104 protein-coding genes (2 of these 104 cut by a window edge) are annotated in these 115343 nt (G+C 51.1%); 97 read left to right on the top strand and 7 right to left on the bottom strand.

The window, feature by feature from the left end:
• From E0E20_RS07650 to E0E20_RS07630, 5 genes are all read left to right on the top strand, one after another.
• On the top strand, positions 1-7040 hold the 3' portion of the coding sequence (locus E0E20_RS07650; protein ID WP_242622723.1) for a DUF5979 domain-containing protein. 3199 nt of this gene lie to the left of the window's left edge; 7040 of the gene's 10239 nt are visible here — the last part of the coding sequence; the start codon falls outside the window, past its left edge; it ends in the stop codon at positions 7038-7040.
• Positions 7041-7175: 135 nt separating this feature from the next.
• Positions 7176-7763: a M48 family metallopeptidase gene (locus tag E0E20_RS07645; RefSeq protein WP_130837613.1), complete on the top strand. Its 588-nt coding sequence runs from the start codon at positions 7176-7178 to the stop codon at positions 7761-7763.
• A gap of 169 nt (positions 7764-7932) precedes the next feature.
• Positions 7933-8364, top strand: coding sequence for a hypothetical protein (locus E0E20_RS07640; RefSeq protein ID WP_130837612.1), 432 nt, complete (start codon positions 7933-7935; stop codon positions 8362-8364).
• A gap of 102 nt (positions 8365-8466) precedes the next feature.
• Positions 8467-9807 carry a 23S rRNA (uracil(1939)-C(5))-methyltransferase RlmD gene (rlmD, locus tag E0E20_RS07635; protein WP_130837611.1) on the top strand — a complete coding sequence of 447 codons (1341 nt, stop codon included), beginning with the start codon at positions 8467-8469 and terminating at the stop codon, positions 9805-9807.
• Positions 9808-9999: 192 nt separating this feature from the next.
• Positions 10000-11232 carry an ATP-binding protein gene (locus tag E0E20_RS07630; protein ID WP_130837610.1) on the top strand — a complete coding sequence of 411 codons (1233 nt, stop codon included), beginning with the start codon at positions 10000-10002 and terminating at the stop codon, positions 11230-11232.
• A gap of 53 nt (positions 11233-11285) precedes the next feature.
• Here E0E20_RS07630 and E0E20_RS07625 read toward each other — a convergent pair whose 3' ends face one another.
• Positions 11286-11948, bottom strand: coding sequence for a Crp/Fnr family transcriptional regulator (locus E0E20_RS07625; RefSeq protein ID WP_130837609.1), 663 nt, complete (start codon positions 11946-11948; stop codon positions 11286-11288).
• A 225-nt stretch (positions 11949-12173) separates the two neighbouring features.
• Here E0E20_RS07625 and E0E20_RS07620 point away from each other — a divergent pair, with 225 nt between their 5' ends.
• The 18 genes from E0E20_RS07620 (at position 12174) to E0E20_RS07535 (ending at position 32101) form a co-directional block, all read left to right on the top strand.
• Positions 12174-13583 carry a DUF438 domain-containing protein gene (locus E0E20_RS07620; protein ID WP_130837608.1) on the top strand — a complete coding sequence of 470 codons (1410 nt, stop codon included), beginning with the start codon at positions 12174-12176 and terminating at the stop codon, positions 13581-13583.
• A gap of 103 nt (positions 13584-13686) precedes the next feature.
• Positions 13687-15336, top strand: a complete 1650-nt coding sequence (gene hcp, locus E0E20_RS07615) for a hydroxylamine reductase (RefSeq protein WP_130837607.1) — start codon at positions 13687-13689, stop codon at positions 15334-15336.
• A gap of 3 nt (positions 15337-15339) precedes the next feature.
• Entirely contained in the window at positions 15340-15726 is a 387-nt protein-coding gene (locus E0E20_RS07610) for a DUF488 domain-containing protein (protein ID WP_130837606.1), read from the top strand.
• 130 nt (positions 15727-15856) lie between these two features.
• The gene (locus E0E20_RS07605) at positions 15857-16699 is read left to right on the top strand and encodes a patatin-like phospholipase family protein (protein WP_130837605.1); all 843 of its coding nucleotides are present in this window, start codon (positions 15857-15859) and stop codon (positions 16697-16699) included.
• A gap of 152 nt (positions 16700-16851) precedes the next feature.
• On the top strand, positions 16852-17214 hold the full coding sequence (locus E0E20_RS07600) for a GTP-binding protein (RefSeq protein ID WP_242622710.1): 363 nt from the start codon (positions 16852-16854) through the stop codon (positions 17212-17214).
• 67 nt (positions 17215-17281) lie between these two features.
• The gene (locus E0E20_RS07595) at positions 17282-18400 is read left to right on the top strand and encodes a leucine-rich repeat domain-containing protein (RefSeq protein WP_130837603.1); all 1119 of its coding nucleotides are present in this window, start codon (positions 17282-17284) and stop codon (positions 18398-18400) included.
• 348 nt (positions 18401-18748) lie between these two features.
• Positions 18749-19600, top strand: coding sequence for a PRD domain-containing protein (locus tag E0E20_RS07590; RefSeq protein WP_130837602.1), 852 nt, complete (start codon positions 18749-18751; stop codon positions 19598-19600).
• Between the two features lie 55 nt (positions 19601-19655).
• Entirely contained in the window at positions 19656-20162 is a 507-nt protein-coding gene (locus E0E20_RS07585) for a PTS sugar transporter subunit IIA (RefSeq protein WP_242622709.1), read from the top strand.
• Between the two features lie 123 nt (positions 20163-20285).
• A complete protein-coding gene (nagE, locus tag E0E20_RS07580) occupies positions 20286-21722 on the top strand; it encodes an N-acetylglucosamine-specific PTS transporter subunit IIBC (protein WP_130837601.1) in 1437 nt (478 codons plus the stop codon).
• 190 nt (positions 21723-21912) lie between these two features.
• Positions 21913-22425 carry a ferritin gene (locus E0E20_RS07575; RefSeq protein ID WP_130837600.1) on the top strand — a complete coding sequence of 171 codons (513 nt, stop codon included), beginning with the start codon at positions 21913-21915 and terminating at the stop codon, positions 22423-22425.
• 238 nt (positions 22426-22663) lie between these two features.
• Complete coding sequence (gene glmM, locus E0E20_RS07570) at positions 22664-24043, top strand: phosphoglucosamine mutase (protein ID WP_130837599.1); 1380 nt, start codon at positions 22664-22666, stop codon at positions 24041-24043.
• Between the two features lie 147 nt (positions 24044-24190).
• Positions 24191-25171, top strand: coding sequence for a biotin synthase BioB (gene bioB, locus E0E20_RS07565; protein ID WP_130837598.1), 981 nt, complete (start codon positions 24191-24193; stop codon positions 25169-25171).
• A gap of 48 nt (positions 25172-25219) precedes the next feature.
• On the top strand, positions 25220-25771 hold the full coding sequence (locus E0E20_RS07560) for a biotin transporter BioY (protein WP_130837597.1): 552 nt from the start codon (positions 25220-25222) through the stop codon (positions 25769-25771).
• Between the two features lie 10 nt (positions 25772-25781).
• A complete protein-coding gene (locus E0E20_RS07555; protein ID WP_242622708.1) occupies positions 25782-27398 on the top strand; it encodes an RsmB/NOP family class I SAM-dependent RNA methyltransferase in 1617 nt (538 codons plus the stop codon).
• Positions 27379-28626 (top strand): cysteine desulfurase family protein, encoded by a 1248-nt coding sequence (locus E0E20_RS07550; protein WP_130837596.1) that lies wholly within the window; start codon positions 27379-27381, stop codon positions 28624-28626. Before E0E20_RS07555 ends, E0E20_RS07550 begins: the two co-directional genes overlap by 20 nt.
• Before the next feature lie 118 nt (positions 28627-28744).
• A complete protein-coding gene (locus E0E20_RS07545; protein WP_130837595.1) occupies positions 28745-29836 on the top strand; it encodes a hypothetical protein in 1092 nt (363 codons plus the stop codon).
• A gap of 11 nt (positions 29837-29847) precedes the next feature.
• Positions 29848-30708 carry a TPM domain-containing protein gene (locus E0E20_RS07540; protein ID WP_130837594.1) on the top strand — a complete coding sequence of 287 codons (861 nt, stop codon included), beginning with the start codon at positions 29848-29850 and terminating at the stop codon, positions 30706-30708.
• A 151-nt stretch (positions 30709-30859) separates the two neighbouring features.
• The gene (locus E0E20_RS07535) at positions 30860-32101 is read left to right on the top strand and encodes a 6-phosphofructokinase (RefSeq protein ID WP_130837593.1); all 1242 of its coding nucleotides are present in this window, start codon (positions 30860-30862) and stop codon (positions 32099-32101) included.
• Positions 32102-32122: 21 nt separating this feature from the next.
• Here E0E20_RS07535 and E0E20_RS07530 read toward each other — a convergent pair whose 3' ends face one another.
• Positions 32123-32311, bottom strand: a complete 189-nt coding sequence (locus tag E0E20_RS07530; protein WP_130837592.1) for a hypothetical protein — start codon at positions 32309-32311, stop codon at positions 32123-32125.
• On the opposite strand from E0E20_RS07530, the gene E0E20_RS07525 reads away from it, so the two are divergent.
• The 21 genes from E0E20_RS07525 to E0E20_RS07425 all read left to right on the top strand — a co-directional run bounded on the left by E0E20_RS07525 (position 32310) and on the right by E0E20_RS07425 (position 55913).
• Entirely contained in the window at positions 32310-33296 is a 987-nt protein-coding gene (locus E0E20_RS07525; protein ID WP_130837591.1) for a LacI family DNA-binding transcriptional regulator, read from the top strand. The genes E0E20_RS07530 and E0E20_RS07525 overlap by 2 nt on opposite strands.
• Positions 33297-33315: 19 nt before the next feature.
• Positions 33316-35655, top strand: coding sequence for a glycogen/starch/alpha-glucan phosphorylase (locus tag E0E20_RS07520; RefSeq protein WP_130837590.1), 2340 nt, complete (start codon positions 33316-33318; stop codon positions 35653-35655).
• A 549-nt stretch (positions 35656-36204) separates the two neighbouring features.
• The gene (locus E0E20_RS07515) at positions 36205-37653 is read left to right on the top strand and encodes an extracellular solute-binding protein (protein ID WP_130837589.1); all 1449 of its coding nucleotides are present in this window, start codon (positions 36205-36207) and stop codon (positions 37651-37653) included.
• A 152-nt stretch (positions 37654-37805) separates the two neighbouring features.
• Positions 37806-38708, top strand: a complete 903-nt coding sequence (locus tag E0E20_RS07510) for a carbohydrate ABC transporter permease (RefSeq protein ID WP_130837588.1) — start codon at positions 37806-37808, stop codon at positions 38706-38708.
• Positions 38708-39604: a carbohydrate ABC transporter permease gene (locus E0E20_RS07505; protein WP_130837587.1), complete on the top strand. Its 897-nt coding sequence runs from the start codon at positions 38708-38710 to the stop codon at positions 39602-39604. Before E0E20_RS07510 ends, E0E20_RS07505 begins: the two co-directional genes overlap by 1 nt.
• Before the next feature lie 96 nt (positions 39605-39700).
• Positions 39701-41077 carry a replication-associated recombination protein A gene (locus E0E20_RS07500; protein ID WP_130837586.1) on the top strand — a complete coding sequence of 459 codons (1377 nt, stop codon included), beginning with the start codon at positions 39701-39703 and terminating at the stop codon, positions 41075-41077.
• Between the two features lie 56 nt (positions 41078-41133).
• On the top strand, positions 41134-42315 hold the full coding sequence (locus E0E20_RS07495; protein WP_130837585.1) for an NAD(P)-dependent malic enzyme: 1182 nt from the start codon (positions 41134-41136) through the stop codon (positions 42313-42315).
• Between the two features lie 40 nt (positions 42316-42355).
• Positions 42356-42874 carry a DUF4364 family protein gene (locus E0E20_RS07490; RefSeq protein ID WP_130837584.1) on the top strand — a complete coding sequence of 173 codons (519 nt, stop codon included), beginning with the start codon at positions 42356-42358 and terminating at the stop codon, positions 42872-42874.
• A 357-nt stretch (positions 42875-43231) separates the two neighbouring features.
• Positions 43232-44092, top strand: coding sequence for a helix-turn-helix transcriptional regulator (locus E0E20_RS07485; RefSeq protein WP_130837583.1), 861 nt, complete (start codon positions 43232-43234; stop codon positions 44090-44092).
• Positions 44085-44597 carry an NUDIX hydrolase gene (locus E0E20_RS07480; RefSeq protein WP_130837582.1) on the top strand — a complete coding sequence of 171 codons (513 nt, stop codon included), beginning with the start codon at positions 44085-44087 and terminating at the stop codon, positions 44595-44597. Before E0E20_RS07485 ends, E0E20_RS07480 begins: the two co-directional genes overlap by 8 nt.
• Positions 44598-44634: 37 nt before the next feature.
• The gene (locus E0E20_RS07475) at positions 44635-45522 is read left to right on the top strand and encodes a YitT family protein (protein WP_130837581.1); all 888 of its coding nucleotides are present in this window, start codon (positions 44635-44637) and stop codon (positions 45520-45522) included.
• A 263-nt stretch (positions 45523-45785) separates the two neighbouring features.
• Positions 45786-46922: a M20/M25/M40 family metallo-hydrolase gene (locus E0E20_RS07470; protein WP_165444025.1), complete on the top strand. Its 1137-nt coding sequence runs from the start codon at positions 45786-45788 to the stop codon at positions 46920-46922.
• 65 nt (positions 46923-46987) lie between these two features.
• On the top strand, positions 46988-47605 hold the full coding sequence (locus E0E20_RS07465) for a peptidase C39 (RefSeq protein ID WP_130837579.1): 618 nt from the start codon (positions 46988-46990) through the stop codon (positions 47603-47605).
• A 68-nt stretch (positions 47606-47673) separates the two neighbouring features.
• The gene (locus E0E20_RS07460) at positions 47674-49368 is read left to right on the top strand and encodes an ABC transporter substrate-binding protein (RefSeq protein WP_165444024.1); all 1695 of its coding nucleotides are present in this window, start codon (positions 47674-47676) and stop codon (positions 49366-49368) included.
• A gap of 120 nt (positions 49369-49488) precedes the next feature.
• A complete protein-coding gene (locus E0E20_RS07455) occupies positions 49489-50592 on the top strand; it encodes an ABC transporter ATP-binding protein (protein WP_130837577.1) in 1104 nt (367 codons plus the stop codon).
• Positions 50589-51701, top strand: coding sequence for an ABC transporter ATP-binding protein (locus tag E0E20_RS07450; RefSeq protein ID WP_130837576.1), 1113 nt, complete (start codon positions 50589-50591; stop codon positions 51699-51701). The genes E0E20_RS07455 and E0E20_RS07450 overlap by 4 nt, the downstream gene beginning before the upstream one ends.
• Positions 51695-52657 carry an ABC transporter permease gene (locus tag E0E20_RS07445; protein WP_130837575.1) on the top strand — a complete coding sequence of 321 codons (963 nt, stop codon included), beginning with the start codon at positions 51695-51697 and terminating at the stop codon, positions 52655-52657. The genes E0E20_RS07450 and E0E20_RS07445 overlap by 7 nt, the downstream gene beginning before the upstream one ends.
• An 8-nt stretch (positions 52658-52665) precedes the next feature.
• Positions 52666-53514, top strand: coding sequence for an ABC transporter permease (locus E0E20_RS07440; RefSeq protein WP_242622707.1), 849 nt, complete (start codon positions 52666-52668; stop codon positions 53512-53514).
• 117 nt (positions 53515-53631) lie between these two features.
• Positions 53632-54543, top strand: a complete 912-nt coding sequence (locus E0E20_RS07435; RefSeq protein WP_130837573.1) for a cation diffusion facilitator family transporter — start codon at positions 53632-53634, stop codon at positions 54541-54543.
• Positions 54544-54582: 39 nt separating this feature from the next.
• Entirely contained in the window at positions 54583-55158 is a 576-nt protein-coding gene (locus E0E20_RS07430) for an NUDIX hydrolase (protein ID WP_130837572.1), read from the top strand.
• On the top strand, positions 55155-55913 hold the full coding sequence (locus tag E0E20_RS07425) for a hypothetical protein (RefSeq protein ID WP_130837571.1): 759 nt from the start codon (positions 55155-55157) through the stop codon (positions 55911-55913). Before E0E20_RS07430 ends, E0E20_RS07425 begins: the two co-directional genes overlap by 4 nt.
• Before the next feature lie 75 nt (positions 55914-55988).
• On the opposite strand, the gene E0E20_RS07420 is transcribed toward E0E20_RS07425, so the two are convergent.
• From E0E20_RS07420 to E0E20_RS07410, 3 genes are all read right to left on the bottom strand, one after another.
• Complete coding sequence (locus E0E20_RS07420; protein WP_130837570.1) at positions 55989-57599, bottom strand: helix-turn-helix domain-containing protein; 1611 nt, start codon at positions 57597-57599, stop codon at positions 55989-55991.
• 79 nt (positions 57600-57678) lie between these two features.
• On the bottom strand, positions 57679-59151 hold the full coding sequence (locus E0E20_RS07415; RefSeq protein ID WP_130837569.1) for a sensor histidine kinase: 1473 nt from the start codon (positions 59149-59151) through the stop codon (positions 57679-57681).
• Entirely contained in the window at positions 59148-60146 is a 999-nt protein-coding gene (locus E0E20_RS07410; protein ID WP_165444023.1) for a sugar ABC transporter substrate-binding protein, read from the bottom strand. Before E0E20_RS07410 ends, E0E20_RS07415 begins: the two co-directional genes overlap by 4 nt.
• Positions 60147-60241: 95 nt before the next feature.
• Here E0E20_RS07410 and E0E20_RS07405 point away from each other — a divergent pair, with 95 nt between their 5' ends.
• The 49 genes from E0E20_RS07405 (at position 60242) to E0E20_RS07175 (ending at position 105905) form a co-directional block, all read left to right on the top strand.
• Positions 60242-61312 (top strand): sugar ABC transporter substrate-binding protein, encoded by a 1071-nt coding sequence (locus E0E20_RS07405; RefSeq protein WP_130837567.1) that lies wholly within the window; start codon positions 60242-60244, stop codon positions 61310-61312.
• 210 nt (positions 61313-61522) lie between these two features.
• Positions 61523-62755, top strand: a complete 1233-nt coding sequence (locus tag E0E20_RS07400; protein WP_130837566.1) for a substrate-binding domain-containing protein — start codon at positions 61523-61525, stop codon at positions 62753-62755.
• Positions 62756-62872: 117 nt separating this feature from the next.
• The gene (locus E0E20_RS07395) at positions 62873-64447 is read left to right on the top strand and encodes a sugar ABC transporter ATP-binding protein (protein ID WP_130837565.1); all 1575 of its coding nucleotides are present in this window, start codon (positions 62873-62875) and stop codon (positions 64445-64447) included.
• A complete protein-coding gene (locus E0E20_RS07390; RefSeq protein ID WP_130837564.1) occupies positions 64444-65598 on the top strand; it encodes a sugar ABC transporter permease in 1155 nt (384 codons plus the stop codon). Before E0E20_RS07395 ends, E0E20_RS07390 begins: the two co-directional genes overlap by 4 nt.
• Positions 65599-65842: 244 nt before the next feature.
• Complete coding sequence (locus E0E20_RS07385) at positions 65843-67603, top strand: HlyD family efflux transporter periplasmic adaptor subunit (protein WP_130837563.1); 1761 nt, start codon at positions 65843-65845, stop codon at positions 67601-67603.
• 20 nt (positions 67604-67623) lie between these two features.
• The gene (locus E0E20_RS07380; RefSeq protein ID WP_130837562.1) at positions 67624-68340 is read left to right on the top strand and encodes an ABC transporter ATP-binding protein; all 717 of its coding nucleotides are present in this window, start codon (positions 67624-67626) and stop codon (positions 68338-68340) included.
• Positions 68330-69592 (top strand): ABC transporter permease, encoded by a 1263-nt coding sequence (locus E0E20_RS07375; RefSeq protein WP_130837561.1) that lies wholly within the window; start codon positions 68330-68332, stop codon positions 69590-69592. Before E0E20_RS07380 ends, E0E20_RS07375 begins: the two co-directional genes overlap by 11 nt.
• A 282-nt stretch (positions 69593-69874) precedes the next feature.
• Positions 69875-70567, top strand: a complete 693-nt coding sequence (locus tag E0E20_RS07370) for an iron-sulfur cluster assembly scaffold protein (protein WP_130837560.1) — start codon at positions 69875-69877, stop codon at positions 70565-70567.
• Between the two features lie 17 nt (positions 70568-70584).
• A complete protein-coding gene (locus E0E20_RS07365) occupies positions 70585-71604 on the top strand; it encodes a GGGtGRT protein (protein ID WP_130837559.1) in 1020 nt (339 codons plus the stop codon).
• A 135-nt stretch (positions 71605-71739) separates the two neighbouring features.
• Entirely contained in the window at positions 71740-72945 is a 1206-nt protein-coding gene (locus E0E20_RS07360; RefSeq protein ID WP_130837558.1) for a site-specific integrase, read from the top strand.
• 1456 nt (positions 72946-74401) lie between these two features.
• Positions 74402-74596 carry a hypothetical protein gene (locus E0E20_RS07355; RefSeq protein ID WP_130837557.1) on the top strand — a complete coding sequence of 65 codons (195 nt, stop codon included), beginning with the start codon at positions 74402-74404 and terminating at the stop codon, positions 74594-74596.
• Positions 74597-74666: 70 nt separating this feature from the next.
• Positions 74667-74891, top strand: a complete 225-nt coding sequence (locus E0E20_RS07350; RefSeq protein ID WP_130837556.1) for a hypothetical protein — start codon at positions 74667-74669, stop codon at positions 74889-74891.
• Positions 74866-75489: a cell wall hydrolase gene (locus tag E0E20_RS07345; RefSeq protein ID WP_165444022.1), complete on the top strand. Its 624-nt coding sequence runs from the start codon at positions 74866-74868 to the stop codon at positions 75487-75489. Before E0E20_RS07350 ends, E0E20_RS07345 begins: the two co-directional genes overlap by 26 nt.
• A gap of 11 nt (positions 75490-75500) precedes the next feature.
• Complete coding sequence (locus E0E20_RS07340; RefSeq protein WP_130837554.1) at positions 75501-76268, top strand: DUF6353 family protein; 768 nt, start codon at positions 75501-75503, stop codon at positions 76266-76268.
• A gap of 270 nt (positions 76269-76538) precedes the next feature.
• Entirely contained in the window at positions 76539-76937 is a 399-nt protein-coding gene (locus E0E20_RS07335) for a hypothetical protein (RefSeq protein ID WP_130837553.1), read from the top strand.
• A 259-nt stretch (positions 76938-77196) separates the two neighbouring features.
• Positions 77197-77412 (top strand): hypothetical protein, encoded by a 216-nt coding sequence (locus tag E0E20_RS07330; RefSeq protein WP_130837552.1) that lies wholly within the window; start codon positions 77197-77199, stop codon positions 77410-77412.
• Positions 77413-77455: 43 nt separating this feature from the next.
• A complete protein-coding gene (locus E0E20_RS07325) occupies positions 77456-77656 on the top strand; it encodes a hypothetical protein (RefSeq protein WP_130837551.1) in 201 nt (66 codons plus the stop codon).
• Positions 77657-77819: 163 nt separating this feature from the next.
• Positions 77820-78740 carry a DUF6353 family protein gene (locus E0E20_RS07320; protein ID WP_130837550.1) on the top strand — a complete coding sequence of 307 codons (921 nt, stop codon included), beginning with the start codon at positions 77820-77822 and terminating at the stop codon, positions 78738-78740.
• A 121-nt stretch (positions 78741-78861) separates the two neighbouring features.
• Entirely contained in the window at positions 78862-79173 is a 312-nt protein-coding gene (locus E0E20_RS07315) for a hypothetical protein (protein WP_130837549.1), read from the top strand.
• A gap of 78 nt (positions 79174-79251) precedes the next feature.
• Positions 79252-79830 carry a hypothetical protein gene (locus E0E20_RS07310; protein WP_130837548.1) on the top strand — a complete coding sequence of 193 codons (579 nt, stop codon included), beginning with the start codon at positions 79252-79254 and terminating at the stop codon, positions 79828-79830.
• A gap of 29 nt (positions 79831-79859) precedes the next feature.
• Positions 79860-80381, top strand: coding sequence for a hypothetical protein (locus E0E20_RS07305; protein ID WP_130837547.1), 522 nt, complete (start codon positions 79860-79862; stop codon positions 80379-80381).
• The gene (locus E0E20_RS07300) at positions 80368-81312 is read left to right on the top strand and encodes a DUF6353 family protein (RefSeq protein WP_130837546.1); all 945 of its coding nucleotides are present in this window, start codon (positions 80368-80370) and stop codon (positions 81310-81312) included. Before E0E20_RS07305 ends, E0E20_RS07300 begins: the two co-directional genes overlap by 14 nt.
• A 28-nt stretch (positions 81313-81340) precedes the next feature.
• A complete protein-coding gene (locus tag E0E20_RS07295) occupies positions 81341-81805 on the top strand; it encodes a hypothetical protein (protein ID WP_130837545.1) in 465 nt (154 codons plus the stop codon).
• The gene (locus E0E20_RS07290) at positions 81802-82395 is read left to right on the top strand and encodes a hypothetical protein (protein WP_130837544.1); all 594 of its coding nucleotides are present in this window, start codon (positions 81802-81804) and stop codon (positions 82393-82395) included. Before E0E20_RS07295 ends, E0E20_RS07290 begins: the two co-directional genes overlap by 4 nt.
• A complete protein-coding gene (locus E0E20_RS07285; RefSeq protein ID WP_130837543.1) occupies positions 82392-82904 on the top strand; it encodes a hypothetical protein in 513 nt (170 codons plus the stop codon). Before E0E20_RS07290 ends, E0E20_RS07285 begins: the two co-directional genes overlap by 4 nt.
• Positions 82905-83133: 229 nt before the next feature.
• Complete coding sequence (locus E0E20_RS07280) at positions 83134-87225, top strand: DUF5906 domain-containing protein (protein WP_130837542.1); 4092 nt, start codon at positions 83134-83136, stop codon at positions 87223-87225.
• A gap of 23 nt (positions 87226-87248) precedes the next feature.
• On the top strand, positions 87249-87803 hold the full coding sequence (locus E0E20_RS07275) for a hypothetical protein (RefSeq protein ID WP_130837541.1): 555 nt from the start codon (positions 87249-87251) through the stop codon (positions 87801-87803).
• Positions 87804-88024: 221 nt separating this feature from the next.
• Positions 88025-88624 (top strand): hypothetical protein, encoded by a 600-nt coding sequence (locus E0E20_RS07270; protein ID WP_130837540.1) that lies wholly within the window; start codon positions 88025-88027, stop codon positions 88622-88624.
• 96 nt (positions 88625-88720) lie between these two features.
• On the top strand, positions 88721-88990 hold the full coding sequence (locus E0E20_RS07265; RefSeq protein ID WP_130837539.1) for a DUF6378 domain-containing protein: 270 nt from the start codon (positions 88721-88723) through the stop codon (positions 88988-88990).
• On the top strand, positions 88987-90129 hold the full coding sequence (locus tag E0E20_RS07260) for a hypothetical protein (protein WP_130837538.1): 1143 nt from the start codon (positions 88987-88989) through the stop codon (positions 90127-90129). Before E0E20_RS07265 ends, E0E20_RS07260 begins: the two co-directional genes overlap by 4 nt.
• A complete protein-coding gene (locus E0E20_RS07255; protein ID WP_207302843.1) occupies positions 90119-90505 on the top strand; it encodes an HNH endonuclease in 387 nt (128 codons plus the stop codon). The genes E0E20_RS07260 and E0E20_RS07255 overlap by 11 nt, the downstream gene beginning before the upstream one ends.
• A gap of 80 nt (positions 90506-90585) precedes the next feature.
• Positions 90586-90879, top strand: coding sequence for a hypothetical protein (locus E0E20_RS07250; protein WP_330508863.1), 294 nt, complete (start codon positions 90586-90588; stop codon positions 90877-90879).
• Positions 90876-91547 (top strand): hypothetical protein, encoded by a 672-nt coding sequence (locus tag E0E20_RS07245; protein WP_130837536.1) that lies wholly within the window; start codon positions 90876-90878, stop codon positions 91545-91547. The genes E0E20_RS07250 and E0E20_RS07245 overlap by 4 nt, the downstream gene beginning before the upstream one ends.
• Entirely contained in the window at positions 91534-94659 is a 3126-nt protein-coding gene (locus tag E0E20_RS07240) for a hypothetical protein (protein WP_130837535.1), read from the top strand. Before E0E20_RS07245 ends, E0E20_RS07240 begins: the two co-directional genes overlap by 14 nt.
• A gap of 23 nt (positions 94660-94682) precedes the next feature.
• On the top strand, positions 94683-94967 hold the full coding sequence (locus tag E0E20_RS07235) for a hypothetical protein (protein ID WP_130837534.1): 285 nt from the start codon (positions 94683-94685) through the stop codon (positions 94965-94967).
• A 450-nt stretch (positions 94968-95417) separates the two neighbouring features.
• Positions 95418-95759 (top strand): hypothetical protein, encoded by a 342-nt coding sequence (locus E0E20_RS07230; RefSeq protein ID WP_242622705.1) that lies wholly within the window; start codon positions 95418-95420, stop codon positions 95757-95759.
• Positions 95752-95901 (top strand): hypothetical protein, encoded by a 150-nt coding sequence (locus E0E20_RS13915; protein WP_165444021.1) that lies wholly within the window; start codon positions 95752-95754, stop codon positions 95899-95901. Before E0E20_RS07230 ends, E0E20_RS13915 begins: the two co-directional genes overlap by 8 nt.
• Positions 95861-96277: a hypothetical protein gene (locus E0E20_RS07225; protein WP_130837533.1), complete on the top strand. Its 417-nt coding sequence runs from the start codon at positions 95861-95863 to the stop codon at positions 96275-96277. The genes E0E20_RS13915 and E0E20_RS07225 overlap by 41 nt, the downstream gene beginning before the upstream one ends.
• A 14-nt stretch (positions 96278-96291) precedes the next feature.
• Positions 96292-96630 carry a phage head-tail connector protein gene (locus E0E20_RS07220; RefSeq protein WP_242622704.1) on the top strand — a complete coding sequence of 113 codons (339 nt, stop codon included), beginning with the start codon at positions 96292-96294 and terminating at the stop codon, positions 96628-96630.
• Positions 96631-96890: 260 nt separating this feature from the next.
• Complete coding sequence (locus E0E20_RS07215) at positions 96891-97640, top strand: hypothetical protein (protein ID WP_130837532.1); 750 nt, start codon at positions 96891-96893, stop codon at positions 97638-97640.
• A gap of 266 nt (positions 97641-97906) precedes the next feature.
• Positions 97907-99661 (top strand): terminase TerL endonuclease subunit, encoded by a 1755-nt coding sequence (locus tag E0E20_RS07210; protein WP_130837531.1) that lies wholly within the window; start codon positions 97907-97909, stop codon positions 99659-99661.
• A gap of 14 nt (positions 99662-99675) precedes the next feature.
• Positions 99676-100125 carry a hypothetical protein gene (locus tag E0E20_RS07205; protein ID WP_130837530.1) on the top strand — a complete coding sequence of 150 codons (450 nt, stop codon included), beginning with the start codon at positions 99676-99678 and terminating at the stop codon, positions 100123-100125.
• A 1-nt stretch (position 100126) separates the two neighbouring features.
• A complete protein-coding gene (locus tag E0E20_RS14345) occupies positions 100127-100249 on the top strand; it encodes a hypothetical protein (RefSeq protein WP_278045060.1) in 123 nt (40 codons plus the stop codon).
• Positions 100250-100268: 19 nt separating this feature from the next.
• Positions 100269-101516, top strand: coding sequence for a phage portal protein (locus tag E0E20_RS07200; RefSeq protein WP_130837529.1), 1248 nt, complete (start codon positions 100269-100271; stop codon positions 101514-101516).
• The gene (locus tag E0E20_RS07195; protein WP_130837528.1) at positions 101509-103500 is read left to right on the top strand and encodes an HK97 family phage prohead protease; all 1992 of its coding nucleotides are present in this window, start codon (positions 101509-101511) and stop codon (positions 103498-103500) included. The genes E0E20_RS07200 and E0E20_RS07195 overlap by 8 nt, the downstream gene beginning before the upstream one ends.
• A 30-nt stretch (positions 103501-103530) precedes the next feature.
• Positions 103531-103872, top strand: coding sequence for a DUF7253 family protein (locus tag E0E20_RS07190; RefSeq protein WP_130837527.1), 342 nt, complete (start codon positions 103531-103533; stop codon positions 103870-103872).
• A 300-nt stretch (positions 103873-104172) separates the two neighbouring features.
• Positions 104173-104841, top strand: coding sequence for a hypothetical protein (locus E0E20_RS07185; RefSeq protein ID WP_130837526.1), 669 nt, complete (start codon positions 104173-104175; stop codon positions 104839-104841).
• 89 nt (positions 104842-104930) lie between these two features.
• A complete protein-coding gene (locus E0E20_RS07180) occupies positions 104931-105338 on the top strand; it encodes a hypothetical protein (protein ID WP_130837525.1) in 408 nt (135 codons plus the stop codon).
• Between the two features lie 15 nt (positions 105339-105353).
• Positions 105354-105905, top strand: a complete 552-nt coding sequence (locus E0E20_RS07175; protein WP_130837524.1) for a hypothetical protein — start codon at positions 105354-105356, stop codon at positions 105903-105905.
• Between the two features lie 3 nt (positions 105906-105908).
• Here E0E20_RS07175 and E0E20_RS07170 read toward each other — a convergent pair whose 3' ends face one another.
• Together E0E20_RS07170 and E0E20_RS07165 are read right to left on the bottom strand one after the other, a co-directional pair.
• Positions 105909-106211 (bottom strand): hypothetical protein, encoded by a 303-nt coding sequence (locus tag E0E20_RS07170; protein WP_130837523.1) that lies wholly within the window; start codon positions 106209-106211, stop codon positions 105909-105911.
• Entirely contained in the window at positions 106211-106414 is a 204-nt protein-coding gene (locus E0E20_RS07165) for a hypothetical protein (RefSeq protein ID WP_130837522.1), read from the bottom strand. The genes E0E20_RS07170 and E0E20_RS07165 overlap by 1 nt, the downstream gene beginning before the upstream one ends.
• 63 nt (positions 106415-106477) lie before the next feature.
• Between E0E20_RS07165 and E0E20_RS07160 the strand changes: the two genes are divergently transcribed.
• The 4 genes in view from E0E20_RS07160 to E0E20_RS07145 are tightly spaced (at most 3 nt apart) and all read left to right on the top strand, a layout consistent with a single transcriptional unit that may run on beyond the window.
• A complete protein-coding gene (locus E0E20_RS07160) occupies positions 106478-106873 on the top strand; it encodes an HK97 gp10 family phage protein (RefSeq protein WP_242622703.1) in 396 nt (131 codons plus the stop codon).
• Entirely contained in the window at positions 106870-114288 is a 7419-nt protein-coding gene (locus tag E0E20_RS07155) for a hypothetical protein (protein ID WP_130837521.1), read from the top strand. Before E0E20_RS07160 ends, E0E20_RS07155 begins: the two co-directional genes overlap by 4 nt.
• On the top strand, positions 114285-115208 hold the full coding sequence (locus tag E0E20_RS07150) for a phage tail domain-containing protein (RefSeq protein ID WP_130837520.1): 924 nt from the start codon (positions 114285-114287) through the stop codon (positions 115206-115208). Before E0E20_RS07155 ends, E0E20_RS07150 begins: the two co-directional genes overlap by 4 nt.
• 3 nt (positions 115209-115211) lie before the next feature.
• Positions 115212-115343, top strand: partial view of a siphovirus ReqiPepy6 Gp37-like family protein gene (locus E0E20_RS07145; RefSeq protein ID WP_130837519.1) — the 5' end (the start) only. Its footprint extends 1020 nt past the window's final position; only the first 132 of its 1152 coding nucleotides appear in the window; its start codon is at positions 115212-115214; its stop codon lies beyond the right edge, outside the window.

Raw genomic sequence — 115343 nt, 5'->3', positions numbered from 1 at the left:
TCAAAGTGGATCCGCAGGGCGCCGTACTGCGCGCGGACTGGACGTTCCGCGATACGCTGAATGACGGTCAGTACTTCAGCGCAGAGCAGAAAACGATGGTTGAGGACGCGTGGAAGGCGGCGGTGGGGGCCGGGAACTACACCATTGTGTTTTCCCCTGCCGATAAACCGAATTCCTATGCCGTCACGGTGAAAAAGGACCAGACGGCAGTCTTTGCGTACCATTATGAATCCACGGCGGTACTGACCAATCCCGACGCGGACAAAAAATTTACCAACTGGGCGCAGATCGACGGGACTAATATCCATGGCTGGGCCAGTAATTCGTACAGACCTGTGCGTCCTCTTGTGAAGAAGCTGGACGCGGTGGCGGGGACTTCCGCAGACACGACGCATAATTCCACGGACCCGGACATTTACCGCGACGGTGTGACGACGCTCAAATGGACGGCGGAGGTGACGATTCCCGATGAGGCCAAAGGGAATATCGGTTCCTTTACGATTACCGACACGCTTCCGGCCGGGGTGACGCTGTCGAAGCTTGAACTGGCGGAGCCGTATTACCGCACATTCAAGGACGGCACGAATGAGAACCTCGAGCAGTGGGCGTGGTTTAACGAGAGCGGGACGAGCGAGAAAGCAAATGCCGAAATAAGCGGTCAGACGGTCAAAATGATTCTCTCGGAGGGCTTTGTGAAAAAGATCCCCTCCGGTCAGGTCGTGCGCATTACGTACAGCGTGACGCTCGACAAGGATGATTCATGGAGCGTGGACACGGCAAGGGCCTTTGTCAATACGGTCTCGACAAGCAGCGAAAAAGGCGGTGATACCTACAAGAAAGAGGCGCAGCAGAAGCAGACCGTCACCAAGAAAAAGGAGGGAACGACCGGAAGGCCGCTCCTTTCCAAGTCCATCACCAGCCAGTTGAAGGACTGGAGCTATTACGAGGGCAACGTGATCGATTACGCGGCGGACATCAATCCGAACGCGGAGGATGTGGATCCCGCAAGCCCCACGATCACGGTCGAGGATGCGCTTTCGTTCGAGAATAATACCTACAGCAATGTGCATGTGAGCCTTGTTCCCGGCTCCGTGACGGTCTATGAGATCGCGGCGGACGGGCAGAAGACTCCGCTGGAGCCGGGAAAGGACTTCCGCTATGTGCTGACGGAGGAATCGAACGCGGCGTCGGGCGGCTCGGCGAACTGCACCGAGCGTCTTACGCTCACGCTCCCGGACGAGAAGACGCTGCGCCTTGAGTACAGCTACCGGATCTCCGGCAAGGTCGACACCTGGACCAAGGTCGATAATACGATCCATATGGAGGGGGAGACGGATCCCTCGCCCGGCGGAAGCACAAGCACGAGCTTTAAGATATCGAACAATGCGGCCGGCGCGAGTGTCGACGGGATCAGTGTCTACAAGGTGGATGAGGAGAACGTCGGCCGGATGCTGAACGGCGCGGTTTTCGCCCTTTACCGCTACGTGAACGGCGAGTACCGGAATATGGGGCAGTACGTCTCGGGGAAGAACGGGAACGCCGGAGATCTCAGCCTCACGAATCTCGCCTATAATACGGCGTATCGTCTTGTGGAGGTGACTCCGCCGGCAGGCTATGAGATTTCGAAAAACGAGATAGTGTTCCTGATCCGGAATGACGATAAGATCAAGTATCCGGAGTCAAAGCCCGCGGACTTTGCCGGAACCGTGTATTCGGGAGGAGAAATTCAGTATTACGGAGACAGGAAAATCCGCCCGGGAAGCCTTGTGCTGGAAAAGAAAATCGGAGCCGGGACGCCCGAAGAAAGCGGTGCGCAGACCCGGACTTATGAATTTACTGTGCAGAATACATGGAACGGCAAATACCATGATCAGACGGGAACGCCCGTCGGCTACGACCCCGCAGCGGCGGTGATTCAGGTTAGGGCCGGGCAGTCGGTGACGATTCCGAATCTGCCGAAGGGTCGCTATAAGATCGAAGAGAGGCTGGACGGTGCGCAGATTGCGAACTATACGCTGCAGGTGGATTACGACAGCACCAATCAGGAATACTCCGTGGAATCGGGGACCAAGACGACGGCCGTCATCACAAACAGCTATACCCGGAGGACCGGTGTCCTGCGGCTCCGCAAGGCCTTTATAGGCATGCCCGAGACGCTTGATACGGCAAAGCTCTACTTCCTTGTAAGTGACGGAAGCACGGCGGAGGATCGCTTTTACCGGAGCGACGGCGCGGGCGGCTTTATCAAGGGAAATGCAGCCTCGTCCAAAATTTCCTTTGCGGATTTTACATCTGGAGTCTATGAGATCAAGGGACTCCCGGCGGGCGCGCGCTATCAGGTATTCGAGTATGATGCGGCGTATGACAAAAACACCGGGCAGCCGCTTGTCGGGTATACGCTGGAGGCAAGCTGCTATGACGGAGCCGCATCGATCGGCGGAGATCAGAGCGTTCAGACGGAACCTGTCGCGGCGGAGGGAACAACGGAGCTTCTTATCACAAACCGCTACGAGCCGGAGCTGGGGTATCTGCGGCTTACGAAACGACTCGGAACGGGAAGTCCTGTGTCGGCACAGGCAAAGGACTATTACGTGACCGTGTACAACAAAGCACTCGGAAAATATTACGGCGCGGACGGCACGCCGAGCGACAGCATACAGAAAATTGCGTTGCGCGCCGGGATGCCGGTCGAGCTGGAGAAGATTCCAGCGGGAGAGTATACCGTGACGGAGCTCACGGACAGCGCGGCGATCGATTCGTATTCTCTCGAGGTCGAAATCAATGGAACAGCGGCGGCCGGGGCGGACGTCAATGTTGCGAAAACCACGACGGAGGCGGCTCCGGCAGAGGCGGTGATCACGAACAGCTACACGCAGAAAAAGGGTTCCGTCGTGCTCAAAAAGGCGACGACGGCGACCAATGCGGACGGCACCGCGAATCCGGGACTCACGGCGGGACGGAGCTACCGCTTTACGCTGCAGCATCAGGGGACTGGAACCTATTATGACAAGGACGGCGCGGCGAGCAGCACGCCCGTGACGATCGAGGTTCCGGCGAATGGGCAGGTCAGTGTGACAAGCATCCCGGTCGGTGAGTATACTGTCGCCGAGGAGCGCAGTTCCGCGGTGATCGGCAATTATACGCTGACCGTCGAGGGCGAGGGCGGCGTTACGGTCACGGAGGACGGCGTCGGCACACCGGCGGAGAAAACCATTACGAACCGCTATACGCAGGATACTGGGAGCCTCAAGCTCTCCAAGAAGATCGGCGCGGGGACCAGCCCGGCGATTCTTGCCGAGGTGTCCGCAAAAGACTATCAGTTCACGGTCCGGAATATTACAACCAATACATGGTATGACGCGGCGGGAATCCCAAACAACGCCGGAGAGAGCCTCATTACCGTCAAGGCGGGAAGCTCGGTCACGATCCCGAATCTGCCCATCGGAACCTACCGCATCGAGGAGAAAACGGATGCGGCGTCGGCGGCAGGCTACACGCTCGAGGTGAACGGAAGCGGAGAAGAGCTTGAGATCGTCAAGGACACGGAGGCCTCTCATACCATCACGAATACCTACACGCAGAAAGTGGGAAGTCTGCGCCTTGTAAAGAAGCTCAGCGCGGGGAGCCCTGTCTCCGCGGAAACGCGGACCTACCGCTTTACGGTGCAAAGCAATACGACAGGGAAGTATCACGGGAAAGACGGCGCCGTCTCGGACAGCACGCTGCCCGTTGAGATAAAGCCGGGGCAGGATGTGCTTCTCACAGGACTTCCGATCGGCAGCTACACGGTAAGGGAGCTGAGCGGAGAGGCCGCAATTTCAGGATATACACTGTTGGTGGAGGGCGATGCGGGGAGTGTTGCCGTGGCGGAGAACACAATCTCCGCGGCAGTGATCACGAATACCTATACGCAGAAAGTCGGCAGGCTCAGGCTGTCCAAGGCGGTTTCGATCACGCCGGAGAGCCCCGAGGCGCTGGCGGCTGCGGGCGCCCGGAGCTACCGTATTACGGTGTTTTGCCCGACGACGGGTCTGTATTATGATAAGGACGGAAAGGGGCAGGTCTATGCGGTCATCGATGTGAAAAACGGCGAGACGCTGACGATTGATCATCTTCCGATCGGCAGCTATGAGGTGAAAGAGCTTTCCGCCGACGCGGAGATCGATGGCTACGGCCACCGCGTCGAGGGCGAGGGCGGCGTCACGGTGAACGAAAACGCCACGGCATCCGCTTCCATCCGCAATATTTATACGCAGAAGACAGGAAAGCTGGTGCTCCGAAAGAGTGTGGAGAAGCGGGAGGCTGACGGCACGCTGGTCACGGATCCTGTACTTCTGGCAAAGGAGTTCCTTTTCACCGTGCGAAGCACTGTGAACGCTCTCTATTACGATGAGGCGGGAAATTCCAGCAATTCCGCGGACACGGTCGTGCGGGTGCGGGCGGATCAGGCCGACGGCGTCACGATCCCGAATCTGCCGGTCGGAAGCTATGAGATCCGGGAGAAGACGGCGGATGTGCAGATAGGTGCGTACAGCCTTGTCGTCACCGGGGAGGGAACCGTGCAGGTGACCGAGGGCGGCTCGCCCGCGGCGCATATCAAAAATCACTATACGCAGAAAACCGGAAAACTTCGGCTGGAAAAGCTGATCGCGCCGGGCAGCCCTGTGGATGCGGAGACGAAGACCTATCTCTTTACCGTGCAGAACAACGCGACGCATCAGTATTATGATGCGGCGGGGCATGCCTATGATGGAAGCAGTCCGGTGACCATTCCGGTGAAGCCGGGAATACCGGTCGTCCTTGGCGGGATCCCCGTCGGCAGCTACACCGTGCGGGAGGTTGAGTCCGGAGCGGAGATTCCGTATTACAGCAGAGAAACGACCGGGAGCGGCGAGACCGTCACGGTTTCGGACACCGGAACCGCATCGGCGGCGATCACGAACCGCTACACGAGGGACCGGGGAGAGATTGCGCTTCGCAAGAAAGCGAGCATCACCGCCGGCGGGACGCTGCCCGACAGCTTCCGCTTTACCGTACAGAGCAAGGCGACCGGAAAATATTATGACAAGGACGGAGCAGAGTCCGACACCGCGGCGGAGATCGAGGTGAAAACCAATGAAAAGATCCCTGTGGTGATCACCGGGCTTCCGGTGGGCGATTACGAGGTCCGAGAGGTGACGGCGGGGACGCATATCGCCGGTTACAGCTTAAGGACCGTCGGCGAGGGCGAAGCGACCGTGATCAAGGATTCCGTGGCGCTCGTTACGATTCAGAATATCTACACGCAGGATGTCGGCTCGCTGAAGCTCGGAAAGAAAGCCGTCATTCCGACGGGAGATGAAGATAAGCTGCCGGCAAAGTATTATCTTACGGTGAAGAATACCGCCACCGGGCACTTTTACAGCTACGATGCCGCGCAGGCGGCGCTCGGCAATCCGTCTGCCAAGGATGAGGGAACGACGGAAACAGAAATCGCGCTGGTTCCGAACGGGGCGGAAATTGTTCTGACCGGACTTCCGGTCGGAGACTACGATATACAGGAGACGGTGGACAAGGCGGCGGTCGCGGACTATACGCTGTCGGTCGGCGGCCGCGGGATTGCGTCGGTCTCAAAAGACATGACGACGCCGGTCACGGTGATCAATACCTACACCAAGGACAAGGGGGCGCTGCGGCTTGTGAAGCTCCTCGGGGCGGGAAGTCCCGCCGCGGCCTCAGGCAAGACCTACCGGTTTACCGTCCGGAATAAGATCACGGGACATTACTATGCCTATCAGGAGCCCGCGAATCCGGGGGATGATACGGCCGTGGACAAGGGCACGGCGAAAACGGAGATTTTCGTGAAGCCGGGCGGAGGAAATGCCGTCACACTGAGCGGCCTCCCGGTCGGGGAATATGAGATTCTGGAGACAGAACCTGACGGCGCGGCGATCGCGGGCTATACGGTGGACAGCGCTCCGTTCGATACGCCGGTAACGATACAGGTCCGCAAGGATCTCACGGCGTCGCCGGGTATCACGAATACCTATACCCGCGATACCGGTTCCCTCACGCTCAAAAAGGCTGTGACCGGTCTGGGAGGCGCGGTTCCGGCGGATTACGATCCGCATTTCATGATCACGACCGGAAATCCCGTGAAGCCGCTGTATGTGAGCTTCGGCGCGGTGACGGACGGCAAGGCGACGGCGGCTCTTACGGAGACGCGGACGGAAATCAGTTATCGGGCCTCGATGGACGGGGCCGGAGGTGACCGTTCGCTGACGCTTACGGGGCTGCCTGCGGGCCGCAGCTATCAGGTCACAGAGCTGGACAGCGCGGGCCGGGTGATTGCAGGCTATACGCTGGCCGGCGTCTCGGCGGACAAGACCGTTGTGATCGCGGTAAAGGGCGATGCCGAAACCGCGGTGATGACGAACGACTATGAAGAGAATCACGTTGATATTACCAAGGTAAAGGATGAGGACGGCTTGGGACTTGCCGGTGCAAAGCTCCAGCTTCTCCGGGAGGACGGGACGGTTTACGCCGAGTGGATCAGTACGGCGGCATCCACCGTTCTCACGGGGGTGCCAAGCGGCACCTACACGCTGCATGAGGTAAAAGCGCCGGACGGCTATAAAGTGGCGGATGATATCAAGGTCGAGGTAAACGGAGCGGAGACTCTGGTGACCATGCGGGACAAGGCGCAGCCCACCCCGTCGCCGACCCCGCCTACGCCTCCTACCCCGCCTGATACCCCGCCTACGCCCTCGACGCCTCCGTCTACCCCTCCGACGCCGTCAACACCGCCGTCTACTCCTCCAACGCCACCGACGCCTCCTGCGCCGCCGACTCCGCCTACGCCGCCGGACACGGAGATCGGCTCGGCGAAGAAAAAGAACAACTCCGGTACGAAAGGAAACCGCAGAACGGTAGCGGGCGCGAGACGGGGAATGATCGAGACAGGAGACAGGTCCAATCCTCTGCTTCCGCTTTCCATGATGGCAGGCGGCGGACTGCTTCTTCTGGGATGGCTCCTCGCGAGAAGAAAGAAGAAAAAGTGAGGCCGGGAGCTTGCGGAGTGCAGACGACAAACGTATTATAAAGTAAAAGAAAGTGAGATCAGAAAAGCCGACAGAAAGCATGTCGGCTTTTCTGATCTGTGTAAGACGGCAGCCATGGCTGTACAAGGGGGCGGAATGGAAAAGAAATACCGGCTGGTGCGCAGCGCCCGGCGGACGCTTGCGATGGAGATCACCAGAGAGGGAGAGCTTGTGGTCCGGGCTCCCCGCCGTCTGCCGCTTCGCGAGATTGAGGCATTCATCGAGAAACATGAGGATTGGGTGGCGCAGCATTTTGTGCGCTGGGAGGAACGGCAGAAAAAGCAGCGGGCCCGGGCGGAGGAGCCCATCGGATGCAGAGAGCGGCAGTGCCTTTTGAAGCAGGCGGCCCGCGAGCTCCCGCCGCGGGTGGAGCGGATGGCCGCCCGTATGGGCGTAAGCTATGGACGCATCACCATCCGCAGTCAGAAGACGCTGTGGGGGAGCTGCTCGGCCAAGGGAAATCTCAGCTTCAACTGTCTGCTGATGAAGCTGCCGGAGGAAGTCACGGATTATGTGATCGTCCATGAGCTGGCGCACCGGCGCCATATGAATCATTCCCGCGCATTCTGGCAGGAGGTGGAACGCGTGATGCCGGATTACCGGGAGAGACGGCGCGCGCTGAAAGAGACCGGCGGCGTCTGGATCGAGGCGCTGCGCGAGGGCGAGCGTCTGCAGCAGCCGTAAGAAGCCGCGGAAAATTCCCATTCCGGAAAGAGACAGCGGAAAGCTCTGGAGAGCAGAGAGCGCACTGCTCCGATCGCTTCTCCGGCAGGCGGCGCCCCGCGTTCTTGCGTGCGGGAGGGACGGAATATATAATGTAGCGGGCGGACAGAGCGCCGCCGCGGGGGCAGTTATGTCGAGTATTATCAGAGAGAATCAGTTTTTCGACAATGAGATGGATTTCTGCCGCGTCAGAAACGGCGAGGCAAAGCAGAGAGTGGAGAACCTTTTTCTGAAAAACGGGATCTCGTATTTTGTGAAGTGGGAGGAGCGGCCCTTTCTCGATCGCCTGTTCCGACGGGACGGCGAGGAGACGGTCATCCTGCGGATCAATACGCGGGACTACGCCAAGGCGCTGGGGCTGGTGGAGCATCTCGATTCCGTGAAGATTCTCAGCGGGGAGCCGGCGCATGACTGGTCCCCGAAAGAGGAGCTGCGCCTGCGCAAGGAGGGAAGCTTCTTGATCCGGGAGGAGAACGGCGGCGAGCCGGATGCGGAAGATGGGCCGCTTGCGGAGAGTGAAGCATCTGCGGACGACGAGCCGGATGCGGATTATTTCCGGTGACGGCGAAGTCTGAATAAGCTTTGACCGCAGCCGTAAAATCGCCTGCGCAGGGTGCTTGCGGCGCGGCCTTGCAGGGAACGTTTTGATATGGAGATTGTTAATATGAACAGAGACGGAAGCGCCGGAGGGCGCGGACGCAGCGATAAAAAAAGAGCTTTTCAGGCGGAGCCTGCGGCAGCGGAGCATGAGCATGCGCCGCGCGCGGTTCGCTGTCCGCATTACCGCCGCTGCGGCGGCTGCTCCATGATCAATATTCCCTATGAGGAGCAGCTTCAGCGCAAGCAGGTGTTTGTGGAGGAGTGCATCGGGAGCTTCGGGTCGGTGGAGACGATTCTCCGGATGAAAAATCCGGATCATTACCGTAATAAGGTCACATCGGTCTTTGCGGAGGGTACAGGGCCGTTCCCGGCAAAGCGCAGGGGACAGAATGCGGCGGGCCGGGCGGAGCAGGGAGGCTCCTCCCGGGGCGGCAGGCAGGCAAAGAGGGGCCGCGGCATCATCTGCGGCATGTATGAGAAAGACTCTCACAGGGTTGTTCCGGTGGAGAAATGTCTGCTGGAGGATGTGCGCGCCGACGCGGTCATACAGTCCGTCCTCTCTCTTATGCCGTCGTTCCGGATCGCGCCCTACAACGAGGACACCGGAACGGGGCTTCTCCGCTACGTGCAGGTGCGGACGGCCCGCGCGACCCGTCAGCTCATGGTGACGCTGGTGACGGCCGATCCCGTGTTTCCCTCCAGAAATAATTTCGTCGCGGCGCTCCGGAAGCTCCATCCTGAAATCACAACGATTGTCCAGAACATCAATGACCGGACGGACAGCATGGTTCTGGGCGAGAGAGAAAGGGTGCTCTTCGGAAAGGGCTACATCGAGGACCGGCTGTGCGGCAAAACGTTTCGCATTTCCTCGCGCTCGTTCTATCAGGTGAATGCTTTGCAGACCGAAAAGCTCTACCATATTGCAATCGACTATGCGGGGCTCTCGGGAAAGGAGACGGTGCTGGACGCCTACTGCGGCATCGGTACGATCGGTATCTGCGCTTCGGACAGTGCAAAGGAGGTCATCGGCATCGAGCTGAACCGCGAAGCGGTGCGAGATGCCGCGGTGAATTCCGCGCAGAATGCGGACGGGCGGTCCAAGGTTGTCATTTGTCAGGGCGATGCGGCGGAGCTTGCCGAGGAATTTGCCGGGGAGGGCCGGCAGGTGGACGTGCTGTTCATGGATCCTCCGCGTGCCGGCTCCACAGAGCGGTTCATGGAGGCGGCCTGCCGCCTGTCTCCGAAGAAGATAGTCTATATTTCCTGCAATCCGGAGACACTGGGCCGGGATCTCGCGTTTTTCACCGCGCACGGCTACCGGATGAAAAAGGCGCAGCCGGTCGATATGTTCCCGGCCACGCCGGGGGTGGAGACGGTGGTGCTGCTGTCACGCTCCAACGGATAAATGTATTCAAACGTTCCGGCAATAGTCCGGCTCACCGGTTTGCCGGGCATATGGAACAGAGAACTGCTCCCCTCAAGGAATATATAGATACATCAGCGACTATTCTAAAACATAATTTTCGAATAGCCGCTTGTTTTTTAATATATTAGCGACTATAATAAAACGTGGTTTTAGATTAGTCGGAGGCGTAAAATGGCATATATTCAAAGAGCTATTTCAAAGACGCTGAAAAACAGGGTAAAAACAAGCAAATGTACTTTGATAGAGGGTGCAAGACAGGTTGGGAAATCAACATTAGTAAAGCATGAATTCCCAGAATACAATCGAACCAATTTTGATGACAGACTGACCAGACTGCAGGCAAAGGAAGAGCCGAAGTTATTTTTCTTAAATAATCCCTGTCCTTTATTTATTGATGAAGTTCAAAAAGAGGAATCGATACTGGAAGAGATTAAACAGAAAGTGGATGAATCGGATGAAAGAGGACAATTCATCCTGTCAGGTTCGCATAAACTGGAGCTGATGAAAGGCGTAAGTGAATCATTGGCAGGAAGAGTGTCTGTATATGAGTTAAGCGGACTGTCGTTGCGGGAGATTTATCATATTGGATTTAATAAGCATTTTGTTCCAACTGACGAGTATATACGGGAACGGGAGCGTGAAGTCATAACATATGAAAATATCTGGGATATCATTCATAAAGGCTCCTATCCGGAATTATATGACATAGAAAGAGATTGGCAGGAGTTCTATTCATCCTATGTATCTACATATTTGGAAAGAGACATCAATGAGCTGATTTCAACGGACAGTATTACATTTACTAAGTTTTTGACGGCAGCTGCGGCCAGAACGGGAGAAATGCTGAACTATGCGAATATTGCCGGTGAAATCGGCGTGAGTGAGCCGACGATAAAGAACTGGATTTCCATTTTGGAAAGAACAGGAATTGTTTACTTATTGCAGCCTTACAGCGCAAGTGTATTAAACCGCGCAATAAAAACGCCTAAGATATATTTTAGAGATACGGGGCTTGCCTGCTTTTTGACCAGGTGGCTGACAGCCGACGCACTGAAAAATTCGGCAGTTGCAGGCAGTATGTTTGAGACATTTATAGTTTCCGAGATTTTGAAATCATATTCCAATGAGGGAAAAGATTACCGCTTTAATATATTTTATTATCGGGGAAAGGACAGACGCGTTTCCGGTGAAAATGAAATAGATTTAATTATTGAAGAGGATGGCATTCTTTATCCTGTGGAGATTAAGATGTCAGGAAATCCAAAAGTCGGTATGGGAGCGTCCAACCAAGTGCTCGATAAAATTCCGAATAAGAAAAGAGGAATGGGAATTATCCTCTGCCTGATCGATAAAAAGACATACCTGAGAGAAAATCTGATGGCATTGCCTGTTTATTATATTTGATCGGATATGCTGATTTCTGCAATGCCGGACGTATTTGTCGTTATCCCGCATATTCATGCTCTATCCCGCAGGACGAACTCATTCTTCTTATAGGAGATGAGTCCGTCCTTTTGCATTTTGCTGAGCTCATTCGACATGGCGCTGCGGTCGACGCCCAGATAATCGGCGAGCTGCTGCCGGTCAAAGGGGATGGTAAAATGTGTGCTTCCGTTTATCATGGCCTGCTCCGACAGGTACGACAGCAGCTTTTCCCGCAGAGCTCTGGGCGCCGTGTGCAGCATCCGGCTCGAGAGATTCAGGTTCTTCTGCGCCGAGATGCTAAGCAGGTTCCGGATCAGGCGATGGTGGAAAGAGCAGCTGCTCTGACAGGTGGTAAGGAGCCTGCTCATGTCAAGGAAGAGGATATCGCTGTCTTCTGCGGCTATTACATCGCAGATCAGCTCTTTGCCGGGAAGCGCGGCGTAGTTTTCCGCGAAGATCTGGCCCTTTTCCATGTGGCCGAAGATCTGGCTGCTTCCCCAGTAGAAATTCACTACGATATTGACGCTGCCCTCCAGAACCATTCCGATCTCGTGGACGCTGCTCCCTGCGCGGAAGATCGTTTCGCCTTTCTGATATTTCTTCTCGCTGGCGCCGAGACAGGCCAGCATCTGTTCGATTTCCTTTTCATTTACGGCATGAAAAAGCGGCGTATGGGACAGAAAAAAATAACTCATCAAAGCCTCTTTCGTTGTTGTAACAACATAAATGTTGCGGAAATTATAATATTCTTCCGTTGAACAGTCAATAACGGGCTGTAAACCCGTTGATCACAGGAACAAAGGGTGAAAGTTTGAAAGTCCTGCTGATGCAGTCCTTTCAAACTCCGACATCGGTGCGGAGCACCGAGTTGCAGATCGCATCGGCGAATTTGAAATTCGCCTCGCGGGAAAGAGGGAACAATGTCAGACAAAATCGATTTTACAAAATCCGTATATGAGCGGATCCCGGAAAAGGGTGATCCGCGGGAGGCAGGCGCAGACCGGGCGGAGCAGTTAAAGAGCTATCTGAAGAGGCTTGGCAACGGCGAGGCTCTGGCAACGGTGCGGGCTGATTTCATAGAGAGCTTCCGCGATGTGGAGGCGTCCGAGATCATGAGGGCGGAGCAGGAGCTTCTGAGAGCGGGAACGCCGCTCACGGAGGTACAGAAGCTCTGCGACGTGCATTCCGCGCTGTTCCATGGCTCCACGCGGGAAGAAAGGCTTGCGAATGCGGAAAAGGAGGTGGAGGCCTCGATAAAGCGCCGGAGCGGCGCGGGGCAGAATACAGAGGCAGGGGAGAGCACAGAGGCGGGAAAGAATGCTTATGCGGAGAAGAAAGCGGCCGCGTCCGCGCTGACAGCCATCGCGGGGCACCCCCTGAACCAGTTCACGAAAGAGAACGAGGCGCTGGAGCGTCTTCTTGCGGCCCTGCGCGGGGCCGCCGCAGACCGGAAAATCACGGAGCAGCAGATCACGCAGCTCCGCGACCTCGCCGTTCACTATGCGAAGAAGGGGGATCTTCTCTACCCGCATCTGAAAGTGAAGTACGGCATTTCCGGGCCGTCGGACGTCATGTGGACGGTCGATGACGAGATCCGGGACGAGCTGGGAAGTCTGGCAAAGGCAGAGCGGCGGGACGACGGGTGGTATGAGCGCCTTGAGAAAGTCCTGACCCGCGCGGAGGAGATGATCTACAAGGAGAAGAATATTCTCTTTTCTGTCTGTGCCGTGAACTTCACGCAGGAGGAATGGTATTCCCTCTATCAGGATTCAAAAGACTATGCTGAAGTATTCGGCGTGCCTTTCGGAAGCTGGGATGAGGCCGAGCGGGTAAGAGAGGCGGCCGGACAGGCGCAGAGCGGATCAGACGGCGGTGCGGAGGAAGCCCTTGCAGGCGAGGAGGTCGTGATGCCGGGCGGCCATATGACCGTGCCGCAGCTCACCGCGCTTCTCAATACAATTCCGCTGGAGATCAGTTTTGTCGACGCGGACAACATCAACCGCTTCTTCAACGAGGGGCCCAAGGTGTTCAAGCGTCCGGGCATGGCGATTGACCGCGAGGTCTTCTCCTGCCACCCGCCGAAGATCGAGCCCATGGTGCGGAGCATACTGGACAGCTTCCGGAACGGGACGCGGGACAGCGTTCCCGTCTGGATGGAGAAGAACGGCAGGACGATGCTGGTGACCTATATGGCGGTAAGGGATAAAGAGGGAAACTACCTTGGAACGGCCGAACTGGTGCAGGATATGGAGGAGATCAGGGAGCATTTTGTGAAAACGGAACAAGCGGGGCAGAAGGATAAACCGGCGGACCCGCAGACGCTTTACTGATCAGGACGCAAGGACAGGACGCAGGGACAGATCAAAACGCGGGAGCCGATCAAGACACAGGAGCAGGTTAAAACGCGGAAACAGATCAAACAGGAGGAGATACATGGAGAACAGAATGTTTTGCTATCAGTGTCAGGAGACGGCAAAGGGAACCGGCTGCACCATGGCGGGGGTGTGCGGAAAGAGCGCGGAGCTTGCCGCCATGCAGGACCTGCTGGTCTATGTGACCAAGGGGCTTGCAGCGGTCACAACAGCGTACCGCGGGGAGGGAAAAACGGTTCGTGCAGAGGTGAATCATCTCGTGTCCGTCAACCTTTTTACAACCATCACCAATGCCAACTTCGACAGGGCTGCCGTCGTCGCAAGGATCAGAGAGACGCTTGCCGCCAAGGAGACCCTGCTTGCGGAGCTTTCAGATAAGGAGGAGCTTCCGGAGGCGGCGCTCTGGAACGGCGCGGAGGCGGAGTATGAGGCAAAGGCGGCGTCTTGCGAGGTCGGCGTCCTTTCCGCCCAAAATGAGGATATCCGTTCTCTCCGCGAGCTGATCACCTACGGACTGAAAGGTCTTGCCGCCTATTCCAAGCACGCCAACGCCCTGCTTCGGGATAACGAAGAGGTCGATGCGTTCCTCCAGAAAGCGCTGGCGGCAACGCTGGATGACAGCCTTAGCGCGGATGAGCTGGTTGCGCTGACTCTGGAGACCGGCAGATACGGCGTGGAGGGCATGGCGCTGCTGGATGCGGCCAATACCGGAGCCTACGGCAATCCCGAGATCACGTCGGTCGATATCGGCGTCAGAAGCAATTCCGGGATTCTGATATCCGGGCATGACCTGAAAGATCTGGAGCAGCTGCTCGAACAGACGGCGGGAACCGGCGTGGATGTCTACACGCATTCGGAGATGCTCCCGGCGCATTACTATCCGGCGTTCAAAAAGTATCCCCACTTTGCGGGAAACTATGGAAACGCATGGTGGAAGCAGAGAGAAGAATTTGCGTCCTTTAACGGCCCGATCCTGATGACCACCAACTGCATCGTTCCTCCGGCCGAGAGCTATAAGGACAGGCTCTGGACCACCGGCGCGGCGGGCTGTCCCGGCTGCCATCATATTGAGGGCGGCTATGGAGAGGTCAAGGATTTCTCTGCCGTGATCGAGCAGGCAAAGAGCTGTGCAGCGCCTGAGGAGATAGAGACCGGCAGCATTGTCGGCGGCTTTGCCCATGAGCAGGTGTTTGCACTGGCGGACAAGGTCACGGCGGCCGTGAAATCCGGCGCCATCCGCAAGTTTGTGGTCATGGCGGGGTGCGACGGCAGAATGAAGTCCAGAGAGTACTACACGGAGTTTGCGAGGCGGCTCCCTGAGGATGTGGTTATTCTGACCGCGGGCTGCGCAAAGTACCGCTACAACAAGCTGGAGCTGGGTGACATCGGCGGCATCCCGCGTCTCCTCGATGCCGGACAGTGCAATGATTCCTACTCTCTGGCGCTCATTGCGCTGAAGCTGAAAGAGGTCTTTGGCCTAAATGACGTGAATGAGCTCCCGATTGTTTACAATATCGCATGGTATGAGCAGAAAGCCGTCATTGTCCTCCTTGCGCTTCTGTATCTTGGCGTGAAGAACATCCACCTCGGGCCGACGCTTCCGGCGTTCCTTTCCCCGAATGTGGCGAAAATCCTTGTGGATACGTTTGGCATCGCGGGCATCGGAACCGCAGACGAGGATCTGAAGCTTTTCTTTGGGGAGAGCGCATAAATTATGAAACACGAGCTGAAAACAGTGCGGGTGTATGAACTGGCTCCGGAAACGGCAGGATACCGCATCTTAATAGACAGGCTCTGGCCGAGGGGGCTCCGAAAGGAGGCCCTTATGCCGTTTTTCTGGGCAAAAGAGCTGGCGCCGTCGAATGAGCTTCGGAAATGGTTCGGGCATATTCCGGAACGCTTTCCGGAGTTTTCCGAAAGGTACAGGGCAGAGCTTGCGGAAAATCCCCGCGCGGAGGAAATCGCGGAGACCATCCGCGGTCTGCTTGCAGAGCAGGACGTGCTTCTGCTTTATGCCGCCAAAAACAAGGAGAAGAATCACGCGGCTGTTCTGAAAGACTGGCTGCTGTATGACGCGCTCTCCCCCGGACGGCCGCTCTGATCATCCGCCGCATCCGGGGCCGCCGAGGCGGCTGCGCAGGGCGGCGCGGCAAATCTCCTCTTGGCGGGACCGTCGCGGAGTATTAGTATATCTGTTGAAAGAAAAAGTCCGTAGGCTGAGAGCAGAAAAAATGATCGGAATTGTGGATGTTGGCGGCGGCACGCGCGGGGTGTACGGCGCCGGAGTATTTGATTATCTGATAGACCGGGGGATCCGTCTGCCGTACTGCATCGGCGTTTCCGCCGGCAGCGCCAATGCCATCACCTATATGGCGGGGCAGAGAGGGCGCACGTACCGTTTCTACACGGAATATGTGTTCCGCAGAGAATATATGGGTGCGGGCCTGTTTTTCCGGACAGGCTCGTACATCAATCTGGATTATATTTATGCGGTTCTGTCGAATGAGGGTGGCGAGTACCCTCTGGATTTTGATGCGTTTGCAGGAAGCGGCGGGGAGCTGCGCGTGGTGGCGACCGACGCGGACAGCGGAGAGACCGTGTATTTTACGGGCGGGGATGTGCGGCGGAATGATTACCGCATTTTGTGCGCCTCGAGCTGTGTTCCCGTGGTATGCAGACCCTATGTGATCAGCGGGCGGCGCTACTATGACGGCGGCATCAGCGACCCGATTCCCGTCCGGCAGGCACTGCGTGACGGCTGCGATCGGCTGATCGTGATTCTGACAAGACCCCGCGGACAGCTCCGCACGAACCGGAGGGACAGACGGCTCGCCGGCCTGATCCGCCGCAGCTTTCCGGCGGCGGCAGAGCGCCTTGCGCGGCGCGCGGAGGCCTACAACGCAGAGCTCGAGGAGCTTCGTGTGCTGGAAAGGAAAGGAGATGCCCTGATCGTCGCGCCGGACGGGACAGAGGGCATGAAGACGCTGACGCGGGATCCGGTCCGCCTGAATGAAATGTATGAAAAGGGCTACCGGGACGCGCAGGCGATTCCGGAATTTATCCGGAGCGCGTGAATCAGAAGCGAGTCCGTGCTCTGGCAGGCGAAGAACATCGGTTATTGTACTTGTCTTTCCAGGCATGCGTATAATCCGGAATTGCACAAAGTGCGAATAAATTGCAATTCTGGAGAAGCGCCTGGGAGGAACGCATAAGTAAGCCGGTAATTTTGATTACGGGATATCTGGGCTCCGGAAAGACGACCTTTCTGAATGAGCTCCTCCGGCAGGAGAAGCGGAAGATTGCGCTCGTCGTCAACGACATGGGCAGCATCAATGTGGACGCGCGGCTTCTTAGGGAAAAGGCGGCGATGCAGATGGATTCCGGCGTGATCGGGCTGTCGAACGGCTGCATCTGCTGCACGCTCCCGGAGGAGGACCGACAGGAGGTATTTGACAATTATCCCGAGGTGTCCGGGGATTGGGACGATACCTACGGCGACCGGATGAATCAGATCGTCTTTATCGGGAAACATCTCGACCGGGAGGCGGTTTCGGCAAGGCTCGTCCGCTGCGCGGCGCATATTTCATAAAAAGAGCGCGAACAGCTGCTTATTTTTGGAAAAAAACGGGAATATATCTGGCTTTTATTCTCCGGAAATGGGACAATGGGGTCATCAAAGAGGAGACGCTGCGGCAGGCGGCGGAGAAACCGGAGAGGAGGCAGCCATCAGACAGAGGCTGAAAAATACAAGTGCATTCACGCTGGCAGAGCTTCTGATTGTTGTGGTGATCATCGGCATTCTCGTCGCGGTCAGCATTCCGATTTTCCACGCCCAGCTTGAAAAGGCGCGGGCACGCACGGATCTTGCCAACGAGAGAGCGGCGAAAGCTGCGGCGGTGGCGGCGTATCTCACCGGCAATGAGGGCGGGGGAGAAAAGGTCTATTATTATGACGCGGTAAACGGGACCGTCAGCGAGACGTCTCCGGCGGCCGGCTTTGCCGGGTACGGGAAATCTTCCGTGCGCCCGGAGGAGTCGCTTTCCGTTGCCTCCTCTCCTGCGCCGAAAGGAGGCTATGTATCGGTGACGGTGAAAGACAGCTCGGTGTCCCTGACATGGGCGGGCGGCTCCGGCTCCTCAGGCGGCGGAGGCTCTTCGGGAGGCGGCTCGGGAGGCTCCGGAGGAAGCTCCGGCGGCGGAACGACCCCGTCCGTCACGACGGCAGAGGGCGGACTTCTGAATCCGGACGGGACGGTCACGAGCTGGGAGGAGCTCACGAACCTCGTCACCGGCAATGTGCAGCATGACGGCGGGTATCATCTCGGGCAGCCGGATGCGACGTGGGCCATCATCGGCGTAAAGGACAAGACGAAGATGGCGGGGGCGCTTGCGATCAAGGAGGCCATCACCGAGGTGACAAGCGAGGTATTCAAGGGGGCGACGGGGCTTACGGAGGTGAAATTTCCCTCGAGCTTCCGCGTGATCGGACAGAGGGCGTTTCAGGGGAGCGGCCTCACCTCGGTCGTCATCCCCTCCGGCATTAAGGAAATCGGCGAGGGCGCTTTTTCGGGCCTTGCGAATCTCGAAACCATCGAATGGCATTACAACAGCGCGCCCGGCGCATACAGCTCGTCAAGATATCTGTTTTCGGGGAGCAGCAGCCCCACGGGAAAGATAAAAATTGTTTTTTACGGGACGGAGGCGCAGTTCGATTCGCTGAAAGACAAGCTCAGTCTGCCGGCCGGCGGCTATGAGGTCGAATACAGGACGCCGTAGTCCGGGAACGCTCCGGCAGGAGGGGAATGGCACGGCAGCGGCCTGCTGAAAATTTCCTTTTTTGTGAATGATGGGAAAGAAAAAACAGGCTGTATTCGTGATATTAGGGCGAAATAACGAAAATACATAAACAAAATATAAAAAATCTTAAAAATCTATTGCAATATCTCACGCCATTCATTATGATAAGTGCACAAGAGGATTGTAACTGCCCCGGTTCCGTATGACCGGGCGGCAGGCAAGACCGAGACTGCAAGGGAACAGTGTCCCATAGCAGCCCGGTCTTTTTTCGTTGGGGGGAATGTCCAGGGCTTCCAGGCAGGTGTCAGTTCTGGAGCGGGGAGTCGAATGTCTGTGGGGGCAGCGGTGGTTATTCAGCGGATCATCAACAACAATGTCGTGTGTGCCATGGATCAGAACTCCGAAATCATCGTCAGCGGCTGCGGCATCGGTTTCGGGAGACGAGCCGGGGATGAAGTGGAGGAGCAGCGGATCGAGAAGATTTACCGGATGGAAAACCGGGAGCAGTTCGGACGCTTTCAGGAGCTTCTTGTGCGGGTGCCTATCGAACTTCTGCGCATCACGGACAGCATTGTTCAGAAAGCGCAGCAGGATTACGGCCTGTCACTGAGCAAGAACATTCTGGTCTCCGTCACGGACCATATACAGTTTGCGGTGGAGCGCTACGGACAGGGGATGAGTTTTGAAAATGCGCTCACGGACGAGATCCGCAGCTTCTATCCGGACGAATACCGCATTGGCATGGATGCCGTCCGCATGATCCGGGATGCGTTCGGCTGCGACCTGCGGGAGGATGAGGCGGCGTCCATCGCCATGCATATCGTCAGCGCGGAGCTCAGCTCCAAGACCAGCGTGGCCTACGAGATCACACAGGCGGGTCAGGATATCCTGACGCTGCTGCGCGAGGCGGTGGACATGAGCGACGGCAGGACAAGGGACGTCATGGGCGATATGGTTCCGATCCTGAAGCATTTTATCTATCGCGTGATCAACGACAGCCAGTACGACCGGGACGACCGGCTTCTGTATGATTTTCTGCAGCTCCATTTTCCGCGCGAGACGCAGATCACGAGCCGGATCGCGGAGTACATCAGAAGCCGCTTCTGCCGGACGATGACAAAGGATGAAAAATCCCAGATCATTGTCTTTCTCCGTAAGATCCGGCTGAAAGAGCCGTGAAACAAAGAGGCGGAGAGTGAGCGGAGGCTGCGGGAAAAACGGAGGGAATGAGATTATGAATTTTTTGAAAAAGCTGCTGGGAGGCAGACGGGAGGATGAGCTTGCAATCGCTTCTCCGGCAAAGGGACTGGCGGTTGACATCACGTCGGTGAAAGATCCGACCTTTTCCGAAAAGCTGCTCGGCGACGGCGCGGCGGTGCTTCCGTCGGAGGGAACGATCTGCGCTCCTGCGGACGGGAAACTCGAGCAGGTGTTTGACACAGGGCACGCTTTTTCCATGACGACGGCAGAGGGAGCCGAGCTCCTTGTGCACATCGGCTTTGATACGGTGGAGCTGAAAGGGAAGCATTTCACGATACTCTCAAAATCCGGGAAAAGCGTGAAGCGGGGAGAGCCGGTGATCCGGGTCGATCTCGAGGCGCTCAGGGCGGAGGGCTATGACACGGCGACGCCGGTGGTGGTGCTGAACGGTGATGCGTTTGCCGTCCGGGAGAGGAAAGCCGGCGAGCTGGCCGCAGGGGATACGCTCTTTATGCTTGTGCCGGCAGGCGAACGGGACTGAGGACGCAGCATTTGTCCGGCCGGCAGCGGATGTGGGGATGACCGCAGAGCTCATGCCGCGGCATCGGACGGACTGCACATAAATATTTCATAATATAAGGGGTTATGCTCAGGAGGGTAGACTATGATGAAGTATCTGCAGAGGATAGGCAAGTCGCTGATGCTGCCCGTCGCGTGTCTTCCGGTGGCCGGAATACTGTACGGCATCGGTTATTGGATCGATCCGACGGGCTGGGGAGCGAACAGCGTGATTTCCGCATTTTTCATCAAGGCGGCATCTGCGATCATTGACCAGATACCGCTGCTCTTTGCCATCGGCGTTTCGGTCGGCATGTCAAAGGACCGCGACGGCACCTCGGCGCTCGCCGGCCTTGTGTCGTGGCTCATGATCACAACGCTTCTCTCGACCGGGGCGGTCGCCATGTACCGCGGTGTGGATGCGGCTGAGGTTCCGGCGGCGTTCGGAAAGATTCAGAACGCATTTATCGGTATTCTCACCGGTGTCATCGGTGCGGGCTGCTACAACCGCTTCCGCAATACGAAGCTTCCGGACTGGCTGGCGTTCTTCAGCGGCAAGCGCTGCGTCGCCATTGTCACGGCGGGCGTTTCAATTGTCGCGGCAGCGATACTGTATTTTGTATGGCCGATGATTTACGGCGGACTGGTTGCGTTCGGAACGGGCATCGTCGGACTGGGAGCTTTCGGTGCGGGACTTTATGCGATGCTGAACCGCGCGCTGATCCCGTTCGGACTCCATCATGCGCTGAATGCCGTGTTCTGGTTTGATACGGCGGGCATCAACGATCTCGGGAACTTCTGGTCGGGGAACGGCACGCAGGGCGTCACCGGCATGTACATGACGGGCTTTTTCCCGGTCATGATGTTCGGTCTTCCGGCCGGTGCTCTGGCGATGTACCATGAGGCGAAGACCAGCCGCAGAAAAGCGGCGGCGGCGCTCTTCATGGCGGGCGCTCTGGCCTCTTTCTTCACCGGCATCACCGAGCCTCTGGAATTTTCGTTCATGTTCCTTGCCCCGGGCCTCTACCTGATCCACGCGCTGCTCACCGGCGTTTTCACCATCATCTGCGTGCTGCTTCCTGTCCGCTGCGGCTTCAATTTCAGTGCGGGATTTGTGGACTGGATCCTCAGCTTCAAGGCTCCTATGGCGGAGAACCCGTGGCTTATCCTGCCGATCGGCGCGGCCGCCGCGGTGGTATACTACTTTGTATTCCGCTTCTTCATTCGTAAATTTGATTTCAAGACGCCCGGCAGAGAGGATGATGACGAGGCGGAGGAGATGAAGATCGAACTGGCAGACAACGATTTCACGAGAATGGCGGAGATCATCCTCGCGGGTCTTGGCGGAAAGGAGAACATCAAAGACATCGACTACTGCGCCACCCGCATCCGCACGGAGATCAGGGACTATACCAAGGTCGATGAAAAGGAGATCAAAAAATCCGGAGCGCCCGGCGTGATCCGTCCCTCCAAGGAGTCGGTTCAGGTCGTCGTCGGACCGAAGGTGCAGTTCGTCTATGACGAGATGAAAAAGATGCTCTGATCAGAGCGGCTGAGGCCGGCGAGCTCCGGCAGCAGAAGAGGAAGCCTGTACGGGAAATTCCCGGGATTGTCCGCGGTCAGCGGTCCCGGAGCCGTGCAGGCTTTTTTATGCGGATTTTTCTTCTCTCCGCAATCGGTGCTATAATGATCTCGTCAGTCCGGGAAAGGGCTGCGGAAAGGGAAGAAAAACCATGCTAGATGCAAAGGTAAAGGAACTGATCAATACACAGATCAACAAGGAGTTTTATTCGGCGTATCTCTATCTGGATTTCGCCAATTACTACTACGATAGAGGGCTCGACGGGTTTGCGAACTGGTTTGACGTACAGGCGCAGGAGGAGAGGGATCACGCAATGCTCATGCGGACCTACCTCCAGAACAACGGTGTGCGCGTCACCTTTGAGGCGGTGGACAAGCCGGATCAGAGCTATGAGAATGACGCGGCGCCCCTCCGGCTCGCGCTGGAGCATGAGAACTATATCACGGAGCGGATCAACACCATTTACAAGGCGGCCAGTGATGTGAACGACTACCGCACGATGCAGTTTTATGACTGGTTTGTAAAGGAGCAGGGCGAGGAGGAGAAAAACGCGGACGACCTCATCCGGAAGTACGAGCTGTTCGGCTCCGACCCGAAAGGACTTTATGCGCTCAATCAGGAGCTTCTCGGAAGAGCCTACACGGCGCCGTCTTTGACCGTGTAAGAGGAGACAGTGTGAAAAATCACGCTGACGCGCTGATCTGCTCCGTGAACGAAAAATGCTGTTATGTAGTGGGACGGCATGAGACGCGAAGCGGCTCGCATCTCTGCGCGCCGGCGCAGAGATTTTTTACACGGCTATTTGTGCCGAAGCCAAATAGCGCCTGATCGCAGCCGCAAAACCGCCTGCGCGGATTTTGCGGCGCGTGCCTCGCTGGGGAACGCTTCGGCATGGAGGATTAATGGGAAAATACTTCGGTACGGACGGCTTCCGCGGGGAGGCCGGCGAAATTCTGACCGCGCAGCATGCGTTCCGGATCGGCCGTTTTCTCGGGCATCATTACACATCGGGCAAGGGAACGGGAAAAATTGTGATCGGCAAGGACACGCGCCGGTCGAGCTATATGTTCGAGTATGCGCTGGCCGCAGGCATCACCGCCTCGGGAGGGGATGTTTACCTGCTCCATGTCACGACGACGCCCTCGATCTCCTATGTGGTGCGCACGGAGGATTTTGACTGCGGCATCATGATCTCGGCGAGTCACAATCCCTTTCATGACAACGGGATCAAGCTGATCGGCGGGACGGGAGAAAAGCTCGGCGGCGAGCTGATCCGCCGCCTTGAGGCATATCTGGACGAGGCGGAGGACACGCTGCCGTTTGCCGTCGGGGAGAAAATCGGCCGCACGGTGGACTATGTTGTGGGACGGAACCGCTATATCGGCTATCTCATTTCGCTCTCGACCCACTCCTTTAAGGATCTGCGCATCGGTCTGGATGTCTCCAACGGGAGCTCGTGGGAGATGGCGAAGAACATTTTCAATGCACTCGGAGCCAGAACCTATGTGATCAACAACGAGCCGAACGGCTTCAACATCAACAGCGGGTGCGGCGCGACGCATGTGCAGGCCCTGCAGGAGCTTGTCCGGGAAAACGGGCTTGACATGGGCTTTGCCTTTGACGGTGACGCGGACCGCTGCATCGCCGTCGACGAGACCGGCGCGGTGATCAGCGGCGACCGGATCCTCTATATTTTTGCGCGCTGCATGGCGGCCCGCGGAGAGCTGCCCGGCAATGCGGTGGCTGCCACGGAGATGTCCAACTTCGGCCTTATGCGCTCGCTCGGGCGCTGCGGCATCGGGGTATCCGTCACAGAGGTCGGCGATCGCTTCGTCTACGAGAGGATGCTGGAAGAGGGCTATGCTCTGGGCGGCGAGAAGACGGGCCATATCATTCTTGCCAAGTTCGCCACCACGGGGGACGGCATACTCACGGCAATCAAGCTCACGGAGGCGGCTCTGGAATGGAAGAAGAAGCTGTCCGAGCTGTCCGAGGGCTATGAGGAGCTTCCCCAGATACAGCAGAATGTCCGCGTCTATGACAAGAACGCGGTGCTCGCGGATGAGGAGGTTCTCTCGTTCCGGGAGGCGGTCGCCGGAAAGCTCGGCGGAGAGGGCCGGATCGTTCTCAGAAAGAGCGGGACCGAGCCGGTCGTCCGCGTTCTGGTCGAGGCGGCGGACCGCGATGCCTGCCGGCGTTACATCGACGAGCTGGTGAGCGTCATCGACAGAAAAGGCTACATTGACCGGGCCCGGGAGGCAAGCAGCGACGGCGTCTTCTGATCGGATTTTATTTTGCAGCATCATATACTGTTTTCATATTGGCAGGGAATTGTCAACCTGATTATTGACAATGGTTGACGTTCCGGGGCGGGCGGTTTATAATCTCCCTTGTCGCTGCGGCAGGCAGCGTCAGGGGAGATTTTATGTATGGATGTTGTTCGGACGACACAGGAAATCATAGACGGCCGGAGGCTTTCGCGGGGAGAGGAGCTTTCATGGCTCGCGGACTGTGACCTTAAGGCGCTGCAAAGCGGCGCGGACAGGCTGCGGGAGTATTTCTGCGGAGACCGGGCCGACCTGTGCACGATCATCAGCGGGCGGAGCGGCCGCTGCAGCGAAAACTGCAGCTTCTGCGCGCAGTCTGCCCGTCACCGCACGCAGTGCGAGGTGCACGGACTTCTGGACGAGGACACGATCATCGAACAGGCGAGGGCGAACGAGGAGGAGGGCGTGGGCCGCTTCTCCATTGTCAACTCGGGCTACGGCCCCACGCCGGAGGATTTTGAAAGGCTTGTCGCGATCTATGAAAGAATGCACCGGGAGCTCCGCATTGCACTCTGCTGTTCTCTGGGCTTTTTCAGCGCGGAGCAGATCCATCGTCTTCATGAGGCGGGCGTCACCGGCGTCCACTGCAATATCGAGACCTCCCGCAGAAATTTTCCGAATATCTGCACGACACACAGCTTTGACGACAAGCTCGCCAATATCCGGCGGGCGCAGGCCGAGGGAATGCGGGTCTGTTCGGGCGGGATCATCGGCATGGGAGAGACGTGGGCGGACCGCGTCGATATGGCCCTTACGCTGGCGGAGCTCGGCGTCATGTCGATTCCGCTCAACACGCTGATGCCGATTCCGGGCACGCCGCTCGGTGATCTGCCGCGTCCCGGAGAGGAGGAGATACTCCGGACGGTCGCGATGTTCCGCTACATCAATCCGGAGGCGGATATCCGCCTTGCGGGCGGACGGGCTCTGATCAGGGAGAACGGCCGGGAGCTGTTCCGGAGCGGCGCGAGCGCGAGCATCACCGGCAACATGCTGACGACCACCGGCTCCACGATCGCCGAGGATCTCGCCATGCTGCGGGAGCTCGGGCGCGACGTGACGCCGGTCTGGATGACCTGCGGATGAATCAGGAAGCCGCAGGCATCGTAAGCATATCAGGAAAGGATTTCAGCTATGAACCGCAGGACACGCTTTATCACAACAACCGCACTGATGACCGCCGTGATCTGTATTCTCGGCCCTCTGTCCGTACCCATCGGGCCGGTGCCGATCTCGCTGACGAATCTGGCAATCTATATCACGATGTATATTCTGGGAACGAAGAGGGGGAGCATCGCGTATCTCCTGTATCTTTTGCTTGGCCTCGTAGGACTCCCGGTGTTCTCCGGCTTCACCGGCGGCCCCGGAAAGCTCTTCGGGCCAACGGGAGGGTATCTCATCGGGTTTCTCCCGATGGCGTTTCTCATCGGACGCTTTCTGGAGCGGCACGGCAGGAACGTCGTTCTCAGCGTCGTCGTCATGGAGGCGGCCACATGGCTCCCGTATCTGCTCGGCACGGCGTGGCTTTCTTATTCCGTGCATATGAGCTTTGCCGCGGCGCTCGCGGCGGGAGTTCTGCCCTTTCTTCTCGTCGATCTCATAAAGATCGTGCTGTCGGCGCTCCTCGGGCCGGTGCTGAAGCGGCGTCTCGCGCCCTTTACCGCGCTGGAACAGTCCGGAAGCTGACACGACGGACATGGGAAGCGGGAAGAAAAAACGGAAAGAAAAGGGGATGCAGAGCGCGGAGAGAACGGCAAAAGCGCCGGAGTTTGTCCTCCCCGCGGGCTTCGCACGCCGAATGCGGAGCTTTCTCGGCGAGGAGGAGTATCTGTGCTTTGCGGCCTCGTATCATCGGGAGCCGAGGCGTGCGCTCCGGACGAACACGCTGCTTCTTTCGCCGGAAGAGCTGGCGGCCGCTCTGCCGGAGAGCTTCGGCCTTTCGCCGGTGCCGTGGGCGGAGGAGGGCTTTTATTACCGGAGCGCGGAGGAAGTGCGCCCCGGTCTCCACCCGTTTCATGATGCCGGACTGTATTACATGCAGGAGCCCTCGGCGATGGCGGTGGCGGCGCTCTCCGGCGTGTGCCCGGGCGAGCGCGTTCTGGATCTGTGCGCGGCGCCGGGAGGCAAGACGACGCAGCTCGCCGCGAGGATGCGGGGGCAGGGGCTCCTTGTCTCCAACGAAATTTCTCCGGCCCGCGTCCGCGTGCTGTCGCAGAACGTGGAGCGGATGGGGCTTTCCGGCGTAATTGTGACAAACGAGACGCCGGAGGCGCTGGCCCGGCGCTTCCCCGCTTACTTTGACCGCATCGTAGTCGATGCGCCCTGTTCGGGCGAGGGGATGTTTCTCAAGGAGGAGCAGGCGCGAATCGGCTGGACGGAGGACAACATCCGGCTCTGCGCGGCGCGTCAGGACGAGATTCTTGAGGCGGCGCAGAGTATGCTCTGCGAGGGAGGCGTGCTGGTCTATTCGACCTGCACCTTTGCGCCGGAGGAAAATGAGGGGACGGTTCTGCGCTTTCTTTCCGCCTACCCGGATTTTCATATACAGGCGGCTCCGGAGTCCTGCTTTCGGGCGGGGATCGCAGCGGGGCAGCCGGATTTTCTCGAAAATCCGGAGTACCTTGCGGGCTGTCTGCCGGGAACTGTTCCGGAGCGGCGGGCGGAGCTTCGGGAGGAACTTGAAGCGGAGCTTCGGGAGGAGCTCTCCCTGTCGCTGCGGCTGTGGCCGCACCGGCTGGAGGGGGAGGGGCATTTTGTCTGCATCCTGAAAAGGGACGGGCAGAGAGCCGACAAGGCCGAGGGGGAGCGTCCGCGGAGGGCCGACGAGGAGGCGCTGCGGCTCTGGCGCAGCTTCCGGATGGAAAATCTGACGGGGCCGGAGGAAGCGGAGCTTTCGGAGGAGCGCATCATTTCTTTCGGCGACGAGCTCTATCTGCTTCCTTGCCCGATCTCTCTGAACGGGCTGAAAACGCTCCGGCCCGGTCTTGATCTCGGAACGGTGAAGCGGGGGCGCTTCGAGCCGTCGCACGCGCTGGCGCTCGGCGGAGGGGGCGTCGGCCTTTGTCCGAAGCGCTCGGTGAATTTTGCCCCGGAGGATGTTCGGGTCCGGAATTACCTGTGGGGTGACACGCTGTTCCTGGAACCGGAAAGCATGGATGAGGCAGGCGAAGAAAAGGGCTGGGTGCTGGTGCGGACCGCGGGCTGGCCGCTCGGCTGGGCGAAAGCGGCAGGCGGCGTCCTTAAGAATCACTATCCCCGCGGGCTTCGCCGCATGTCGGAAAGAGGCTTGAACAATGAAAAGAATTTATCTTGATTATGCGGCGACAAGGCCGCTCCGTCCGGCGGCTGCGGCGGCGATGGAGGAGGCGGAGAGGACGGCGTGGGGCAATGCGAGCGCGGTCTATTCCGCAGGCTTGGAGGCAAAGCGCGTCCTTGAGACGGCGCGGGAGACGCTCGCGGCCTCGATCGGCGCAAAGAGGGGCGAGATTTATTTCACCTCCGGAGGAACCGAAGCGGACAACTGGGCCCTGATTTCCGCGGCGGAGGAGGCGGAGTGCGTTCTCCGGAAGCGGATGCCGGGCGTGGCTCCGCATATCGTCACCACCGCCGTCGAGCACCATGCGGTTCTGAGAAGCTGCGAATATCTGGAGCGGAGGGGCTTTGAACTCACCGTTCTCCCGGTGGATAGGAGCGGGCTTGTCTCGCCGGAGGCGGTGCGGGCGGCGCTGCGGCCGAATACATGTCTGGTTTCGGTCATGGCGGTCAATAATGAGATCGGCACGATTGAGCCGGCGGAGGAGATCGGCGCCGTGCTCGCCGCCTATAATGAGGCGGAAAGGGGACTGGGAGGAAAACGGGGGGAGCGCGGTCCGGAGCGGCTTCCTGTGCTGTTTCATGTGGACGCCGTGCAGGCCTACGGCAGGCGCAGGCTCCCCGCCTGCGATCTGCTTTCCGTCAGCGCGCATAAGCTGGGCGGGCCGAAAGGAATCGGCTTTCTCTATATCCGGGACGGGCTGAGAGCGGGGGCCTTTCTGCACGGAGGAATGCAGGAGAGAGGGCGGCGCGCCGGGACGGAAAATGTGCCGGCGGCGGCCGGCTTTGCCGCGGCCGTCAGGGAGACGATGGCTTCTGCCGGCGAAGCGGCCGCGCGGGAGCGGGCGCTTCGGGAACTTCTCTGGGAGGAGATCCGCAGAGGGGTTCCGGAGGCGGTGCTGAACGGGGCGCCCCTCGAGGGGGATCTGCGCACGGAAAACAATCTCAACCTGTCGATTCCGGGCGTAGAGGCGGAGACCCTGCTGATTCTTCTTGATATGGAGGGGATCTGCGCCTCCGGGGGGAGCGCCTGCACAACGGGGGCGACGGAGCCGTCCCATGTGCTCACGGCCATCGGCGCCGGCGCGCGCCGTGCAAAGGGAGCGCTCCGGTTCACGCTGGGAGAGGAGACGACAAAGGGAGAGATCCGCGCGGCCGCCTCGGCGGTCTGCCGGACGGCGCGCCGCCTCCTCGATCGCCGCGCCGGCGGCGACGGCATTATGTACTAAGGGCGGATGCCACTGTTTCTGCGTCATGCTACAATGAAAAACAAGCACAGATGTACAGGCCCGCGGGGAGAAAAAGCGCCTCCGGCCGCACATCAAAAAAGAGCAGAGGGGGAGAAACATGGCGCAGTTACAGGAATACAAATGTCCCTGCTGCGGAGGCGGTATTCATTTCGACAGCAGCATACAGAAGATGAAGTGCCCGTACTGCGGCACGGAGTTTGAGCTCGAGACGCTGAAAGTCTACGACGAGGCTCTCCGGGAGCCGGAGAGCGCCGCGGGCGGGGACGCGGACTGGGACATGGCCGGGGAGGAATGGGCGTCCGGGGAGCAGCAGGGGCTTCGGGTATACCACTGCCGGTCGTGCGGTGCGGAAATCGTCGCGGACGAGACGCTGGCATCCTCGAAATGCCCGTACTGCGACAATCCCATTGTCATGATGGGCCAGTTCTCCGGCGGGCTGAAGCCGGACTGCATCATCCCGTTCAAGTTGGACAGAGAGGCGGCGAAGCAGGCGCTGCGGAAGCACTGCGGAGGGAAAAAGCTGCTGCCCCGCATCTTTTTGGAGGAGAATCATATCGATGAGCTGAAAGGCGTCTATGTTCCGGTCTGGCTCTTCGATGCCGAGGCGCTCGCGACGATACGCTACCGGGCGGAAAAGGAAAGAGAATGGGATGACGATCGCTTCCGCTATAAGGAGACCAGCTACTACACGGTGCTCCGCGGAGGCTCTCTGACATTTGAAAGTGTTCCGGTGGACGGGAGCGGCAAGATGGACGACGCTCTGATGGAGTCCGTGGAGCCCTATGACAGCAGGGAGGCGGTGCCTTTCCAGACGGCGTATCTGGCGGGATATCTCGCGGATAAGTATGATGTGGACTCGGAGACGAGCAGGAAAAGGGCGGACGAGCGGATCCGGAGGAGCACGGAGGAGGCGTTCCGGAAAACGGTGACCGGCTATTCCCGCGTGGAGGCTGAGGACTGCGGCATCCGGCTGAACAACGCAAAGGCCCGCTATGCGCTGTACCCGGTGTGGCTGCTGAATACGAGCTGGAACGGCGGAAAATATGTTTTCTGCATGAACGGGCAGACCGGAAAGCTGGTCGGCGATCTGCCGATGGATAAGGGGCTGCTGAACCGGTATCGCCTGATCAGCGGGGCAGCGGCGGCTGTGCTGGCCTTTGCTGTCAGCGCGCTGATCTGGCTGCTGTAAAGGAGGCCGGGATGAAAAGGACAGGGATCAGAAAAACAACGGCAGCGGTGACAGGTACCCTTTTTTCGGCGTGGGCTCTTTTTAGGGCATGGGTTCTTTTTCCGGCATGGATTCTTTTTCTGGCGTGGGCACTGGCTGTCCGCGTCGGAGCAGAGAGCCCCGCGGCGGGTTTTGCAGACAGAGCAGGCGTTGTTTCACCGGAGGAGGAACGGAGCCTTTCGGCTTTTCTGGATGAAGTAAGCGCCCGGCACGGCGTGGATGTCGCGGCGGTCATTGTCGATTCGCTGGGGGGACAGGAGGCCGGCGAGGCGGCCGACCGGTATTATGAGAACGGCGGCTTCGGAACGGGTGAGGAACGGAGCGGCATGCTGCTGCTTCTTGCTGTGGGCGAGGGACAATGGCATATCTCTACGGAGGGGAAGCCGGTGACCGGCTTCGGTGAAAAAGAGGTCCGGAGTGCGGGCCTCGCGATGAGCGGCTTTCTCAGCGCGGGAGATTATGCCGGGGCGGTCAGAGCCTACGCCGAAGAGGCGGACCGTGCGTTTCGGGAGCATGGCGCGGACGGAAGCGGAAGAGGGCCGTTCCCGATCGGGAGGAGTGCGGCCGCGGCTGCGGCAGCCGGGCTGATCGTCTCGCTTTTCTATGGAGGAAGATTAAAAGGGCAGCTTAAGTCTGTGAGCTCAAAAAGCGCCGCCTCGGAGTATGCCGCGGCGGGGAGCCTGAAGCTTACAAGGAGCAGCGAGAGCTTTCTGTACAGGAAACAGAGCCGGGAAGCAAAGGCGCAGCCGCAGCGAAGCGGAGGCGGCGCGCCGGAGGGAACCCATGCCTTCTCTTCCGGGAGAACGCACGGCGGCGGAGGCGGAAGCTTTTAGGCCGCGGCGGCGCGGCGCGCACCCTGCTCCGCAAAAGGATGTGTTCATTGCAACTGTCCGGCGATTCTGCTATAATCCCGTCGTGATATAAAGTCCATACGGATACAGTATTGCAGGCCTGCGTCAGAGCGCGGGCAGAAAGGGATAATGTATGAAAGGAAACATCGTAGTCGGGCAGTCCGGCGGCCCCACCGCCGTCATCAACTCCTCCGTGGCCGGCGTCTATGCAGAGGCGAAGAAGCTGGGCGTGAAAAAGGTCTACGGCATGGTTCACGGCATCGAGGGCTTTCTGCAGGATAAGCTGTGCGATCTGGACGAGTATCTCTCGGATCCGACCGGAATCGAGATGCTCAAGAGAACGCCCTCTGCGTTTCTTGGCTCCTGCCGCTTCAAAATGCCGAAGATCGAGGGACACGAGGATGTCTATGAAAAGGTCTTCGAGATCATGGAGAAGCATGATATCGAGTGCCTCTTCTATGCGGGCGGAAACGACTCCATGGATACCGTCAAGATGCTGAGCGATTACGCGGCGGCGCACGGCAAGAGCCAGCGCTTCATGGGCGTGCCCAAGACCATCGACAACGATCTCCCGATTACGGATCACTGCCCGGGCTACGGCTCCGCGGCGAAATATATTGCGACTTCGATGAAAGAGATCATCCGTGACAACGAATCGTTCGGCGCGGCTAAGCCCACCGTTTCGATCGTTGAGATCATGGGACGCGACGCCGGCTGGCTGACGGCTGCGGCGGCGCTCTCCCGCGGCGACGACTGCACCGGCCCGGATGCGATTTATCTTCCGGAGAGAGATTTTGACATGGAGAAGTTCATGGCAAAGGTAAAGCACCTTGCCGCGACGAAGCGCTCTGTCGTCATCGCGATTTCCGAGGGCATCCACACGGAGGACGGCACGCTTGTCTGCGAGATCGGCAAGGAGCTTGCGGTCGACGCGTTCGGGCATAAGCAGCTCTCCGGCTCCGCGGCGAACCTCGCGCAGATCATTGCGGCCGGGACCGGCCTTAAGACCCGCGCCATCGAATTTTCCACCCTGCAGAGGGCGGCGACGCATCTTGCCTCTCTCACGGATATCAATGAGGCGTTTGCATCCGGCGCGGCGGCGGTCAAGGCGGCTGACGAGGGCAAGACCGGCATGATGATCACGATCAACCGTGTGAATGACGACCCGTATCAGACCTCGACCAGCCCCTATGACATCCATGCGATTGCGAACGTGGTCAAGAATGTTCCGCAGGAGTGGATCAACGAGACGGGCGACGATGTGACCGAGGACTATGTGAGCTATGCGCGCCCGCTGATTCTCGGCGAGCTGCAGCCTTTCTTCGTAAACGGCACGCCGCGGCATCTTGTCATGAAAGAGCTCGGCGAGTTCTGATCGCCGCGCGGCCGGGGCAGATCACGCGGCATAAGCAGATAACGAAAGAAGCAATGAGAAGCCCGCTCCTCCATTTCCGGCAGAGCGGGTTTTTTTTGTGTCTTTTTTGAAAACGTTTTCCGGAACGGCTTGACATTTCCATCTGCCCGTTCTATGATCGGATTGCTGGAAAACGATTTCCAGAAGAAAGCAAAGCTGAGGAGCTGCCATGACATCCATCCGCGATGTGGCGCGCGAGGCGGGCGTCGCGATCTCTACGGTCTCAAAGGTGGTGAACCGCTACCCGAACGTGAGCGAGGAGACGAGAAGTCGCGTCGAAGCAGCCATTCAGAAACTTCATTTTGTGCCGAATGCGGCGGCGTCGGCGCTCTCCTCCAAGCAGGCCGCACGGGTCGCGCTGATCATCAGCCCCGGCGAGGGCGGCGTGATGGATGAGATCAACATGCAGTACCTGTCCGGGGCTTTTCGGAGCGCCCGCGAGCTGGGTCTGGATGTGATCACGGTATTCGCGCCGATGGCAGAGAAGCAGAGCGTCCCGGAGATGATTCAGTATTTCCGTACGCAGAGCATCGCCGGCCTTGTGATTTTCAATCTGAATCGGGAGCAGACGACGCTCCGGGGGCTGATTCAGAGCGAGGAGTTCCGTGCTGCCGTTGTGGATGCGCCGATTGTGAACGCGCACAGCTCCTGCGTCAGCGTGGACAATGAGCAGGCGCAGTATGATGTGGCGGACAGGCTCTGCGGGGAGGGCGTGATGCGCCGCATCCTCTACATCGCGGGGAGTGCCGACGGCTACATCACGGAGGAGCGCCTTGCGGGGATGAGGAGGCTCGCGCGGGAGCGGAATCTTGTTCTCACGGAAAAGGAGGGCGGCTTTTCGCAGAAGCGGGCCCGCGAGATCACCGGAGAGTATGCGGCGGATCATGACGCGGTGGTCTGCGCGTCGGACATCATGGCGATCGGCGCCATGCGCCGGCTGATGGAAATGGATATTTTCCGCCCGGTCTGCGGCTTCGACGGCCTGTCGCTGATGGGCTATGCGGGCAAGCAGATGTACACAGTCCGTCAGGATTTTGACGGCATCGCCTGCGCGGCGGTCGCGGAGGTGCACCGCCTGATGAACGGCGGTGAGGGCAGGCAGATTGTCATGCCGCACGAGATTGTGCGGATGACCTATGAGGATGTCATCCGATAAGGAAAGGAGAAACACAACGATGGGGCAGAATTCATCAAACATGAAGCGCGACGTTCTGGTGCTCAATCTGGAGGAGCAGCTCACGGAGCTGATTTCTGAAAAGTACGGAAAAAATATTGCCGGATGCTCGGACAGGGAGCTCTACTACGCGCTGCTGATGCTCTCGAAGCGGCTGCTCGATGTGACGGAGCGCAATACGGGGGAGAAGAAGATTTATTATATTTCCGCGGAATTCCTGATCGGAAAGCTCCTCTCCAACAATCTCATCAATCTCGGGATCTATGACCGCGTCGCGGAGCTTCTGGAACGGAACGGCAAGACGCTGGCGAAGATCGAAGAGATCGAGCCGGAGCCGTCTCTGGGCAACGGAGGCCTCGGAAGACTGGCGGCCTGCTTCCTCGATTCCATCGCGACGCTGGGGCTCCCGGGCGAGGGCATCGGCCTGAACTACCACTACGGCCTGTTCCGCCAGAAATTTGTTGACAACAAGCAGACGGCGGTAAAGGATCCGTGGATGGAGGATCTGTCGTGGGAGACGAAGACCGACGTTTCCTTTGATGTCTGCTTCGGCAGCCGAAAGGTCACGTCCCGTCTCTATGACATTGACGTGGTCGGCTACGACGCCGGTCTGAACAAGCTCCGCCTGTTCGATATCGAATCCGTTGACGAAAGCCTCGTAGGCGAGCTCGGGATCGACTTTGATCAGGACGAGATCGAGAAGAACCTGACCCTCTTCCTGTATCCGGACGATTCCACCGAAAAGGGCAGACTGCTGCGTATTTATCAGCAGTATTTCATGGTCAGCAATGCGGCGCAGCTCATTCTTCGCGAGATGAAAGCGCGTCAGTACGATCTGCGGAAAATGTACGATCATGCGGTCATCCAGATCAACGACACCCATCCGACCATGATCATTCCGGAGCTGATCCGCATTCTTGTCGAGGAAAAAGCGTTCAGCATGGACGAGGCGATCGAGGTGGTCAGCAGAACCTGCGCCTATACCAATCATACCATCCTCGCGGAGGCGCTGGAGACGTGGCCGATGGACTATCTCGAGAAAGTCGTGCCGCAGCTCATTCCGTATATCAGGGAGCTTGACCGCCGCGTGCGGGAGAAGTTCGACGACGCCTCCGTGTACATCATCGACGGGGATAAACGAGTCCATATGGCGCACATCGACATCCACTACGGCTTCTCCGTAAACGGTGTCGCGGCGATCCATACGGAGATCCTCAAGGAGACGGAGCTGAATAATTTTTACCGGCTCTATCCGCAGAAGTTCAACAACAAGACCAACGGCATCACGTTCCGGCGCTGGCTTCTTTCCTGCAACCACGAGCTGGCCAGATTCCTTTCCTCGAAGATCGGCGACGGCTACCGGAAAGACGCGGCGAAGCTGGAGAAGCTCCTTGACTATGCGGAGGACGCGGAGGTTCTGGCGCGCCTTGACGAGATCAAAAGAGCCCGCAAGCATGACCTCACGGAATATGTTCTTGCCCGGGAGGGCGTCGCGCTGGCGGAGGATGGCATCTTCGACATTCAGGTAAAGCGCCTGCATGAATACAAGAGACAGCAGATGAACGCGCTCTACATCATTCATAAATATCTGGAAATCAAGTCCGGCAAAAAACCGCAGAGACCGCTGAACTTTATCTTCGGCGCGAAAGCGGCTCCGGCGTACATCATTGCGCAGGATATCATCCATCTCATCAGGTGCCTCCAGCAGATCGTGAACAGCGATCCCGAGGTGAGCCCTTACATGCATGTGGTGATGGTCACGAACTACAATGTTTCCTATGCCGAGAAGCTGATCCCGGCCTGCGATGTGTCGGAGCAGATTTCGCTGGCTTCCAAGGAGGCCTCCGGAACCTCCAATATGAAGTTCATGCTGAACGGGGCGGTCACGCTCGGCACGGCGGACGGCGCGAATGTGGAGATCCGCGGGCTGGTGGGCGACGACAACATCTATATGTTCGGCATCGATTCCGACGCGGTGATAGAGCATTACAGAAAGGCCGACTACGTCTCGCACGATTATTATGAGAAGAGCCCGGTGATCCGGGAAGCCGTGGACTTTATCGTGGGTCCGGAGATGCTGGCGGTCGGAGATAAGGAGAACCTCACTCGCCTCTATGAAGACATTCTGAACAAGGACTGGTTCATGGCCCTCATCGATCTGGAGGAGTACATCCGTGTCAAGGACCGGATGTTCGCGGACTTTGAGAACCGGGAGAAGTGGGAGAGAATGATGCTGGTGAACATTGCGAAAGCGGGCTTCTTCTCGAGCGACCGCACCATTGCGGAGTACAACCGGGATATCTGGCATCTGGACACGAGCCCGGCTCCGGTGGTCAGATAAACAGTCATTCGGATGAGATAAACAGAAACCGCTGCTGCGGAAGCACAGCCGGTATCGGACAGCAGACGGCCTGCGGGCCGTCTGCGCCCGGTGACGGCTTTTCTGCGTCTTCCGGGCACGGCTTCGGCGGCGCAGCGTCGCCGGCGTGGTTTCGAGGATGTGCAAAGCCGTGCCGGCAGCCTGAAAAGATAACGATTAAGTAAAAAGCAGAGGAAACCGGAAGACACCGCCGTGAAATGCCTGAAAAACGCCGAAAACCAGAGGAGAGCAGGGAATTTCAGGGAAAAAGAAATGGAAACGCGAGGAACTCGCAGGATTAAACTTAAACGTTATCTGAAAATAAGAGATGCCGGCGGGAAACGGGGAGACGTTCAACATGTACAGATTATATTGAGCAAAATTGGTTATCATATACAAAACAACGGGGACGCCTGAGAAAACACGGAGATTATATTGACAAAGCCGGAGGACTGCGCTATCATTGGTCTCGAAATCGATTGAGAAATAATTCACGATCGTTTATTTCACCACAATCAGGAGGACAGAATTATGAACAAGAAGTTATTAGCATCCGTGCTCAGTGTGGCGATGGCGGCCTCGGTTCTGGCCGGCTGCGGCTCCGGTACGGCGAGCACGGCAGCGCCTGCAGCGGATACCGCAGAGGAGGATGCTGCCGACGAGACTGCGGACGAGGAAGAGACGCAGACCGAGGAGGCGGAGGATGCCGCTGCGCTTGCTTACGCCGGCGAGATTAATCTGATGCATTATTCCACCTCGGAGGAATCGGAGGGGAACGGCGGCTCCGACGGCTTCCGGACGATGATCGCAAACTGGGAGGAGGCGCACCCGGACATCACCCTGAACCAGAACGTTCTGGCGAACGATGAGTATAAGACCCAGATCGCGACCATGGCGGCCGCGGATGATCTCCCGGACGTTTTCCTGCTGCAGGGGATGAATACCAAGAGCTGGGCGGCACAGGGGCTGGTGCTGGATCTGACGGATATCATCAAGGAATCCCCCTATTATGCGGATTACAATACCTCTTATTTCACGCCTTTCCTCGACGGAGACAAGATCTACGCGCTTCCGGCGCTGACCGGCGGCACCTGCACGGTGGTTGTGTACGACAAGCAGATGTGGGCGGACGCAGGCTTTGATTCCTTCCCGGACAACTGGGAGGATGTCAAGAAAGCGAATGAATATTTCGAGGCGAACGGCATTGAGGACGCGATCGCGTTCGGCAACGGAGGCCAGTGGCAGGCGAACTCCTGCTTCCTCAGCACACTCGGCAACCGCTACACCGGAAAGGAATGGTTCCAGAAGCTGATCGACAAGGACACGTCTGCGAAGTTCACGGATGAGAGCTTTGTAAAGGCGCTGCAGTTCACGCAGGATATTTTTGCGAGCGGCGTGTTCAACGAGGATTTCAACACCATCACCAATGAGGATGCGCGCGAGTATTTCATCGCCGGCGATGCGGCGGCTTTCATCGGCGGCAACTGGGACGAGTCCTATATCGCGGCGACGCTTCTTGCGGATGACGAGGAGAAGTACAACAACCTCGGCTTTGCGGTCCTGCCTCAGCCGGCGGATGCCACCGAGGATCCCCTGAGTCAGAATATCGGTCTCGGCTACGGTCTTGCCATCAATACAAAGGTGGCGGAGGATCCGGACAAGCTGGCGGCCTGCATCGATCTCATCGAGTATCTCACCGGCCCTGACTTCTCCGATTATGTGGCGAAGAATTATGCGCTCGGCGGTCTGACCAAGGTCGAGGATGTCGATCTGTCCAGCTTTGATTCGGTCGTGCAGAGCTTCTACAACTGGTCTTATGTGGACACGACGACCTGCGAGATTTATGATTCCTACCTTGATCCGGCGGTCTGGAGCGTCTGCAACACCGATCTGCAGTCCCTCATGAACGGCGATATGTCCGCGGCGGATGTTGCGGCGGATGTGCAGAAAGCCTATGAGGAGAATTATCTGGGCAAATAAGGCGCCGCGCCGTTTCGGATTTCATAGAAACATACTATAATGAAAGGGGTCCCGGTCCGTGAGGATCGACCCCTTTTTTGACGGATAAGCCAAGGACACGCAGTGCGAGTGCGGCAGCGCACTGAAAATGCAAAAAAGGAGGCAGGTGCTTTATGCTGAAAGCCATTAAGCCTAAAATGAGCGTCGTCTGGGGGTTCCTCGCCGTTCCGCTGATCTGGTACGTATTCTCCGTCTTTGTTCCGCTGGTTGTAGCGCTGGCATACAGCTTTTTTCAGTGGAAGGGAGGACCGAAGAAGACCTTTATCGGGATTGGCAACTATGTTCAGCTGCTCCATGACGGGACGTTCTGGGAGGCGTTCGGGCACAATATATATATCGTGATCATCTGCATCGTGGGGCAGATCGGCATTGCGTTCATCAATGTCCTCATGGTCAATTCCCGCCTGTGCAGGCTGAAGGGTGTACACCGCACATTCGGCTTCTTTCCCAGTACCATCTCTGCGGTTTATATCGGAATGATCTGGAAGATGGTTTATGATCAGAAGCGAGGTGTTCTGAACTGGCTGCTCGAGGCGGCCGGCCGCCCGGAGCTGACGCAGAACTGGATGAACAATAAGAGTATTGTGCTCTCGCTCATCTCAGTTCCGCTGGTCTGGCAGTTCATCGGCTACTATATGGTGATTCTGCTTGCGGCGATCGCGGCGGTGGACAATGAGATCTTCGAGGTGGCGGAGCTGGACGGCGCAAATGCGTGGCAGAGGGCCGTATACATTGTGCTCCCGCTGATCCGCAACAGCCTGCTGGTCTGCATCACGCTGTGCGTCTCCGGAAATATGAAGGTGTTCGATCATATCTATGCGATGACAAAGGGCTCCGGCGGCCCCGGGACCTCGACCATGGTCATGGCGCTCTACGGCTACATTGTATCTTTCAAGAACCAGAATCTGGGCTACGGCGCCTGTGTGTCCGTTGCCATCTTTGTGGTTTCGCTGGCGGTGATCGGCGGTTCGCAGAAGCTGGTCAACGTAATCATGAAGGATAAGGGGGTGGAGTGATGGCAAAAAAGGATACATTTACCGCGTCAAAGGCAGTAAACGCTCAGACTCCCACCCAGAGGCTCGGCACCGCCGCGCTTTCTGTCGTGATCAACGCGCTGCTGGCGCTGTTTTCGCTCTCGTGCATCTTTCCTCTGGTGTGGATGTTCTATTCCTCGCTCAAGCTCAAGCGGCAGTTCAATGCCGACATCATGGGCCTGCCTGCGGAGCCGAGCTGGGCGAATTATATCAAGGTCCTTTCCAATAAGGATTATCATATCGGCGCATCGCTCGTGAACTCGACCCGGACGACGCTGCTCTCGCTCTTTTTTATCATCCTGTTCGGCTTTATTGTGGGGTATATCCTTGCGAGAATCGAGTTCAAGATGAACCGCGTGCTGTATGTGGTGTTTCTGATGGGGATGCTGATCCCGGTGCATTCCCTGCTGGTTCCGATCTATATCGTGTTCAACGGCTTCGGACTGGCCAACCGGTGGTTTACGCTGGTGATTCCCTATGTGGCGTTCGGCCTGCCGATTGCCGTGTTTCTCGTGGAATCCTATATGAAGTCGATACCGGTGGAGCTGGAGGAGGCGGCGGCCATCGATGGCAGCTCGTTCTCAAAGACACTGTTCTCGATCATTCTGCCGGTGACGCGGCCGATGCTGATCACGATTGCCATCATCCAGACCTTTTCCTGCTGGAACGAATTTTCCTTTGCTCTGGTGCTTTCCTCAAAGAATGTGGCGCTTCAGACTGTTCCGCTCGCCATGACGAACTTCAAGGGGCAGTTTGCTTCGGACTATCCGAAGATCATGACCGGCATGCTGATCACAATGGCGCCGATTGTCGTCCTGTATTTTGCGTTTTCAAGACAGATTATCCGCGGCATGGTCGCGGGCGCCGTCAAGGGATAAAGCGGCCGCAGGCGGCTGCCGTGCGGGAGGGATTGCGGTTTTGACCGTGATCCCTCTTTCCTGTATACTGGCAGAAGCAGGAGGCGGCGGAGGAACATGGATCTGTTTGACTATTTTTCGGAGCAGAAAAAGGAAAAGGAGCAGCCGCTTGCGGCGCGGCTCAGGCCCACGACGCTGGAGGAGGTCGTGGGGCAGCGGGATATCATCGGCCCGGGCAAGCTTCTCTACCGTGCGATCCGGGCTGATAAGCTGGGGTCGATTATTTTTTACGGCCCTCCCGGGACGGGCAAGACGACGCTCGCCCGCGTGATCGCGCATACGACCAGCGCGGAGTTTGTCCAGCTCAACGCGACGGTGGCGGGGAAAAAGGATATGGAGGAGGTCGTAGGGAACGCGAAAGAGCGTCACGCGATGTACGGCCGACGGACGATACTTTTTGTGGACGAGATTCACCGCTTCAACAAGAGCCAGCAGGACTATCTTCTTCCCTTTGTCGAGGACGGCACCGTCACGCTGATCGGTGCGACGACGGAGAATCCCTATTTTGAGGTGAATGGCGCGCTGCTGTCAAGATCCACGATGTTTGAACTCAAGCCCCTGTCGTCGGAGGACGTGCTTGCGCTGATCCGCCGGGCGGTATATGACCCGGACAAGGGGATGGGGAGCTACGGCGCGGAGATCGACGAGGACGCGGCACAGCTTCTCGCGGAGCTTGCGGGGGGCGATGCCCGCCGGGCGCTGAATGCGGTCGAGCTTGCGGTGCTCACGACGGAGCCGGATCCTTCGGACGGCAGAATCCATATCACGCGGGAGGTGGCCCGGGAGTGTATCCAGAAGCGGGTTGCCAGATATGATAAAAATGGCGATAATCATTACGATACGATCTCGGCATTCATCAAAAGCATGCGGGGTTCGGATCCGGACGCGGCGGTCTATTACCTCGCGCGGATGCTGAAAGCCGGCGAGGAGCCGGAGTTTATCGCGCGGCGCATTATGATCTGCGCGGCGGAGGATGTGGGCAATGCGGATCCGAACGCCCTTGTGGTGGCGGTGAACTGCTCCCTTGCCTGCGAGCGGATCGGCATGCCGGAGGCGCAGATTCTTCTGGCGCAGGCCTGCGAGTATGTTGCGGCGGCGCCCAAGAGCAACGCGGCGGTGAACTCAATTTTCGATGCGTACCGCCTTGTGGAGGGGACAGGGAATCTTCCCATTCCTCCTTATCTTCAGGATTCGCATTACGGCGGCGCAGAGAAGCTCGGACGCGGCCTCGGCTACGAATATGCGCATCTCTATGAGGAGCACTATGCGGGGCAGCAGTATCTTCCCGATGCGGTCCGGGATGCGGAGCTCTACCTCCCGTCGGAAAACGGCTATGAGCGGAATATACGCGAGCGAATGTACCGCCTGACAGGGGAGGAGCGCTACCGCAGGGCGGAGACTCTGCTGGCGCGGGATACGAAGAGACGAAAGTAAACAGGAATCCGGCCGCGCGCCTGGCACGTAAAGTGCTTCGGCAAAGGAGGATAGATATGACAAACGCAGAAAAGGCTCTGGAGCTTCATAAGAAATGGGGCGGCAAGCTCTCCACGGAGGCCAAGGCATCCGTCCGCTCCCGGGAGGATCTCGCTCTGGCCTACACGCCGGGGGTTGCGGAGCCCTGCCGGGTCATTGCAAAGGACCGAACGGCGGCCTATACCTACACCCTCAAGCAGAACACGATCGCAGTCGTCTCCGACGGCAGCGCGGTGCTCGGCCTCGGCAGTATCGGGCCGGAGGCGGCGATGCCGGTGATGGAGGGCAAGGCGGTTCTCTTCAAGGAATTCGGTGGGGTCAATGCGTTCCCGATCTGCCTTGCAACGCAGGATACCGATGAGATCGTGAAAGCGGTGCAGCTCCTCGAGCCCACGTTCGGCGGCATCAATCTGGAGGACATCAGCGCGCCCCGCTGCTTTGAGATCGAGCGGAGACTTCGGGAGACCATGAACATTCCCGTGTTTCATGACGATCAGCACGGAACCGCGATCATTGTTCTTGCGGGAATCATCAATGCGCTGAAGCTTGTCGGCAAAGCGAAAGAGGAGTGCCGCGTCGTGGTGAACGGCTCGGGAGCTGCGGGCATCGCCATCGCAAAGCTGCTCCTGTCGTACGGCTTCCGCCATCTTGTGCTCTGCGATTCGAGCGGCATCATTTCGAGCCGTTCGCCGAAACTGAACTGGATCAAGCGGGAGATGCTCGCGGTCACGAACCGGGAGGACCGCTCCGGAAGCCTTGCGGACGCGCTTGTCGGGGCCGATATCTTTATCGGAGTCTCCGCGCCCGGCGTGGTGACAAAGGAGATGGTGGAGACCATGAGCCGGGATGCGATTCTCTTTGCCATGGCGAATCCGGTGCCGGAAATTTATCCGGACGAGGCGAAGCGCGGCGGAGCGCGAATCATCGGCACCGGGCGAAGCGACTTCCCCAATCAGGTCAACAATGTTCTGGTGTTCCCGGGGATTTTCCGCGGGGCGCTGGAGGGACGCGCGCGCCAGATCACCGAGGAGATGAAGCTCGCGGCGGCAGAGGCGCTCGCGGAGCTTGTGAGCGGCGGGGCGCTGTCGGAGGAGTTCATTCTCCCCGAGCCCTTTGATCCCCGTGTGGCCGATGCGGTATCCGCCGCGGTAAAGGCGCGGATCACAGAGGATAACCGCCTCGACATTCACTCGTTTTAAGGCGGCTGCTGCGCAGGCTTCGGCGCAGAGGAATGGAAAGATGACGTCACCGATTACCATTTACAAGCTGATTGTGCTCTATATGCTGGACCGCATCGAGGGGGCGATCTCCAATGCCGCGATCTCGGATTTTCTGCTGGATCACGATCTGACAAACAACTATATTTCCGTTCAGCAGGCGCTGTTTGAGCTGGAGCAGAGCGGACTTGTCACCTCCGATACGATGGGGAGCCGCACGATGATACGGATCACGCGGGAGGGCGAGGAGGCGCTGACCTTTTTTGTGAGCGATCTCAATCCGGATATCCGCCGGGAGTGCACGGAGTTTCTGCGGGCGAACGGTATGCAGCTCCGGAGCGACGCGGAGACGACGGCCCGCTACTACCGGCGCATCACCGGTGATTATGAGGTGCATCTTGCGGTAAAGGAGAAGCAGACGCCGCTTGTGGATCTGCGTCTCAACGTCCCGACGGAGGATATGGCGAAGCATATGCAGCAGGGCTGGCTTACGAAGAATCAGCAGATTTATCAGTATCTGATGGAGACGCTGGGCGGGTGAGACCGCTGCTCCCGGCCGCCGGATCATAGTGCAGGCAATGAAAAAGCTCCGGCATGCCGGAGCTTTTTCATCATTAAAAGGGGGTATAGGGGTATATAGGACGACAGGGGGCCGCAGGGGGGTGCGGCGGCCTGCCATGGCTCGGCAGATTTCTCTGCCGATATCTGTATTCTAACGGCAGGCGCGTCTCGGGAAAAGGCATGAATTTGATTTCTTTTATGCTTTTATTGACATTTTGATATTTTTTTGTGCACAAACCCGGAACATGATATAGTTTTACAGGAACAAAATTAGCTTTATAAAAAAGAGGCATAGTGTGAAAAATCACGCTGATGCGCTCCAGGATTAGTGATTGCCATGGCAGCTTTCGAGGCGGGATACGCCGGCATTTCGACGAGATATATCACCAGCGGGACCTATGTCCCGGCGCACACGCACACGGAGATCGAGCTCATCTATATTCTGAACGGCGAGGCGGAGATTCTTCTGGAGGGAGAGAGGCATGCGCTGCATTCCGGAGACTTCATCGCGGTCGATTCCGGCCGGATCCATGAGCTGCGCTGCACGCGGGTCTATATGTTCATTGATATCAAGATGGACGAGACGCTCTTTGAATCCTATCTGGACGGGGAACGGGACTTCATGCTGCTGTGCAGCCGGGCGGAGCTGACGGAGGCGACGGAGCCTGCCTACGCGGAGCTCACGGCGCTCCTGCGCACGCTGCCGCCGCTCTATGTCTCGCAGGAGGAGGGAAACCGTCTGGAAAGCGACGCTCTGATTCTGCGGGCGATGCGCATTCTTGTGCGGGATTTTTCGGTAAAGCTCTCACGGACCGACGCGCCGTCCGTCCCGGCGGGGCGGAGGAGGATGAGCGAGATCATGGCGTACATCGAGGCGCATTATAACCGGCCGATCCCGCTCGGCGAGATTGCCGGGCATTTCGGCCTGAGCCGAGAATATTTCAGCCGCATGTTCCGCCGCTGTGTCGGCGTCACGTTCACGCGGCATGTGAACCACGTCCGGCTCACGCATATCTACCATGATCTGTGCACGACCGACGAGCCGGTCTGTGTGCTGACGGAACGGCACGGTTTCACGAACTACCGCCTTTTCATGGCGCTGTTCCGCGGACTGTACGGCTGCACGCCGAGAACGCTCCGGCAGCTTCAGCGGCGGCTTGACCGCAGGACGGACAGAAAGGAAGAAACGGATGATTGATACGACGCTTTGCTATCTGGAGCGCGGCGGCGCGTGGCTGATGCTCCACCGCGTGAAGAAAAAGAATGACATCAACGAGGGCAAATGGATCGGTGTCGGAGGCAAATGCGAGCCGGGAGAGACGCCTGAGCAGTGCGTGCGCCGTGAGGTTTTCGAGGAGACGGGTCTTGTCCTCGGGCGCGCGGAGTATCGGGGAATCGTCGATTTCTGCAGCAATCTCTGCGAGGAGGAGAGGATGTATCTGTATACCTCCTCGGATTTTGAGGGGAAAATACCGGTGATGCCGGACGGCAGCCTTGAGGAGCGGTGCCCGGAGGGAGTGCTCCGCTGGGTGCCCGTCCGTGAGGTGGAGTCGCTGCGGCTCTGGGAGGGCGACCGTATTTTCCTCCGCTATCTCAGGGAGGGGAGGCCCTTTTTCCATATCCGTCTTGAATACCGAGGGGATGAACTGACCGTCGTAAAGGATTTGCTCGGAGAACCGGAAACGGCAGGGGAAAAGGATTGACCGTAGAAAAAGAAGCGTAAGGAGCTGCTGTCTGTATATGAAGAAAGTGTGGAAAAAGGTCAACTGGAAACGGGAGCGCGTGATCATGGTGGGAGAGCTTGCGGGCTGTTTTCTCGCCGCAATCGGAACCTATAATTTTGCCGTCAGCTTTGACGTGCCGCTGACCGGCGTGAGCGGCATCGCGATGATTCTGTACCGTCTTTTTGATCTGCCGCTGGGCTGGATGAACTTCTTTCTGAACATTCCGCTGGCGCTGCTGTGCGTCCGGGTGCTGGGCAAGCGCTTCTTCCTGCGCTCCATCCGCTGCATGATCATTTCCTCGGTCATGGTCGACTATGTGGCGCCGCTGCTGCCGGTCTATCAGGGGGACCGCATGCTGGCGACGCTGGGCGCCGGTGCTCTGCTGGGGCTGGGCTACGGCCTGATCTACCGTCAAAATTCGTCCTCAGGAGGAACCGATTTCATCTCTGTGGCGATCAAGAGCCGTTTCCCCCATCTCTCCATGGGTTTGATCGAATTTCTGATCGCCTTTGCGGTGCTGGCTCTGAACACGGTGATTTTTGATGATTTCGACGGGATCCTGTACGGACTGGTCACGAGCTTCATCATGTCGGAGGTGATCAACCGGCTGCTGGTGGGCGCCAATGAGGGAACAGTCAATCTGATCGTTACCGACCATCCCACAGAAATATGCAGCATGATCGACGGCCTGCTGGACCGCGGCAGCACGATCATTGAGGCGAGCGGGGGCTTTCGCGGGGACAAGCGCTCGGTGGTGCTGTGCGTGACGAGCCAGAAGCAGGTGGCCGTGCTTCAGCAGGCGATCCGGAAAGAGGATCCGGCGAGCTTTGCTGTGCAGATTCCCTGCAGCGAGATCCATGGAGAGGGCTTCCGCGTGCTTTCGCTGGGCCATGTGGAGGATTAAGCGGGGCGTTTCGGAAAGCCTCGTCGTATAGATTGACAGAAAATAAAACAGAAGCGGATATCAGAAAACGGGGTATTGACTTTGCGGGGTCAATACCCTATTATTCTGGATAACACATAGAAATAGTATGAATTAGCAAAAAACGCTTCTTTACATTCAGCTTCTTTATGTTATTATTGTTTCGATTACGAACCGATGCCGCCGGAACCCCTGTTTCACGCAGGATTCCGGCGGCCGCAGTGTCCGAATCAGAGGAGTACAGATTGGGAATCAACCGGGAGAGGCTTAAGAAACAATTTGCGGAGCTGATCTCCATCGACAGCGTCTCGTTCAGGGAACGCGCGATGGCGGACTATCTCAGGGCAGCGCTCGGCGAGCTGGGAATCGAGGCCTTTGAGGACGACGCAGCCGGACGGATCGGCGGAAATGCCGGCAATCTCTACGCGTATTTTTATCGTGAGGATTTTGATCCGGCGGAGGAAATGACGCCGCAGACCGCACCGGTTCTTTTCTGTGCGCATATGGACACGGTCTCCCCGGGGACCGGCAAGCGGGCGGTATTTCATGAGGACGGCCGGATCACCAGCGACGGGACGACGGTGCTCGGAACCGATGACGCGGCGGCGATCGCTGAAATTCTGGAGGCGCTCCGCGGCATTGTGGAGGAGGGTCTTCCCCATCGGAACATCGAGCTTCTGTTTACTGCCGCGGAGGAGGCCTATACGGCGGGGAGCTCCGCCTTTGACGTCTCGCATCTCCGCGCCCGCACGGCCTACACCTTTGATGTGAGCGGCCCCGCGGGAACGGTTTCCGGGACGGAGCCGACGCTGGTCGAGTTTCGCGTAAGGATCACCGGCCGGGCGTCCCATGCCGGCTTTGAGCCGGAAAAAGGGGTCAGCGCCATTGTGGCGGCATCGCGGGCGATTGCCTGTCTTCCCTCGGGGAGGATCGACCCTTATACGACGTTCAACATCGGACAGATCGAGGGAGGAACCGGCCTCAATATTGTTCCGGAGGAGGTCTGCATCGGCGGCGAGATCCGGAGCCTTTCCGATGAGACGGTCCGGCTTCTTTGCCGTGAGATGCAGGCGGCGTTTGAGAGTGAGGCCGCGACGGCGGGAGCCGCCTGCGAGGTCACGCTGATTCCGCATCTTACCGCGTACCGCGTGGAGGAGGATGATCCTGCGCTGCGCCGGTACCGCGAGACGGCGGCGCGCGCCGGCATTACGGCGCGGACCGTCCGGAATTTCGGAGGGAGCGATACCAATACGCTCCGGAGAAATGGCATCGCGGGGATCACGGCGGCAAACGGGATGCACCGGGCGCACAGCTGTGAGGAATATACGACCGTCGACGAGCTTGTGAAAGCGGCAGCCGTGATCCGGAATCTGATGGAATGAGCGCGGGGCGCGCGTCTTTCGGCTTTCCGCCGCGGGCGCAGCGCGATGAGGGATTGATATTCATAATGAAGACACCGCTTCGTTATCAGTCAACAGAATATGACTGCGGGCCGACCTCGATCATCAACGCCATTCAGACGCTGTTTCAGAGATCGGAGATTCCGCCGGAGTTTACGCGGACCTGCGCGCAGCTCGGGAACGACCTCTACAATACCAACTGTCAGCCGTACCGCTGCGGAACCTCCTGCGCGGCCATGCAGTACTGCGCCTGCTGGTTCAATAATTATGCGGCGGCGACGAAATATCCGATTCTTGTCAGACACCTTTCGGGCCGGGCGGTTCATCTGCAGGAGGGCTCGGAGCTCGTGCGCTGCCTGTCGGAGGGCGGAGCGGCCGTCGTCCGCGTGGAGCTCGGTTGCGCGCATTTCATCACACTGACAGGTGTCGACAGGAAACGAAGACAGGTTTACGCATTTGACGCATATTATCGGGAGGCTCCGTTCGCGGAGAAAGGGATCGCAATCGTGACGGACAGGCCGAAGAAGTACAATCGGATTCTGTCCTACGACGTGCTGGACCGCAGAACCAAGGGCCCCTATTCGCTTTATCATGAGGACTTCCGGGATGCCACTCTGTTCTACCGGACAGCGGGGGAGATCCCGAAGTACAGAGCGTTTCACTGATATTTGCCCGAAGAATATCTGCCCGTTGGATTGATGTCGATTTTATGTCTGTTTTTATGGAGGAGAAGATGAAAAAGAGATTGGGACACAGTCTGGTATCGGTGGTACTGGCGGCTGTCATGGCGGCAGGGCTTATGGCCTGCGGCGGTGCGGCGGGAACGGCGGAAAGCACGCAGACCGCCGGAGAGACAGAGGGCGGCAGCGCCGCAGCAGAGAGTCCGGAAGCGGCAGAATCCGGGACGGCCTCTGCGGACGGAGCGATTGTCAATATCGGAGCGACCAGTGCGCTCAGCACCATCAATCCGCTGAACATCGATGTCACGTTTATGGCGCAGTATGCCCAGAGCCTGATGTTTCTGCCTCTGGCGGCGCTGGATGCGGACGCGAACTGGGAGGAGATGCTGGCGGAGAGCATCACGACGGACAACAACACCGATTTCACCGTGACGCTCCGCGATGTGAAGTGGTCCGACGGAGAGCAGGTCACGGCAGACGACGTGATCTGGACGATGCTGCGGATTTCCAGTCCGGAGGTGGCGAATCCGAGCTTTGATTTCAGCAGCTTCAAGGGCTTTGACGAGAACGGACAGTCTCCGTCCGGTGCGGAGGAGATCGAGGGAATCGAGAAGATCGACGACAGGACGGTGGTGTTCCATGCGGCATATCCTCTGTCTCTCGTTTCTTTCATCAACAATATCTGCACATGGATTCCGATTCTTCCGTCGCATGTGCTGGCGGAGATCCCGGCGGAGGAGCTCTCGACGAGCAGCTGGTTCAATCAGCCGACCGTGGTCGACGGACCGTATTTTCTCGATGACTATGATGCGGCGCACTATATTTCCTATCACGCCAATAAGGATTACAGCCTCGGCGCGCCCTCGATCGACCGGCTGAACATCCGCATCGTCGGCGCGAGCGAGCTTCTCGCCGGCTTAAAGAGCGGAGAGATCGACGTGGTTCTGCCGAATATCGGCATCATTCCGGACAGTGATCTTGCGTCGGCAGAGGCGCTGGAGAATGTGAACGTGAGCTATGCCGCGCCCGTCACCAACCAGATGACCTTTATCAATACCCGGAAGCTTCCGGATGCCAGAGTGCGGCAGGCGATCGTCTATGCCATCGACCGCGAGACGCTCGTAAGCGGACTGCTGAGCGGTCACGGCGAGGTCGGAGAGGGCTTTGTCAGCTCGGCGAGCCCGTATTATGACGACAGCATCGAGGGCTTCTCCTACGATCCGGAAAAAGCGAAAGCGCTGCTTGAGGAGGCCGGCTGGGATTCCTCTGCCGTGCTGGAATATTATGTGTGGTCCGGGGACGACGCGATGGTCAAGGGCAGCCAGATCGTCCAGCAGTATCTCGGCGCCGTCGGCATTCAGGTCAATCTTCATACGGTGGATCTCGACTCTCTGATGGCAGTGGCCGGAACGGACGATGCCGATCTGTTTACCGTGCAGTATACGGTGACGCCGAACGACTATTACATTGACGCGCAGTATCTTGTCGATACGCCGGATTTGAGCTGGACCGGAGGCTACTTCAGCGAAGAGGTGGATGCGGCGCTCGCCCTGACCCAGACGGCGACGGATGATGGAAAGATTCGGGCGGCCTACCGGACGCTGCAGGAGAAGATGATCGAGGATGTTCCGATGTTCTCGATGTATTTCATCAGCAATGCCGGTGCGGTCAGCAGCCGTATTTCCGGCTGTGAGCCGACGCTCTACGGCGCGCTGAATCATGTGGAAAGCTGGACAGTGATAAAGTAAGCGTTTCCGGACAGAAGATAGTATGGGACGGCGCCGCCACGCGGCCTGCCGGCGGATTGCCCGCCGGCGGGAGCGCGGCGGCGCGGTGTGTTGTCAAAAGAAAGGGCCCTGACCGCGCGAATGGAACAGAAGAGTGAGCCGCTGCTCGAGGTAAAGGATCTCGAGCTGATATTCAGCAGTGATTTCGGAGACCGTACCGTGACGGACCACATCTCCTTTCATGTGAACGCCGGCGAGACGCTGGGCATCGTGGGGGAATCCGGCTGCGGGAAAAGCGTCACGAGTCTTGCGATCATGGGGCTTCTTGCAAGAAACGGCAGGGTGAACGCGGGAAGCATCGTTCTGCGGAGCCGGAGAAAGCCGGAGGGGAAGGATCTCCTCCGCTTAACGCGTCGCGAGCTGGATGAGGTCCGGGGACGCGATATTTCCATGATTTTTCAGGATGCGCTGGCCAGTCTCAATCCGGTGTTCTCCATTGGAAACCAGGTCGTCGAGGCGGTTTGCGCGCATCAGACGATGGACAGGCGGGAGGCCGCGGCCCGCGCGGAGGAGCTTCTTCGCCGGGTGGGGCTGCCCGATCCCGAGGCGGCCATGCGCAAATATCCGTTTCAGCTTTCCGGAGGAATGCGGCAGAGAGTCATGATCGCGATGGCGCTTGCCGGGAAGCCGGAGCTTCTCATCGCGGATGAGGCGACGACGGCTCTCGATGTGACGATACAGGCGCAGATCATGCGGATGATCCGGGATATTCGCAGGGAAATGCAGATGTCCATGCTTCTGATCACGCACGATATCGGTCTGATCGCCGAGATGTCGGACCGTGTGATCGTCATGTACGCCGGGCAGATCGTGGAGGAGGCGGATGTCTATGAGCTGTTCCGCAATCCGCTTCATCCCTATACGCGGCTTCTGATCGCGGCGACGCCCGGCATGTACGACGCGCCGGACAGGAAGCTCGCGGCGATACCGGGCACGGTTCCGGAAAATTATACCGATATTATCGGCTGCCGCTTCGCGGACCGCTGCCCGTACGTCACGACGGAGTGTGTGAAGCCGCAGGAAAACCGGGAGTTCAGTCCCGGACACAGCGCGCGCTGCCACTTGGCGGCGCAGATTCCGGCCGCGGACACGGGAGCGGGAGCTGCCGGGCAGACGCAGCCGACGGAGGGCGTTTTTGCGGCGCGCGCCTCGCACCAAGGTGCTTCGGCATGGAGGGATTCATGAGCAGCAGTGAGAAAAACGTTCTTCTCTCCGTGAAGGAGCTGAAAAAATATTATCCGGTGCCGAATCCGTCTCTTCGCCCGCAGCCGAAGCGTTTTGTCCGGGCGGTGGACGGTGTGAGCTTCGCGCTCCGCGAGGGAGAGACGCTCGGCCTTGTGGGAGAATCCGGCTGCGGCAAGTCCACGGTGGGACGTCTTCTCGTGGGCATCGAGCAGCCGACGGAGGGAACGGTGGAATACCGGGGCAGGAGTCTTGCCGATAGAAAGAGCTGCGAACGGAAGCATATCCGGACCGAGCTGCAGATGATCTTTCAGGATCCCTATGCCGCGCTGAATCCCCGCAAGCATGTCTATGACATTCTCTCCGCGCCGATGCTCTATCATGGCCTGGCGGACCGGAGCAATGCGGGGCAAAAGGTCGACGAGCTGCTTGAGCAGGTCGGGCTTCCGAAAAACGCAAAGGAACGCTATCCGCATGAATTTTCCGGCGGGCAGCGGCAGAGAATCGTGATCGCCAAGGCGCTGTCTCTGAATCCGAAAGTAATCATCTGCGACGAGCCGGTGTCGGCGCTCGACAATTCCATTCAGGCGCAGGTGCTCAATCTCCTCCGGGATCTGCAGCGGGAGAGGGGACTCAGCTATCTCTATATCGCACACGGGCTCGGTACGGTGCATTATGTCAGTCACCGCGTTGCGGTCATGTATCTGGGGCGCATCGTCGAGGTGGCGGATGTGGAGGAGATCTTCCGCCGGCCGCTTCATCCCTATGCGCAGATGCTGATTTCCTCGGTGCCGGTCGCGGATCCGACGAAGCGGGACCGCCCGGTTGTCATTCCTCCCGGGGAGGTGCCCTCCGCGATGGATATTCCCTCGGGCTGCCGTTTTCATGACCGCTGTCCCTATGCCGATGACCGCTGCCGCCGCGAGGAACCGGAGCTTCGCGCCGCCTTGCCTGCACAGGCTGAGGCCGACGCTGTCGCCGCCGGTCAGCGCGGCGCAGGAGAGCGCTTCGCGGCGGGAGCCGTCCTCCATGAAACCGCGTGCTGGCACGCGGAGCAGATCGAGGCGAAAACGATGGGACAGACAGCGGCGGAGAGGAGCGCGGAATGGTAAAATATATTATAAGGCGCCTCGGTATCGCGCTCATCGTCCTGTTTGGCATTACGGTCATCGACTACTGGATCATGTCCCTTGCGGGGAATCCCATTGAGATTATGGCCGGCGGGCCGCGGGTGAATGAGGCCATGCTGGCGCAGAAAGCGGCGAATCTGGGGCTGGACCGGCCGGTGTATATCCAGTATTTCTACTGGCTGCGCGAGGTGCTGCGGGGAAATTTCGGAACCTCCTACAAATCCTACGAATCGGTGTCGTCCATGATTCTCTCTCACCTCGGCCCGACGCTGGTGCTGATGGGAACGGCGCTTCTTCTCAGCACGGCCGTCGCGGTGACAGCCGGGATATACAGCGCGGTGCACGAGCATGAGCGGGGCGACTATCTCGTTCAGACGCTGGCATTCTTCGGGCAGAGCGTGCCGGGATTTTTTCTTGCGCTCCTCCTCATCTGGCTCTTTGCCGTAAAGCTCGGTGCCCTCCCGATGGGCGGCATGCGCGAGCTCGGCTCCGCCGGCTCCGGCGTGCAGGGGCGGTATCTCGTCATGCCGGTTCTTGTGCTGGCCTTTGAGATGGCGGGACGCAATATCCGCTATATCCGCTCGGCGATGCTCGAAATCCTGAACCGGGAATATCTTCGCACGGCGGAGGCCAAGGGCATCGGCCCTTTCCGCGTGATCTGGAAGCACGGCCTCCGGAATGCGCTGGTGCCGATCATTACGGTGCTTGCCATGGAAATCCCCGGGCTCTTCGGCGGCGCGGTCGTTGTGGAGCAGGTGTTCAGCTGGCCGGGGCTCGGACTGATGACCATGAATGCGGTGCTGCAAAGGGATTATCCGGTGATCATGGCGGTCTGTCTCCTGTCCGCGTCGGTGGTGCTTCTGACCAATCTGGTGACGGATATCCTGTATGCGGCGGCGGATCCGGCGGTTCGCTTTTCGCAGAATGCTTCGGTATGAGGATGGATATGAATGAATCTTATCTGGGATCGGTGCTTCGCCGGTTTCGATATCATAAGCGGGGGCTCGTGAGCTTCTGGGTCCTTGCGGTGATCGCGGCGCTGGCGCTGCTCGCACCGTGGATTGCGCCCTACGATCCGACGGCGATCACGCCCGATTTTTCCGCGCCGCCGTCGCTCCGCCATCTCCTCGGCACCGACGAGATCGGCCGGGACATGCTCTCCCGGCTTCTGTACGGGGCCCGGATGTCTCTGTTCGTCGGCTTCATGTCGACGGCGATCGCCACGGTGATCGGCACGGTGCTGGGGCTTCTCGCCGGGTATTTCGGAGGGGCGCTCGACGGCGTGCTGATGCGCTTCACGGATATGGTGATGTCCTTTCCGTATATTTTGCTGATTCTGGTGGCGGCGACGATTTTTCAGCCGGGGATGTGGAACATCATACTGATTCTAGGCCTTGTCGACTGGCCGGGCGTCGCCCGCCTTGTGCGCGGCAGCGTCATGGAGCTTCGGAACGCGGACTATGTGCATGGCAGCGAAATCGCCGGAATGAGCCGCCGCTACATTCTGTTCTCGGACATTCTGCCGAATGTCACGGCGCCGATCCTCGTGTTTGCGACCAGCGTCATGGCGATTTCCATTCTGGACGAATCGGCGCTCAGCTTTCTCGGTATGGGCATCCAGCCGCCGACGGCGAGCCTCGGCAATATGCTGAACGGCGCGCAGTCGCTGACCATACTCACGGATAAGCCGTGGCTCTGGCTGCCGCCGGGGATCCTCATCATCACGCTGGTGGTCTGCGTCAATTTTATCGGCGACGCGCTTCGGGACGCCATTGATCCGACCACGGTGAGATAAAATATATGTGCTGCGCGGCTCCGGGGAGCTCCGTGCCTGCGCCGTCCCTCCGAAAGAGGAGAGGAAAAAGCGGCGGGGCATGCCCCGGAACCGGAAACCCGGATTCGAAAGGCTTTTATGAGTACCAGTGAAGAGAGAAAGCTGCGTATTGAAAAAACGGCGATGACGCTGTCCTTTGCGGGGAGTCTCATCATTGCGGTCGCGGAGCTGTTCATGTTCTTTGTGACCAGATCCCACTCCATTCTGATCGACGCGGTGTTCGACGGCGTTGACCTCATTCTGATCGGACCGTTTCTGGTTCTCATACCTCTTTTGTACAAGCCGGTCACAGAGGACCGTCCGTACGGTTACTCCCAGTTTGAATCGCTGTTCATGGTGCTCAAATACGGGGCGCTTCTTGTTGTCACGGTCTTTCTCATTGCAGAAAATGTTCAGCTCATTTTCCGGGGCGGTCATCTTGTGGATGCGGCGGATATCAGCGGCTTCGAGCTGGCGGTCGGCGCGATCTGCGTCACGGTGTTCGCCGTGCTGCGGCATCTCGGCAAAAAATATTCCTCCATGATACTTGAGGCGGAGCTCTACGTCTGGAAAGTGGACGTGTTCGGCAGCTTTGCCGTGGCCCTCGCGTTCGGGATGCAGCTGCTTCTTAAAGGAACCCGCTATGAATGGCTGGAGCCGTATTTCGACCCGGCGGTTGCGATTTTGATGTCCTGCATTCTGATCCGGAAGCCGGCGGAGCTGATCCACAGGAATCTGCGGCAGATGCTTCTCCTCGCGCCGCCGGAGGAGGTCATGGAGGAGGTGCGGCAGGTGTGCACCGAGGAGCTCGCGGTCTATGAGTATGAGCTCGACTTTCTTGACGTGATCCAGACGGGGCGCAAGACGTGGGTGGAGTGCTACGTGGACAGCGAGGGCTTTCTCCTTGATCTGCGAAAGCTTCACGCGGCGCGGAACCGGATCCGCGGGCGGCTGCGGGAACGCTTCGACATGCTCTATATCGAGCTGATTCCGGCGATGAACGACAAGTGAGCCGCCGCGGGCTGTAAAAACGCGGCAGGGGGTATAAGGATGATATTCCGGGGATTGAAAAAGCAGAGCGGGGGCAGGTTCATCACCCGCTATGATCTGTGTTACGAGACGGAGGACGGACAGGAGAAAATATATGAAATGATTAGCCGGAACCCGGATATGCGGACGCTGGCCGATGTGAGCAATCCGCGCGTGGACGCGGTGGTGATGATCATGCACGATGCCTCCGGGGACAGAATCCTCCTCAGCCGGGAATTCCGGATGGCGGCGGGATCGTGGGTCTATAATTTTCCGGCGGGCATGATCGACCCCGGGGAGACGCCGGAGCAGGCGGCGGAGCGGGAGCTCCGGGAGGAGACCGGCCTCCGTCTTGTCCGCATCACGGATACGATCGGGGAGAGCTATTCCGCCATTGGCTTTTCCAATGAAAAAAACGTGTGCATCGTCGGCGTGGCGGAGGGAGAATTCCGCGCGAGCAGCTCCTCCTTTGAGGAGATCGTGCCGGCGTGGTACAGCAGGGAGGAGCTTCGGCGTCTTCTCAGGACGGAGCCGTTCGCCGCAAGGACGCAGGCATACTGTTATCTCTGGAGCGCGCAGCGCCCGGAGGCGTTTTGAGGCGCCGGATCGCCGCCCTTGCCGCGGCAGCGCTTTTCCTCTTTGCTTCTCCCGTGGGGAGCGAGAGGGTTCAGGCGGCGCACGTGACGGCAGAGGCGGATTTTGCGCAGATCCCGGAGACTCCGATTTTCATGAGCTCCGGCGTGAGCGCAGAGGAGGCGTACGGCATGACGCTCTGCTATCTTATGGTTCCGGAGAATGTGCGGGCGCGGCTTGCTGCCGACGGGGTGAAAATTTATCTTATCGCATACGGAGACGAGGTGCTGCGCTCGTCCCGCCTGTCCGCGCACGGGGGTGCGGGGCTTGGCGTCGCGGGCCTTACGACCCATCCGGTGTATCAGCGCTATGTTTTTTCCTCCACCGGGCAGCTCGCCTATGCGGAGCGCGTGAAAAACGGAATGATAGAGATTCAGACGGATGTGCGGGACGCGGTGAAGATCGATCCGTTCCGTCTGCAGCATGAGATCGGCCACTATGTGGACACGGCGGCCGGCGCGGCGGAGGGAAGCTATTTTGCGATCTCCTCGGGCGAGGTATGGCAGGTGTATTACCGCCGCTTCGGGCAGCAGCTTCTTGCTAAGAGCGCCTATGCCGCGGCTCCGACGCTCTACAATGCGCAGGAGTGCTGGGCGGACGCGTTCCGGCTGGCGTGGTCGGACCCGGCGGCGCTTCAGGCGATCTCGCCGGAGCTGCTCGCCTATGTGGCATCCGAGACGCTTATCCTCCCCGCAGCGGAGCCGCAGCAGGGAAGATAGGCGCCGGATCGGGCCCGCGCGCCCGGATGCGGGGAACGCCGGAGGGAGATTGCGGCCGGCGCCGGCGTCAGAGGGCTACTGTCCCCGGAACTCGCTGGGCGTCTGCCCGGTCTGCCGCTTGAAGAGGCGGCTGAAATAGTTGGGGTCCTGATAGCCCACGGCCTGTCCGACATCCCGGATGGAGGCGGCGGGATCGGAGAGCAGCTCCTTTGCCCGGTTCATGCGGAGCGTCGTGAGGTATTCGATGAACGTCAGGCCCGCGCCCTCCTTGAAGAGCTTGCTGAAATAATAGGGGCTGATGTCCAGCTCGCGGGATACGTCGTCCAGCGAGATATCGCAGTGATAATGCGCGTCGATGTAGTCCTTTGCACGGCCGACAAGGCTTCCGGTCCGATCGGAGGTTTTGCCGGCTATTTTTGCGGCGGCCTCCGTCAGCTTTTCCACAAACCAGCGGCGGAGCTCGTCCGGCGGGCTGCTGCGTGCGATATCCAGATAATCCTGCCGGTCGGTGAAGCGGTACAGCCCCATGCCGCCGTCCTCGAACGCCAGATGCTCTCCCCAGAGAACGAACTCGAGCGCTTTCAGGCGGATGCTGTTTTCCTGCCCCGCATGGGTGCTCTGCATCCACGCAAAAAAGCGCTCCGCACTTTCTTCGGCCTCTGCGATGAGCCCGCGGCGGAGCTGGTCGAACAGTGTGTTTTCGAGCTCTATGGGGTAGTTTTTCTCATATTCGCAGGCCACCGGCAGATCGTCCGCGTGCGAGACGGCCTCTGTGCCGCTGTGCAGCGAGCGGAGAGCCTCCTGATAGGAGCTCCGCATCTCGCCGATGGGCTTCACCGTCCCGATGCCGATGCGGAAGCGCGCGCCGGTCTTGTCCTCGAGCTGCTGTATCATCTGCCGGAGCTGTTCGATGAAGCGGACGCGCTCGCTGTAATCCGGTTCCCCGGCGGAATGGGGAATGAAGACCGGAATTTTGTTCGCCATGATCTGCCCCACAACGGAGCGGAGGCTGTAATCCTTTACGATTTCGCGGATGCGGGTGCAGCAGTTCTGTATGCGGATCCCCGTGCCGATGGGGTTGGCCATCGGAGCGGGGGAGGCGGAGCCCGCCGCTTCTTCGGACTCGCCGCATTCGATGAGCAGCATGAAGCCGCTGCTCTCGCGGATATCGAGGAGCGAGCGGTATTGGTCGATCTCCGGCCCGTAGCTTTCCTGCAGCAGCAGGGAGCAGACAAGGCCGCTCTCGATGAGCGGAATGACGGTTTCCAGCTTTTCCCATGTTCTGAGAGTATTGCTGCGGCGCTCCTTTTCCCGGTCGATCTGCGCCATGGCGCCGTTCATGGTGTCGACGAACACATCGCGGTCGAGGGGCTTTGTCAGGTACTTGTAAACGCCGAGCTCGATCGCCTCCTTGGCGTAGTCGAATTTGTCGTAGGCCGTGAGGACGATGAACACGGTGTCCGGGCAGAAGCGGCGGATCTCTTTCATGGCTTCGATGCCGCCGATGCCGGGCATCTGAATGTCCATGACGGCAATATCGGGGCGGAAGCTCTCGGCGGTCTCAATGACGCCGCGGCCGGTTTTGGCCGAGCGGAGCTCGCATTTGCTGCCATAGGCCTTGTGGATGATAAAGGTGAGGGAGTCGATGGCGATGCCCTCGTCGTCTGCGATCAGTATGCGGTACATAACAGGCTGTCCTCGTATGGATTTCGTAAATATAATGATTGACAGATGCGCATGACAAACATGCGAAAAACACGCTGTGTCAGCTCCGGTCAGGGCTTTCCATCGGCAGGTACAGGAGCACCTCGGTGCCTTTGTCCGGACCGGCGCTCGTGATGTCAAAGACATCCTCCCTGTCGTAGAAAAGCTGCAGGCGGCTCACGACATTGCCGAGCCCCACGCCGTTCGTCTCGTCGCCCCTTGCCCGTGCGGACGTCCGCCCCGCGAGAATATCCTCAATCTGCCCGGCGGTCATGCCGCGGCCGTTGTCCCGGACCGCGATGGTGACGCTGTCCCCGGTCCGGTAGACGGACAGAATGATCCGGGGCGGCCAGTCGATATCGCGGACGCCGTGGTTCACCGCGTTTTCGACGATGGGCTGGAGAATCATGCTCGGAACAAGGATGCCCGTCAGATCGTCGTCCACCCGCTTATCATAGGAGATTTCACCCGAGAAGCGGACATTGATGATGTAGAGATAATTGTCCACCAGCGCGATCTCGTCGGCCAGTGTCGTGACCTGCTTTTCCCGGTTGGTCTTGTTGCGGAAAAAGGAGGCGACGTTCTGGAGATAGCGGTAGCAGCGCTCGGAGCCGTCCATCATCGCGAGCTGGGCCCCCGCGTTCAGTGTGTTGAAGAGAAAGTGCGGGTTGATCTGGGCCTGCAGATATTTGAGCTCGGCCTCCTTGAGGTGGGAGTCCATGAGGAGCTCCCGCTCTTTCATCCGGCTCTCGTTCTCCATGGATTCACGGAGCTTCGCGATATAGCCCCGGATGCTGACGGCCATTTCATTGAACGCGGCGCTCACGATGCCGATCTCGTCGCCGCTTCGGACCTCGAGCTCCGGCACGTCGAAATTCCCGGCGCTGATCTCATTGGCCTGTCCGGCCAGAATACTCAGGGGATCCGTCAGCGCCTTGGTGAGGGCAAGCGTGATGAGGAGATTCGCCAGTGTGACCGCGATCAGCGAAAAGAGTGTGATCAGCTCCAGCGAGTGAAAGGACTGGCGGAGCGCCGCGTAATTGGCGGAATTGTTCCCGAGCTGCACATTGTTCAGGCTGTACAGGTAATTGTCCAGATATTCATAGAGCTGGGAGGCGTCGTCGTAGGAGGCCCTGTATTTCTGAATGTTCCGTCCCCGCTTTGCCGAGAGCGTATCCTCGCATGTGGCGAGATAGTTCTCGGAAATATGCCGGATATCAGCGAGCATCACCTGCACGCGGCCGCTCTCCTCGTCGAGGCGGATTTCGCTAAGGAGGCTGCTGTATCTGCCCTCAGCCTCGTAGAAGCGCCCGAGCGACTCGGAGCTCTTGGTGCTCAGATAGTCGGTCACCTGCTCCTGCGTATCGGACAGGGAGTCGGACAGGAGACTGATCTGCAGGTTGGAGAGATAGACGCGGTCGATTCTCCCGATGGTGCGGTTGATGTTGAGGAAGAGAAACAGGTTCACCGCGAGGATCAGCACCGAGGTGAGGAGGAATGTGAGAATCAGCTTGCTCTGGAGGCCGTGCTTCATTCGGAGACCTCCTTTCCGGCGCTTTCCTCCGCGGCGGCGCGCTGCGAGAGATAGTCTCCGATGCTGTCCGCACCCAGCGTGCGGATGTCGATGGAGACATATTCGGTGACAAAGCCCGTGGAGAGATATTCGTCGAGACAGCGGACGGCGCTCCGGCCGATTTCCTCCGCGTTCACCGTCAGCGTCGCAGGGATGATCTGCTTTTCAATCGCGTTGCAGATGGTGTCGTTCACGTAATAGCCGAGAATCGTGACGTCGCCGACATGGTTGGTGTCGACGATGGCCTGACAGGCGCAGGTTGTGTTGGTTTCGTCGAGGCAGACGATGATTTCCGGCAGAGAGGAGCCGCCAAAGAGGTCAGTGATGGATTCGGCGGCGGAGAACATGGCGCCGTTTCCGACGGAGAGAGTCTCAAAGGTAAAGCGGCCGGCGCGCCCTGCCTTTGCGATGTAGTCGCGGATGCCGGAAAACACGAGATTCTGTCCGCGGCTCTTTTCGTTCGGACTTGTGAGGATCAGAACGTTCTGCACCTCATCCGAGGCGAGCGCGGCAATTGCCTTGCCGTATTCCTGTCCCAGCGTGTAATAGGAAATTCCTACGTAGCTCTGCCGGAGCGAGCCGTAGCTGTCCGTGCCGATGCAGACGACGGGGATTCCGGCCTTCTCTGCGCGGCCGATGGCCTCGCGCATGGCATCGCTGTCATCGGCGTTCACGATGATGCCGTCCGCCTTGGCAGCGACGGCGATATCGAAGAGCTGGAGCTCGGTGTAATTCATGTCGAGGTCTTCGCCGATGAAGCCGACATAGTCGCCGGAAAGGCGCCCCTCTTCGGCAGCTGCGGAGCAGACCTCCTGCAGAAACGCGCTCGATTTGTCGCCCACAAAGGCGTAGCGCCGCGCGTAGTCGAAACGATCCCCGGCAGGGGCCGCGAGCCTTTGGAGCTGAAGCTCGAACAGCACAAGACCGACGACGGTAAGAAGCAGAAGTCCTCCCATCAGGAACCAAATTGCAAGATGGATGCGGCGTGGTTTATGATGGAGCGGTAGATTGGTTTGACCGCAGTTTTTCATAGGCATGAGGATATTATAGCATGGAAAAGATACGTAAGCTGCCTGTTTCCGCCCTGTTCCTTGCAGGTCTGCTCCTGCTCGGGACGGCGCTTTTTCTCCCGGGCTGCGGGAGCTCCCCGGAGGACGGCGGGGGAAAGCCCGCCGCGGAGGAGACGGAGGAGGACGGCGTTTCGATCGGCATTGTGTTCGATTCCTTTGTGATCGAGCGCTGGGAGCGCGACCGCGACGTCTTCACGGCGACCGCCAAGGAGCTGGGCGCGTCGGTGATCGTCGGCAATGCGAACGGAAGCCCGGAGGAGCAGAAAGCCATTATCGGCCACTTTATCGAGAGCAGTGTCGATATCATCGTGGTGGTGGCGGTGGACGGCAGGGCGCTCACGGACATCGTGGAGCGGGCTCACCGGGCGGGCATTCAGGTGATCAGCTACGACCGCATCGTGAACGGGGCGGACACGGACCTGTATATCACGTTTGACAACGGGGCGGTCGGCGCCTGCATGGCCGAAATCATCAATGACACGCTGCCGGAGGGAGGGAGCTATGTGAAAGTAAAGGGCCCCTCGACGGACTACAATGTGACGCTCGTGAACGAGGGCTTTGACCGGACGATCCGCAGCGATCTTGTGCTGCTTGACGAGACGGAGTGCGAGGGCTGGAACGACGAGGCAGCCTACCGCTACATGACGGATCACCCGGAGGATATCTCCGGGGCGGACGCGGTCATGTGCGGGAATGATGCGATCGCCGGACAGGTGGTGCGCGCGCTGGCGGAACGGCGCAAGGCGGGACAGGTCACAGTCACAGGGCAGGACGCCGATCTCGAGGCCTGTCAGCGGATCATGGAGGGGACGCAGACCATGACCGTCTACAAGCCGATTGAGGAGCTGGCCGGCCGGGCGGCGCGCGAGGCTGTCGCCATGGCGCAGGGGCGGACGCCGGACACGGCGGAAACCATAAACGACGGGAAATATGACATTCCGTATATCTCGATTCCGCCCGTCAGGGTCACGGCAGAGAACATGGATGAGGTGATCATTGCCAGCGGCTTTCATCTGCAGGAGGATGTGTACCTCCATGTGAATGGAGAATGAACGGCAGGACAAATTTGCAGAACGCGGAATCACAGCAACAAAATAATGCTGATCCGGACAGAACAGCCGCAGAAATATGTCATATATGCCCTTTGAATGACGAAAATGTCATATTTTGATTGTGCAGTATGTATGATAGATTGTGGATATGGACAAAGCGCACAGCGCGTTTTGAGAAATATCAGAATCAAAAGGGAGGGCTGAAGACATATGAAGAAAAAGCTGGTGAGTGCGGTTCTGGCGTCCGTGATGGCGGCGTCGCTTCTGGCAGGCTGCGGATCTGCGGCGGGAACGGCAAAGACCGGGGCTTCCGCAGAGACGGCATCTTCGGAGGAGACCGCGGACACGGCGGATACAGAAGAGAGCGGAGAGGAAGCGGCGGAAGAGACGGCGGCTCCGGCCGGCGGGCAGACGGTAGGCATCGCGATGCCGACCAAATCGCTGGAGAGATGGAACCGCGACGGCTCGTATCTGCAGGAGCAGTTCGAGAGCAAGGGCTACAAGGTGGAGCTTACCTATTCCGATAACAAGATCGATCAGCAGGTCAAGGACATCGAGGGACTGATTGCCGACAACGTGAATATTCTCGTTGTGGCGGCCATCGACGGCGAGTCTCTCTCGCAGGTTCTCGCGCTGGCCAAGGAAGCGAACATTCCGGTCATTTCCTATGACCGCCTCATCATGAACACCGACGCGATTTCCTACTACGTCTCGTTTGACAACTACACCGTCGGCAAGCTGCAGGGCGAGTTTGTGAGAGATCAGCTCGATCTTGACAACGCGGCGGGGCCGTTCAACATCGAGTTTACCGCGGGCGATCCGGCGGACAACAATGCCGGCTTCTTCTTTAACGGCGCATACGACGTTCTGAAGCCCTACATCGACGACGGCAAGCTGGTCGTTCCGTCCGGACAGACCTCGTTCAATCAGGTCGCGACGGCGCAGTGGGATACCGCCAAGGCAATGTCCCGCTTCCAGAACATTCTCGGCTCCTATTACAGCGACGGCACGCAGCTTGACGTAGCGCTCTGCTCCAATGATTCCACGGCGCTCGGCGTCACGCAGGCGATCGGTTCCGATTATGCCGGCTCGAACAGCGTCATCATTACCGGACAGGATGGCGACGAGGCGAACCTTGCAAACATCGTTGACGGAAAGCAGACCATGACGGTCTACAAGGCGGTGGCCAACGAGGCGGTTGCGACGCTGGATCTGGCGGTCGCGATTCTGAATGGCGAGACGCCGGATGCCGGACTGATCGCTTCGGCCGGCTGGGATTTTGAGTGCGCCTATGACACGGCTTCCTATGACAACGGAACCGGAATCATTCCCTCGTATCTGCTGGTTCCCACCGTCGTCACGGGGGACAATATGGATGCGGAGCTGGTCGATACCGGCTACTACACCAAGGACGATCAGGGCTACCTTCACCCGGTAGGCTGATCCGGATCACAGAGGCTGCATCAGCGGGCGGGGCATCCACTTGTCCCGCCTGCTTTTTCGATCGGGGGACAGAACCCGGCGGAGATACGGGAGCAGTGCTCCGGCATGGAGGACGACGTGGCAGACATTATTCTGGAAATGAAAAGCATTGTGAAAGAATACCCCGGCGTCAGGGCTCTGAACAATGTCAATTTTGAGGTGGAGCGCGGAGAAATCCACGCGCTGGTCGGAGAGAACGGCGCCGGCAAATCCACGCTGATGAAGGTTCTCTCCGGAACCATTCCGAGCGGACAGTACAGCGGAGAGGTGATATACAACGGAAAGACCTCTCATTTTTCCGGCATACGGGATTCCGAGCGGGCAGGCATCGCCGTGGTTCATCAGGAGCTGGCCCTGATCCCGGAGCTGACCATTGCGGAAAATATGTTCATGGGCAACGAGAGGCGCACGCGCTTCGGGACCATCGACTGGAACCGCACCTATAAGGAGGCCGACGACGCCATGAAGCGCGTCGGGCTGAAAGAGAGCTCGTCCGTACTCGTCCGGGACATCGGAACCGGCAAGCAGCAGCTCGTTGAGATCGCCAAGGCGCTCGCCAAGAACTGCCGGCTGCTGGTGCTCGACGAACCGACCTCCTCGCTGAACGAGGAGGACTCGAAGATGCTGCTGGATATGCTGCTCTCATTCAAGAAAGAGGGCATCACCTCCATCATCATCACGCACAAGCTGAACGAGGTCGCCTACTGCGCGGATAAGATCACGGTGCTGCGGGACGGGCAGACCATCGAGACGATGAGCAACCCGGAGCACGACATCGACGAGGAGCGCATCATCCGGGGGATGGTGGGCCGCGAGCTCACCGACCGTTACCCGAAGAGAGAGCGGCGCATCAGCGGGGAGATCGCCTTTGAGGCGCGGGACTGGACGGTCTATCATCCGGTTTATACCGACAAGTGCGTCGATCATAAAATCAGCTTCCGGGTGCATAAGGGGGAAATTGTCGGCTTCTCCGGCCTGCAGGGAGCCGGGAGAACCGAGCTTGCCATGTCGCTGTTCGGCAGGAGCTACGGGAGCAGGATCTCCGGACAGGAGTTCATCGGCGGAAAAGAGGTGCACCTGCGGAACGAGCGCGAGGCCATTGCGCACGGTCTGGCCTACGCGACCGAGGACCGCAAGACCAATGGGCTGATACTCGACGAAACCATCGCCCGCAACACGACGCTGGCCCGCATGGAGAAGATCGCGGACAGGCGGGGCATCGTCAATGTTCCGATGGAAAACCGCGAGGCGGAGAAGTACGCGAAAGCGATGCGCACCAAGACGATCGGAGTGCAGCAGCACGCGGGAAATCTCTCGGGAGGAAATCAGCAGAAGGTGCTCCTTTCCAAATGGATGTTTGCGGAGCCCGAGATTCTCATACTCGACGAGCCCACGCGGGGAATCGACGTCGGAGCGAAATATGAGATATATCAGATCATGAATGAGATGGCGTCCCAGAACAAGGCGGTGATCATGATTTCGTCGGAGCTGCCGGAGCTTCTTGGCATGTGCGACCGGATCTATGTGATGAATGAGGGCCGCATGGTCGGCGAATTCACGGCGGAGAAGGCGACGCAGGAAAAGATCATGAGCGCGATTCTCAGATCGGATGGCAGCGCCTGTACCGCAGGCGAGGAGGAAAAGGCGGAATGAAAGTAAGAGAGTTTGTCAAAAAATATACGATGGTCCTTGCGCTGGTCGTCGTCTTCGTGTTCTTCACGGTTCTGACGGGAGGCAGACTCGTCCTCGCGCAGAATATCTCCAACCTGCTTTTGCAGAACGCCTATGTGCTGATCATGGCCTGCGGCATGCTGCTGTGTATTCTGACGGGCGGAAACGTCGACCTGTCCATCGGCTCCACGCTGTGCCTGTCCGCGGCCATGGCGGCCAAGCTCCTCGATCTCGGAGCGGCTCCCGGGGCGGCGATCCTCGCCGCGCTCGCCGTGTCGGCTCTGATCGGCGTGTGGCAGGGGTGGCTCATCGGCTACATCCACATTCCGCCGTTTATCTGCACACTGGCGGGAATGTTCCTGTTCCGCGGCATCGCCCGCGTCATCCTCGATTCCCGGACCATTTCCATCATGAATCCCGGGTATCTGAAGCTCTTCACCTCGTACATCCGCTTTCCGGGGGAGGAGAACCAGCATGTCGTCTCGGCGCTGATCATCGGCCTTGCGATCGGCGCCGCGCTGACCGCATGGAGCTTTTTGAGCCGGGCGGCCAAGGTGAAGCAGGGCTATGCCGTGCCGTCCGTGAAAATGACGGTGCTCCGCACGGCGGTGTTTGATGCGCTGATCATCGGCTATTCCTGCAAGCTGATGGGCTACAAGGGAATTCCGGTGATGCTTCTGTGGATTCTCGCGGTGGTGCTGATCTTTGCCTTTATCACCGGAAGCACAGTGTTCGGCCGCTATTTCTATGCGGTCGGCGGCAATGAAAAGGCGACGAAGCTCTCCGGCATCGATCCGCGGAGAGTGTACTTCTGGGCGTATTTTCTGATGTCCGTGCTCGCCGGCCTGTCAGGGCTTCTCGTCGGCGCCCGTATCGGCTCCGTCGACGGAAATATGGGAAATTCCTATGAGATGGACGCCATCGCCTCCTGCTTTATCGGAGGTGCCTCCGCCTACGGCGGTTCGGGAACGGTACCCGGCATCATGATCGGTGCGATTCTTCTCGGCGTCATCAATCAGGGCATGTCGATCCTTGGCCTGCCGGATCAGTACCAGTATATCGTCAAGGGAGCGGTGCTTCTGGCGGCGGTCGTGTTCGACGTCGTGTCGAATCACAAGACCGGAAAATCCTGAGCCTCAAAATGCAGAGAGAGCAGACGGCGCAGCGCTTCGGCGGTGCGCCGTTTTTCGTGCCGCCGGAGAACGGTATTCATTTTTTCTGCGAATCCCGCGGAGTGCTCCCGGTGTTTTATGTTACAATAAAAACGGTCCGCGTCAGGCGGATGAGAGAAAAACAGAGCGGATCGCAGCCGGAAAACCGTCTGTGCGGATTTCCGGCGCGTACCCGCTGCAAAGCACTTCGGTATGGTGATTTTACATGAAAGAAAAGAAACTTCTTACGGGAAAAAGGAAAAAACTGGCGCGCGGAATTGCAGTCGGCGCAGCAGCTGCGGCCGCGGTCATGGGGATCACGTTCTGGAAAGACGTCTATCCGGGCAGGCTTTTGAACCGGTGGCTCCGCCCCGCTGCGCAGGAGATGGATATGGGCCCGACCACGGCAACGGTCGAGCGGCTGGATGTGGAGCAGCTCTTCAACACGACGGGATCCATCATCAGCAGCGACACGGCCTCGGTCAATGCGAGAGCCGTCGAGGGGGGAGCTGCCACAGGCTATATCGTGGACGAGGTGTATGTGAAGATCGGCGATATGGTGAACGAGGGTGATCTTCTCTATACGGTCGACATGTCGGTCACCAAGGCGGAGCTGGATATCCAGAAGAAAAAGCTCGCGCTGTCCGAGCGCTCCAACGCCATCGATGCGGGGGCGGAGAGCCGCAAGCTCGCTGAGGCGCAGGCGAGCTCCGTGCAGCAGAACGCAGCGGATACCAGAAAGCTCCAGCAGACCGCGGATGACCTCAACTGGGCACTGGTGGACGATACGGAGGCCTCCGCCGCCGTGAAGCTTTACATTGAGCGGGAGGAGGAGGCAAAGCATAAATACCAATCGGCGAAAGCGGAGTTTGATTCACTGAATTCCGAATATGAAGCAAAGCAGGCGGCAGAGGACAATGCAAAATACCGTCTTGCCATTGCGTCGGCGGGCGACGTCGGGGCCGGTCCGTTCAGCCACCCCGCGGAGCAGGAGGCGCTGAACAAGGCGAGCGCGGAGCTGGCAAAGATCACAGCGTCGTATACGCAGGCCAAGGCGGCTGCGGATGAGGCGAAGTCTGTCTACGATACGGCGGTTTCGGACCGCAAGACGGCGGAGAGCACGCTCTCGTCGGGAGATAAGGCGCTGGTCTCGCAGTATAGAGCTCTGCTGGATCAGGGGGATGCGGTGATCATCTCTTCCCGTACGCAGTACGAGACGGAGCAGTCCCAGCGGGACGCGGTGGCGAAGCAGGAGATTGCGAGGCAGGCCAGCTCGCTCGACACGGAGGCTGCGATTCAGAAAGCCGAGGAAAAGCTCGTGCTCGGAGAGGTGACGGCGCCCATCAGCGGCACAGTCACGGCGGTCAATGTGTCGGCGGGACTCGCGTACAGCGGATCGAATGCCGTCGAGATTCAGAATACGGCCTCCATGAAAGCGACGGCGGATATTGACGAGGCACAGATCGCGGATATCAGAGAGGGGATGACGGTGCGGGTCACGACCGACGCAACCGGCACGGAACCTTTGATCGGCGTGGTGTGCTTTGTCTCGCCGATTCCGACGACCGACGCGACCAATTCGGCGACAGCGACCACAACGACGAGCAGTGCGGCGTCGGCCAAGAAGAAGCGCGCAACCTATCGCGTGGATGTCGATCTGGGAGATTCGAGCGACCGGCTGCGCATCGGCATGACAACAAAAATGGACTTTGTCCTGAAAGAGGACAGGGATACGCTTGCCGTGCCGAAGACCTGCCTGAACGACAACGGCATGGGCGGAAAATATGTGATGCGCGTGCTCGGCGACGGGACGGATCTTACACAGACGGAGGATGTGCCGGTCGAGGTCGGCGCAGAGAATGACTTTTATGCGGCGGTTTCCGGAGAGGAACTGAATGAGGGGGATATTCTCGTCGATTCCGGCTCGGCCATGGGCATGGACGGCGGCGGAGAGGCCGGAGGTATGCTGAACGGGATGTACAACTGACGGCGGGACGGAGCATAGCGATGGAAATATCACAGAGCAGAGACATCATCCGTCTGGAGGATATCGTCAAGAAATATTATATCGGGACAGAGAATGAGCTGGAGGTGCTGCACGGCGTTTCGCTTTCGGTGAGGCAGGGCGAATTCGCCGGAATCGTCGGAGAGTCCGGATCGGGAAAGTCGACGCTGATGAACGTGATCGGTCTTCTCGACCGGCCCACGTCCGGCCGCTATTACATACAGGATGTTGATGTGAGCGGGATGCGGGACGACGATCTCTCGGCGATACGAAACCATCAGATCGGCTTCGTGTTTCAGACCTATAATCTGATCGCCCGGACGACCGCGCTGGATAATGTGGCAATGCCGATGCTGTATGCGGGCGTGCCCCTCCGGGAGAGACGGGAGAGGGCGCAGGAACTCCTTGAGATGGTCGGCATGGCGGACCGCATGAGTCATGATCCCTCGGAGCTGTCCGGTGGGCAAAAGCAGCGCGTCGCCATCGCGCGGGCCATGGCGAACCGGCCGGCGATCATTCTTGCGGACGAGCCCACCGGAGCGCTGGATTCGCAGACGAGCCGGACGGTCATGGATATTTTTCATCGTCTGCACGAGGAACAGGGCAGCACGATTCTCATGATCACGCATTCGCAGATCCTGTCCGAGGAGTGCTCGCGCATTCTGATGCTGGAGGACGGCAGGATCACCGGAGAAAGGAGGGGGCAGCATGCTCGTTGAGAACATCCGTCTGGCTCTTCACAATCTCGGAGCCAACAAGATGCGGACCTTTCTCACGATGCTGGGCATTATCATCGGCATTGCGTCGGTCATTGCCATCATCACCATCGGGAGTTCGCAGACCAAGGATTATGAGAAGCGGGAGGCCGCCGGGGGCATCAATAACATTGAAATCATGGTCTGGTCTTCGGCGGAGACGGAGGAATACCGCCCCATCGGATTTTCCGAGGAGGCCATGGAGGGCATGGTTTCGAAATACGCGGATCAGATCGAAGCGATCTCGGCGGAGTCCTACGGCGGCAGCGGCAAGATCTATGCCGACAGTACAAAGATTGACTCCGAGTACAGCCAGTCCTATATCATCGGCATCATCAACGGCTTCTTCAAGGTGAGAAACGTTCGCCTGATTGCCGGAAGCGGCTTTTCAAAGGAGGCGCTCGAGCGGGGCTCGAATGTATGCATCATTTCGGATCTGGCCGTCAAGTATCTCTTCGGGGGGGATAACGAGCGGGCGATCGGCAAGCAGATCACGTTCTCAACGGAGGACGGCTACCAGAATTACTCGGTCTGCGGTGTGTATTCCTACCAATTCGACGCGTCCGCCATGCGGGGCGGCAAGATGAAGGAGCAGGACATCCAGTGCGGGATGTACGTTCCGTTTCTGCTGCCGGTGAACAGCGCGACCTACGAGGACGCGGATATTATCAGCTATTTCACCCTGCAGGCCAAGGCGGGCGTCGATGTGATCGAACTGTCCGATCAGTTGAGGAGCTATCTGCAGGGAACGTTCAAGGTCGAGGACAAGGCTGAAGTCAATACGTGGAACAATAAGGAAATGATTCAGGAGCAGACAGCGGAGCTGAAGCGCCAGACCCGCACGACCTCGGTGATCGGGGCGATCGCTCTGCTTGTCGGAGGGATCGGCGTCATGAACATCATGACGGTTACGATCATCGAAAGGACGCGGGAGATCGGCACCCGCAAGGCGCTCGGCGCGCCGAACCGCGCGATCCGGATGCAGTTCATCACCGAGGCTGTCGTCATGTGTGTGCTGGGCGGCATCATCGGTCTCATTGCAGGCGTGGTGGCGGGAGCCATCGGCTGCCGCATGAACAACTATGCGCTGTATGTGCCGTTCAGTTCGGCGTTGCTTGCGTTCGGTGTTTCGCTGGCAATCGGCCTGTTCTTTGGCTACTATCCGGCGAACAAGGCGGCCAAAATGGATCCGATCGACGCGCTGCGCTATGAGTAAGCAGCAGCCGCATCGTTTTCCGTTTCCGCGAGGGCGTTTTTGGCTTTGGCGGGTCGCTTTTCCTGCTTTCGGCAGGACAGGGCGCATTGTGTTTTGTCATGCGGTGTGCTTTAATATTTTACGGTGTTTCCGCGCGGCGGAGGGGAGAACCGCCGGCGCGTGATACATATTCAGCTTTTTGATCCGGGGCCGCGCCGTATGCCGTAAAGCGGAACCGGATCCGAGGACCGCCAGCGGCTCTCAGACTTCATCACCTTATTACATATCTGAAAGGAGAAACACATGGTTTACTCAACCGAAGTGAAAAACATGTGCGTCGTGCATCAGGGCGTACATCACGGCGCGGCTCCCATACCGGAAGAAGCGAAGTGGGTCAAGTCAAAGCAGATTGGAGATATTTCCGGCTACACGCACGGCATCGGCTGGTGCGCTCCGCAGCAGGGCGCCTGCAAGCTGTCCCTCAACGTCAAGGGCGGCATCATTCAGGAGGCTCTGGTCGAGACGATCGGCTGCTCGGGTATGACCCATTCCGCGGCGATGGCGTCGGAAATCCTCCCCGGACTTACGCTTCTTGAGGCCCTGAATACGGATCTTGTCTGCGATGCCATCAATACGGCCATGCGTGAGCTGTTTCTCCAGATTGTCTACGGACGCACGCAGAGCGCGTTCTCCGAGGACGGCCTGCAGATCGGCGCGGGACTTGAGGACCTTGGCAAGGGCGGGCGCTCCATGGTCGGAACGACCTACGGAACGCTCGAAAAGGGCCCCCGCTATCTCGAGCTGACGGACGGCTATATCACGGAGCTCGCACTGGACGAGAACGATGAGATCATCGGCTACAAGTTTGTGAATTTCGGCAAGATGATGGACTTCATCAAGGCCGGTGACGACGCGGCGACTGCTCTTTCCAAGGCGTCCGGCAAATACGGGCGCGTACAGGATGCGGTCAGATTCATCGATCCGCGCAAGCAGTGATAGGGAGGGAAACGACCATGGCATTATTTGAATCCTATGAGAGAAGAGAACCCCAGATTCTGGCGGCCCTGAACAAGTACGGCATCTCCTCTGTCGAAGAATGCAGGGAGATCACCGAGGCCGCAGGGCTCGACGTGTACCATCTGGTGGAAAACATTCAGCCCATCTGCTTTGAAAACGCAAAGTGGGCGTATACGGTAGGTGCGGCGATTGCGATCAAAAAGAACTGCCGCAAGGCGGACGAGGCGGCGGCGGCCATCGGTGAGGGTCTGCAGTCGTTCTGCATTCCCGGCTCGGTCGCAGACCGGCGCAAGGTCGGCCTCGGCCACGGAAATCTCGGCAAGATGCTGCTTGAGGAGGACACCGAGTGCTTCGCGTTCCTCGCAGGCCACGAGTCATTCGCGGCGGCAGAGGGGGCGATCGGCATCGCGGAAAAAGCGAACAAGGTCCGCAAAAAGCCTCTCCGTGTCATTCTGAACGGCCTCGGCAAGGATGCGGCGAAGATCATTTCCCGCGTGAACGGCTTCACCTATGTGGAGACGGAGTACGATTACAAGACCGGCGAGCTGAAAGTCCTCTCCGAGACCTGCTACTCCAAGGACAAGGACAGCGCGCGCGCAAAGGTCCGCTGCTACGGCGTGGACGATGTGCAGGAGGGCGTCGCGGTCATGTGGAAAGAGAACGTCGATATCTCCATCACCGGCAACTCCACGAACCCGACCCGCTTCCAGCACCCCGTTGCGGGAACCTATAAGAAAGAGAGACTCGAAGCCGGGAAGAAATACTTCTCCGTTGCCTCCGGCGGCGGCACGGGACGTACGCTTCACCCCGACAACATGGCGGCGGGTCCGGCGTCCTACGGCTTCACGGATACGCTTGGCCGCATGCACTCGGATGCGCAGTTTGCAGGCTCCTCTTCGGTTCCGGCTCATGTCGAGATGATGGGACTGATCGGCGCGGGAAACAACCCGATGGTGGGTATGACCGTGAGCACTGCTGTTTCCATACAACAGGCCGCTGAAACAGGTAAGTTTTAATATGGTAAGGGGTATAATTAACCATCTTTAACCACCTTTTAACCATCTTTAACCACCTGACAAAGAATTAAAGGCTTTGGATCTTCTTGAAAGATTCAGAGCCTTTATTTTTTTTGTGCCGCTTTAGGAGGATTTATGGCATCGGTCAGACTCGTAAACAACAAATGGCATTACCGCATAACATGCTCGATAAATGGCAAGAAAAAATATATTGAGCGTGGTGGATTCAAGACAAGGGAAGAAGCAATATGTGCCGGAGAAGTCGCAGAACTTGATTTTAAGAAAACTAAACAATTATATTCTCGCACAACAATGCTGTTTTCAGACTTGGCTACTGAATGGATCGACGTTCACGGTCCGAATGTGTATAAAGAGACAACTATTCAAGGTTACAAAAAAGAATTGAGGAGTAAGATTATTCCTCAACTGAAAAATTATGAGATATCGTCTATTACTCCAAAAATGTGCCAAAACATTATAACCGATGGTGTAAACAGTGGCGTTACCAGAAATAGACTCAATCGGATAAGAGCTTGTGTTAGGCGTTGTTTTGATTATGCTTTGCGATCTGGCTATATTTCCTCCAATCCGGCAAAGGATATTTATATACCATACGTGCGAGCAAAAGCTGCCGCCGCAATACGCCCACCAAGAAAACATAGAGTTATTTCAAGAACTGAAGCAGACGCTATATTCACACGCTTTCCAGAGGGGCATTCAGATTATATTCCTTTACTTCTTGGTTATCGCTGTGGATTACGTCTTGGAGAGGCATTCGGTCTACTGGTGGAGGATATTGACTTAAATTCTGGGTGTCTGCACATTAGACGCCAAATTCAGTATGACGAGACTAATAACAAATTATATTTCACACAACCAAAATACTGTAATCCTGAGGAGTATCGAGATGTAGTCGTAGATGATGACACGCTCAGGATTTTAAAAAGACATATCAATAAGATTAATAAATGTTTTATACCTCTGGAATATCCGCAATATTACATCGACAAAAATGGATATTTATCAACTAAGTGTGGGGAAAGGATACAACCAGTTAATGTACGTATTGCTGACGGAACTTTTATAGGACCTCGTACCATGCAGAACGTTAGTCGGATTATTCACGGCAAGACATCGGATTTTAAAAACATAGACCCATTGTGGGATTTTCATTGCATGCGTCATACACACGCGTCAGACTGCATAGCTGCAGGGATGAGCCCGGTTAGTGTACAGATGCGATTAGGTCATAAAAACTTGCAGACCACATATAGGTATTACATTCATGAAACCGAGACACAGGTGACAGAAAGTAGAGCTATTTTGAAACAGATGTATTAGCAAAAAATTCTAGGGTTTTAGTGAAAGGAGGTGGTTGATATGGATGTAAAAGAAGAGATCCTGAGAATGTACCGCGATGAATACCTTACCATCGGTGAAATCGCTGGCGCATTACAGCAGGATCCTGCTTACGTCTTCTCAGTCATTTTCGGCAGATAATTGAGAAGATTGGTGTAATCGTACACCAAGAGAGGAGATCTTTCAAGGTCTTCTCTCTTTTACAAAAACTTCTTGGAGGAATAGTCATTTCATGTCAACTGTTATTCGTTCTGAGCTTTCAAGGTCTAATCCTTATTATATTTCTAAGCATAGGTATTATGAGTTAAAACATTATTGTTTACAGTATCCAGAATGGCAGAATGAAGTAGCCAAAATACGCGCTAGAAGCCTCATAGGGAGCTCTGTTATATCGAGCATACCAAACATATGTTCGAGTGACAAAACGGGCGATTTGGCGGCACAGAGCGCGGAATTAAGCTATTCTATGCACGCGATAGAGGAGTGTTGCAAGAAAGTCGGCGGAGATATCGAAAAATGGTTGTTTTTAGCAGTGACAAGGGGAGTAAGTTTTCCTGCATTAGAAGCTCGGGGTATACCGTGCGGAAAAGAATATTTTTATACGAGATACCGAAAGTTCTTCTGGGTACTTAGCCAGCTTCGCTAAAAATTCTTCTCATATAATGAGGAGGATAACTATATGAGTATGTTTATTTATGGTTTTTATCTTTGTGGTTGCATGTATACATTGCTTTGCGTCATGGTAGCCATACGCCAGGATACGATGCCTAGATTTCAAACACGTACGGATAAGTACGTAAGTTTGGTTTTATGTATTATATTTTGGTTTGTGATGATGCCGTACGGTATTGTGGCAACCATAAGATTGATCGAGAAAAACAACTGAATAGGGGTTTGATTATCAATAGATAGAGCTCTGGAACTAAATGTTCTGGGGCTCTATTTGTTTCGTGATTTTTTCACTTTCTTTAATGAAAGGGGGTTGACCGTGAATACGGCTTTGGCATATCTTATGACAAATCTATAATCACATTTTAACCCATTTCTATAAAAGAGTCTATGGATTTTTCCAAGGCTCTTTTTCTTTTTATTTAAGGAGGTTTTTTATGACGCATTATCTAGAGCATATAAAAGGTTTAGTTAATAAATATGTCTATCCCAATAGTATAGATTACAACCAGATTATATTTAACGATAAGAAAAAAATTGGATATATAGGCAAGACTACATCATTTCATCCTCTGATTAGGTTCGAGTGTGTGGAGTTTGATAATGTAACAATCCAGCTTATTGAACAGTTATATGACATATCAATAAATGAGGACTTTCATAAAATAACGCCAAATGAATTTGAGCACGTATTATCTGATTACCTTGCGTAAATTACAGGCTCTTTAATGAAACAGTGTATTCACTTTTATAAAGGAGGAGTAACTATATGAATATTTATATTTTGGTAGGAATCTTCGGAGCGGCATTAGGAATTATGCTCGGAGTGTTTGTAATAAGTCATTTGGTCTATTGGACTAAAGATTTATACAATCTTGTTACGGAGTTTAATGATTATAGAGCTATGAGAGATTATTATTACGACTATGAATTATCTGTAGCTGACTTTCTTGAAAAAAAGTGAACTGTTTGTCTAAGAGTATTATTTTCATATACTCTTAGATTTTTCTAAAAAACAAAGAGGTATGAGACAGATGGAGAATGATATTTTGGCTATTAAAACTAAATGGATGCGAAATATTATTTCAAAAGTTTTATCTAATGAAATAAAGAAAAAAACTGGAATAGATGTTGTAGTAAACATTAATGAATTAGCAGTTTTATCTCATGACGAGACTGCTAATTTAAATGCTAATTTAGCTATCACATTATCTATCCCGAAGAAAGGATTAGGTGATCTTATTGAGAAAATGGTCTAAAAAAGCAGATAGAGCAAATGCTTCAATTTTTAAAGAAGATTTGGAGCATGTACCTGAGATAGCCCAAAAGCATGGTCACTATAAGCCAAGCTTGGAACAGCAGCCTCTGCCATTTACACATAAATTAGTCGCAAAATCTAAGAAAACTTTAATGGTTTTGCTATTTCTATCAGGATCACTTTTAATAAAACCTCAAAATGTTCATGCTGCTCCACCTGGATATGATAAATACGGTGAGCTGGCAGAAGAATATTATTGTGATGACCTTGAGCTTCTTGCATGTGTTGTTCAGGCGGAGGCTGGTAATCAGGATTTAAAAGGAAAAGAATTGGTTGTAAATGTGGTTCTTAACCGTATGGATAGTGATCAATTTCCAAATACAATTAAAGAAATTATATTTCAACCGGGACAATTTTCCACAGCTACTGATGGGGCTTTAGATAGAGCATATTACACTGTAACGGAAGATGATTATCTATCAATTCAGAGAACTCTAACCAACAGAATTGACCGAGATATTTTATTTTTCACTGCAGGTGAGTATAACCCATATGGAACACCAGCCTATAAATATGGTGATCATTATTTTTCAAAATAGGAGGATTGAAATTGAAAAAGAAATTGTGGTTTAAACGCATTAAACATTTTTTAAAAAGAAATAAATCTAATATACTCTTTGGTTTAAGCATTGGTGGAACAGTAGCCGCCGATGTTCTTTTTATTTATGAGGGAAAAAAGCTCTATAAAGACAATGCAAAGCCAGACGCAGGAAGTTATATAAAAGCATATTGGTTACCGGTTACAGTGTCAGCGTTATCTGTTGGAGCTGGAGTCTGCTCACACAATGCCCTGGCGGCAGAGAAACTTGCGCTTGCTTCTTTAGCCGGTTTTACTACTGAGCGATATAACAACTTGAAAAATAAAACTTCCGAGGAGGACATTCTTGAGGCAGATTCTAAAACACTCGAAGATCTTATAATTGAGGCCGATGCCGCAAATGAACTTTACGATGACGTTGAATCTCCAAAACACTTATATTATCTGCCGCAATATGGCATTGCTTTTATGGCAGACGAAGAAACTGTGTCTACGGCAGAGTTAAATTTGAATATGTTATTTACTCATGAGATGGAGGCGTCTCTTGGAGACTTCTTAGACTTTATTGGTATAGAAGACCCGAAATGGCAAAGTCTTGGTAATTCTATTGGTTGGCGGTTTAACTATGACGATATTGATGATGGAATTCAATATATTTCATTTACTCAGTATCAGAAACCGTTGCAGGATGGAACGATGTGTATGTACATCTACTTCAATGTAGAGGCACAGACATGGAAACAATGGGATGAAGAATATCAAGATATAGAATACAAATAATAAAAGGAGCGCTTTTATGAAAGTAATTAGAATTGGGCCTGTGACGAACCCCACTGTTAGACTTATGTGCCCTGTTTGTGAATCTTTGCTGGAATGTAATTACAACGAGTTAGATGATAGTGGACCAATGCTCAAGGCTTTTTGCCCAGTTTGCGGTATGATAAGGCCTATTTCTAATGTGCCCTTAACTGGGTTGGACTATGAATCTTAACACGCATTTAAATCATTGTCTTTAATGAAACATTAATTATATTTCTTAAGGAGGTATATATGGGTTTATTTAAAGTATCTAATGATCCGCAACTCGAAGCGTTAATTGCAGAAAGGGACTATTGGAGAGATCAGGTAACTGCCATAGAGGACAAGAATAGCGTAGATGAAGAGTATTCTACAGCGTTTCAGAATTGGTGCAGTGTTGCTGATCAAGTTCAGAAGTATGAACAAAGTCATAAACTGTGGTATAAGTCAATCAATTGGATTGATGTTATAACCGCAGTTACTGGCCTTGTCACTGCTGGAGTTGGTATTGCAACAGCTGTCAATACGAAACATGCCATAGAGGAAAGTCGATATGAAGCCGAATTGGCGTATAAGAATGATCAGGACAATAACCTCTGCGATGGTAGAGTGTGGAATCAAAAAAATAATTTAAACAAATTTATAAAGTAACCAAGAGAGAAAGTAATTTATGTGATAACAGAGAGATCTAGAGAAAATTCTAGGTCTCTCTTGTTTTTTAAGGAGAAAAATGAAAATAGAAGTTGATTTTTATAAATATTGTCTTACCTGCAAGTATAAAAACTGCGATGAGTATGATGAATCTGAACCTTGTTATGAGTGCGTACAGCACACTATGAATGACGATTCCGAGAAACCGCTTTTATACACAGAGTAAAACAGAAAAAATTAAATGGAGGATAGTAAAATTATGAATACTTTTGCATATGTAGCTGCTATAGCAATTGCCGCATCATATATCTTTATATTTGCAACATATATCATCTATATTCGAGGCTATAATAAGAAATATAAAGAAGTATATCGTAAAGGTTATCTAGACGGTGTAAATAAGTGTATAGAAATAACGAAAGGTAGTATATCAAAAAATAAGTCTGTCAAAACGCCGGAAAATCACGCCTCTTAATGAAAGCAAAAATTAAACTTTTTAGCCAAAAGGAGGTGTGATAATGAAACATTTTTACAAAGGAGCATTGGCGATTTTTGGTTGTATTATAGCCGTCCCAGTATTTATAGCGTTATTGATTACGCTATTTGGTCTTGGGGCGCTAATAATAACAATACCAGATATCGTCATAGGAATTGTAATATTGTTGGCGATTTTATGCATACCGGGGTTAATAATTGGTTTGATTATTGGCTCAAAATAATATTGGAGAGCTCTGGAATTAAATATTCTGGGGCTCTTTTGCTTTTACAAAGGAGGATGACAAATGGACATTAATAAAATTGGTTTTAACAAAAGAATAGAGGGAATTTCTTATTGATGCGTGATTATTTCCTAAAGAGTCCAGAAACAGAAAAGGAGCATATATGAATGTTAAATTTTTGAAAGGAATATCTGAATTGAAAGCCGTTAAAACTATTCGGTCGACGAGTTACGCAGGAATGAAGTTTTATGCTAAACATGAAAGTGCGTTTTTGACGGCAGGGACAATTGGATTTAGTCTCGCCACAACTGCAATGACACTGGCAAATGCACGATCGATTTTAAATACTCTTGATGATGTGAAAAAGATGCTCTCAGAGGCAAAATCAAGTGAAGAAAAGCATGGAATTTACAAGGCTGCCATTAAAGAACTGGCACCAAAGACTTTGCCAATTATTATATTTCAGTCATTAACAATTTTCTGTGCTCTTAAATCAAAACAGAAGTCTGATAAGAAAATATCAGAGATGACCGACGCGCTTGCCCTTGCTAATACGGCAATAAGCAACTACAGAGCGTTTGAAAAAGAGGCTCAGGAAAAACTTGGAGAGCAGAAATATGAGGAAATTAAAGGAGCTGTTGCAGAAAATATCGTAGAGCAGAATCCTGAGACGAAAGCAAATACGCTGCCAGTATCAACAGATGTATCTGCGAATGGAGTCTATAAATATTGGGATAATTTTGCAAATAGGTACTTCTACTCAACAATGTCCCCATCGAAGATTCGCAACGAAATACACAATCTATCGATTAAATTCACAAAACATGAAATTAATAATTATGATAATGAGGGTAGGAGCATAGTTACGTATAACGACATCTACTCTTTGTTTAAAGATGATTCGCTTATTATCCATCCCGCAGGTGACGTTTGGGGTTGGTACGATACAGAAGCAGTAAGCAGTGGGGCTGATGAAGATGCAATATATGTGTACATCTCTCCAGTCGAAGATCAGTTTAACCCAGATCATAGTGTATGGTTTTTTGATCTTGAGGGCGGTCCTTTTTTTCGTAGAAGAAACTGAACTGCCTTATGCAGAGGAACGGATTGGATATTGGTATGATGAAGAGCCATTATATTAGCGAAAATTTCAACCCTATTAATGAAACAGATAACATATTTTTTAGCCAAAAGGAGGCAAAATTATGAAGCGTTACATCGAGGTTGTTGATGTTGATGACAATGGAAAGAAGACGGTTGTGAAGTCTGAGGAGAAAAGAAGTCTGAAAGAAAAGGTTAAAGATTTTGGAACTAAGCATCCAAAGGCAGCAAAGGCAGCAAAGATTATCGGAATTGGTAGTCTTGCAGTTGGTTGCGTGGCTTTTGGGCTGAGTAGATCCAAAAGATCGGAAACAAGTTCTTTTGATGAACTTCCCGAAGATGATCTGCAGCTTGATTCTGAGTTGGAATCAATTGAGACGGCAGCAGAAGACGCGACTAATGTCGCTGAAATCTAAAAATTATTAACTGTTAGAGATTGGGGTCTCGGAATGAATAATTCTGAGACTCTAATCTCTTTATTTTTGGAGGATTCTATGGAGGAAACAAATAATAAGCCGATTATTAAGGCGACCTCAAAAAACCATTCACCGGTTAATGACATCGGTAAAAAAGTTATGGAGGATTATATTGTTCCGAAGTCAAAAGATGTTATACATGATGCATTAGCTGGTTTGACGTCAATGATTGGTGACGCAATTCAAGGCGCTATTAATCAGGCAATTTATGGAGAGGACCGACCGCAGCAGTCATCTTCTGGGCATACAGGTTACAGTACATTTTATACAAAACCACAAAATATATCGGTATCTTCCACTGTGTCCAATAGCATAGGAAAACGATCATCTACTGAAGTTAAATATATTTGGGTGCAAAGTGAAGAAGATGCCCGGCTCATAACAAACACAATGCGGGATAATATTTCGCAGTATGGCAAATGTAAAGTAGCTGACCTTTATGAGATGGTCACTCCAAAAATCCAGACAACTTTTCAAGATTATAAATTTGGCTGGGTTGACCCGAATGGTATTGGTTATCACAAAGAGTACACGGGGGAGCATAGGGGAGAATATATACTTGACCTTGCGAAGCCTATTGATGTTACTAATGTTTAAAAACAGTTTATAAAGGAGTAAAACATACTATGAAAAAATACACTTTTACAGATGAAATTATTGAAGTTGCTGGAACGGTACTTCATCGTATTAAAGCTGTTAGAAATATATATGGCATAGACGGCGATATCCTTGTTAAAACTAACGAACTGGGTGGTTTCATCGAAAAGGAAAATAATTTAAATCATGCGGGTAATGCTTGGGTGTTTGATGGTGCTTTGGTATTTGATGGTGCTTGGGTACGTGATCATGCCGTAGTACGTGATCATGCCGTAGTATGTGATCATGCCGTAGTATGTGATCATGCCGTAGTACGTGATCATGCCGTAGTACGTAATCATGCCGTAGTATATGATCATGCCGTAGTATGTGATCATGCCGTAGTATGTGATCATGCCGTAGTATGTGGCGACATTTCAGTATGTGATCATGCCGTAGTACGTAATGGTGCTTGGGTGCGTGATCATGCCGTAGTATGTGGCGATGATAGAGTGTCTAGTAATACCAATATAACCGAACTTGATAATAAGGAGAAGAATGATGAATTTTAATACTATAACAAGAGCCGCAAACACATGCGGTCTGCTTTTAAAGAAACACGCGAGCACAATTGAGTTTGTTGCTGGAACAGTAGCCGTTGTTGCTGGCGTAGTAATGTTTGTAAAGTCTGCAAATGATATTGCAGATGTGAACAATGAAGTTGAGGCACAGAAGCGATTTATCGAAGAGACAGATAATGATGAAGACAGTTGGCCCGGACTTGAAATGACAAAGGGGTATTATATTCGCAATTGTATTAAAGATGACGCAGTAGCATACACTAAGGCGATGTGGAAAGCCGCTGGTTTGATGGCTATCGGCATCACGATGTTTGGACTTTCCCATGCAACTATTACAAATCAGTTGAAGGCCGTTAGTGCAAGTCTTGCAGCGACGTCTGCCTCATACGCTCAGTATCGCAAGAGAGTAATAGAGGATCTTGGCGAAGAAAAAGACTATGAATATCTTACCGGTGGCTGTATGAAAACCGTTGAGGTAAAGAAAGATGGAACGATTATCGAAACAACGATTCCAGTTCATGAAAATGCGGATAGTATCTATATACCGCATAGTTATATTTTTGACGAGCATAATATTAACTGGACTAAAGACCCGAAACGAAACATGTATTTTCTTGAAAGAGGCCTTACAGCTGCCAATAGGACGCTTGAGCAGGATGGCTTTATCTTTGAAAATGACATCTGGAAGCTTATTGGCGGTGATGCTTCTGATATGACAATGGCTGGCCAGTGCGCTGGGTTTCATTACAAGAATGTCGATGGATCAACGAATAAGATTAGTTTCGGCATAGAAAGAAATAATCCTGCAGCAGTGGCATTTCGCAATGAAGAAGAACCGTCTTACATGATTGTTCTTCAGTATTCTGATGGAAGACCTGCAGATGATGATCTATTTAAGTTTGTAAACCTTAGGGCTATTTGACAATTATATTTAATAGGAGGATAGATATATGTTCAGAATTATTGTTGGTATTATTTGTGGAACTGCTGTTGTGGCTGGAGCAGTCGCTGTTGCAAAACATAATAAGAAATATGCGACCGTCACTACTGAAGAGACTGAAGATAAAAGTGTTCTGAAGTCGATCAAAGAGGGCACAAAAAAGAAAGTTCTTGAAATTCTTATGTGGGTGATTGATCATAAAGAGCAGGTCGAAGCGGCGTCAACTCTTATTGGTATTGTAGCAGGTGCTATTGAAATTGGATCTTATATTAAAGGAACAAAGCAGAACAACGAAATCTTGGGTCGACTTGAACGCATTGAGAATAATGCATACGATCAGGGATGGAAAGAGTCATGGGATGAATCATTTAGACTGGCATTAAAAGCAAGTAAAACTGGAGATCCTATGAAGTACAGAGCTCCGGAATTTAATATTAATCGTGCCTTTAAAATTGAGGAGGTAGCTACAGCATGAGAAATGAAATCATAGCAGGATTAATTGGTCTGATAGCTGGTGGAGTTCTTGGGTTTGCAGTGTGTTATGAAATTAAAAAGAAAGAAATTGACCAGCTGAAGAATGATCTGCTTAATCTGGAGGAAAATGACGCCGAACCGATTAGTGACGAAGACAAGCAGACATACCACGATATTATTGCAGAAGAAGGGTATGGCCCGGAAGAGGACGAAGACGTTGAGACTTCTGAATCTGATGATGAGTCTGATGCACTAAATGAGCTATATATAACTTATAAGAAAAAGAAAGGAGATCGAATCTATCTTCTTGGAAATGAACCAATCGATAAAGAATATCCCGATATTGCCTATCGTCAGGAGATTTTGAATTATTTCTCTTACGACGATGTTGTATCAACTGAAGACGGTGATTTTGTTGATGTAGACGACGTGCTTGGGGATAAGCTCTTTAGTTATGATTGGAAAGGTCATATATGGGTTCGTAATAATAAACTTGAGATCGATTATAAGGTAGTTAGATATGATTGCAGCTACTATGATCATTTTGGAGATTACGGCCCAATTCCCGAGGAAGAGGATTCATATGAATGATGACGAATGATTATCTTGATTGGTTAATAAAAACATATGGAATACCGGGCTATACAAAGTTATTGGCACATCTGCATGATGTTGGTTTCAGGTACCAAATGGTTCTTGATGAAAACCGGGCGTATGCTGGGTTAAAACTTCGAGATGCATATGCATTTGAAGCAGGGGTTTATCAGTCGGATGTGGCTGATGGCCCCTGTTCTGTTTTGGAAATGCTTATTGGCTTATCAATTGACCTTGTGTATCAGACGGGTCTTAAGACCCCAGAAGAGTTCTTAGATGAGCTGCTTGGGAACTTGGCTCTGGATGATTACAGTGACCGGTATTTCAATGAGGATGAAGTCAATTATATTTTAAATCGTTGGCTTGACAGAAGATATATGCCCGATGGGGACGGCTCAGTGTTTGGAGTTGTGCCGGGCGCTAATATGTTAACACTTGATATTTGGGGCCAGATGACAAGATATATTGATTATCATTATCCGTTGGATCGTGACTTATTTGATTAAAGGAGAGTTATATTATGAATTGTGATAAGTGCAGGCATGAGGGAATTTGCAAGTTTGAAGATGATGCAAGAAAGTATGAAATGGATCTGCATAAATGGACCGATGAGCATAATGAAGGGCCCTTTAAGCGACCTGATTGTGTAGATATTATTGTAAAGTGCGAAAAGTTTGCTCTTAAATACATTCAGGGAGTACACGCAAAATAATAGGAGTAAAGGAGTAATAGCCCATGTATGATTTTTTGAAAGTACAAAAAAAGTGGGATAATAAGCTTCAAAGAAATGTGTATACTCCTTGCTATGTAATAAAAAGCAACATTAAAGATCTGATTATTCGTGGTGGTAAATTCTACGCAATTTACGATTACGATAGTGGATTATGGGAAATGGACGATTCCAGAGCCACTTCTCTAATCGACGAACAGGTTGAAAAATGGGTCCGAGAAAATGACAACACTGCTCTAATGGATGATCAGGAACATGGGCCAATTGTGAGGCGCCTTTCTGATACGTCAAATAATTTAATTAAAACGTGGCATAACTTCTGTGAGAGAGATTACCGGCCTGTATGGAGCGATAAATTTAAGCTAAATCAGAAAATTATATTCTCAAACACAGAAGTAAAAGCAACAGACTATGCCACGTTTAAATTAGATTACCCATTACAGGACACACCGACGCCTTATTACGATAAGCTTTGCGAGAGATTATATTTGCCGTCAGAGCAAGAAAAATGGGAATGGTTTATAGGGTGCCTTATTGCTGGTGATCAGTCAAAGATCCAAAAAATGCTTGTTTTTTATGGTGAACCCGGAACTGGTAAATCTACAATAATTGGAAAAGTAATTGCAGATAATTTGTTTGGCGGCTATGAAACTGGATATGTTGTAAAATTTGAGGCTAATAATCTCATAGGACATGATAGTTTCGGAACGGATTTTCTTTCAAAAGATGCAGTGCTTTGCTACGATGATGATGCAGAAATGAACATAATAACATCTAAAACAACGTTAAATAAAATCATCTCGCATGAGTCTATCAGAGTAAATGCTAAATTTGAAAGACCATTTAACACCAAACCAAACTGTCTGCTCATTGTTGGATCAAATGAGCCAGTTCAAATGAGTCCCAATTCGGGGATGAATCGTAGATTGATTGATGTTCGTCCAACAGGTAACAAGCTCTCTGCTGTAGAGTATGATGATTCTATTGGTCATTTACCTTTTGAAAAAAGCGGCATTGCTTGGAAATGTTTACAAGTTTATAAAAAACTTGGAAGACATTACTACGATCACTATATTGCAGAGGATATGTTATCTAGAACTTCTCCGTTTCAGAATTTTGTGGAAGAGAATTATATTTTGCTTAAAGACGGCATCAGTCTGGCCGCTGCGTACAAACTTTATAATGATTATGCAGCTGAGTGTAACTTCAAAAACGTACTAGCAAGGTATAAATTTAGAGACACACTTAAATTATATTTTGATAGCTATGAAGATATGAAGTTTGGCGGGTTTAAGCCAGAAAAAATCGGTTTAAAAAAGCCTGAATCAGAAACATCCAACACTCACCCATGGCTAGAGTTCAATTCCACAAATTCTCTATTTGACGAATTATATTCAGATGCACCAGCACAGTATGAGCAGGATAATCTAGACCATCCCTTAAAGTATGCATGGGACAATTGCACCACAACTTTGAAGCAACTCGATACCTCTAAGATTCATTATGTTCGAGTTCCAATTAATTTAATTGTTGTTGATCTTGACATTAAAGACGGTGACGGTAAAAAGAGTTTTGAAAAGAACTTAGAAGCTGCAAATAAATTTCCACCAACGTACGCTGAACTGTCAAAATCTGGATGTGGGATCCATCTTCATTATATTTACACAGGTGGAAACCCGGAAGAATTATCGCGCATTTACGGAGATAATGTGGAAATAAAAGTGTTTAATGGAAAGTCAGCTCTTAGGAGGAAGTTGACGAAATGCAATAATTTGCCAATTGCTCAAATAGCAAGCGGATTGCCACTTAAGGAAGGAGCAAGCGATGTGATAGATTGGGAGGGCTTCAAAAATGAGAAAGTGCTTCGCGCACAAATCGTAAATGCACTATTAAAAAAGCATCATGGTCACACAAAGCCTGAATGCGATTTTATATTTAAGATTTTGGACGAGGCATACCGGTCTGAGAAACCATATGATGTTCGGGATATGGAGAATGACGTGTTTACCTTTGCACTTAACTCTTCAAATAAATCCGAATACTGTATGGAATTAGTTAACCAAATGCATTTTTGTAGTAAGGATATAGATGAAAAAGAGAATATAGAAACATCCGAATACAAAGAGGCACCAATTATATTCTTGGATTGTGAAATATTTCCAAGTTATGAACAGGCAAAAAGAGCTGGAGCAGATATTCCTGAGAACATTCCAAAGGATACACCGGCTCTTTTTCTTGTTAACTGGAAACTTCAAGACGATGTACCGTACCAATTTGATGAAAACAGGAAAGTCATTCCAAAAGCAAAGCATAAAACTGTTGTGAGAATGATTAATCCTACACCAGATGAAATCACTAATTTGTTTCAGTACCGAATTATAGGCTATAACAATCGAAAGTACGACAACCATATGTTATATGCAAGAAGTCAAGGTTATACAAGTGAGGAATTATATAATTTGAGTTCAAAACTTGTAGCAAAAGATCGTGAGACTTCTAGTAAGGCCACATTTGCTCCTGCATACAACTTAAGTTATGCGGATGTCTATAATTTCGTGACCAAGAAGCAGTCGCTGAAGAAGTATGAGATTGATTTTGGCGCAACGCATTTGGAATGGAATCATCCTTGGAATTTGCCGGTTCCTGAAAAGGAGTGGACTAAGGTTGCTGAGTATTGTGACAATGATGTACTTAGCACAGAAATTACCTTTGATGGTTGTCATGATGAGTTTTTAGCAATCGAGATGCTTGCTGATTTGGCTGGTGGCACTGTCAACGACACGATCAATTCACTGTCAACAAAATTTGTATTCGGGGATGAAAAAGATCCTGTTCTTACTTATACAGATTTTACGACAGGGAAACAGTACACAACGGAAGATTACCAAATGCCGATTATATCCGAGGAAGACTATGCTGTACTTGGAGATGATTGGACTGGTATAAAACCCAATAACAAGAATCATTTTCCCGGCTACCATTTAGTCCGTACGACCAATGGGACACTTCATAACATGTTTAGAGGAATTGACATTGGTCGTGGAGGCTATGTCTATGCCAATTATGGTATGTATGGGCGCGCTGTTACAAAGGATGTAGCGTCAATGCATCCTCATTCTATTAAAGAATTGAATCTTTTTGGTGATTACACTTCAAGGTATGTGGATTTAATGGAAGCAAGAATACTTATTAAGCATGGGGAACTTGATAAAGTAAAAACTATGTTTAATGGTACGCTAGCACCATATCTTACAGAGAAAAGGTCTGTAAAAGCCCTATCAACTGCATTAAAACTCGTACTCAATTCTTTCTATGGAATGACCTCTAGCCCCGGTAATTATTTTGTAGCAAAGGACTCAAGAAATATTAATAATATAGTCGCTCTTAGAGGAGCGCTTGTTATGAAGATGCTGCAAGATGAAATTGAAGCTAAGAGATTTAAGGTTATTCATATTAAAACTGATTCTATTAAAATTGCTAATCCAACAGACGAGATTCTTAATTATATTGATGATTTTGGTAAGCAATATGGTTATACATATGAAGTCGAACATACATGGAATCGTATATGTCTGAAAGATGATGCTCAGTTTATTGGATTGCATGATACAGACGATCCTGAGTCGCCATTAACTTGGGAAGCTACTGGAAAATATTTTTCAGTCCCCTATGTATTTAAATCTTTATTTACGCATGAGCCAATTATATTTGAAGATTTTTGTGAGACTTTCAATGTCAAGCAGGGTGCTTTACATCTTGTAAAAAATGAGGGTGAACAAAATGAAACAGATGAATTTATTGGCCGTGTTGGTAGATTCACTCCTGTGATTAACGGTGGTGTGCTCTACCGAGTAAATGAGGGAAAACGTTATGCTGCCACTGGCACAAAAGGTTATTTATGGGCCGAATCAGATCAAGTTAAGACACTTCATTTGGAAAATGATATTGACAAATCTTATTACCAAAAGAAGTGCGATGATGCAATCGAGGAAATCAAAAAGTTTGGCAATTACGAATGGTTTGTGTCTGGTGTTGATAATTTTGGTTCATGCATGAATTTGCCAGAGAATCTGGATGAAGAAGTTCCGTTTAATTAATTATATTCATAAGGAGGATAAAGATGAACATTTACATGAATGGCAGAGACCTTATTATTGAGGGAGCTACAAATGAGCATATTCTTGGCGGCAGTTTTAGAAACTTTGCTGGAAACGAAAGAAAGGATCCTAAGACTGGTAAGATTGTAAATTCTAAAGGTAAGCGGAATTTTAATCTCAGGATTCCGAATGAATTTCTTGAAATCTTTGAAAAAGAGGGCTGCAATATCAAGCAGTTTGGGGGAAATCCGGAGGAGGGCGAAGACCCGATTTACTTTGTCAAGGTGAACATTAATACAGAAACCTCAGCTAGACCGCCTAAAGTGCAGCTTGTAAAGAATAATGGTGAACTTCTTGAGTTGCCTACTAGTAACTTCAATCAGGTAGATGGGATGTTTATTGACAATTGTGATATGGTAATGAATTTCTATCACAAGTACGATCCGGCATCTATTTATCTTAACCTTGCTGTTATTAAGCAGCACATGGATCCGATCTCGGCAAAGTATGATGCAGCTATGCACTCCGCTGGTCTTGACCCGAATCTCCCAGATAGAGATGATGAAGTACCTTTTTGATTAAAGTCTTATAATTGTTACGGGCGGTGGAGGAGACTCTGCTGCCCTTTTTATTTGGAGAAAAAACTACGATGATCACTATTCAAAGATGAGTCAGCGAGGAGTTTGCATGATTTTATTTGTTTTTTTTTAGGCATATATAGACAGTAGATGCTTATTTTATTATATAATAGTAACGAAGTCATAAATTTATTTGACTAGAGGAAAGGACACAAAGCGTTATGAAAACTATTAAGTATTATATTTCCATTATTGCAATTGCTATTTGCTTTGTAATACCGAATGCTAATGTAAAAGCGGCAACAACTCCTACGGTTTCGGTTAATACCGTTGCAAGTCCGTCCCTTAAGTATATGGCTGATGGTAATTTGTTTGATCCGGTTTATTACAAAAAGACTTACCCAGCTGTAATGGCTTATTTTGAAAAGACAAACGGATTTTGTAAGGATGAAGACCTTTACAATCACTATTTAACTTCGGGTAAAGCTCAGGGGTATATGCCTTATGCTCCGTCTGCAACACCGATTCAAGTGTATGATTTTGTGACTGTAAAGCAGTATGAAACTGTAGTGCTTAATATGCCAGACGTTTTAGAAACGCACATGGTTAATAATATTCCAATGACTGTTTATCTTAGTGATGGCGTTGGCGTTACGATGGTTGGTGACAAATATTATGGCCTATATCTCTTCTCCAATTGTTGGCCGGTAAACCCCGAATTTGCACTTTTTGGGTTGCCGAATATTGGACTGTGTGGCACTAACGATGGTGCGTGGGACCCAATTATGGTAGGTCCAAATTTTCTTGCAGAAATTAAGTAATATCAAGTAGAAAAAAACAAACTTTAATCCTAAAAGGCTCTGAGTTCTTTAAGAATTCGGGGCCTTTCTTTTTTTATCAAATGGAGATTAAAAAGAATGACAAGAGAAGAGATTTTAAACGAGGCTAAAAAATGTGTTTGTACTGATCGAAATGAACAGTATGGAGAACCGGAAGATAATTTTAAAATGATAGCGGCTTTGTGGAATGCGTATTTGAAAAATATTGATTTGCTGGACTCTCAAGATGTAGCAAACATGATGATTCTTTTTAAAGTTGCGAGAAACGCTACTGCTCTTGATAATCCAAAACCTGATAATTGGATTGATATAGCCGGATACGCTGCTTGCGGAGGAGAATGTATGTGAGTATAGAATTATATCCATACCAAAAAGATGCAATAAATAAAATGCATAACGGATGTATCTTAAATGGCGCTGTTGGAACTGGTAAATCAAGAACTGCCCTTGCTTACGTTCAGAAGAATGAAAAAGGTAAAGATTTATATATCATCACAACAGCCAAGAAAAGGGATTCTAAAGAATGGGAGGAAGAGGCAGAACCGTTTTCATTTTCTAATCTAATAATCGACTCGTGGAATAACATAAAAAAATATCAAAATATTTATGGGGCAATGTTTATATTTGACGAACAAAGAGTTGTAGGTAAAGGGTCATGGGTTAAGGTATTTTTAAAAATAGCTAAAAAGAATCACTGGATTCTACTTTCTGCAACGCCCGGAGATAGTTATAGTGATTATATTCCAGTGTTTATTGCAAATGGTTTCTTTAAAAATCGGACAGAATTTAATACTCGTCATGTTATATTCAAACCGTATATGAATTTCCCAGTTATTGATCGGTATGTTAATGAGTACGAACTTCGATCATATCAAAAGCAAATCTTAGTTTTTATGAAATCTCCACGAAAGATTCATAAGAACTATAAGAAAATAATGTGTTTATATGACCGAGTAAAATACAAACAAGTTTATAAAGATCGTTGGGATATTTATGACAACTGCCCGATTCAAGAAACCGGAAAGCTCTGTTACTTGTTGAGGCGGATTGTATGTGAAGATCCGGATCGTATTAATGCATTGAAGTTATTATTATACGACCACCCAAAAGCAATTATATTCTACAATTATACGCCTGAACTCCAAATCTTGCGAAGCGTTGCAAAAGAGATGAATTTAGATATCGGCGAATGGAACGGAGAGGTACACAGTGAGGTTCCAATTTCTGATCGTTGGGTTTATTTATGCCAGTATACAGCAGCGTCAGAGGGATGGAACTGCATTACTGCAGACACAATTATATTTTACTCACTTAGCTATTCCTATAAGGCAATGACACAAGCAGCAGGAAGAATAGACCGTGCCAACTCTCCATTTCAAGAACTTTACTATTTTTATTTGCAGTCATCTGCTCCAATTGATTTGGCTATTGCTAAAGCGTTGCATGAGAAGAAAAACTTTAACGAAAGGAGCTTTCTTGGAGTATAAAATTATAGACGATCATCCGAATTATTGTATCAGCACTTCTGGAAAAGTTTATAGTATAGAAGCGCTATCCAATGATCAATACAAGCTCGTTGAACTTCGACAAGATGTATCTAATGGGCATGCAAGAGTGAAACTCAATTATATTCATGAAGACGTTGGTCGTCTTGTGGCGAAAGCGTTTATACCAAAATTAATACCAGAAGCCAATAAAGTTTTCCACATAGATAGAAATACGTTAAGAAACGATGTTGCAAATCTATGCTGGATGACAGACTCAGAAACTAAAATTGCGTCTAGATGGAGCCGAACTTACTGTAAATTACATCTCCCAAGAGATTTAACAGCTCTTCGGAATAATAAGTTCGTCCCCATCTGAGCTAATAAAATTCATACCCTTTAATAGGAGAGGAAGAGAATATTTCTTTCTCTTTTTTATTTTTTAGAAAGGAAATCGTGTTGAGTAAAATAGAAAGCCAATTCCAATCTAAATTAATTAAACGCATTAAAGACGAATTTCCAGGATGTGTTATTGAAAAGCAAGACGCTAAATATATCCAAGGAATCCCCGATCTAGTTATATTCTACAAAAATAAATACGCAATGCTGGAATGCAAAGAAAATGCTACTGCACCACATAGACCAAATCAGGATTATTATATTTCCCTTTTTAAAAATTGGTCTTACGCAGCGTTTGTTTATCCAGAAAATGAGGAGCAAATTGTTAAGGAACTTCAGGAGGTGTTTAAATGACTAGATTTAAATTGAATGCCCATCCTGAGATCAAAGAGGGCCAGCATGCAATATTCGCTCCGTCACAAAAGTTTCTTACAAGAGATCAATTAACTACAGAACAATTGGACAATATCATTCGAGCAAAGTATGCAGCGCAAATCGGAACGATTATCCATGCTGAAGCAGCTAGGATGATTCTTCAAAAAAAGTCTGTTACAAAAGCAAAAGTAATAGATCGCATCTACAATGCTCTCTGGGAAGCGCACATTCCAGACAGGCTTAATACTCCGGAATTATATTTGGATACTGTTTTGCCGTATGTTAAAGACGCAATAGGCTTTGATTTAATCCCAGAGCAGCCAGTTGTTTATCAATATCCAATAGCGTATGGAACAGTAGATGCAATCAGGTATAACCCGGTTAAACACGAGTTGCGAATTCACGATTTAAAAACAGGAAAAATTGCAGCGTCACTCGATCAATTGATTGAGTATGCCGCTTATTTCTTTCTTGAATATCATCTCAAACCTGCAGATACAAGTATCATTCTTTGTATTTATCAAAATGGCGAGATACTTACTGGTATCCCAAAAGCATCAGATATTCTGCCTGTTATGTCCAGAGCAATTGAACTTACAAAGTATGTAAAAAACAATTATATTGGAGGAGATAATGATGCAGTATGACATTGAGCATTCTGGTGTCGCTCATGACGCTAACCCTCCCGGAAGAGGTTCTGGTCGTTATCCTTTCGGAACTGGTAATAGGCAGCACCAACATGATTGGGATTTTTATTCCAGAGTACAGAAACTCAAAGCTGCAAATCCTGATGCCAGTGAATCTGAGATAGCAGCGATGCTTGGATTTTATCAAGTAGATGCAAAAGGTGCTGTTATAGTAGATAGAGAAACGGGAGCACCTCTTGGCTCTACTTCCAAGCTTCGTGCAAGCTTACAGATTGCATCAAATAACAGGAAGAGAGATGAGTATGAGGAAGTTCTTTGGTATCAGACTCATACCAATCCTGCAACTGGAGAGCCCTACACAAACAGTGAGATCGGAAGAATCCTTGGGAGAAACGAATCCTCTATTAGATCTATTATTAAAACTGGCCAGAATGGCAATGTAAATAAAGTTACTGAAGTAGCTGATGCACTCCGCAAAGTTTCTGAAGAAAAGGGATATCTTGATGTTGGTAAAGGCGCAGAGTTAGCCCTTGGCATTTCTCCAGATGGCTTGAAAACCTCCATAGAAATGTTGAAAAAAGAGGGCTATACAATTCAAGAAGCCCGTCTTAAACAGGTTGGCTCGGATGGGACAAATGAGACGATTTTTAAGGTACTTTGTCCCCCCGGTTCAGAACTAAAGGACCCAATTTACAGACACATGGAGGATATTAAAACTGTTGACGACCCGAATGGTATTGAATCAGCATTAACTAAAAAAGGGTTGGGTACTCCTCCTAAGATTGATCCAAATAGAATTAAAGTAGTGTACGCAGAAGACGGTGGTACAGCGCGTGACGGTATGATTCAGATCCGGGCAGTTCGAGATGAGCATGGCAATCTTATCTCGGCTAGTCCGGATCTTTCTTTAGGTAATGCTAAGTATGCTCAGGTACGTATTGCTGTTAATGGCGGTAAAGAATGCATTACAGCAGACAACCCGCTTGGTATTAAATATATCAAGGGCATGGCTGTTTATGATGAAAACTTGCCCTCTGGTGTAGATATTTGCGTTAACTCTAACAAATCTGAAAAGGATGGAATTAAGAAAGCACTTAAAGATATTCAGATGAATAAAGATGGAAGCATTGCTTCTAACATGTTCGGCGCTTCTGTTGTTCAGACTGAGTATACAGACCCTAAAACGGGAGAGCGCAAACGATCTGCTATCAATCTGGTAGGCTCCAACGATGGCGATTCGCATAAAGAAGGCGCTTGGGGTGAATGGTCTAAGAATCTGCCAGCACAGTTCTTGGCAAAACAATCTTTACCACTTGTTAAACAGCAGCTTAAGTTGCAAATACAGGCAAGTGAAGATCAGTACAATGATATTCTTAGGCTCAATAACCCTGTTGTTAGAAAGAAATTACTGGAAAAGTTTGGTGATGAGTGTGACGGAGCAGCGTGTGATCTCAAAGCCGCGCCTATTGGTGGCCAGAAGACACATGTGTTGTTGCCTGTCAAATCATTGAAAGACACAGAGATATTCGCACCAAATTATCCTAATGGTACGACACTTGCTCTTGTTCGCTTTCCTCATGCAGGGCCATTTGAAATACCGATTTGTACTGTAAATAACAATAATAAAGAAGCAAAAGCTTTCATGAAGAATGCAAAGGATGCGGTTGGCATCAATCAGCAAGTAGCTTCTAAGTTGTCTGGTGCAGACTTTGACGGAGATACGGCTATTGTTATACCAATGACAAGAAAGAATGCTTCTGGAGCGTTTGATAAAGTCGTTAATATTAAATCTGCACCGTCTCTTCCAGGTCTGACAGGCTTCGACCCCACAGCAGAATACTCTGTTAAAAACCCTAGGTTCAGTGGCATGGTTGGAGGCAATGGTAAGCCCACTTTTAAATACTTTAAATCTGATAAAGATAAAGGAAAAGAAATGGGCGTTATCTCCAACCTGATTACAGACATGTACGCCAAAGGTTGTGATGATCCAATGGAGTTATCTAGGGCAGTTCGATATTCAATGGTGGTTATTGATGCTAAGAAACATGAGCTTAACTACAAGCAAGCTGCTATTGATTATGGTATCGACGACCTTAAACGTAAGTATCAGGCAAATCCTGATGGTTCGCATGGAGCCTCTTCACTTTTGTCAAGAAGTAAGAGTCCTACTGAGATAGCAGCTAGATCAATGGCCTCTAAAATTGATCCTGAGACAGGTGAACGTATTTATATGGCACCGACAAAGACCACTCAGGCAGATCGTAAGCGAGTTAGAGTTCCTGCTCCAGAGGGGTATCAGTGGTTTGATAAATCAGGGAATCCTCATAAATCTTCTTGGATGAAAGATGAGAACGGTAAGGATGTAACAAAGACGTATGACGGGGAGATTAAGAGGGGTAAGGATGGGCATTACTATTACGACAAAGGTAGTGGTAAAGAAGTATGGGAAACAGTAGGGTACAAACCCCGTACCCAGAAGATAGCCCGGATGGATACTGTAAAGGACGCCCGTGAATTATTAAGTGCAAATCCTACAGAAATCGAGCAGACATATGCAGCATACGCTAACCATATGAAGACCATGGGTAACCAAGCCCGGCTCGATTCATTGCGGGTACCTAACCTTGAATATAGCCCCTCTGCTGCAAAAGAGTATGCTACTGAAGTGAAGAGTCTTAATGACAAACTTACAAAAGCAAAGCTTAACGCGCCAAGAGAGAGACAAGCCCAGATTCTGGCTACCTCTATAGTTAATGGGGAGTTTAACAAGCGTACTGATTTAGACTCTGATGAGAAGAGAAAGATCAAAGGCCAAGCTTTAAAAGACGCAAGGTTTCGTTGTGGTGCTCAGAAAGATCGCGTAACTTTTACAGCAAAAGAATGGGAAGCGATTAATAAAGGCGCTATTTCTAATTCTAAGCTTGAGGATTTACTTAACAATGCTGACATGAATAATGTTATGTCTCTTGCATTACCCAAGACCTCCCGTATTAGTGATGCAAAGAAATCTCGTATTGTTGCTCTTGTTAATGCTGGTTACACTTATGAAGAAGTGGCAAGCCTTGTTGATGGTGTGTCTACATCCTCAATCAGCACCATTATTAACAACTAATATTCATTGTGAAAGGAAAAGTAATGAACGAAAAAAAAGAAATATGGATTACAACTGAGGATAATCCATACGATCCTTTCACGCAAATGGATCTGTGGATGAACTATGACTACCAGATGGGGTATAACACCTGTGGCCGGATAGCTAGACTTGCAGCCCCCTCTGACAATCTGAGTGATGAAGAGAATGATATGCGAATTGCACATGCCATTAACGATCTGTGCGAGACTGGATTCGTAGTTCTTCCAGATGGAAATGGAATTTCTCATTATCGTTTAGTTGTTGAAGGTCAATGTGTTCCTTGGTAAAGCAATAACAATATGCCTAGTGGTATAAGTATACCTGTGTATGGCATATGCTGTTGCTTTGTTATTTAAAAGTTAGTCTTTGACTTAAAAAAATAAATTAAATGCAAAATATTTTTATGTATTTTTGAAGGACTCCAAACTTGAGGTGACCACACTGAGGTGTTTGATATATGTGGTGACCCGGGGGAGGGGTCCTTAATTTATACACCCCCTTTGCATCGCCGCCAGCCTTGAAAATTCTCCGGGGGATTATATTCTGAAAAGTTTTTGACTTTTAAGCCCCTCTACAGAGTAGTAAGCATCCAAAGCATCGCAAGTTTTTGGTGGAACTATTGCTCCTTCCATCAATACAACAACCCACAAATCCTCCTATTATGTTTATATAAAATGTCGAGGGTGCTTATTGCTCTGTAGAGAGTCTTAAACAGCTGTAAAAGGAGCAATTTTATCATGAAAAGTAATAAAAAAGTTGCTGATACTCAGCCAAGTGTTCAAGAACCCTCATTAAAACATACTGCAACTACTATGGAAGGGCGAGAGAATGAATTAATAGCCCTTGCTTATGATGCAGCAGAAGAAAGAATAAAAAATGGAACAGCCTCTTCACAAGAAATTGTGCACTTTCTTAAGCTTGGATCATCCAGAGAACGACTTGAGAAAGAAACAATGGAAGCTGAGATGAGATTAAAGCAGGCAAAGATAGACGCGTTGGAGGCTGCTGAGAATCTTGAGAAGAAATATGCTGAAGCTATAGCAGCATTTAAAAGTTACAGTGGGGTTTTGGATGAATAATACAACAGATCTGTTTATTTCAATGTCAATAACTACAACTCTATTAAACAATAAAAATGATGAAAGCTTTTACACATATATTGTTGATGAAAAGGAGAGAAATGAAAACATATCAAGAACTTATTCGTATTCCCTCCTTTGAGGAGAGATTTGAATACCTTCGCTGTAATCAGAATCCATCGGAATCGACATTTGGTGGGCATCGAGTATTAAATCAGATTTTATATCAATCTCCTGAATGGAAAGAGGTTAGAAGGAAAGTCATTATTCGAGATAACGGTTGTGATTTAGGAATAACGGATCGGCCAATTCGAACCAAAATACTTATCCATCACATTAATCCAATTTCTATCGAACAAGTTGCCAATCATGATCCAATAATATTTGACTTGAATAATCTTATCTGCTGTTCTCATGAAACACATGAAGCGATTCATTATGGTGATGGAAAAAGGCTTATACCAAGTATTCCTGTAGAACGTAAACCGGGAGACACAACACCTTGGGCGTTGAACTAGAAAGGAGGCGCGGAATGATTGATAGCATTCTAGATTCCGTTAAACTGAATCTTGGGATTTTACCGGAGTACACTGCGTTTGATCAGCAGCTACTTATGAGTATTAATACTGCCTTTTCCGTTCTTCATCAGCTTGGGATTGGGCCTAAGGACGGTTATGAAATAAATGACAATTCTACAACGTGGGCCAAACTTATACCAAAGCCAAGACTAAACATGATAAGGTCGTATGTCTTTCTTAAGGTAAAGCTGTTATTTGACCCGCCAACAACATCATTTCTTCTAGATGCATATAAACAACAGCTTCAGGAAATGGAGTGGCGGATACGTAGTGAGATTGAATGCTCAACGTAACAAGGAGAGTTTATGACCGCGTTTCGGAAAAGAGGCACGAGCGAGAGCAGCGTTTAACGGTGTATTGCAACGACATTCAAGGAAAGGTTCGTCTTAAGCATGAATTAGATTACTCAGAGAATAAGGAACTTAGAGAGCGCATGAACAATGGCCAAACAAAGTTTGAGGCCCTTGATGAAATGGGATTATTAAAGTAACTCGATTAGAGCTTTAGAGATATTTTTCTAAAGCTCTTTTTTATTGTTTTTATGGAGATAAATATGACTGTACGCGAATTAGGTAATTATATTTGCCATCATGGAATCTTGGGGCAAAAGCATGGGGTATTAAACGGCCCGCCATATCCCTTGGGTAGTGGAGAGCACTCTTCTAATGAAAAGAAAGCTGCCAGACAAGCCGGAATTGATGTTGGAACAAGTTCAGGACAGGGTTCTATAGAGAATGTAAAGGTTGATGACGACATTCCTACAGATAGAGGATCAAAATCTGCTGATGAGAGCGCCAATAGTAGACGAGCGAAAGTTCAAGCAGCTATTAAATCTGGCAATAGGGAGCAGGTTAAGAAATATGCATCTGAAATGACCACAAATGAGCTCCGAGATGCGATTGCTAAGATTGATCTTATGGCAGATCTAAATAAAACGTCACCGTCTAAAAAAACTTTCGATAAGATCGATAAGGCTGTTTCTGCGATTGATAAAGCTGGAAAATATTACGATACAGCTACAAACACATGGAATCGCTTTGCGAAGCTTTATAACGCCTTTAATAAAGACGGAGATGATCTGAAAATTATCGGTGACAATACTCCAATAAAAACTGCTAAAGAAAAACTGGAGGAGAAACAAAAAAAGTTGGTCGTTAACTCCGGTAATGCAGCACTTATTCAGAAATATGCGAATCGCATGACTAATACAGAATTAAAAGATGCAACGACTCGCCTAAAATATCTGGATAGTATTGCACGGCGAAACTACGACAATATTAAGGATGATAGGGATGATAAGTAGTATTATATATCACCATGGGGGTTAAAGACCAGAAGTGGGGTTTGCGAAATGGTCCTCCGTATCCAATAGAAGATAAAGTTCTTGCAAAGGGAACGAGAGTGAATACTATTTCAATCAGAACAGCCAATGATAACGGCAAAGGTAAACGATGGATGTATACATTTAATCCAGATGATAAATGGGATTCTGCTGTATATAAAATAAACGTCATAAGAAAAAGAAGACTGATAAAAAGTAAATTCTATAATTAGGAGGTGCTGCTCAAAATGTTATCCAACACAGCAACTCCTAAATATTACGGGAGATTTCGCGATGCGGTTCTTCGAGGCGAGATACCAGTCAATAAAGAAATAGAAGCTGAGATGAATCGCATTGATGGATTAATTGCATCTCCTGATTATTATTATAGTCCTGACAAGGTAGAGGGATGGATTCGCTTTTGCGAAAGTGAGCTTGTGCTGAGTGATGGTTCTAATTTTCATATGTTGGACTCATTTAAATTATGGGGAGAAGAACTTTTTGGTTGGTATTATTTCGTTGAAGAACAGGTTTGGAACCCAAATGGTCTTAGGGGTGGGAGAGGTTGCTATGAAACTCGTAGCGTAAAGAAGCGTCTTACAACAAAACAGTATTTGATCGTTGGCCGAGGCGCGGCGAAGACTATATATGCCACATGTATTCAAGCATACTATTTAATTATTGAAAGCAAAACAACAACGCAAGTAATGGTAGCCCCAACAATGCCACAAACAGAAGAAACAATAGGCCCGTTGATTACTGCTATTACAAAAGCCAGAGGTCCATTATTGTCATTTATGACGCAAGGATCCATAAATAATACTACTGGATCTAAAAGAAATCGACCTATGTTGTACCCAACTAAAAAAGGTATTCAAAACTTTTTAACCAATTCTATTCTACAAACCAGACCGATGTCTGTGGATAGATTACAAGGGCGACGAGATACAGTATCGACCGTCGATGAGTTATTTTCCGGTGACATTCGAGAAGATCCTGTAGAAGCATTGGAACAGGGTGCAACTAAAAACCTTATTGGAGGTGACTATGTTATAGTGGTCACTTCATCTGAGGGAACAGTTAGAAACGGTGCTGGTGACACAGCAAAGATTGAGCTTTCAAAAATTCTTCGAGGTGAAAAATATGATCCACATACGTCAATATGGTGGTATAAACTCGACGATGTAAAAGAAGTTAATAACCCTTATTTATGGCTTAAAGCTAATCCAAATATCGGCAAGACCGTTTCATATGAGACATATCAGCAAGAAGTAGACAGAGCCGAAAGTGATCCATCTCAGCGCAACGATATCTTAGCAAAACGGTTTGGAATACCATGCGAGGGATTTACGTATTTCTTTACATACGAAGAGACATTGCCTTTTAGCGCTCAAAACTATAATGGTATGCCATGCTCGCTTGGTTGTGATCTGTCCCAAGGTGGCGATTTTTGTTCTTTCACATTTTTATTTCCGCTCAACTCTGATGCTTTTGGGATTAAAACTCTTAATTTCATTTCTCAATATACTATGGATAAGCTTCCAGTTGCTATGTATAACAAATATGAAGAATTCGTTAAAGAGGGTAGTCTCATAATTATGAATGGAACTGTTCTTGATATGCAGGAAATTTATGATTTGGTTGATAACCACATAATTGCTCACGACTATGACGTTCGTTGTCTTGGTTATGATCCATATAATGCTGCAGAGTTTATTTCAAGATGGTCCAGAGAGAATAGTGAATATGGTGTAGAAAAAGTGATTCAGGGAGCTAAAACTGAGAGTGTTCCTTTAACAGAATTAAAGAAACTCTCAGAGCAACGGAAACTTATATTTGATGAAAAATTATTTTCTTATACCATGGGTAACTGCATCATCATACAGGATACAAATGGTAATAAAAAGCTTATGAAAAAAACATATGAGGCCAAAATTGATGCCGTTGCAGCAATGATGGATGCTTTTGTAGCCTTTAAGCTAAATAAAGATTCTTTTTATTAAAAGGGAGATGAACTGTGGAAACTATAAAATTTGGAGAGAGCCGCAAATTTAATATGAAGCTATTCGGCCAAGATAAGGCTGGCGGTATTTTTGTGGACCTATATTCTAGTTCTGTAACATTTAACGAACTTACTGCGGCACTAAATGGTTACGGTGGTGATATTTATACATTTAATGAAACTGACGAGCAGATTGGTGAGTATCACAATTACGAAGACAAGCCAACCATTCATACTAAATATGAAACAGATGGTAATGGAAATGAAGTAATATGCTTTCGCGTATATTTGAAAAACATACAGTCTGAAAATATTAACACAATTAACGAAAAACTTAATATATTAACTCAGAAAATAAACACGTTATCAGGCACAATATTACAAAACAACGAAAATGTTGCGATTGCCTTAAACGCCATTACAGCATTGTATGAGGCCGGCCTTACTGAAACGGAGGGGAACTAAAATGAAAAGAAATTTTGCAATTATCATGGTTTATGTTGCGCTTATTAAGCTTGGTCTTAAAACTCTTGACTCTATTAAAGACCCTGTTACCCGGCAGCAGGTAGAAGAGGCGCTGAATAAATAACACAGATTAGGAGAATTTTATGCCGTCAATTTTTCAAAGAGCACGTTCTGGGTGGAACGCTTTTTTAGGAAGAGATCCGACGAGACATGATGATATATATGAATCGGGTTTTAGCTATCGCCCAGATTACGTACGATATTCATATGGAAATGGTAAGTCAATCGTATCCAATGTGTATAACAGGATAGCCGTGAGCGTCGCCGCTATAGAATTTAAGCATGCAAAGGTTGATGAGAATGGCCAATATATAAGCACAATGGATTCATATCTAAACGATTGTATAAACATAGAGGCAAATGTAGATCAAACAGGTCGAGCGTTTATTCAAGATATTGTTGAATCCATGCTTGATGAGGGTACCATTGCCGTGGTTCCGACTGACACCGATTTCGACCCTACTGGAGAAAGTGAAAGATTTGATATTTTTGAAATGCGGGTTGGACGGATTATAAAATGGATGCCGTCTAGTGTAATGATTCGTGTCTACAATGAAAAAACTGGAATGTTTGAAGACATCCGGATGCCAAAATCATCTACCGCTATTATTACCAATCCATTCTATTCAGTGATGAATGAGCCAAATTCGACACTCCAACGTCTAATACGTACAATTCATAAACTGGACAAACTGAATGATGAAACCTCAAATGATAAGTTTAACATGATTATCAGTTTACCATATGTTATTCGGACAGAGGCGAGACGGCAGGAAGCCGAAAAAAGAAGAAAAGAAATTGAGAATCAGTTGGCCAATTCTAAATATGGGGTAGCGTATACAGAGGCAACCGAGCATGTAACCCAGTTAAATCGTCCAATTGAAAATAATCTCTGGGCGCAGGTGAAGGAGCTTACAGTCGAACTTTATAATGAGCTTGGATTAACGCAGGCAGTTATTGATGGTACAGCAGATGAGCAGGCAATGATCAATTTTTATAACAACACAATTGTTCCTATTTGCTCCGCAATCTGCGACGAGTTTATACGTAAGTTTTTATCAAAAACTGCACGTGCTCAAAATCAATCAATTACATTCTTCCGAGATCCATTTAAACTTGTTCCGGTTAGTCAGCTTGCTGATATAGCAGATAAGTTTAGGCGGAATGAAATCATGAGTTCTAATGAAATACGAGCTACAGTCGGCATGAAACCGTCAGATGCTCAGAATGCCGATGAACTTCGTAATCCAAATCTAAATGCAGCTAAGACTGAATCTACAGATGACTCCCAACACAATTTACAAAGTAAAGAAGGTGTAACAAATGCATAATAACTATGATTTTGCTGGATGGGCCACAAAGAATGATGTTTTGTGCACTGACGGCAGAGTAATACGTAGAGATGCGTTTGCCAATCAAGATGGTACGGAGGTTCCACTTTTATGGAATCACAGGCACGACTCGGAAGCTGAAGTTCTTGGCAAGGCTTATTTGGAAAATCGCCCAGAGGGAGTGTATGCATACTGCTATTTTAATGATACAGATGGCGGTCAGCGTGCAAAAAAATTGGTTAAGCATGGCGATATTTCTGCGTTGTCTATCTGCGCTAATCAAATAAAGCAGATTGGTTCAGATGTTATTCACGGTCTTATCCGAGAAGTATCTCTTGTTATTGCAGGAGCAAACAAGGGTGCCAGTATTGATACGGTAATGGCGCATGGCGAAATTAGTGAGGAAGAAGCAATAATCTCATTCGTTGGGTATGATAATTTGGAAGTGTACCATGGTGATGAAGATGGAAAGGAAATAAATATGGATGAAGAAAAGAATCAGCAGGATAAGAAAGAAGAGACTGTAGCTGATGTCTTTAACACTCTGACTGACAAGCAGAAGGAAGCCGTCGCAATTATCATTGATCAGATTCTTAAAGATGAAAAGGGTGTCAAGGATGATGAATCCGGCGAGAAGAAAGATGTTAAACACTCTGACTCTCTTAAAGAGGAGCTTAATGATACTGAAACAGTTGAAGATGTTTACAACACATTGACAGACAAGCAGAAGAGGCTTGTTAATTTTCTTGTCAATAAGGCTTTTGAAGATGCAAAGTCTAATAGTAAAGGAGATAATTCTATGAAGCACAATGTTTTTGATGGAACCGCTGAGCATGATAATGTGATTTCTCATGCTGACCAGATGGAGATTCTGAATATGGCAAAGAACCCTACGGTCGGCACATTTAGAAACGCACTTCATGCTTACGCAGACGATAATGGCATGGAGCTTATGCATGCTGAGACGGCCGCGGCTAGTGGCGTTAAGCCGAATATGGTCGAGCAGCTTTATCCTGACTATCAGGATGTAAGACCGGGCGAGCCGGATCTTGTAACTAATGATCAGTCGTGGGTGACTGCGGTTCTTAATAAGGTTGAAAAGAGCCCCATCTCCAGAGTTCGTACCAAGGCGGTCGATATCCGTGAACTTGAAAAGACTGGCGCTAGAGGATATAAAAAGGGCAACAAGAAGGTAGTTAGCGCTAACTCCTCCGTGCTTCGCAGAACGACCGATCCGCAGACGGTCTATGTTAAGGGCGCTCTGAATAGAGATGATATTGTCGATATTACTGATTTCGATTACGTGAAGTACATGTATGGCGTTGATAAGCTCGTTCTTAACGAGTCTCTTGCCACGGCAATTCTGATCGGCGATGGTCGTGATGATTCTGATGAGGAGAAGATCTTCCCGTCTCATATTCGTCCTATTTGGACTGACGAAGATATTTACACAATGCACGTTGACCTTGAAATGGATAACGCGGATAAGGCAGCGTTGCAGGGAAGTGGGACCGATACGAATTTTGGAGAGGGCTTTGTTGTATCTGAAGCAATGGTGTCCACTATTCTCAACGCGAGTGAGGAATACAGGGGTACTGGCACACCGGACCTGTTTGCTCTTCCTAGCACGGTAAATAAGATGCTGCTTGCTAGAGATAAGAACGGCCGTCGTATTTATAACTCTATTGCAGAGCTTGCCACTGCGCTGGGCGTTGGTCATATTTATAAGGTAAAGCAGTTTGTTGGAAAGACTCGTAAGACTTCTGAAGGAAAGACAAAGAAGCTGCACGCCATTTATGGCAATCTTGGAGACTATACCACTGGCGCTACTAAGGGCGGGCAGATCACTAGCTTCAATCAGTTTGATATCGACTTTAACCAGATGAAGTCCTTGATCGAGACTCGTACGTCTGGCGCGATTTCGCGTGTTCTTTCCTTTATTGCAATCGAGGAGACTGTAGAAACTAGCAGTATTGGCGGCTGACGCTAATGATCAAAATGGAGGCAAATATTCATGAAATGGTTTGGTGTTATAGCGTTCAGCAATCAGGTAGAGACTAAACCCGGAATTTGGGAAGATAGGCCGGAACGACGGCAATATTTTGGTGATATTATCCGAAATTCAAAGAGAGACCAATTATCCGACCAGATCAACGCTGATATTGCAGTAACGAACCAGCTCAGTGTGATAGCTGATCCTTACCTTGTGAATTGCTTCCATTCGATTTTATACGTTGAATTTATGGGTTCAAAGTGGAGAGTCAGCTCTGTTGAAGTGGGATACCCTAGGCTGACTCTTACTTTCGGAGAACTCTATAAGGGAGATTATGATGAGGCCCAGAACGGAACTCCATGATATATTATGTAATGTTCTTGGGTCGAGGAATTGCTATTATCAACCTCCCACAGGAACACAAATTAAATATCCCGCCATTATATATTCATTCAATAGAATAACGACGATGGCGGCTGACAATAAAAAGTATCTGAAATGTAACAAATACACAATAACACACTGCTATAAATCCGTAAAAGAATCTTTGGTTGAAACATTACCGGAGGCTCTTTTTTATTGCTCATTTGATAAGAGATTAATAGTCGACGGGATTTATAACGATGTATACACCGTATATTTCTAAAAAGAGAGGAAAATTAAATGGCTGAGCATAAAAAGCTTGTATGGGATGCTGTCGGGGAAAAGCGTTATGAAACTGGTACCGATAGAGGTGTACTTTATCCTCAGGTATCTGGAGCATACCCTAAGGGTGTTGCGTGGAGCGGATTGATTTCGGTTACACTGTCTCCGTCTGGCGGCGATGAGAATGCGTTCTATGCGGATAATATTAAGTATGGTTCTATTCGAGGGGCAGAGGACTTCGGCGGGACGATCACGTCTTATTATTATCCGGATGAATTTGCAGCTTGCGATGGGTCGACAAGTGTCGCTACTGGAGTTACCATTTCTCAGCAGAAGAGAACTCCGTTTGGCATGTGCTATCGGTCCCTGATTGGCAATGATGCTGACGGAATTGGCCATGGATACACTCTGCATCTTATTTATAATGCAACGGTTTCTCCGTCCGAGAGAGAATATCAGACTGTGAATGATTCTCCGGAAGGAATTGAATTCTCGCATGAGTTTTCGACTACTCCTGTAGGAGTGACAAAAGTTGAGGGGGCAAAGCCTACAGCTCTTCTTGAGATCGACTCCACCGTGGTGGATGCGGAGAAACTGAAGCAGCTTGAAACTATTCTGTATGGTTCTGATTCTGCGGATGCTAGACTTCCGCTTCCGGACGAGGTTATTCAGTTGTTCAAAGGTTAACAAGAATCATTATATTTCGCGCTACTCCCCGATCAGTTTTTAATGAATTGGTCGGGGGGAACTTTTTATTTTTGAAAGGAGCAATACCTATGTTTAAAATTACAGAATCCTATACTGATTACGACGGAAATCCGAGAACAGAAGATTTTTATTTTAACTTCACAGAAGCCGAGATCACAAAGATGCAGTTTGGGACCACGGGAGGACTCGCTGCGATGATTAACCGTATCGTTGCTGCTCAGGACACTCCTAGGTTGATTGAAATCTTTGAAGATCTTATTAAAAACGCGTATGGTATCAAATCACCAGATGGCAGACGTTTTATCAAAAGACCGGAACTTACTGAGGAATTTACTGAAACGGAAGCATATTCGCAGATTTATATGAGACTTGCGACCAACGCCGAAGCTGCAACGGAATTTGTTAACAATGTTGTTCCGAAGAAGCAGCAGGAGGAAGCAAAGACAAGTGTAATTCCTGCGGATTTTAAGAAATAAATGAGGTGGTAGAGAATGCTTGAGGTGAATGTCCCGGCAAGGGAATATTGGGATGCTCAGAAAGAAGAATTCTTCAAAACGAAAGAAACAACCCTACGCCTTGAGCATTCTCTCATTTCTCTTACAAAGTGGGAGCAGAAATATAAGAAACCGTACCTTAGCCAAGGCCCCCAAACGACAGAAGAAAGTATGTATTACATTCAATGTATGTCGCTTGATAAAAACATAGATCCGTATGTCATAGCAGAAATACAGTTTCACCCCGAGATTTTAAAAACAATCGAGGAATACATTCGTGATCCTATGACTGCGACAACAATAAACTCTAATACAAAAGAAAACCATACGAAATCAAAAGAGATACTCACAAGCGAGCTAATATATTATTATATGACAGCTCTAAATATCCCTTTTGAATGTGAAAAATGGCATTTAAATAAATTGATTACCCTGATCGAGGTTGCGAATGTAAAGAATAATCCTAAGAAAATGTCGAAGAATGAAGTGATGAAACAAAATACTGCTCTTAATAAAGCGCGAAGAGCGAAATATCATTCTAAAGGCTAATTATTAGCCAAAAAGATTCAGCAATAATATTACTATAAACATCAATACCAGTAATCCATACATCATACCAGTTTCTATCAAATTATTTTTTGAAGTGTTTTGTGCATTTTCATGCTGGTATTTTAACCGATCTCGCTCAACTGCACTAATATCATTGTGGGTAATATTAATATTCTCTGTATGGACAGAGTCGTCATGTACTAAAATTTTTGTTCCACAATAGGTGCAGTAGCAGAAATTTATCCCTTCTTTCACTTCTATATCTGCTTTGCAGTTTGGGCATTTCATTGAAATTAACTCTACCATTATTTTTTATCCCTAGGTTTAGATATCGTGGTAACTTCTTTATTTTTATAGAGAATAGAAGTGGTCTTTGTATCGTTTACAGCATCGTAATGCGATATGCCGGGCAATCCACGTTTTTCTGTTCTGAAAAATGTAAGACTATCCCCGGGATTTTTTACAGGTGCATCATCGTTATCTTTGTTGAATAAACTTAAGAAACCCATAAACCGATACCCCCTATTGAGGACAATTATACCACTTAGCATGAAGTATTCAAGGTGATCAAAATGGCAAAAACTATGACGATTGGAATGAGAACAAAAGGCGATTTTAATAATTCATTCAAGTTTTTGCGAACATTAAAGGAGCGCAGATTTCTTTCACAACTTGATAAATTCGGTGAACAAGGCGTTGAGGCGCTGCGCGAGGCAACACCAAAAGATAGCGGTCTTACTGCCGATTCGTGGAATTATGAAATTACAAATGATGGCTCTAAGCTGTCGTTGATTTGGTATAACACAAATATAAAACCCGGTTATTACAATGTAGCAATCATGATTCAATACGGTCACGGAACAGGAACAGGTGGATGGGTAGAGGGGATTGATTATATTAATCCTGCGTTACGTCCGATTTTTGATCAAATCGAAAAAGATATTTGGGAGGAGGTGCGGAACTCTTGAGCAGTACAATAGATGAACGTGTTGTTCAAATGCAGTTTGACAACGCACAATTTGAATCTGGTGTTCGGCAGACTCTTCAGTCACTGGAAAAATTAAATAACTCTATCGAAGAAAATACAAAAAAGGGTGGTGGAGCATCTTTAAACTGGCTTGAGAAGTCGCTTTCTGCTGCCGATTCTAAAATAATTTCTATTCAACGAAATGTGCAAAATCTGAAAAATACATTCTCTGTTGCTGGTGTTGTTGGTCAGCGAGTTGTAAACAACATTACAGACTCTTTATATAAAATGGCTATTAATTGCGGTAAGACTCTTACTGGCATTAATAGTATGACCTCTGGATTTGATAAATTCGGGCAAAAAACAAAGGCGGTTTCAACCTTGATGGTTGCTACTGGGGCTTCTTTGGATGAAGTAACAAAAACTGTAGATGATTTGGCATGGTTCTCAGATCAGACTTCGTATAATTTTACCGATATGGTTGATAATATGGCGAAGCTTACTGCGTCAGGTGAGAAAAATCTTAGTCAGTTGGCTGTTTCCGTCAAAGGTTTTGCTTTGGCAGGCGCTAGGGCTGGTGTTGGTGCCGAAAAAGTATCTCATGGCATGTATCAGTTATCACAGGCTGCTAGTCGTGGATATATTATGCTTCAAGATTGGCAGCAGGCATTTGGTCTTACTAATATAGCATCCGCTACGTTGAAAAAACAGCTCATTGAAGCTGGCGGTGCTAGTGCAATTGCAGCTGGTGCCAATAGAGATTTTAATGGATCTCTTCAAAAAGGCTGGCTTACCATGGATGTATATAACAAAGTCATGAGTCAGTACACAGCTGGAATTAACCAAGCCAACTGGGATACGGAAGAATACACTTTTAAGAATAACGAAGCGACAAATTCTACAACAGAGTTCTCTAAGGCGGCGTTTCAGGCAGCGCAAGAGTGCCGCACATGGTCTGATGTTGTTGACGCTGTAAAGGACGCAATTTCTACTGGATGGTCTAATAGTTACGAGCTTATCTTTGGTAATGTTAATGAAGTGCGAAAGCTTTGGACTGGTATCTGTAATTACGCAATTGATATTTCTGACCGTTTTACATCTGCAAGAAATAATCTTTTAGCCGAATGGCGGAATGCCGGAGGAAGAGACGAACTACTTAAAAGCTTTGTTAATATATTGAATGGTGTTCACAGACTTATTCAGCCAATTAGAGAAGCGTTTCAGGAAGTATTTGGCGGAATAAATGGAGAGAGATTAGCAGGAGCGACCGCTTCTTTACAATCTTTTACAAAAAGTATTCAGCTCTCAAAAGAGCAAATGATTGAAGTTAAGAAAGTATTTCTTTCTATATTTAACACCATCAAAACCGTTTTCAACGCATTAAGTCCATATAAAAAACAAATCCTTATATTCTTTACTGTGCTGACAGTTTTAAAGTCAATTCAAGGATTAATGTTGGGCGGTCTAGGCTTTGGATCATTTGCCGCCATTCTCAAAATAATTGTTGGGCTTGGTATACTTGGTCATTTCACAAAGCTTAATAAAGTAGTTGGCGTAACGATATCTATATTACAAAAATTCGGCTCGACGATATCTAATGTTGCCAGTAGAATTGGAGGCTCTAAAATTCTCCAAGGGTTGATTACTGGACTTAAATTGGTAGGCGCAACGATTGCGTGGCTGGTAATTCAGGCTGTAAATGGAATTGCGACTATAGTAAATAAAATTAGATCTTCTAATGTCTTGGATAGCTTACTCAAAAAATTGTCTAGTTTTAAAGAGTTTGCTGTCGGGGTTATAAACAAACTTGCAGAAAGAATTACTGGCGTAAAAGATTTTAAACTTGATAGTTTTGATAACTTTTTGTTACTCATTAAGGGTATTGCTACTGGGATAGGGACAGTTGCCGGTAGTGGAATTAAAAATCTTTCTAAGTTGTTTAGTGGACTTACCACTCCGTTTTCAAAGCTTATTGAATTGTTGAAAGGTGGAGAAAAAACATTTGATAGTGTCAATGGTACAGTTGACAAATCAAGGCCATTCATACAGGGAATGTCTGGCGACCTTTCCAAGATGAGTACGAATATTCTTGGGGTAAATGCTGCTACAGGGGCATTTGTTGAACAACTATCAACCTTTTCCAAAAGTGGTAAAGGAATATTTAAAAATTTTGCTACATTTCTTTCAAAAATTAATTGGCAAAACGTATTTGCTGTTGGTGCTATTGTTTTATATCTTTTAGAAATCAGATCCTTATCTAAAGGCGTTAGTAGTTTAGCTAATGTGTTCACTGAGTCTTCACAGACTATAACAAAGTCTGTCAAAGGTTGCTTGACAAGTATAAGCGGTTTCTTTAAGTCTCTAACTGCCGAAAATAAGACTAAGAGGTTTAGAGATATCGCTATTGGGATTGGCCTTATTGCTGGTTCTCTAGCGTTACTATCTATGGTTGCCACATATAATAGTGATGGCTTAGATCATGCGCTTGTTGTATTGGGGGCGATTGCAGTTGGTCTTGTTGGTCTAACATACGCCATATCTAACATTTCTAACAGTATCAATCCGGCTGGAGTTGTTGCAATTGGTATAGCTCTCGCTGAATTTGGTGCAATTCTTTTGGAAGTCAGTGTTATCCTTGGAATTATTACGGTTATAACTACGCATTTCATCAATTCTTCCTCATCATTGGGAGAAGCAATAGGAAAAATGTTTACTCCTGTTGCTGTTCTAATCACAATGTTTGTTGGGTTAGGCATGGCGCTAGCAGCTGTTGCCGCTTTTTCTCCAATGCTTTCAACGGCGGCAATGACGTTACTCAAGCTTGGCGGCGGTTTAGCAGCATTTGGTGCTGGTCTTACTGTGTTCAATATATCCATTATTACAACCATAGTACTGATTAAAGTTATACTTGCTCAACTCGCTTTATTTGGAGCGGAAATCGTAGCGGCAGCTGTTGCATGGACAAAACTGAGCACCGGCATGAAAGCCGCAAGTCTTGTTGGCCTCATTGTTGGCATAGCAGGCGCAATAGCGCTATTTTATGCAGTTGTTAAAATCGGAAAGAAAGTCGTGGATGATCTTGCCGGGATGACGCTCAAAATGGCTATGTCTATATTTGTTCTTGCTGGAGCAGTAGCAGTTCTAAGTAAAGCGATGGCGATACTTGGAAAATATGGTGGGGACCCGATACGCGATACAAAGATTCTGGCGGCCGCAATTGGAGGCCTTTATGCCATAGTGCTTATAGCGTCACAGAGCACTGTTCTTAAAGCAGCTAATAATATAAGTACTCTTTCTAAAGCTCTTTTAAGATTTGCAATTGCGCTTCTTGTCGCGGCAGGAACGACTGCTTTATTTGGAAATATGGATTTTTTTGTGTTAATGAAAGGTTTTATTGGTATTGCCACTACATTGTTAGCGTTTGGGGCGGTATTGAAAGTCCTAGACAAGGTAAATGTAGGAAAAATTGCTGCGGGCATTCTTTCACTAGTAGTCGCAATGTATCTTCTTACACCTATATTTGCGTTATTTGGTGTTGCGTGGAAACCAATTATTATCGGCATTCTTTTGGTCGCAGCTGCAATGATATCGTTGGCTGGAGCTGTTAAATTGATGGATAAGGCACAACCAAAATCTGTCATATCGATTGTTACTACTATGATATTGGCAGTTTTGGCCATAGGTCATGTCTGTCAGGAATTATCTAAGATACCAGTAGATAATCTTGCAGCGGCTACTGCGGCAATAGTCTTCTCATTTATTGCACTTGGTAGCTCAGTAGCCTTGCTCTCCGGCATGTCAAAATTTGTAGAAAAAATAAATATTTGGCCGATACTTGCAATAACGTTGTCGCTGGCTGGTGGATTAACGATTTTGACATTGGCTTTTTCTCAGCTGTCCGGCATGCCAATAGAATCCATTATAGGATTATTACTTACATTTACAGCCTGTATTGCAGGATTAGCTATTGTATTTAAATTTGTCGGAGTAGAAGTGAATGCTGCTATTCCGGCAATGGTAGTAATTATTGGAGTGCTTATTGCCTGCGCGGCAGTGGCCCTTGCTTTTGCAGCTGCTATATATATTGTGACAAGTGCTATTTCGGCGTTTTTACCATCAGTAGAACAATTTATTGGATTCCTTGTTTCTATGGGGCAATATTCCGATGTCTTAGGGTCGCTTGCTGGACCGCTTGTACAGGTTGGCGCTGCCCTTATTGTAGTGTCGGCAGCGTTATATCTTCTTGGGCCTGCCTCAACCATTGCCGGAATTGGATTAACAGTATTCGGCGGTGGTCTTACCATTGCAGCAAAAGCGGTACTGATCGCAAGTGCTGCAATTACACAGTTAGCAGTTGCATTCGAGTCAATAAAATCACTTGCTAGCGAAGCAATATCGTGGGGTGCTGATTTAACCTCAAATATGGCGTTCGGTCTTCTTAGCGGAGTTCGCGATGTTGCGGGTGCAGCACTTTCAATTGCTAAAACTATTTGGGCGTACTTGCACCAGTCAACTGCAGAGATAGGTCCGTTGAAAGATACCAACATATGGGGATTTGATCTGGATACGAATATTGCCACATCAATGCTTAAAGGAATTCCACTTGTTGGACAAGCTGCCGAAGCTGTCGGCCTTAAGACTAAAGATGGTTTTATAAGTGCAACAAAAGGGGCTGGGGATGAGGCTGCTAGCGGTATCCTTGGAGAATTTGGGAGTTATCTTGGTCAATTTTTTGGTCTTGGGCAGTCTGCTGGCCTAAGTCTCAAGAGAGGTATAGCGTCTATAGCTGGCAGGTATCTCTCGCCAAAATCTGAACGCATTGCAAGAGAGTCGGCAGATACTAGTGAGTACATAGATCTTAAAAATTATGGAAAACCTAAAAAAGCCGTTGATGTCGATGATAGTGACATATTTAGTTATGAAGATCTTTTAGGATCACTTAAGGATGCAAATAGTGGCCTTGCAGATTCTTTCGATGACGTTGCCGGTTCTGCTGGTAAGGCGGCAAAAAAAACTGGTGGTGCTGGTGGTGCATCCAAAAAAGCAACCGAATCTCAAAAAGAGTTAGCTAAATATCTCAAATATTCCAACGAAGTGCTCAATACATTTGGGACTTCTTATGGTGGTGTGTTGGCTCTAGTGGATGACGTTTCTCCTATGATTGCGGCTCAGTCCGCATTCTCTGAGTTATGTGCAGAAATTTATGCGGATGCAGAAGAAGCATCTGATTCTGTAAAAAAATCAACTGACGAAACCGCAAAAAACGCTAAAGACAAAGCAGCTGAAATTCGTAAAGCGTTTGTTGAAGCGTTCGTTAAAGTTAAAAAACAGGTCTCTGATGGAATTGATTTCTTCTCAAAGTTTGATATGAAACTTGGGGAAGCTCTTACTCCAGACCAGATTCTCAATAACGCCGACTCACAGATGAAAGGCTATAAGAACTTCTATGAGCGCGTGATGAATCTTGGGCTTAAAGGATTTAATAAAGATGTCATTCAGTCAATCATAGACGAGGGCGTTGCGGCGTATCCTAAAGTTTCCGGGATGCTCAAAATGACCGCAGATCAGGTTGATAAGCTTAATGAAAAGTTCGCCAATAAAAAGGCATTTGCCTCTCAGGCTGCAGCAATGGCTATGACGGCAAGAATGAATGTTATTTTAATTAGTCATCTTAAGACTAGGCTCAAAGCAGAGACTGCTATGAATGAAGAGATCCTGAAAGAAGCAAAAGCGTATAAGGATCTTGAAGCTAGTGGTACTGCTAGTATGAGCGATCTTCAGGATCAGTTAAAAAAGGTATCAGATGCTTGCGTAAAACATGGTACTACTCTTGAAGCTTATACTCAGAAAGTTGAAAAGAGTCAGTATAAAGTTAATGAAGAAATTATGAAAGCCGCTGAAGCTTATAAAAAGCTTGAAAGCAGCGGAAGTGCTACGTCAGAAGAACTTATGGCTTCATATAAGAATCTGACGCAGGTATGTGAGGAGCATGGGACAACCATTGAGGAGGTCACTCGGAAAGTTCGAGAAAGTGGCACAGTATCTAATCAGGTTATCTCCGATGCTATTGATAAGATGGAAAAGGCGTACTCTGTAATGTCTAGATTCCAAGATTATGCTGAGACGATTGGAGAGGGCGTTAAGTCTGCTCTTGAAAGTGCATTTGATCCATTCGGCGAGTGGGATACCAAATATGACCTTACTGGCGCAAAATTAGTTGAACGAGTTAATAAGTCGCTTGCTGGAATGAAAAAATACGCCGCGCAGATGACCAATATTGCCGTAAATGGTGGGCAAGATATAATCACTTATTTTTCTGATAAGTTCAAACCTGATATTATTAACGCAATGTCTCAGTTAGACGCGCCAGGAATTACTAGTCTTAGCGAAAAACTTCTTGAGATGAAAAATCTTGCTGAAACAGCAGGAGCAAACGCATCCGCACAATGGATGTCCCGCGGTAAGTTAGATGGTATGACTTATCAGCAGGCTTTTAATGAGTATACATCTCAGGCTAATTTCCTCAACACTGCAGTTCAGAATATGGGCAAACAGTTCTCTGCTACTATACAGCCCATCATGACGACATCTGCAATGGAATCTGTTAATACTTATGTTACAGCTATGGGCACTGGTTTTGAAGAGAATGCTCCAGCGGTTCAGAAAACTGGTCTTAATAACGCTATGCTGCTTACCGAATCAATGGCAGCAGGTGTTAATGAACAGTCTGGTGTGGTTATGCAGGCAGGAAGTAATTTGTCTCAGGCTGTAAACAATGCTGTAAGAAGCGTGCTTACTCCAGACAACGGTCATGCCATTGGCGCAAACTGGGGTTCTGGTCTTATTAATGGAATACGATCTCAGATTGCTGAGGCTCAGGCGGCGGCAGTTGAATTGGCCAATGCCGTTGCCAGTGCGACAGCAGGAGCTCTTGAAGTTCATTCTCCATCTAGACTTGCGTATAGAATTGGTAAGTTTTGGGATGAGGGACTTGCAAAGGGCCAGTTCGCTGGATTGGGCATGATTAAAAATGCTAGTGTGTCGGTAGCTGATACAGTTGTAAACACGATGCAGCGCGCTCTTTCTACTGCACGCGATATTCTTAGTGATGATATAAGCACACAGCCAGTCATCACTCCAGTTATTGATTTGTCTGATGCACAAAATGGCATGAGGCGTCTCGGTTCTATGTTTAATTATAATGGGTTCCGCGTGAACGCAAATCTTGGTCATATTACTACTAATGCCGATAAGTTGAGTGCATTACAGTCTGCAATGACTCAGGGTAACAATAGCGGAAGCAATATTAATTTCACACAAAATAACTACTCGCCTACTGCATTGTCTCGGCTTGACATCTATAGACAAACCAGAAATCAGTTGGCAATACTGAAAGGAATGGTTGGTGTAACATGATTAAGTCAATCAATGTAAAAAACTTTAAAGGCGAGTCGACAGATTTGGTGATGGGGGGCCCCGGTGATTCGGGGCTCTTCGTAACCAATATTACTGGTCTTGCCCCCACCGATGCAACAATTAACATGATTGATCTTGTGACATCAGATGGGTCTTTTTTTAATTCTGCGAGACTTGGATCGAGGCAGATAGTAATAACTTGCTTATATCAGTCTATACCAGATGGTGAGCAGGCAAGAAAAGCTTCATATAAGTATTTTCCAGTTAAAAAACAAGTAACATTAACTTTTAATACGGATAAAGTTGTTGCATCTATAACTGGATATGTTGAAAAAAATGAGGCAACAGTTTTTGACCAGTTATCAAGCTGCCAAATAACAATTGATTGCCCTGATCCGTATTTCTACGATGCAGGTGCAAAAAAAGAACTCATTACTTATTTTGCAGGTATTGAGCCACGATTTGAATTTCCTTTTAGTAATGAGTCTTTGGCTGAAAATTTAATTGAATTCGGTGCATATAAGCATGCTGATCGAGCCGTTATTGTTTACGAGGGTGACGCTTCAATCGGTATAAAGATGTATATGCATGCAATAGAAGATATTGATGATACTGGAAAAATTAGAGTGTATAACGTTGATACAGATGAAAGATTTATTCTTGACTGTGCAAAACTAAAAGCTGTTACTGGGGCTGGGTTTAGCAAGTCCGACGATATTGAATTTTCTACTGAGCGTGGAAATAAACATGTTTGGTTAATAAGAAACGGACGTAGAACAAATATTTTGAATTGCATAAATAGAGATGCAAGTTGGTTTGAAATTTCTAGAGGTCCGAACATCTTTTCATTTTTATCAGATAAGAATTGGCAATATATTCAATTCTATATCAAATCAAAGACAAGATACGAGGGAATTTAAAATATGACGCCGTTAATTCTTGATAAAAATTTTGAAGCAATTGGATTGTGTGATACATTCAAGTCATTTATTTGGGCCGATAGATACAACAAAGAGGGTGACTTTGAAATCGTTACAGTTGGCGATAAGGCTAAA

Source organism: Lachnoclostridium sp. Marseille-P6806 (genome assembly GCF_900625025.1).
Classification (GTDB): Bacteria; Bacillota; Clostridia; order Lachnospirales; family Lachnospiraceae; genus CAG-791.
Note: the sequence above shows the minus strand (reverse complement) of the source record. Positions and strands in the feature narration are given on the sequence as shown.

What these genes read in the sequence shown, in the direction of transcription:
- E0E20_RS07630 (WP_130837610.1), top strand. Translation starts at nt 10,000, where the DNA reads ATGGCATATATTCAAAGAGCTATTTCAAAGACGCTGAAAAACAGGGTA.
- E0E20_RS07485 (WP_130837583.1), top strand. Translation starts at nt 43,232, where the DNA reads ATGGCAGCTTTCGAGGCGGGATACGCCGGCATTTCGACGAGATATATC.
- E0E20_RS07285 (WP_130837543.1), top strand. Translation starts at nt 82,392, where the DNA reads ATGATGACGAATGATTATCTTGATTGGTTAATAAAAACATATGGAATA.
- E0E20_RS07220 (WP_242622704.1), top strand. Translation starts at nt 96,292, where the DNA reads ATGATTGATAGCATTCTAGATTCCGTTAAACTGAATCTTGGGATTTTA.
- E0E20_RS07275 (WP_130837541.1), top strand. Translation starts at nt 87,249, where the DNA reads ATGAACATTTACATGAATGGCAGAGACCTTATTATTGAGGGAGCTACA.
- E0E20_RS07225 (WP_130837533.1), top strand. Translation starts at nt 95,861, where the DNA reads ATGAAAACATATCAAGAACTTATTCGTATTCCCTCCTTTGAGGAGAGA.
- E0E20_RS07270 (WP_130837540.1), top strand. Translation starts at nt 88,025, where the DNA reads ATGAAAACTATTAAGTATTATATTTCCATTATTGCAATTGCTATTTGC.
- E0E20_RS07215 (WP_130837532.1), top strand. Translation starts at nt 96,891, where the DNA reads ATGACTGTACGCGAATTAGGTAATTATATTTGCCATCATGGAATCTTG.
- E0E20_RS07300 (WP_130837546.1), top strand. Translation starts at nt 80,368, where the DNA reads ATGATGAATTTTAATACTATAACAAGAGCCGCAAACACATGCGGTCTG.
- E0E20_RS07585 (WP_242622709.1), top strand. Translation starts at nt 19,656, where the DNA reads ATGAATTTTTTGAAAAAGCTGCTGGGAGGCAGACGGGAGGATGAGCTT.
- E0E20_RS07515 (WP_130837589.1), top strand. Translation starts at nt 36,205, where the DNA reads ATGAACAAGAAGTTATTAGCATCCGTGCTCAGTGTGGCGATGGCGGCC.
- E0E20_RS07405 (WP_130837567.1), top strand. Translation starts at nt 60,242, where the DNA reads ATGGAAAAGATACGTAAGCTGCCTGTTTCCGCCCTGTTCCTTGCAGGT.
- E0E20_RS07200 (WP_130837529.1), top strand. Translation starts at nt 100,269, where the DNA reads ATGCCGTCAATTTTTCAAAGAGCACGTTCTGGGTGGAACGCTTTTTTA.
- E0E20_RS07465 (WP_130837579.1), top strand. Translation starts at nt 46,988, where the DNA reads ATGAAGACACCGCTTCGTTATCAGTCAACAGAATATGACTGCGGGCCG.
- E0E20_RS07420 (WP_130837570.1), bottom strand. Translation starts at nt 57,599, where the DNA reads ATGTACCGCATACTGATCGCAGACGACGAGGGCATCGCCATCGACTCC.
- E0E20_RS07320 (WP_130837550.1), top strand. Translation starts at nt 77,820, where the DNA reads ATGAATGTTAAATTTTTGAAAGGAATATCTGAATTGAAAGCCGTTAAA.
- E0E20_RS07360 (WP_130837558.1), top strand. Translation starts at nt 71,740, where the DNA reads ATGGCATCGGTCAGACTCGTAAACAACAAATGGCATTACCGCATAACA.
- E0E20_RS07210 (WP_130837531.1), top strand. Translation starts at nt 97,907, where the DNA reads ATGTTATCCAACACAGCAACTCCTAAATATTACGGGAGATTTCGCGAT.
- E0E20_RS07415 (WP_130837569.1), bottom strand. Translation starts at nt 59,151, where the DNA reads ATGAAGCACGGCCTCCAGAGCAAGCTGATTCTCACATTCCTCCTCACC.
- E0E20_RS07355 (WP_130837557.1), top strand. Translation starts at nt 74,402, where the DNA reads ATGAATATTTATATTTTGGTAGGAATCTTCGGAGCGGCATTAGGAATT.
- E0E20_RS07265 (WP_130837539.1), top strand. Translation starts at nt 88,721, where the DNA reads ATGACAAGAGAAGAGATTTTAAACGAGGCTAAAAAATGTGTTTGTACT.
- E0E20_RS07525 (WP_130837591.1), top strand. Translation starts at nt 32,310, where the DNA reads ATGACATCCATCCGCGATGTGGCGCGCGAGGCGGGCGTCGCGATCTCT.
- E0E20_RS07305 (WP_130837547.1), top strand. Translation starts at nt 79,860, where the DNA reads ATGAAAAAATACACTTTTACAGATGAAATTATTGAAGTTGCTGGAACG.
- E0E20_RS07575 (WP_130837600.1), top strand. Translation starts at nt 21,913, where the DNA reads ATGCTAGATGCAAAGGTAAAGGAACTGATCAATACACAGATCAACAAG.
- E0E20_RS07350 (WP_130837556.1), top strand. Translation starts at nt 74,667, where the DNA reads ATGGAGAATGATATTTTGGCTATTAAAACTAAATGGATGCGAAATATT.
- E0E20_RS07435 (WP_130837573.1), top strand. Translation starts at nt 53,632, where the DNA reads ATGAGTACCAGTGAAGAGAGAAAGCTGCGTATTGAAAAAACGGCGATG.
- E0E20_RS07315 (WP_130837549.1), top strand. Translation starts at nt 78,862, where the DNA reads ATGAAGCGTTACATCGAGGTTGTTGATGTTGATGACAATGGAAAGAAG.
- E0E20_RS07165 (WP_130837522.1), bottom strand. Translation starts at nt 106,414, where the DNA reads ATGGGTTTCTTAAGTTTATTCAACAAAGATAACGATGATGCACCTGTA.
- E0E20_RS07530 (WP_130837592.1), bottom strand. Translation starts at nt 32,311, where the DNA reads ATGGCAGCTCCTCAGCTTTGCTTTCTTCTGGAAATCGTTTTCCAGCAA.
- E0E20_RS07535 (WP_130837593.1), top strand. Translation starts at nt 30,860, where the DNA reads ATGAAAGGAAACATCGTAGTCGGGCAGTCCGGCGGCCCCACCGCCGTC.
- E0E20_RS07620 (WP_130837608.1), top strand. Translation starts at nt 12,174, where the DNA reads ATGTCAGACAAAATCGATTTTACAAAATCCGTATATGAGCGGATCCCG.
- nagE (WP_130837601.1), top strand. Translation starts at nt 20,286, where the DNA reads ATGATGAAGTATCTGCAGAGGATAGGCAAGTCGCTGATGCTGCCCGTC.
- E0E20_RS07455 (WP_130837577.1), top strand. Translation starts at nt 49,489, where the DNA reads ATGGAACAGAAGAGTGAGCCGCTGCTCGAGGTAAAGGATCTCGAGCTG.
- E0E20_RS07590 (WP_130837602.1), top strand. Translation starts at nt 18,749, where the DNA reads ATGTCTGTGGGGGCAGCGGTGGTTATTCAGCGGATCATCAACAACAAT.
- E0E20_RS07240 (WP_130837535.1), top strand. Translation starts at nt 91,534, where the DNA reads ATGATGCAGTATGACATTGAGCATTCTGGTGTCGCTCATGACGCTAAC.
- E0E20_RS07430 (WP_130837572.1), top strand. Translation starts at nt 54,583, where the DNA reads ATGATATTCCGGGGATTGAAAAAGCAGAGCGGGGGCAGGTTCATCACC.
- E0E20_RS07370 (WP_130837560.1), top strand. Translation starts at nt 69,875, where the DNA reads ATGGTTTACTCAACCGAAGTGAAAAACATGTGCGTCGTGCATCAGGGC.
- E0E20_RS07290 (WP_130837544.1), top strand. Translation starts at nt 81,802, where the DNA reads ATGAGAAATGAAATCATAGCAGGATTAATTGGTCTGATAGCTGGTGGA.
- E0E20_RS07160 (WP_242622703.1), top strand. Translation starts at nt 106,478, where the DNA reads ATGGCAAAAACTATGACGATTGGAATGAGAACAAAAGGCGATTTTAAT.
- E0E20_RS07505 (WP_130837587.1), top strand. Translation starts at nt 38,708, where the DNA reads ATGGCAAAAAAGGATACATTTACCGCGTCAAAGGCAGTAAACGCTCAG.
- E0E20_RS07490 (WP_130837584.1), top strand. Translation starts at nt 42,356, where the DNA reads ATGACGTCACCGATTACCATTTACAAGCTGATTGTGCTCTATATGCTG.
- E0E20_RS07195 (WP_130837528.1), top strand. Translation starts at nt 101,509, where the DNA reads ATGCATAATAACTATGATTTTGCTGGATGGGCCACAAAGAATGATGTT.
- E0E20_RS07310 (WP_130837548.1), top strand. Translation starts at nt 79,252, where the DNA reads ATGGAGGAAACAAATAATAAGCCGATTATTAAGGCGACCTCAAAAAAC.
- E0E20_RS07550 (WP_130837596.1), top strand. Translation starts at nt 27,379, where the DNA reads ATGAAAAGAATTTATCTTGATTATGCGGCGACAAGGCCGCTCCGTCCG.
- E0E20_RS07385 (WP_130837563.1), top strand. Translation starts at nt 65,843, where the DNA reads ATGAAAGAAAAGAAACTTCTTACGGGAAAAAGGAAAAAACTGGCGCGC.
- E0E20_RS13915 (WP_165444021.1), top strand. Translation starts at nt 95,752, where the DNA reads ATGAATAATACAACAGATCTGTTTATTTCAATGTCAATAACTACAACT.
- E0E20_RS07480 (WP_130837582.1), top strand. Translation starts at nt 44,085, where the DNA reads ATGATTGATACGACGCTTTGCTATCTGGAGCGCGGCGGCGCGTGGCTG.
- E0E20_RS07400 (WP_130837566.1), top strand. Translation starts at nt 61,523, where the DNA reads ATGAAGAAAAAGCTGGTGAGTGCGGTTCTGGCGTCCGTGATGGCGGCG.
- E0E20_RS07560 (WP_130837597.1), top strand. Translation starts at nt 25,220, where the DNA reads ATGAACCGCAGGACACGCTTTATCACAACAACCGCACTGATGACCGCC.
- E0E20_RS07390 (WP_130837564.1), top strand. Translation starts at nt 64,444, where the DNA reads ATGAAAGTAAGAGAGTTTGTCAAAAAATATACGATGGTCCTTGCGCTG.
- E0E20_RS07520 (WP_130837590.1), top strand. Translation starts at nt 33,316, where the DNA reads ATGGGGCAGAATTCATCAAACATGAAGCGCGACGTTCTGGTGCTCAAT.
- E0E20_RS07170 (WP_130837523.1), bottom strand. Translation starts at nt 106,211, where the DNA reads ATGGTAGAGTTAATTTCAATGAAATGCCCAAACTGCAAAGCAGATATA.
- E0E20_RS07610 (WP_130837606.1), top strand. Translation starts at nt 15,340, where the DNA reads ATGAAACACGAGCTGAAAACAGTGCGGGTGTATGAACTGGCTCCGGAA.
- bioB (WP_130837598.1), top strand. Translation starts at nt 24,191, where the DNA reads ATGGATGTTGTTCGGACGACACAGGAAATCATAGACGGCCGGAGGCTT.
- E0E20_RS07175 (WP_130837524.1), top strand. Translation starts at nt 105,354, where the DNA reads ATGCTTGAGGTGAATGTCCCGGCAAGGGAATATTGGGATGCTCAGAAA.
- E0E20_RS07475 (WP_130837581.1), top strand. Translation starts at nt 44,635, where the DNA reads ATGAAGAAAGTGTGGAAAAAGGTCAACTGGAAACGGGAGCGCGTGATC.
- E0E20_RS07510 (WP_130837588.1), top strand. Translation starts at nt 37,806, where the DNA reads ATGCTGAAAGCCATTAAGCCTAAAATGAGCGTCGTCTGGGGGTTCCTC.
- rlmD (WP_130837611.1), top strand. Translation starts at nt 8,467, where the DNA reads ATGAACAGAGACGGAAGCGCCGGAGGGCGCGGACGCAGCGATAAAAAA.
- E0E20_RS07185 (WP_130837526.1), top strand. Translation starts at nt 104,173, where the DNA reads ATGGCTGAGCATAAAAAGCTTGTATGGGATGCTGTCGGGGAAAAGCGT.
- E0E20_RS07235 (WP_130837534.1), top strand. Translation starts at nt 94,683, where the DNA reads ATGAACGAAAAAAAAGAAATATGGATTACAACTGAGGATAATCCATAC.
- E0E20_RS07375 (WP_130837561.1), top strand. Translation starts at nt 68,330, where the DNA reads ATGCTCGTTGAGAACATCCGTCTGGCTCTTCACAATCTCGGAGCCAAC.
- E0E20_RS07450 (WP_130837576.1), top strand. Translation starts at nt 50,589, where the DNA reads ATGAGCAGCAGTGAGAAAAACGTTCTTCTCTCCGTGAAGGAGCTGAAA.
- E0E20_RS07540 (WP_130837594.1), top strand. Translation starts at nt 29,848, where the DNA reads ATGAAAAGGACAGGGATCAGAAAAACAACGGCAGCGGTGACAGGTACC.
- E0E20_RS07190 (WP_130837527.1), top strand. Translation starts at nt 103,531, where the DNA reads ATGAAATGGTTTGGTGTTATAGCGTTCAGCAATCAGGTAGAGACTAAA.
- E0E20_RS07500 (WP_130837586.1), top strand. Translation starts at nt 39,701, where the DNA reads ATGGATCTGTTTGACTATTTTTCGGAGCAGAAAAAGGAAAAGGAGCAG.
- E0E20_RS07335 (WP_130837553.1), top strand. Translation starts at nt 76,539, where the DNA reads ATGGGTTTATTTAAAGTATCTAATGATCCGCAACTCGAAGCGTTAATT.
- E0E20_RS07640 (WP_130837612.1), top strand. Translation starts at nt 7,933, where the DNA reads ATGTCGAGTATTATCAGAGAGAATCAGTTTTTCGACAATGAGATGGAT.
- E0E20_RS07645 (WP_130837613.1), top strand. Translation starts at nt 7,176, where the DNA reads ATGGAAAAGAAATACCGGCTGGTGCGCAGCGCCCGGCGGACGCTTGCG.
- E0E20_RS07330 (WP_130837552.1), top strand. Translation starts at nt 77,197, where the DNA reads ATGAATACTTTTGCATATGTAGCTGCTATAGCAATTGCCGCATCATAT.
- E0E20_RS07625 (WP_130837609.1), bottom strand. Translation starts at nt 11,948, where the DNA reads ATGAGTTATTTTTTTCTGTCCCATACGCCGCTTTTTCATGCCGTAAAT.
- E0E20_RS07495 (WP_130837585.1), top strand. Translation starts at nt 41,134, where the DNA reads ATGACAAACGCAGAAAAGGCTCTGGAGCTTCATAAGAAATGGGGCGGC.
- E0E20_RS07605 (WP_130837605.1), top strand. Translation starts at nt 15,857, where the DNA reads ATGATCGGAATTGTGGATGTTGGCGGCGGCACGCGCGGGGTGTACGGC.
- E0E20_RS07150 (WP_130837520.1), top strand. Translation starts at nt 114,285, where the DNA reads ATGATTAAGTCAATCAATGTAAAAAACTTTAAAGGCGAGTCGACAGAT.
- E0E20_RS07410 (WP_165444023.1), bottom strand. Translation starts at nt 60,146, where the DNA reads ATGGGAGGACTTCTGCTTCTTACCGTCGTCGGTCTTGTGCTGTTCGAG.
- E0E20_RS07555 (WP_242622708.1), top strand. Translation starts at nt 25,782, where the DNA reads ATGGGAAGCGGGAAGAAAAAACGGAAAGAAAAGGGGATGCAGAGCGCG.
- E0E20_RS14345 (WP_278045060.1), top strand. Translation starts at nt 100,127, where the DNA reads ATGAAAAGAAATTTTGCAATTATCATGGTTTATGTTGCGCTTATTAAG.
- glmM (WP_130837599.1), top strand. Translation starts at nt 22,664, where the DNA reads ATGGGAAAATACTTCGGTACGGACGGCTTCCGCGGGGAGGCCGGCGAA.
- E0E20_RS07380 (WP_130837562.1), top strand. Translation starts at nt 67,624, where the DNA reads ATGGAAATATCACAGAGCAGAGACATCATCCGTCTGGAGGATATCGTC.
- E0E20_RS07445 (WP_130837575.1), top strand. Translation starts at nt 51,695, where the DNA reads ATGGTAAAATATATTATAAGGCGCCTCGGTATCGCGCTCATCGTCCTG.
- E0E20_RS07460 (WP_165444024.1), top strand. Translation starts at nt 47,674, where the DNA reads ATGAAAAAGAGATTGGGACACAGTCTGGTATCGGTGGTACTGGCGGCT.
- E0E20_RS07180 (WP_130837525.1), top strand. Translation starts at nt 104,931, where the DNA reads ATGTTTAAAATTACAGAATCCTATACTGATTACGACGGAAATCCGAGA.
- hcp (WP_130837607.1), top strand. Translation starts at nt 13,687, where the DNA reads ATGGAGAACAGAATGTTTTGCTATCAGTGTCAGGAGACGGCAAAGGGA.
- E0E20_RS07365 (WP_130837559.1), top strand. Translation starts at nt 70,585, where the DNA reads ATGGCATTATTTGAATCCTATGAGAGAAGAGAACCCCAGATTCTGGCG.
- E0E20_RS07295 (WP_130837545.1), top strand. Translation starts at nt 81,341, where the DNA reads ATGTTCAGAATTATTGTTGGTATTATTTGTGGAACTGCTGTTGTGGCT.
- E0E20_RS07595 (WP_130837603.1), top strand. Translation starts at nt 17,282, where the DNA reads ATGGGACAATGGGGTCATCAAAGAGGAGACGCTGCGGCAGGCGGCGGA.
- E0E20_RS07325 (WP_130837551.1), top strand. Translation starts at nt 77,456, where the DNA reads ATGAAACATTTTTACAAAGGAGCATTGGCGATTTTTGGTTGTATTATA.
- E0E20_RS07245 (WP_130837536.1), top strand. Translation starts at nt 90,876, where the DNA reads ATGACTAGATTTAAATTGAATGCCCATCCTGAGATCAAAGAGGGCCAG.
- E0E20_RS07230 (WP_242622705.1), top strand. Translation starts at nt 95,418, where the DNA reads ATGAAAAGTAATAAAAAAGTTGCTGATACTCAGCCAAGTGTTCAAGAA.
- E0E20_RS07280 (WP_130837542.1), top strand. Translation starts at nt 83,134, where the DNA reads ATGTATGATTTTTTGAAAGTACAAAAAAAGTGGGATAATAAGCTTCAA.
- E0E20_RS07545 (WP_130837595.1), top strand. Translation starts at nt 28,745, where the DNA reads ATGGCGCAGTTACAGGAATACAAATGTCCCTGCTGCGGAGGCGGTATT.
- E0E20_RS07440 (WP_242622707.1), top strand. Translation starts at nt 52,666, where the DNA reads ATGAATGAATCTTATCTGGGATCGGTGCTTCGCCGGTTTCGATATCAT.